The sequence below is a fragment of the Microbacterium zouquanmingi genome (assembly GCF_052266675.1).
GTDB lineage: Bacteria > Actinomycetota > Actinomycetes > Actinomycetales > Microbacteriaceae > Microbacterium.
In genome coordinates, this window is sequence record NZ_JBQPRA010000001.1 from 566,771 (window position 1) to 677,118 (window position 110,348).

The 110,348-nt window shown below is 65.8% G+C and carries 117 protein-coding genes and 1 pseudogene (1 of these 118 cut by a window edge); 52 read left to right on the top strand and 66 right to left on the bottom strand.

Annotation, left to right across the window (positions count from 1 at the left end):
- Window positions 1-30: 30 nt before the first annotated feature.
- The 7 genes from ACTU6V_RS02785 to ACTU6V_RS02815 form a co-directional block, all read right to left on the bottom strand.
- Window positions 31-726, bottom strand: coding sequence for an HAD family hydrolase (locus ACTU6V_RS02785; RefSeq protein WP_443474875.1), 696 nt, complete (start codon window positions 724-726; stop codon window positions 31-33).
- A gap of 40 nt (window positions 727-766) precedes the next feature.
- Window positions 767-1,492 carry an SDR family NAD(P)-dependent oxidoreductase gene (locus tag ACTU6V_RS02790; protein WP_443474876.1) on the bottom strand — a complete coding sequence of 242 codons (726 nt, stop codon included), beginning with the start codon at window positions 1,490-1,492 and terminating at the stop codon, window positions 767-769.
- A 45-nt stretch (window positions 1,493-1,537) separates the two neighbouring features.
- A complete protein-coding gene (locus ACTU6V_RS02795) occupies window positions 1,538-2,539 on the bottom strand; it encodes a zinc-dependent alcohol dehydrogenase family protein (RefSeq protein ID WP_443474877.1) in 1,002 nt (333 codons plus the stop codon).
- Window positions 2,540-2,565: 26 nt separating this feature from the next.
- Window positions 2,566-3,390: a carbohydrate ABC transporter permease gene (locus tag ACTU6V_RS02800; RefSeq protein ID WP_443474878.1), complete on the bottom strand. Its 825-nt coding sequence runs from the start codon at window positions 3,388-3,390 to the stop codon at window positions 2,566-2,568.
- Window positions 3,387-4,331 (bottom strand): carbohydrate ABC transporter permease, encoded by a 945-nt coding sequence (locus ACTU6V_RS02805; RefSeq protein ID WP_443474879.1) that lies wholly within the window; start codon window positions 4,329-4,331, stop codon window positions 3,387-3,389. Before ACTU6V_RS02805 ends, ACTU6V_RS02800 begins: the two co-directional genes overlap by 4 nt.
- 4 nt (window positions 4,332-4,335) lie before the next feature.
- Window positions 4,336-5,610: an extracellular solute-binding protein gene (locus ACTU6V_RS02810; protein WP_443474880.1), complete on the bottom strand. Its 1,275-nt coding sequence runs from the start codon at window positions 5,608-5,610 to the stop codon at window positions 4,336-4,338.
- 271 nt (window positions 5,611-5,881) lie between these two features.
- The gene (locus ACTU6V_RS02815) at window positions 5,882-6,586 is read right to left on the bottom strand and encodes a GntR family transcriptional regulator (protein WP_443474881.1); all 705 of its coding nucleotides are present in this window, start codon (window positions 6,584-6,586) and stop codon (window positions 5,882-5,884) included.
- A 237-nt stretch (window positions 6,587-6,823) separates the two neighbouring features.
- On the opposite strand from ACTU6V_RS02815, the gene ACTU6V_RS02820 reads away from it, so the two are divergent.
- From ACTU6V_RS02820 to ACTU6V_RS02835, 4 genes are all read left to right on the top strand, one after another.
- On the top strand, window positions 6,824-7,837 hold the full coding sequence (locus ACTU6V_RS02820; RefSeq protein ID WP_443474882.1) for an SIS domain-containing protein: 1,014 nt from the start codon (window positions 6,824-6,826) through the stop codon (window positions 7,835-7,837).
- 84 nt (window positions 7,838-7,921) lie between these two features.
- Window positions 7,922-8,743, top strand: a complete 822-nt coding sequence (locus tag ACTU6V_RS02825) for a PfkB family carbohydrate kinase (protein ID WP_443474883.1) — start codon at window positions 7,922-7,924, stop codon at window positions 8,741-8,743.
- A gap of 8 nt (window positions 8,744-8,751) precedes the next feature.
- Entirely contained in the window at window positions 8,752-9,906 is a 1,155-nt protein-coding gene (gene manA, locus ACTU6V_RS02830; protein WP_443474884.1) for a mannose-6-phosphate isomerase, class I, read from the top strand.
- Between the two features lies 1 nt (window position 9,907).
- Entirely contained in the window at window positions 9,908-10,930 is a 1,023-nt protein-coding gene (locus tag ACTU6V_RS02835) for an ATP-dependent 6-phosphofructokinase (RefSeq protein WP_443474885.1), read from the top strand.
- Window positions 10,931-11,113: 183 nt separating this feature from the next.
- Here the strand turns inward: ACTU6V_RS02835 and ACTU6V_RS02840 are convergent, their stop codons facing one another.
- The gene (locus tag ACTU6V_RS02840; RefSeq protein WP_443474886.1) at window positions 11,114-12,139 is read right to left on the bottom strand and encodes a lactonase family protein; all 1,026 of its coding nucleotides are present in this window, start codon (window positions 12,137-12,139) and stop codon (window positions 11,114-11,116) included.
- Window positions 12,140-12,226: 87 nt separating this feature from the next.
- Between ACTU6V_RS02840 and ACTU6V_RS02845 the strand changes: the two genes are divergently transcribed.
- Window positions 12,227-13,594, top strand: coding sequence for a flavin monoamine oxidase family protein (locus ACTU6V_RS02845; RefSeq protein ID WP_443474997.1), 1,368 nt, complete (start codon window positions 12,227-12,229; stop codon window positions 13,592-13,594).
- On the opposite strand, the gene ACTU6V_RS02850 is transcribed toward ACTU6V_RS02845, so the two are convergent.
- Genes ACTU6V_RS02850 through ACTU6V_RS02860 form a run of 3 tightly spaced genes read right to left on the bottom strand, consistent with a single transcriptional unit; the run spans window position 13,551 to window position 16,227 of the window.
- On the bottom strand, window positions 13,551-14,228 hold the full coding sequence (locus ACTU6V_RS02850; protein ID WP_443468461.1) for a Pr6Pr family membrane protein: 678 nt from the start codon (window positions 14,226-14,228) through the stop codon (window positions 13,551-13,553). The genes ACTU6V_RS02845 and ACTU6V_RS02850 overlap by 44 nt on opposite strands.
- A 2-nt stretch (window positions 14,229-14,230) precedes the next feature.
- Window positions 14,231-15,586, bottom strand: coding sequence for a magnesium transporter (mgtE, locus tag ACTU6V_RS02855; protein ID WP_443468462.1), 1,356 nt, complete (start codon window positions 15,584-15,586; stop codon window positions 14,231-14,233).
- Window positions 15,587-15,639: 53 nt separating this feature from the next.
- Window positions 15,640-16,227 (bottom strand): hypothetical protein, encoded by a 588-nt coding sequence (locus tag ACTU6V_RS02860; protein WP_443468463.1) that lies wholly within the window; start codon window positions 16,225-16,227, stop codon window positions 15,640-15,642.
- A 116-nt stretch (window positions 16,228-16,343) separates the two neighbouring features.
- Here ACTU6V_RS02860 and ACTU6V_RS02865 point away from each other — a divergent pair, with 116 nt between their 5' ends.
- The 3 genes from ACTU6V_RS02865 to ACTU6V_RS02875 are packed head-to-tail and all read left to right on the top strand — an operon-like array spanning window position 16,344 to window position 19,887.
- Entirely contained in the window at window positions 16,344-17,525 is a 1,182-nt protein-coding gene (locus ACTU6V_RS02865) for a glycosyltransferase (protein WP_443474887.1), read from the top strand.
- Between the two features lie 11 nt (window positions 17,526-17,536).
- Entirely contained in the window at window positions 17,537-18,745 is a 1,209-nt protein-coding gene (locus ACTU6V_RS02870) for a glycosyltransferase family 4 protein (RefSeq protein WP_443474888.1), read from the top strand.
- Entirely contained in the window at window positions 18,742-19,887 is a 1,146-nt protein-coding gene (locus ACTU6V_RS02875; protein WP_443474889.1) for an AI-2E family transporter, read from the top strand. Before ACTU6V_RS02870 ends, ACTU6V_RS02875 begins: the two co-directional genes overlap by 4 nt.
- 12 nt (window positions 19,888-19,899) lie before the next feature.
- Here the strand turns inward: ACTU6V_RS02875 and ACTU6V_RS02880 are convergent, their stop codons facing one another.
- Window positions 19,900-20,592 (bottom strand): NRDE family protein, encoded by a 693-nt coding sequence (locus ACTU6V_RS02880; protein ID WP_443468467.1) that lies wholly within the window; start codon window positions 20,590-20,592, stop codon window positions 19,900-19,902.
- Window positions 20,593-20,615: 23 nt separating this feature from the next.
- Here ACTU6V_RS02880 and coaBC point away from each other — a divergent pair, with 23 nt between their 5' ends.
- On the top strand, window positions 20,616-21,836 hold the full coding sequence (gene coaBC, locus ACTU6V_RS02885; RefSeq protein ID WP_511198793.1) for a bifunctional phosphopantothenoylcysteine decarboxylase/phosphopantothenate--cysteine ligase CoaBC: 1,221 nt from the start codon (window positions 20,616-20,618) through the stop codon (window positions 21,834-21,836).
- Here the strand turns inward: coaBC and ACTU6V_RS02890 are convergent.
- Window positions 21,827-22,474 carry a hypothetical protein gene (locus tag ACTU6V_RS02890; RefSeq protein WP_443468469.1) on the bottom strand — a complete coding sequence of 216 codons (648 nt, stop codon included), beginning with the start codon at window positions 22,472-22,474 and terminating at the stop codon, window positions 21,827-21,829. The two genes, coaBC and ACTU6V_RS02890, sit on opposite strands and share 10 nt — an antisense overlap.
- Before the next feature lie 148 nt (window positions 22,475-22,622).
- Between ACTU6V_RS02890 and ACTU6V_RS02895 the strand changes: the two genes are divergently transcribed.
- From ACTU6V_RS02895 to ACTU6V_RS02910, 4 genes are all read left to right on the top strand, one after another.
- The gene (locus ACTU6V_RS02895) at window positions 22,623-24,764 is read left to right on the top strand and encodes an ATP-dependent Clp protease ATP-binding subunit (RefSeq protein ID WP_443474891.1); all 2,142 of its coding nucleotides are present in this window, start codon (window positions 22,623-22,625) and stop codon (window positions 24,762-24,764) included.
- Between the two features lie 171 nt (window positions 24,765-24,935).
- Window positions 24,936-26,486, top strand: a complete 1,551-nt coding sequence (locus ACTU6V_RS02900) for a Re/Si-specific NAD(P)(+) transhydrogenase subunit alpha (RefSeq protein ID WP_443468471.1) — start codon at window positions 24,936-24,938, stop codon at window positions 26,484-26,486.
- Between the two features lie 65 nt (window positions 26,487-26,551).
- A complete protein-coding gene (gene pntB / locus ACTU6V_RS02905) occupies window positions 26,552-27,895 on the top strand; it encodes a Re/Si-specific NAD(P)(+) transhydrogenase subunit beta (RefSeq protein WP_443468851.1) in 1,344 nt (447 codons plus the stop codon).
- Window positions 27,896-27,980: 85 nt separating this feature from the next.
- A complete protein-coding gene (locus ACTU6V_RS02910; RefSeq protein ID WP_443468472.1) occupies window positions 27,981-28,433 on the top strand; it encodes a hypothetical protein in 453 nt (150 codons plus the stop codon).
- A 1-nt stretch (window position 28,434) separates the two neighbouring features.
- Here ACTU6V_RS02910 and ACTU6V_RS02915 read toward each other — a convergent pair whose 3' ends face one another.
- From ACTU6V_RS02915 to paaA, 6 genes are read right to left on the bottom strand one after another with little or no spacing between them, the layout of a single operon-like run.
- Entirely contained in the window at window positions 28,435-29,205 is a 771-nt protein-coding gene (locus tag ACTU6V_RS02915) for an enoyl-CoA hydratase/isomerase family protein (RefSeq protein WP_443468473.1), read from the bottom strand.
- 23 nt (window positions 29,206-29,228) lie between these two features.
- Window positions 29,229-30,329: a 1,2-phenylacetyl-CoA epoxidase subunit PaaE gene (gene paaE, locus ACTU6V_RS02920; protein ID WP_443474892.1), complete on the bottom strand. Its 1,101-nt coding sequence runs from the start codon at window positions 30,327-30,329 to the stop codon at window positions 29,229-29,231.
- Window positions 30,326-30,871: a 1,2-phenylacetyl-CoA epoxidase subunit PaaD gene (gene paaD / locus ACTU6V_RS02925; protein ID WP_443468475.1), complete on the bottom strand. Its 546-nt coding sequence runs from the start codon at window positions 30,869-30,871 to the stop codon at window positions 30,326-30,328. Before paaD ends, paaE begins: the two co-directional genes overlap by 4 nt.
- A complete protein-coding gene (paaC, locus tag ACTU6V_RS02930) occupies window positions 30,865-31,662 on the bottom strand; it encodes a 1,2-phenylacetyl-CoA epoxidase subunit PaaC (RefSeq protein ID WP_443474893.1) in 798 nt (265 codons plus the stop codon). The genes paaD and paaC overlap by 7 nt, the downstream gene beginning before the upstream one ends.
- Window positions 31,663-31,676: 14 nt before the next feature.
- Window positions 31,677-31,961 carry a 1,2-phenylacetyl-CoA epoxidase subunit PaaB gene (gene paaB / locus ACTU6V_RS02935; RefSeq protein WP_443468477.1) on the bottom strand — a complete coding sequence of 95 codons (285 nt, stop codon included), beginning with the start codon at window positions 31,959-31,961 and terminating at the stop codon, window positions 31,677-31,679.
- Window positions 31,958-32,923 (bottom strand): 1,2-phenylacetyl-CoA epoxidase subunit PaaA, encoded by a 966-nt coding sequence (paaA, locus tag ACTU6V_RS02940; RefSeq protein ID WP_443474894.1) that lies wholly within the window; start codon window positions 32,921-32,923, stop codon window positions 31,958-31,960. The genes paaB and paaA overlap by 4 nt, the downstream gene beginning before the upstream one ends.
- Before the next feature lie 106 nt (window positions 32,924-33,029).
- Here paaA and ACTU6V_RS02945 point away from each other — a divergent pair, with 106 nt between their 5' ends.
- On the top strand, window positions 33,030-35,138 hold the full coding sequence (locus ACTU6V_RS02945; protein WP_443468479.1) for a RecQ family ATP-dependent DNA helicase: 2,109 nt from the start codon (window positions 33,030-33,032) through the stop codon (window positions 35,136-35,138).
- 6 nt (window positions 35,139-35,144) lie between these two features.
- On the opposite strand, the gene ACTU6V_RS02950 is transcribed toward ACTU6V_RS02945, so the two are convergent.
- The 4 genes from ACTU6V_RS02950 to ACTU6V_RS02965 all read right to left on the bottom strand — a co-directional run bounded on the left by ACTU6V_RS02950 (window position 35,145) and on the right by ACTU6V_RS02965 (window position 38,753).
- A complete protein-coding gene (locus tag ACTU6V_RS02950) occupies window positions 35,145-36,671 on the bottom strand; it encodes an HNH endonuclease signature motif containing protein (RefSeq protein WP_443468480.1) in 1,527 nt (508 codons plus the stop codon).
- Window positions 36,672-36,945: 274 nt separating this feature from the next.
- A complete protein-coding gene (locus tag ACTU6V_RS02955; protein ID WP_443474895.1) occupies window positions 36,946-37,689 on the bottom strand; it encodes an alpha/beta fold hydrolase in 744 nt (247 codons plus the stop codon).
- Between the two features lie 36 nt (window positions 37,690-37,725).
- On the bottom strand, window positions 37,726-38,133 hold the full coding sequence (locus ACTU6V_RS02960; RefSeq protein ID WP_443468482.1) for a RidA family protein: 408 nt from the start codon (window positions 38,131-38,133) through the stop codon (window positions 37,726-37,728).
- Complete coding sequence (locus ACTU6V_RS02965) at window positions 38,118-38,753, bottom strand: class I SAM-dependent methyltransferase (RefSeq protein WP_443468483.1); 636 nt, start codon at window positions 38,751-38,753, stop codon at window positions 38,118-38,120. Before ACTU6V_RS02965 ends, ACTU6V_RS02960 begins: the two co-directional genes overlap by 16 nt.
- 52 nt (window positions 38,754-38,805) lie before the next feature.
- Between ACTU6V_RS02965 and ACTU6V_RS02970 the strand changes: the two genes are divergently transcribed.
- Window positions 38,806-39,471, top strand: coding sequence for an HAD family hydrolase (locus ACTU6V_RS02970; protein WP_443468484.1), 666 nt, complete (start codon window positions 38,806-38,808; stop codon window positions 39,469-39,471).
- Window positions 39,472-39,480: 9 nt separating this feature from the next.
- On the top strand, window positions 39,481-39,909 hold the full coding sequence (locus ACTU6V_RS02975) for a hypothetical protein (RefSeq protein WP_443474896.1): 429 nt from the start codon (window positions 39,481-39,483) through the stop codon (window positions 39,907-39,909).
- An 86-nt stretch (window positions 39,910-39,995) separates the two neighbouring features.
- On the opposite strand, the gene paaZ is transcribed toward ACTU6V_RS02975, so the two are convergent.
- The 3 genes from paaZ to ACTU6V_RS02990 are packed head-to-tail and all read right to left on the bottom strand — an operon-like array spanning window position 39,996 to window position 43,593.
- Window positions 39,996-42,020, bottom strand: a complete 2,025-nt coding sequence (gene paaZ, locus ACTU6V_RS02980; RefSeq protein WP_443474897.1) for a phenylacetic acid degradation bifunctional protein PaaZ — start codon at window positions 42,018-42,020, stop codon at window positions 39,996-39,998.
- Entirely contained in the window at window positions 42,017-42,826 is an 810-nt protein-coding gene (locus ACTU6V_RS02985; RefSeq protein ID WP_443474998.1) for a 3-hydroxyacyl-CoA dehydrogenase family protein, read from the bottom strand. The genes paaZ and ACTU6V_RS02985 overlap by 4 nt, the downstream gene beginning before the upstream one ends.
- A 26-nt stretch (window positions 42,827-42,852) precedes the next feature.
- Window positions 42,853-43,593, bottom strand: coding sequence for an enoyl-CoA hydratase/isomerase family protein (locus tag ACTU6V_RS02990; protein WP_443474898.1), 741 nt, complete (start codon window positions 43,591-43,593; stop codon window positions 42,853-42,855).
- A 125-nt stretch (window positions 43,594-43,718) separates the two neighbouring features.
- Between ACTU6V_RS02990 and ACTU6V_RS02995 the strand changes: the two genes are divergently transcribed.
- Entirely contained in the window at window positions 43,719-44,324 is a 606-nt protein-coding gene (locus ACTU6V_RS02995) for a TetR/AcrR family transcriptional regulator (protein ID WP_443474999.1), read from the top strand.
- A 17-nt stretch (window positions 44,325-44,341) separates the two neighbouring features.
- On the opposite strand, the gene ACTU6V_RS03000 is transcribed toward ACTU6V_RS02995, so the two are convergent.
- The 4 genes from ACTU6V_RS03000 to ACTU6V_RS03015 form a co-directional block, all read right to left on the bottom strand.
- Complete coding sequence (locus ACTU6V_RS03000; protein ID WP_443468488.1) at window positions 44,342-44,935, bottom strand: nitroreductase family protein; 594 nt, start codon at window positions 44,933-44,935, stop codon at window positions 44,342-44,344.
- 108 nt (window positions 44,936-45,043) lie between these two features.
- On the bottom strand, window positions 45,044-46,165 hold the full coding sequence (locus ACTU6V_RS03005; RefSeq protein WP_443474899.1) for an ABC transporter permease: 1,122 nt from the start codon (window positions 46,163-46,165) through the stop codon (window positions 45,044-45,046).
- Window positions 46,162-47,058: an ABC transporter ATP-binding protein gene (locus tag ACTU6V_RS03010; RefSeq protein ID WP_443468490.1), complete on the bottom strand. Its 897-nt coding sequence runs from the start codon at window positions 47,056-47,058 to the stop codon at window positions 46,162-46,164. The genes ACTU6V_RS03005 and ACTU6V_RS03010 overlap by 4 nt, the downstream gene beginning before the upstream one ends.
- Window positions 47,059-47,137: 79 nt before the next feature.
- Window positions 47,138-48,310, bottom strand: a complete 1,173-nt coding sequence (locus ACTU6V_RS03015) for a benzoate/H(+) symporter BenE family transporter (RefSeq protein WP_443474900.1) — start codon at window positions 48,308-48,310, stop codon at window positions 47,138-47,140.
- 120 nt (window positions 48,311-48,430) lie between these two features.
- Here ACTU6V_RS03015 and ACTU6V_RS03020 point away from each other — a divergent pair, with 120 nt between their 5' ends.
- On the top strand, window positions 48,431-49,003 hold the full coding sequence (locus tag ACTU6V_RS03020) for an NADPH-dependent FMN reductase (protein WP_443468492.1): 573 nt from the start codon (window positions 48,431-48,433) through the stop codon (window positions 49,001-49,003).
- Between the two features lie 54 nt (window positions 49,004-49,057).
- Here ACTU6V_RS03020 and ACTU6V_RS03025 read toward each other — a convergent pair whose 3' ends face one another.
- Window positions 49,058-50,023: a sugar kinase gene (locus ACTU6V_RS03025; RefSeq protein ID WP_443474901.1), complete on the bottom strand. Its 966-nt coding sequence runs from the start codon at window positions 50,021-50,023 to the stop codon at window positions 49,058-49,060.
- Window positions 50,020-50,622 carry a bifunctional 4-hydroxy-2-oxoglutarate aldolase/2-dehydro-3-deoxy-phosphogluconate aldolase gene (locus ACTU6V_RS03030; protein ID WP_443468494.1) on the bottom strand — a complete coding sequence of 201 codons (603 nt, stop codon included), beginning with the start codon at window positions 50,620-50,622 and terminating at the stop codon, window positions 50,020-50,022. The genes ACTU6V_RS03025 and ACTU6V_RS03030 overlap by 4 nt, the downstream gene beginning before the upstream one ends.
- 127 nt (window positions 50,623-50,749) lie before the next feature.
- On the opposite strand from ACTU6V_RS03030, the gene ACTU6V_RS03035 reads away from it, so the two are divergent.
- A complete protein-coding gene (locus ACTU6V_RS03035; protein WP_443468495.1) occupies window positions 50,750-51,514 on the top strand; it encodes an IclR family transcriptional regulator in 765 nt (254 codons plus the stop codon).
- A gap of 1 nt (window position 51,515) precedes the next feature.
- Here ACTU6V_RS03035 and ACTU6V_RS03040 read toward each other — a convergent pair whose 3' ends face one another.
- The gene (locus ACTU6V_RS03040; RefSeq protein WP_443468496.1) at window positions 51,516-52,202 is read right to left on the bottom strand and encodes a response regulator; all 687 of its coding nucleotides are present in this window, start codon (window positions 52,200-52,202) and stop codon (window positions 51,516-51,518) included.
- Window positions 52,199-53,458 (bottom strand): sensor histidine kinase, encoded by a 1,260-nt coding sequence (locus tag ACTU6V_RS03045; RefSeq protein WP_443468497.1) that lies wholly within the window; start codon window positions 53,456-53,458, stop codon window positions 52,199-52,201. The genes ACTU6V_RS03040 and ACTU6V_RS03045 overlap by 4 nt, the downstream gene beginning before the upstream one ends.
- Window positions 53,459-53,641: 183 nt before the next feature.
- Here ACTU6V_RS03045 and ACTU6V_RS03050 point away from each other — a divergent pair, with 183 nt between their 5' ends.
- The 6 genes from ACTU6V_RS03050 (at window position 53,642) to ACTU6V_RS03075 (ending at window position 58,679) form a co-directional block, all read left to right on the top strand.
- The gene (locus ACTU6V_RS03050) at window positions 53,642-54,088 is read left to right on the top strand and encodes a VOC family protein (RefSeq protein WP_443468498.1); all 447 of its coding nucleotides are present in this window, start codon (window positions 53,642-53,644) and stop codon (window positions 54,086-54,088) included.
- A gap of 1 nt (window position 54,089) precedes the next feature.
- On the top strand, window positions 54,090-54,785 hold the full coding sequence (locus ACTU6V_RS03055) for a winged helix-turn-helix transcriptional regulator (RefSeq protein ID WP_443474902.1): 696 nt from the start codon (window positions 54,090-54,092) through the stop codon (window positions 54,783-54,785).
- Window positions 54,782-55,405, top strand: coding sequence for a dihydrofolate reductase family protein (locus ACTU6V_RS03060; protein WP_443468500.1), 624 nt, complete (start codon window positions 54,782-54,784; stop codon window positions 55,403-55,405). Before ACTU6V_RS03055 ends, ACTU6V_RS03060 begins: the two co-directional genes overlap by 4 nt.
- A 452-nt stretch (window positions 55,406-55,857) precedes the next feature.
- Window positions 55,858-56,451: a GNAT family N-acetyltransferase gene (locus ACTU6V_RS03065; protein WP_443474903.1), complete on the top strand. Its 594-nt coding sequence runs from the start codon at window positions 55,858-55,860 to the stop codon at window positions 56,449-56,451.
- Between the two features lie 607 nt (window positions 56,452-57,058).
- Entirely contained in the window at window positions 57,059-57,751 is a 693-nt protein-coding gene (locus ACTU6V_RS03070) for a hypothetical protein (RefSeq protein ID WP_443474904.1), read from the top strand.
- A 97-nt stretch (window positions 57,752-57,848) separates the two neighbouring features.
- Complete coding sequence (locus ACTU6V_RS03075; RefSeq protein WP_443468503.1) at window positions 57,849-58,679, top strand: TspO/MBR family protein; 831 nt, start codon at window positions 57,849-57,851, stop codon at window positions 58,677-58,679.
- Between the two features lie 41 nt (window positions 58,680-58,720).
- On the opposite strand, the pseudogene ACTU6V_RS03080 reads toward ACTU6V_RS03075, so the two are convergent.
- The 10 genes and pseudogenes from ACTU6V_RS03080 to idi form a co-directional block, all read right to left on the bottom strand.
- A pseudogene (locus ACTU6V_RS03080) lies at window positions 58,721-59,939 on the bottom strand (ferrochelatase).
- Window positions 59,936-60,427 carry a pyrimidine dimer DNA glycosylase/endonuclease V gene (locus tag ACTU6V_RS03085; RefSeq protein WP_443474905.1) on the bottom strand — a complete coding sequence of 164 codons (492 nt, stop codon included), beginning with the start codon at window positions 60,425-60,427 and terminating at the stop codon, window positions 59,936-59,938. Before ACTU6V_RS03085 ends, ACTU6V_RS03080 begins: the two are co-directional and overlap by 4 nt.
- Window positions 60,424-61,896, bottom strand: coding sequence for an SDR family oxidoreductase (locus ACTU6V_RS03090; RefSeq protein ID WP_443474906.1), 1,473 nt, complete (start codon window positions 61,894-61,896; stop codon window positions 60,424-60,426). Before ACTU6V_RS03090 ends, ACTU6V_RS03085 begins: the two co-directional genes overlap by 4 nt.
- Window positions 61,893-62,783 (bottom strand): prenyltransferase, encoded by an 891-nt coding sequence (locus ACTU6V_RS03095; RefSeq protein WP_443474907.1) that lies wholly within the window; start codon window positions 62,781-62,783, stop codon window positions 61,893-61,895. The genes ACTU6V_RS03090 and ACTU6V_RS03095 overlap by 4 nt, the downstream gene beginning before the upstream one ends.
- Window positions 62,776-63,111: a lycopene cyclase domain-containing protein gene (locus tag ACTU6V_RS03100; protein ID WP_443468508.1), complete on the bottom strand. Its 336-nt coding sequence runs from the start codon at window positions 63,109-63,111 to the stop codon at window positions 62,776-62,778. Before ACTU6V_RS03100 ends, ACTU6V_RS03095 begins: the two co-directional genes overlap by 8 nt.
- Window positions 63,108-63,431 carry a lycopene cyclase domain-containing protein gene (locus ACTU6V_RS03105; protein ID WP_443468509.1) on the bottom strand — a complete coding sequence of 108 codons (324 nt, stop codon included), beginning with the start codon at window positions 63,429-63,431 and terminating at the stop codon, window positions 63,108-63,110. Before ACTU6V_RS03105 ends, ACTU6V_RS03100 begins: the two co-directional genes overlap by 4 nt.
- Window positions 63,428-64,987, bottom strand: a complete 1,560-nt coding sequence (crtI, locus tag ACTU6V_RS03110) for a phytoene desaturase family protein (protein ID WP_443474908.1) — start codon at window positions 64,985-64,987, stop codon at window positions 63,428-63,430. Before crtI ends, ACTU6V_RS03105 begins: the two co-directional genes overlap by 4 nt.
- A complete protein-coding gene (locus tag ACTU6V_RS03115) occupies window positions 64,984-65,850 on the bottom strand; it encodes a phytoene/squalene synthase family protein (protein WP_443468511.1) in 867 nt (288 codons plus the stop codon). The genes crtI and ACTU6V_RS03115 overlap by 4 nt, the downstream gene beginning before the upstream one ends.
- Window positions 65,847-66,911, bottom strand: coding sequence for a polyprenyl synthetase family protein (locus ACTU6V_RS03120; protein ID WP_443468512.1), 1,065 nt, complete (start codon window positions 66,909-66,911; stop codon window positions 65,847-65,849). The genes ACTU6V_RS03115 and ACTU6V_RS03120 overlap by 4 nt, the downstream gene beginning before the upstream one ends.
- Window positions 66,904-67,446 carry an isopentenyl-diphosphate Delta-isomerase gene (gene idi / locus ACTU6V_RS03125; RefSeq protein WP_443468854.1) on the bottom strand — a complete coding sequence of 181 codons (543 nt, stop codon included), beginning with the start codon at window positions 67,444-67,446 and terminating at the stop codon, window positions 66,904-66,906. Before idi ends, ACTU6V_RS03120 begins: the two co-directional genes overlap by 8 nt.
- A 276-nt stretch (window positions 67,447-67,722) precedes the next feature.
- On the opposite strand from idi, the gene ACTU6V_RS03130 reads away from it, so the two are divergent.
- Window positions 67,723-68,088 (top strand): MarR family winged helix-turn-helix transcriptional regulator, encoded by a 366-nt coding sequence (locus ACTU6V_RS03130; RefSeq protein WP_443468513.1) that lies wholly within the window; start codon window positions 67,723-67,725, stop codon window positions 68,086-68,088.
- A 17-nt stretch (window positions 68,089-68,105) separates the two neighbouring features.
- Here ACTU6V_RS03130 and ACTU6V_RS03135 read toward each other — a convergent pair whose 3' ends face one another.
- The 5 genes from ACTU6V_RS03135 to ACTU6V_RS03155 all read right to left on the bottom strand — a co-directional run bounded on the left by ACTU6V_RS03135 (window position 68,106) and on the right by ACTU6V_RS03155 (window position 71,388).
- The gene (locus ACTU6V_RS03135) at window positions 68,106-68,699 is read right to left on the bottom strand and encodes a DUF2238 domain-containing protein (RefSeq protein ID WP_443468514.1); all 594 of its coding nucleotides are present in this window, start codon (window positions 68,697-68,699) and stop codon (window positions 68,106-68,108) included.
- Entirely contained in the window at window positions 68,696-69,463 is a 768-nt protein-coding gene (locus tag ACTU6V_RS03140) for a glycosyltransferase family 2 protein (RefSeq protein ID WP_443474909.1), read from the bottom strand. Before ACTU6V_RS03140 ends, ACTU6V_RS03135 begins: the two co-directional genes overlap by 4 nt.
- A complete protein-coding gene (locus ACTU6V_RS03145) occupies window positions 69,450-69,737 on the bottom strand; it encodes an SRPBCC family protein (RefSeq protein WP_443475000.1) in 288 nt (95 codons plus the stop codon). The genes ACTU6V_RS03140 and ACTU6V_RS03145 overlap by 14 nt, the downstream gene beginning before the upstream one ends.
- A 227-nt stretch (window positions 69,738-69,964) precedes the next feature.
- Complete coding sequence (locus tag ACTU6V_RS03150; protein WP_443468516.1) at window positions 69,965-70,810, bottom strand: exodeoxyribonuclease III; 846 nt, start codon at window positions 70,808-70,810, stop codon at window positions 69,965-69,967.
- A 41-nt stretch (window positions 70,811-70,851) separates the two neighbouring features.
- Window positions 70,852-71,388 (bottom strand): YbhB/YbcL family Raf kinase inhibitor-like protein, encoded by a 537-nt coding sequence (locus tag ACTU6V_RS03155; RefSeq protein WP_443468517.1) that lies wholly within the window; start codon window positions 71,386-71,388, stop codon window positions 70,852-70,854.
- A gap of 85 nt (window positions 71,389-71,473) precedes the next feature.
- Between ACTU6V_RS03155 and pyrE the strand changes: the two genes are divergently transcribed.
- The 3 genes from pyrE to ACTU6V_RS03170 all read left to right on the top strand — a co-directional run bounded on the left by pyrE (window position 71,474) and on the right by ACTU6V_RS03170 (window position 74,176).
- Complete coding sequence (gene pyrE, locus ACTU6V_RS03160) at window positions 71,474-72,031, top strand: orotate phosphoribosyltransferase (protein ID WP_443474910.1); 558 nt, start codon at window positions 71,474-71,476, stop codon at window positions 72,029-72,031.
- Window positions 72,028-72,930 carry an ROK family protein gene (locus ACTU6V_RS03165; protein WP_443468519.1) on the top strand — a complete coding sequence of 301 codons (903 nt, stop codon included), beginning with the start codon at window positions 72,028-72,030 and terminating at the stop codon, window positions 72,928-72,930. Before pyrE ends, ACTU6V_RS03165 begins: the two co-directional genes overlap by 4 nt.
- Before the next feature lie 85 nt (window positions 72,931-73,015).
- A complete protein-coding gene (locus tag ACTU6V_RS03170; RefSeq protein WP_443474911.1) occupies window positions 73,016-74,176 on the top strand; it encodes an anhydro-N-acetylmuramic acid kinase in 1,161 nt (386 codons plus the stop codon).
- A 14-nt stretch (window positions 74,177-74,190) separates the two neighbouring features.
- Here ACTU6V_RS03170 and ACTU6V_RS03175 read toward each other — a convergent pair whose 3' ends face one another.
- Genes ACTU6V_RS03175 through ACTU6V_RS03190 form a run of 4 tightly spaced genes read right to left on the bottom strand, consistent with a single transcriptional unit; the run spans window position 74,191 to window position 76,267 of the window.
- Window positions 74,191-74,349 (bottom strand): hypothetical protein, encoded by a 159-nt coding sequence (locus tag ACTU6V_RS03175; RefSeq protein WP_443468521.1) that lies wholly within the window; start codon window positions 74,347-74,349, stop codon window positions 74,191-74,193.
- Complete coding sequence (locus ACTU6V_RS03180) at window positions 74,346-74,804, bottom strand: YdeI/OmpD-associated family protein (protein WP_443474912.1); 459 nt, start codon at window positions 74,802-74,804, stop codon at window positions 74,346-74,348. Before ACTU6V_RS03180 ends, ACTU6V_RS03175 begins: the two co-directional genes overlap by 4 nt.
- A 14-nt stretch (window positions 74,805-74,818) precedes the next feature.
- Entirely contained in the window at window positions 74,819-75,625 is an 807-nt protein-coding gene (locus tag ACTU6V_RS03185) for an HAD-IIA family hydrolase (protein WP_443468523.1), read from the bottom strand.
- 9 nt (window positions 75,626-75,634) lie between these two features.
- Window positions 75,635-76,267: a metal-dependent transcriptional regulator gene (locus ACTU6V_RS03190; RefSeq protein WP_443468524.1), complete on the bottom strand. Its 633-nt coding sequence runs from the start codon at window positions 76,265-76,267 to the stop codon at window positions 75,635-75,637.
- Between the two features lie 22 nt (window positions 76,268-76,289).
- On the opposite strand from ACTU6V_RS03190, the gene ACTU6V_RS03195 reads away from it, so the two are divergent.
- Complete coding sequence (locus ACTU6V_RS03195) at window positions 76,290-76,907, top strand: TrmH family RNA methyltransferase (RefSeq protein WP_443468525.1); 618 nt, start codon at window positions 76,290-76,292, stop codon at window positions 76,905-76,907.
- A gap of 34 nt (window positions 76,908-76,941) precedes the next feature.
- Here ACTU6V_RS03195 and ACTU6V_RS03200 read toward each other — a convergent pair whose 3' ends face one another.
- From ACTU6V_RS03200 to ACTU6V_RS03210, 3 genes are all read right to left on the bottom strand, one after another.
- A complete protein-coding gene (locus ACTU6V_RS03200; RefSeq protein ID WP_443468526.1) occupies window positions 76,942-77,133 on the bottom strand; it encodes a hypothetical protein in 192 nt (63 codons plus the stop codon).
- Window positions 77,134-77,257: 124 nt separating this feature from the next.
- Window positions 77,258-78,568 carry an MATE family efflux transporter gene (locus ACTU6V_RS03205; RefSeq protein ID WP_443474913.1) on the bottom strand — a complete coding sequence of 437 codons (1,311 nt, stop codon included), beginning with the start codon at window positions 78,566-78,568 and terminating at the stop codon, window positions 77,258-77,260.
- 41 nt (window positions 78,569-78,609) lie between these two features.
- Window positions 78,610-79,590: a diaminopimelate dehydrogenase gene (locus ACTU6V_RS03210; RefSeq protein WP_443474914.1), complete on the bottom strand. Its 981-nt coding sequence runs from the start codon at window positions 79,588-79,590 to the stop codon at window positions 78,610-78,612.
- Between the two features lie 104 nt (window positions 79,591-79,694).
- On the opposite strand from ACTU6V_RS03210, the gene ACTU6V_RS03215 reads away from it, so the two are divergent.
- The 3 genes from ACTU6V_RS03215 (at window position 79,695) to ACTU6V_RS03225 (ending at window position 83,337) form a co-directional block, all read left to right on the top strand.
- Complete coding sequence (locus ACTU6V_RS03215; RefSeq protein ID WP_443468529.1) at window positions 79,695-80,228, top strand: DnaJ family domain-containing protein; 534 nt, start codon at window positions 79,695-79,697, stop codon at window positions 80,226-80,228.
- A 104-nt stretch (window positions 80,229-80,332) separates the two neighbouring features.
- Window positions 80,333-82,297, top strand: a complete 1,965-nt coding sequence (locus ACTU6V_RS03220) for a M13 family metallopeptidase (RefSeq protein WP_443468530.1) — start codon at window positions 80,333-80,335, stop codon at window positions 82,295-82,297.
- Window positions 82,298-82,452: 155 nt separating this feature from the next.
- On the top strand, window positions 82,453-83,337 hold the full coding sequence (locus ACTU6V_RS03225) for a serine hydrolase (protein WP_443468856.1): 885 nt from the start codon (window positions 82,453-82,455) through the stop codon (window positions 83,335-83,337).
- A gap of 14 nt (window positions 83,338-83,351) precedes the next feature.
- On the opposite strand, the gene ACTU6V_RS03230 is transcribed toward ACTU6V_RS03225, so the two are convergent.
- Window positions 83,352-83,825, bottom strand: a complete 474-nt coding sequence (locus ACTU6V_RS03230; RefSeq protein ID WP_443468531.1) for a MarR family winged helix-turn-helix transcriptional regulator — start codon at window positions 83,823-83,825, stop codon at window positions 83,352-83,354.
- Between the two features lie 143 nt (window positions 83,826-83,968).
- Here ACTU6V_RS03230 and ACTU6V_RS03235 point away from each other — a divergent pair, with 143 nt between their 5' ends.
- Window positions 83,969-84,355 (top strand): hypothetical protein, encoded by a 387-nt coding sequence (locus ACTU6V_RS03235; protein WP_443468532.1) that lies wholly within the window; start codon window positions 83,969-83,971, stop codon window positions 84,353-84,355.
- Between the two features lie 17 nt (window positions 84,356-84,372).
- Here the strand turns inward: ACTU6V_RS03235 and ACTU6V_RS03240 are convergent, their stop codons facing one another.
- Both ACTU6V_RS03240 and ACTU6V_RS03245 read right to left on the bottom strand, forming a co-directional pair.
- Window positions 84,373-85,758 carry an MFS transporter gene (locus ACTU6V_RS03240; RefSeq protein ID WP_443468533.1) on the bottom strand — a complete coding sequence of 462 codons (1,386 nt, stop codon included), beginning with the start codon at window positions 85,756-85,758 and terminating at the stop codon, window positions 84,373-84,375.
- Between the two features lie 97 nt (window positions 85,759-85,855).
- Window positions 85,856-86,893 (bottom strand): LacI family DNA-binding transcriptional regulator, encoded by a 1,038-nt coding sequence (locus ACTU6V_RS03245; RefSeq protein WP_443468534.1) that lies wholly within the window; start codon window positions 86,891-86,893, stop codon window positions 85,856-85,858.
- A gap of 107 nt (window positions 86,894-87,000) precedes the next feature.
- Between ACTU6V_RS03245 and ACTU6V_RS03250 the strand changes: the two genes are divergently transcribed.
- A complete protein-coding gene (locus tag ACTU6V_RS03250) occupies window positions 87,001-88,797 on the top strand; it encodes a glycoside hydrolase family 35 protein (RefSeq protein ID WP_443474915.1) in 1,797 nt (598 codons plus the stop codon).
- A gap of 65 nt (window positions 88,798-88,862) precedes the next feature.
- Here ACTU6V_RS03250 and ACTU6V_RS03255 read toward each other — a convergent pair whose 3' ends face one another.
- The 3 genes from ACTU6V_RS03255 to ACTU6V_RS03265 form a co-directional block, all read right to left on the bottom strand.
- Window positions 88,863-89,786 (bottom strand): carbohydrate ABC transporter permease, encoded by a 924-nt coding sequence (locus tag ACTU6V_RS03255; protein ID WP_443468536.1) that lies wholly within the window; start codon window positions 89,784-89,786, stop codon window positions 88,863-88,865.
- A gap of 1 nt (window position 89,787) precedes the next feature.
- On the bottom strand, window positions 89,788-90,729 hold the full coding sequence (locus tag ACTU6V_RS03260; protein WP_443468537.1) for a carbohydrate ABC transporter permease: 942 nt from the start codon (window positions 90,727-90,729) through the stop codon (window positions 89,788-89,790).
- A 96-nt stretch (window positions 90,730-90,825) separates the two neighbouring features.
- The gene (locus ACTU6V_RS03265; RefSeq protein ID WP_443468538.1) at window positions 90,826-92,136 is read right to left on the bottom strand and encodes an ABC transporter substrate-binding protein; all 1,311 of its coding nucleotides are present in this window, start codon (window positions 92,134-92,136) and stop codon (window positions 90,826-90,828) included.
- Window positions 92,137-92,367: 231 nt separating this feature from the next.
- Here ACTU6V_RS03265 and ACTU6V_RS03270 point away from each other — a divergent pair, with 231 nt between their 5' ends.
- The 6 genes from ACTU6V_RS03270 (at window position 92,368) to ACTU6V_RS03295 (ending at window position 97,019) form a co-directional block, all read left to right on the top strand.
- Entirely contained in the window at window positions 92,368-93,057 is a 690-nt protein-coding gene (locus ACTU6V_RS03270) for a GNAT family N-acetyltransferase (RefSeq protein WP_443468539.1), read from the top strand.
- 173 nt (window positions 93,058-93,230) lie between these two features.
- Window positions 93,231-93,371 (top strand): hypothetical protein, encoded by a 141-nt coding sequence (locus ACTU6V_RS03275; protein WP_443468540.1) that lies wholly within the window; start codon window positions 93,231-93,233, stop codon window positions 93,369-93,371.
- A 33-nt stretch (window positions 93,372-93,404) separates the two neighbouring features.
- Window positions 93,405-94,070: a YdeI/OmpD-associated family protein gene (locus tag ACTU6V_RS03280; RefSeq protein WP_443474916.1), complete on the top strand. Its 666-nt coding sequence runs from the start codon at window positions 93,405-93,407 to the stop codon at window positions 94,068-94,070.
- 85 nt (window positions 94,071-94,155) lie between these two features.
- Complete coding sequence (locus ACTU6V_RS03285; protein ID WP_443468857.1) at window positions 94,156-95,541, top strand: glycine--tRNA ligase; 1,386 nt, start codon at window positions 94,156-94,158, stop codon at window positions 95,539-95,541.
- Between the two features lie 9 nt (window positions 95,542-95,550).
- Window positions 95,551-96,369 carry a serine hydrolase domain-containing protein gene (locus ACTU6V_RS03290; RefSeq protein WP_443468542.1) on the top strand — a complete coding sequence of 273 codons (819 nt, stop codon included), beginning with the start codon at window positions 95,551-95,553 and terminating at the stop codon, window positions 96,367-96,369.
- Window positions 96,370-96,557: 188 nt separating this feature from the next.
- A complete protein-coding gene (locus ACTU6V_RS03295) occupies window positions 96,558-97,019 on the top strand; it encodes an adenylyltransferase/cytidyltransferase family protein (RefSeq protein ID WP_443468543.1) in 462 nt (153 codons plus the stop codon).
- A 67-nt stretch (window positions 97,020-97,086) separates the two neighbouring features.
- Here ACTU6V_RS03295 and ACTU6V_RS03300 read toward each other — a convergent pair whose 3' ends face one another.
- The 3 genes from ACTU6V_RS03300 to ACTU6V_RS03310 all read right to left on the bottom strand — a co-directional run bounded on the left by ACTU6V_RS03300 (window position 97,087) and on the right by ACTU6V_RS03310 (window position 100,608).
- A complete protein-coding gene (locus ACTU6V_RS03300) occupies window positions 97,087-97,659 on the bottom strand; it encodes an HhH-GPD-type base excision DNA repair protein (protein WP_443468544.1) in 573 nt (190 codons plus the stop codon).
- Between the two features lie 74 nt (window positions 97,660-97,733).
- On the bottom strand, window positions 97,734-99,095 hold the full coding sequence (locus ACTU6V_RS03305) for a hypothetical protein (RefSeq protein ID WP_443474917.1): 1,362 nt from the start codon (window positions 99,093-99,095) through the stop codon (window positions 97,734-97,736).
- Between the two features lie 196 nt (window positions 99,096-99,291).
- A complete protein-coding gene (locus tag ACTU6V_RS03310) occupies window positions 99,292-100,608 on the bottom strand; it encodes a glutamyl-tRNA reductase (protein WP_443468546.1) in 1,317 nt (438 codons plus the stop codon).
- A 64-nt stretch (window positions 100,609-100,672) separates the two neighbouring features.
- Between ACTU6V_RS03310 and hemE the strand changes: the two genes are divergently transcribed.
- The 11 genes from hemE (at window position 100,673) to ACTU6V_RS03365 (ending at window position 109,807) form a co-directional block, all read left to right on the top strand.
- Window positions 100,673-101,692: a uroporphyrinogen decarboxylase gene (gene hemE / locus ACTU6V_RS03315; protein ID WP_443468547.1), complete on the top strand. Its 1,020-nt coding sequence runs from the start codon at window positions 100,673-100,675 to the stop codon at window positions 101,690-101,692.
- The gene (hemG, locus tag ACTU6V_RS03320) at window positions 101,689-103,209 is read left to right on the top strand and encodes a protoporphyrinogen oxidase (protein WP_443474918.1); all 1,521 of its coding nucleotides are present in this window, start codon (window positions 101,689-101,691) and stop codon (window positions 103,207-103,209) included. The genes hemE and hemG overlap by 4 nt, the downstream gene beginning before the upstream one ends.
- A 98-nt stretch (window positions 103,210-103,307) precedes the next feature.
- Window positions 103,308-103,739: a hypothetical protein gene (locus ACTU6V_RS03325; RefSeq protein ID WP_443474919.1), complete on the top strand. Its 432-nt coding sequence runs from the start codon at window positions 103,308-103,310 to the stop codon at window positions 103,737-103,739.
- Window position 103,740: 1 nt separating this feature from the next.
- Window positions 103,741-104,148, top strand: a complete 408-nt coding sequence (locus ACTU6V_RS03330) for a phage holin family protein (protein ID WP_443474920.1) — start codon at window positions 103,741-103,743, stop codon at window positions 104,146-104,148.
- Window positions 104,135-104,410 carry a hypothetical protein gene (locus ACTU6V_RS03335; protein WP_443468551.1) on the top strand — a complete coding sequence of 92 codons (276 nt, stop codon included), beginning with the start codon at window positions 104,135-104,137 and terminating at the stop codon, window positions 104,408-104,410. The genes ACTU6V_RS03330 and ACTU6V_RS03335 overlap by 14 nt, the downstream gene beginning before the upstream one ends.
- Window positions 104,411-104,478: 68 nt before the next feature.
- On the top strand, window positions 104,479-105,156 hold the full coding sequence (gene hemQ, locus ACTU6V_RS03340) for a hydrogen peroxide-dependent heme synthase (RefSeq protein ID WP_443474921.1): 678 nt from the start codon (window positions 104,479-104,481) through the stop codon (window positions 105,154-105,156).
- 6 nt (window positions 105,157-105,162) lie between these two features.
- Window positions 105,163-106,155, top strand: coding sequence for a hydroxymethylbilane synthase (hemC, locus tag ACTU6V_RS03345; RefSeq protein ID WP_443468553.1), 993 nt, complete (start codon window positions 105,163-105,165; stop codon window positions 106,153-106,155).
- Entirely contained in the window at window positions 106,155-106,955 is an 801-nt protein-coding gene (locus ACTU6V_RS03350; protein ID WP_443468554.1) for a uroporphyrinogen-III synthase, read from the top strand. Before hemC ends, ACTU6V_RS03350 begins: the two co-directional genes overlap by 1 nt.
- Window positions 106,952-107,932 (top strand): porphobilinogen synthase, encoded by a 981-nt coding sequence (gene hemB / locus ACTU6V_RS03355; protein WP_443474922.1) that lies wholly within the window; start codon window positions 106,952-106,954, stop codon window positions 107,930-107,932. The genes ACTU6V_RS03350 and hemB overlap by 4 nt, the downstream gene beginning before the upstream one ends.
- 17 nt (window positions 107,933-107,949) lie before the next feature.
- The gene (locus ACTU6V_RS03360) at window positions 107,950-109,275 is read left to right on the top strand and encodes a glutamate-1-semialdehyde 2,1-aminomutase (protein WP_443474923.1); all 1,326 of its coding nucleotides are present in this window, start codon (window positions 107,950-107,952) and stop codon (window positions 109,273-109,275) included.
- Between the two features lie 82 nt (window positions 109,276-109,357).
- Window positions 109,358-109,807, top strand: coding sequence for a hypothetical protein (locus ACTU6V_RS03365; RefSeq protein WP_443474924.1), 450 nt, complete (start codon window positions 109,358-109,360; stop codon window positions 109,805-109,807).
- A 7-nt stretch (window positions 109,808-109,814) separates the two neighbouring features.
- On the opposite strand, the gene ACTU6V_RS03370 is transcribed toward ACTU6V_RS03365, so the two are convergent.
- Window positions 109,815-110,348 carry the end of an ABC transporter ATP-binding protein gene (locus ACTU6V_RS03370; protein ID WP_443474925.1) on the bottom strand. It continues 705 nt past the right edge of the window, so the window shows 534 of its 1,239 coding nt (coding positions 706-1,239); its start codon lies off the right edge, out of view; its stop codon occupies window positions 109,815-109,817.

The following is a 110,348-nucleotide window of genomic DNA, read 5'->3' on the forward strand; positions in this document are numbered from 1 at the left end:
GATCCGTGCTCCGTGCGCTGCGCGCGTGGACTACTGCGGGCTGGAAGCTGTTGCTGAAGGCGTAGCACCGTTCACGAGCTGCTCGAGAACTTCGGGGAGCCGGTGCAGATCATCGAGGTGCATCGTGCGGTCATGGTCGTCGAGTCGAGGGTCGGCGTGCCCTTCTGGGCTGTACGCGAGGACGAACATTCCCGCACGCTGCGCGGCTTCGACGCCGAACCGACTGTCGTCGATTGCGATACACCGCTCCGGCGCTACCCGGAGGGACGCAGCCGCATGCAGGTAGACGTCTGGTGCCGGCTTTCCTGCCTGCACATCGTCTGCGCCGCTGATCTTTCCCACGAATCGCGGGAGTAGCCCGACGACCTCTAATCCGGCATGGATACGCGCGCGGTCGCTGTTCGACGCGACCGCGATGGGAAGGGTGATGCGCTCCAACGCCGAAACGATGCCGGGGACAGCGGTGAGCTCATCTCGGAACGCCTTCTCGATCCACCCACGATAGGGCGCGCGCCAGTCGGGATCGAGCTTCCGGTTGATGCGTCTCTCGACTTCGCTATCGAAGAACTCGCGAGAACTGCCGGCGAACAGATCCATCAGCTCGTCAACGTCTGCTTCCCAGCCCAGGTCAGCGAGCATCCGCTGCGACGTCCTCATCGACAACAGTTCACTGTCAATGAGGACGCCGTCGCAGTCGAAGATCACTGCGTCGAAATGGGTGGTCACAGCAAACTCTTTCTGGATGCCGACTGCCAAGAAATGAGTATCACTGCGCGAGCCGTGCGGTGGGCGGCACAGTGAAGCCGAGGTGTGCGCCGCCGCTGACCGGAACCATTGTGCCGGTCATGTAGCTGCTGTCCGAGCCGAGGAGGAACTGCACCACGCGGGCGATCTCCTCCGGCTCAGCCACGCGTCCGAGCGGCGTCGACGACTCATAGCTAGCGAACACTTCTTCCGGGGTGCTGCCGATTAGGTCGGCCTCCCACGCCAGCTCGCGGGTCTCCATCGGTGTGCGCACGTACATCGGGCAGACACCGTTGATTCGGATGCCGCGCAGCGAGAGCTCTGGGGTAACGGCTTCGATGAGTCCGGTGACCGCGAACTTCGATGCGCAGTATGCCGACAGGAAAGGTGCCCCGCGAAGCCCTCCCATGGAGTCGATGACGGCGATGGCCCCGCCACGGCTGACGTGCGGAACGAGTGCACGAAGGCAGTTGAACACACCGAAGGCGTTGACGTTGATCTGGGCGTTCCAGTCGTCGTCGGTGGTATCGAGCAGGCTCGCCATGCGCGAGATGCCAGCGGCGAGCACGACAGCATCGATCGATCCCGACAATCGCTCGACGGCGTTCGCCACAGATTCGGAGGACGACACGTCGACGCTTTCGGTGCCGTTGATGTCCCACTCGACTACTTCATGGCCTGACTGGCGGAGTTGTGCTGCGCACGCTGCACCGATTCCACTCGCTGCGCCGGTGACGATCACTCGCATATTCTTCTTCTTTCGTTGGTTCGATCAGTGCGGGGGATGTGCGCGCTACGGACGGCCTGCGCCCGGCAGTACGAGCACCTTTTTCGTCTCACCACGCCGGAACGCTTCGAGCGCGTGAGCGTACTCGTCGAGTGGGACGCGGTGGCTGATGAGAGGGGCGATGTTGATCCGACCTGATTCCAGTAGATCGATGGCGCGTCGATAGGTCGAGGCCGGGCATACGGCGCCGATGATTCTCAGCTCGTCTTCGTAGATGCGGTGCGGATCGATGCTGACCGCGCCGCCGGGGCTGGCAACGCCGAACTGTAGAAATGTTCCCCCTCGGGCGACTCGGTTCAAGCCCTCTTGGATTGCTTTGAGATTTCCCGTGGCATCAATCACGACATCCCACCCTCGCCCCGTGTCGATCTCGGATGGGGTCGTGGCTGTGTGGCGCGCGCCGAGGGCCGCGGCCCCAGCGAGCTTGCGGTCGTTGATGTCGACGACATCAACGAAAGGTGCTCCGCTCAGCAACGTCAGCTGCAGCATGGCCAGACCCATAGTGCCCGCGCCTATGATGAGCACCGACTGGCCCGGTCGCATCTCCAACAGGTCGATCGCGTGCACGGCGCACGACAACGGCTCAGCAAAGGCAGCGTGTTCCAGGCTGACGTTGTCAGGAAGGGGCACGCAGAGATTCGCAGGAACCGCGACGTAATCAGCGGCGGCACCGGCGCGTGTGACGCCGACTGCGCTGTAGTTCTCGCACAGGTTGATGCGTCCGTCCTGACAGTACCGGCACATGCGACACGGGATGTTCGGGTCAGCGCCCACGCGGTCACCGATCGCGAGTCCTGTTACCGACGCCCCCAGTGCGACAATCGTGCCGGCGAACTCGTGCCCGGGGGTGATGGGCAGTGTGCCTTCCTCGCCCTGCCGAATGTGCAGATCTGTGCCGCAGATTCCCGCGGCGGCGACCTCGATCACGACCTCATCAGCGGAGGGCGTCGGCTCAGGGACATCCTGCAATTCGAGGTGGCCTGCTTTGGTGATCACGATGGCTTTCATAACAATCCTTCTTGTCGGCGTCGCGACTACTCGCGCACTGCTCCGGCGCCAAGCCCCGAGAGCAGGTGTTTTTGTGCGAAGAGGATGAGCAATGCAATCGGTACTAGCGAAATAATGCTCGCGGCCGCGATCTCCGACCACAGGATCGCCTTGTCGGTCTGGAAGCTCGAGATGAGCATCGGCATGGTGACCAGGCGATCGCCAGCAAGAACCAGGACGAACAGGAACTCGTTCCAGATCAGGATGAACGTCACGACGGCACTTGCGGCGAGACCGGGGCGCGCTACGGGAAGAATGATCGTGAAGAATGTTCGTGCGACGCCGGCCCCATCGAGTCGGGCGGCTTCATCCAGGGCGATCGGGATGCCCTGGAAGATTCCGAACATGATGAGTACGGTCAGCGGAACCTGGAAAGCCACGAGCGCGAGGGCCAGCCCTGTCATCGAATCCAGCAGTCCGAGCGAGCGGAATATGAAGAACGTCGGCAGCACGATCGCGAATGACGGGACGAGCCGGGTGAGCACGAGCGTGCTGGTCAGCACCCCCGAACCGCGGAACTTGTATCGCGACATTGCATAGGCAGCGAGAGCACCGAATAGAAGACACAGCAGCGTCGCGATGGCGGTGAGTTGGATGCTGTTGATGAGCGAAGCGACGAAGTCACGATCGGCGAACAGCGAGGCATAGGTCGAGAAATCCGGTACGAAGAACCACTGCACCGGCAATTCATACGCCGCGCGGTCGGACTTCAAGGAGATCGCGAGGAGCCAGAGCGTCGGGTAGAGGCTCGCGACGACGACGATCGCACCGATCACGAAGTTCCCGATGTGGCGAAGGATGCGCACGGTCATGACGACACGACCTTCCAGGCGTTGCGCTGTTTGCGCAGCGCGAGGACGAGGAGTCCCAGCACCGCGAGCGTGATGACGATGATGGTGACAGCTGCGGAGGTCTCGCCAAGACGGAACTGACGGAAGCCGAACTGGTACAGATACATGTTGATGACACTTGTGAGTCGGCCTGGCCCGCCGCCGGTGAGGACATACACCTCATCGAACAACTGCAGTGCATCCATTCCACGGAGGACAAAGACCGCACCGAGAATCGGCAACAGGTTCGGGAGCACGACATAGCGGAATCGCTGCCAGGCGTTTGCGCCGTCGACCATTGCGGCTTCGAGCGCCTCCTGGGGGATCCCAGTGAGGCCAGCCAGGCACATGAGGATCACGAACGGTGTGGTGTGCCACACCTCCATGGCGACCACAGCCCACTGCACGGTGGCGGGGTCGGTGAGCCATGCCTGTGGATCCATGCCGACGAGGGCCAGCAAATAGTTCAGCTGACCGAACTGGGCGCTGAAGAACATACGGAAGAAGTTACCGATGACCACCGGTACGAGCAGGTACGGCACGAGCATCATGGCGCGGGTGGCACGGCGCGTGCGGGTCGGCTTGTTCAACCACATCGCGATGAGCAGGCCAAGACCCATCTCAAGGACGAGGGACGGCACGACGATCGTGATGGTGACGAGCACTGATGTGCCGAAGTCACCGGAGGAGAGCACGTTGGCGTACTGTTGCAGGCCGACGAAGTTGATGACTCCATCGATCTTGCGCAGGTCCATGTCTGTGAAAGAGAGTCCCAACGCCAACAGCATCGGAACGACGCGCAGTGCTCCAACGAGGACGATGACGGGGGCGAGGAGAGCGAGGGGGACGAGCCACCCCAGCCGCCGGGACCGACGTGTCGCTGTGACACGTCGCCCCCGGCGCTCCGTACTGGGTGAAACCACCGGATTAGTCCTTCGTGATCTCGGCGGCAAGCCGACTCTGCGACTCCGCCACTGCAGCGGAAATATCGGTGCTACTGTTCAGCGCTTCCGAAAGTGCGGGTGCCATAGCTGCCTCCCAGTCGATCCACGAAGAGCTGACCGGGAAGTAGACTGCGTTGTTGTAGTTCTCGAGCGCTGCCGAGTAGTACGGGTACTTCTCCTGCAGTTCAGGGTCGCTGAGCACGGAGGTGCGGCTCGCAGAACCACCGAGCTCGAGGCCGGCCTTCTGCTGCTCCGCTGTGGTCGCCCAGCTCATGAACGCGAACGCTTCGTCCTGCTGGTCTGACTGGCTCGACACCGCGAGGCCCCAACCGCCGAGGTTCGGCGTGCTTTCGCCTGTCGGGCCTGCCGGGAGAGCGGCGAAGCCGATGTTGTCGCGGTTCGGTGAGTCTTCGGCGAGCAGCGCGTCGGAGGTGTCGCTGAAGTTGATCATCATCGCCGTCTTCCCCTCGGAGAACGCGGCAGCTGCTGCGGGCCAGTCGGCGCTGAGCGCGTCTTGTGGCGCCGAGGCGAGTACGTTTTTCCAGAGTTCGAGTGCTTCGATCGTCTCCGGGCTGTCGAGCGTTGCCTCGGTGCCGTCCCAAATGTCGGCGCCGTACGACCACGCGATGCTCCAGAACTCGCAGAGTAGTGGGTCATCACGCTTTCCAATGAGGGTGGTGCCAGCGACTCCTGTACTCTCCTGCAGCTTTTCTGCGGCAGCGAGGTACTCGTCCCAGGTCGCCGGAACTTCGATGCCAGCCTGCTCGAGCAGATCTGTGCGGTAATAGAGCATGTACACGGCACCGAACCATGGCAGCGCGTACTGAGCGTCGTCGATCGTGGCCCAGGCCATGTAGGCATCGATGTAGTCGTCTGGGTCTATCTCGTCGGCGGCTGCGTCGATCGGGTCGTTCAGCTCGTCGAGGTAGCCGTTTTCGACGTACTCGGGTAACCAGGCGTAGTCCAGCGCGATGACGTCGTAGCTGTCCTTTCCGGAGTTAAAGCCGAGCACGGTGCGCTCGCGCACGGCGTCGTAGTCGAACAGGTCTACTTTGACCTTGGCGCCGAGGCCCAGCTCGTTGTACTCTTTCGCGGCCGCTTCGAGCGCTTCGCCGGGCCCCCCGGCCTGAGCGATGACACGGACGGTCGAGCTGTCGGCCTCGTCAGATCCCGATACCGTGCAACCGGTGAGGGCGACGGTCGTCAGCCCGCCCGCGGTCAGGATCGCGCCGAGTTTCATCCAGGGCATCTTCCTCATGAGGGTTCGTTCCTTTCGTAGTGATTCGGGTATGGCCTACGCATCTCAGGCGATATCAAACTGAGGAACGATGTAGCCGTCGTGTTCTAAGACTCGCGCTGCACCGCGGAGCCTTCTCAACTCACCGTCGAGGACTAGCTCTGGAGTCGTTGGTGAATTGAGCCCGTTAGGGGTTGATTAGCAACATAGAACGATGTCTGACAACATGTCAATACATCAGACCACAAAGTTTATTCGGACGAAACAAGTTTGGGGATGCGTGGATCCGGTGTCACCTTTGTCGCAGGACGCTGAACGACATCTCGCTGCCACGGTGATAGTCGGCGGCATATAGTACCCGCTCGCCCTGGCGGCTCATGCCTACTTCCGTCACCAGAAGCCACGGGCCGAGACCGCCGAGTTTGTAGCGTTGTTCCCATTCGTCAGGCAGTTCTACTGCCGAGATCGTCGCGATCGAGGCGTTCACCTGATGGCCGTGGGCGGCAAGGGCTGCCGTGAGTGACCCGCTCCAGTCGCGGTGCTCGAGTGGGCCTGGTAGCACCGCGCGGGGCAGAGTGTTTGCACTCACGACGAGTGGCTCCTCGTCGCCGTAGCGAATGCGCAGTAGACGGATCACCTCTGAGCCCTTCTCGATACGAAGGGCTGCTGCTTCTTCGTCATCAGCTTCGCCCGTCGATACCTCGAGTACGGCGCTACTGACGCGGTATCCCCGCGCGTCGAGGACCTCGGTGATGCTCTCGTATTTCGTCATCGGACGCTCAACTCTCAGCGAGCCTGATGCGGAGATGAAGCGGCCTTGGCCTTGTACTGCGTGGACGACGCCTTCCTGCTCGAGCGACCGCAACGCCTCGCGCACAGTCGAGCGCGACACACCGAATAACTCGGCGAGTTCTGCTTCGGTGTTGAGCCGGTCGCCGGGTTTGAGTCCGAGTCGGGAGATCAGCTCCTGCACCTGCTCGTAGACCCGCTCAACCATGCTCTCTCGGCCCGTTGCAATACTGCGGGCTGTCTTCTCGGACAGGATGCCTCCTTCAATAGCGACGTTGTCGGACAGTGGCGCCGACGATAACCGTGACCATAGCAATGAAGCGCTCTGCTCGGGGCAGTTCTGACGAATCAAAGACCTCCCCTGGTCGGTTGCCAGACAGCATGTTACGCTTGTCAGACATCTATGAATCTGTTCGGACAACTATCAGCGAAAGGTGCAAAGTGCATGCTGAACTTCGATGAAGCGCGTTACGTGGGGATCCAGAGTGGCGCAGCCGGTCTGGCGGGGAGCATCCGTGAGGCGCTCAAGCAAGAACTAGATAGGGGCGCGAAGAACATCTTCTTCGCCGGTGCGGGGGGTGTGAACTTCCTCATGCAACCCGCCGCCCGTTACCTGCAGACGCATTCGACCTTCCCGACTTTCGTCGAGATGGCGGCAGAGCTCGTCAACTCAGGCAACGCCAACCTCGGTCCTGACTCGATCGTCGTTTTCCCCTCCGTCTCTGGCACCACAAAGGAAGCGATTGCCGCCCTGGAGTACGCGCGCAGCCGTGGGGCACGGGTCCTGACGCTGACCGCTCAGGCGGGCACGCCGTTGGCCGACCTCGCGGACATCAACTTCACGAACTTCTGCGCAGACGATACGTCGAGCGAGAACTTCTACCTTCAGTCTCTGCTCATCGCCCTGGCGATTATGGATCTTCGCGATGAGTACGACGGCTACGACGAGGTCGTTGCTGAGCTTCAGCAGTTGCCGAAGCTTCTCGTTGAGGTCAAGCGTGCATTCGAACCGCGCGCCGCGAGCTTCGCTGTGGAGATCAAGGACGAGCAAAACCACATCATCACCGGTGCCGGTAGCGCCTGGTACGAGGCGTGGTACTACGGCATGTGCATCCTTGAAGAGATGCAGTGGATCTGGACCCGCCCGGTTCACGCCTCCGACTTCTTCCACGGCACGCTGGAGTTGCTCGAAGCCGACACGAGTGTCATCCTCGTCAAGGGTGAGGATGAGCAGCGCGAGTTGGCCGAACGTGTCGAGCGCTTCGCTCCGACGGTGACGTCGAAGCTGCGTGTGATCGACACCAAGGAGTTCGCACTGCCGGGCATTTCTGAGCGTGTTCGTGCCCTGATTTCGCCTATTCTTCTTGCCGCGGTGTTTGAGCGCCTTAGCGCGCATCTCGAGGTCGTCCGCGACCACCCGCTGACCACGCGGCGCTACTACAAAAAGGGCAACTTCTGAGATACCGGTCGAGGGTGGGAACCCGCACAGGTGACCGGTTCCCACCCTTGACCACTTTCATGAGACCACCAATTCAGGAGCACCATGACATCCCCGGCAATTGACGTCGCCGTCGTCGGCGACAACACCATTGACAGATTCCTTGACGAGCCCGAGTTGGGTGATCTCATCGGAGGCAACGCCCTAAATGTCGCCGTTCAGCTCTCGATGCTCGGACTGCGTGTAGCGTATTTCGGCGCGGTCGGCACTGACGCGAATGCGGAGATCGTGCGGCGCGCAGCTGAAGCGCGCAACGTCGACGTGTCCGGGATGATCGTGTCACCGGGGTCGACGGCGCTGACCACTATTCGACGCGATACATCGGGTGACCGGCGGTTCGAATCAGAGGACTTCGGCGTCACGGCGCACTATGTGCCCGACGACGAGGTGCTGCAGCGGATCGCGAGCGCACGATGGGTGCATGTCGGAATGCTCCCGGGAGGCCGCGAATTTGGTGAGCGGCTGAAATCGATCTCTGATGTGGCATTGAGCCAAGACTGCAGTGTGTCACCAGATTGGCACCGGCTCACGGTGTTGTTTGCATCCGCCGGCGAAGACGAAGCAGAGGCCGAGCGCATCATTGAGCGCGGAATTGCTGCATCAAGTGACGTAGCGGTGGCAACACTCGGCTCGCGCGGTGCGCAAGCTCGTAGCGCAGAATCGAGTTGGCGCGTGCCGGCAACTTCGGTGCAGGTGACTGACACGACCGGAGCCGGAGATTCGTTCATGGCCGGGTTCATCGCCGGACGGCTACGAGGGGAAAGTATTGGCCGCGCGCTGCAAAGCGGAGTCAGCCGCGGCGCGTTTACGTGCCAGTACATGGGCGGATGGCCGCAGCTGCGTGCCGACATCGAACGATTCGGATAGGGAGCGGCGTGTTTTATCTTCTTGAGCCTTCGCAGAAGGACTATGCTTGGGGATCGCGTCACGCGATTCAAGAGGTGACCGGGTTCGGCGTTGTCGGTGAACCGTTGGCGGAAATTTGGTACGGGGCGCATCCGTCTGGTCCATCACGGTTGGAAGACGGCCGTACCCTCGATGAGCTGATCCGCGCAGACGGTGCAGTAGTTCTCGGGGGCGACATAGCAGGCCGCTTCGATGGCACACTGCCGTTTCTCGTGAAGTTGCTCGCTCCGTGCCAGGCCGTGTCGGTGCAGGTGCATCCGAACGCCGACCGTGCGCGCGAGGGATACGCGGCCCAGCTTGCGGATCCGGCATCCGAGAAGAAGTTTGTGGACGCGCATCACAAGCCCGAGCAGATTTTCGCGCTCACAACGTTTGAAGGACTCGTGGGCCTGCGTCCGATCGATGAGGCCGCGGACGCACTCGCCCTCATCGATCACCCGCTCACTCGTGCGGCCCGTGCTGACCTCGGATCCGGTGACGACATCGGCGTGCGGCGTGCGCTCACGAGGTTGGCCTCCGCTTCCCCGGAGGACGTTGACGAGCTCGTGGCGCTTGCACGCAAGCATCCGCATGAGGCCGATGGTTCGCCGATCACGACTGTCCTTGAGCTTGCACAGCAATACCCGGGGGATGCCGGTGTCGCAGTGAGCATGATGCTATGCCGGGTGCGGCTGAACCCGGGTGAGTCCGTGATGGTCGACTCGGGCGTACCGCACGCGTACATGTCGGGGCTCGCACTTGAGGTCATGGCGAACTCCGACAATGTCTTCCGGCTCGGCTTGACTGTCAAAAAGGTCGATGTTGGAGAATCGGTGGCCAACGTTCTTACGACGCCGGCCAAGGTGCAACGCCCCCATGGGTCGGATCCTTCCGCCCACGCTGATGCGCCTGCGGAGTTTGCGCTCACGATTCATGACCTCGCTGCCGGTCGACACGTGATCTCGGGATCGGGACCTCGTGTTGTCGTCAGCCTGAGCGACGATTGCACGATCAGTGACGAGTCCCGTCGTATCACGCTGCCGCGAGGTGCGGCTGCTTTTCTGCCGCACGGGAGCACAGCCACCGCCATCGCGCCCGCGGGTCAGCTCGCCGTGATCGTGGTACCCGATGGGCGGAGCCGCTGACATGAGGATCGGAATCGCTACCGGTGGCGGTGATTGTCCGGGGCTCAACGCGGTGATCCGGGGGGCGGTCTTACACGGCGGGGAAACTTACGGCCTCTCATTCGCCGGCTTCTTGGGCGGATGGCGCGGGGTAGCGCTCGGCGATGTCACCGAGGTCACCAGGGAGGACGTACGCGGCATCAGCAAACTGGGCGGCACAATCCTCGGGACGAGCCGCACCAACCCCTGGGAATTCGGGGGCGAAGACGCTGTGCGCAACTCGATGCGTGAGCACGAGATCGACGCGATCCTCGCCATCGGAGGTGACGGCACCCTCGCCGTTGCCCAACGGCTTCACGATGCAGGCATCCGGGTCATCGGTGTGCCCAAAACGGTAGACAACGATCTCAACGCGACCGACATGACCTTCGGATTCGACACAGCCGTGTCAATCGCCACGGAAGCGATGGATCGCCTGCGCACCACCGGCGACTCGCACGGGCGCTGCATGGTGGCCGAAGTGATGGGCCGTCACGCCGGGTGGATCGCACTGCACTCCGGCATGGCAGCCGGAGCCCACGCGATCCTGATTCCCGAACGACGTACGAGCACCGAGACAATTGTTGACTGGGTGGAGTCCGCCCGCGACCGTGGGCGCGCCCCGCTCGTCGTTGTCGCGGAGGGTTTCGTGCTGGAGGGCGATGAAACGGCTCACTCCACCAAGGGCAACGATGCGTTTGGCAGGCCCCGCCTCGGTGGCATCGGCGAACGCGTCGCCGCTGTCATCGCGGAGCATACGAACATTGAAACGCGAGCGTCGCTGCTCGGACACATTCAGCGCGGCGGGGTCCCAACCGCATTTGACCGGGTGCTCGCCACTCGATTTGGTATGGAAGCGGTCAATCTCGCGGTCGGCGGCAATTGGGGGCGGATGGTGTCACTGCGCGGAACCGACGTCGTTGACGTTCCGCTCACGGACGCGCTGAACTCCTCGAAAGTCGTCTCTGAAGCTCGGTACGTCGAAGCGAGCCGACTCTTCGGATGAGGGTGGTCATTTCAGGGATGACAGCAGCAACCTGTCAATATCATCCATAGAAACTACCCCGCGCGGGCAGGCGCATGATGGTTACGCTGGCGCAGAGCGAATATCGGAATTCCTGGGCTGCTCATCTGCGGAATGCAGTCGTGCGGAGTGAGAAGCGTGCGGCCTCCGCGCGATCAGGCCTGCTCAGACGAAGCGGACCCAGTTCGCGCCCTTGCCAGTCTCGGCGCGCTGCAGCAGTTCGAGCGCGTCATCCTGCACGGCGTACAGCGAGACCTGCGTCGACCTCTCGCCGGTCGCGATGAGGTGGGCGCCGTCGGGGCTGAGCGCGAAGCCGCGCGGCTGCAGCTCGGTGACGGTGAACCGTTCCGCCGCCGACACCGATCCGTCGGCCGCGACGGACACCGCTCCCAGCGTGTTCTCGGTGCGCTCCGTGGCCCACAGCCGTGTGCCGTTCGCGCCGAAGTGGAGGTCGGCTCCCCAGATGTAGTGATGCGCGAGCGGGTCTGCTCCGAACACGCTGTGGCCGAGGCTCTTCGTGGTGTCATACGCCGTCGTGGTGCCCTGCAGCGTGAGCGCGCCGGTGGAGGCGTCGCGGCTGTAGTGGAGGACTTCGCCGGAGAACTCGGTGAGCACATACACCGCATCCTGCGCCTCGTTCAGTACGAGGTGTCGAGGACCGCTTCCCTCGGGAGCGGCGACCGTCTCGGGGTCCAGCGGCATGAGGCGAAGATCATCGTCGAGTGCGTACTGCGCGACGAGGTCGGCACCCAGCGACACGAAGTAGGCGAACCGGCCGTCGGCGCTCGGCAGCACCGAGTGCAGGTTGGGGAACGTAATCGTCGACACCGGCTCGCTCACAACGCCGTCGGTGACCGCGCAGCTGATTCCGAAGCCCCCCGAGTACGAGATGCCGAGCAGCCCCGTTCCGCCCCGAGTGAGCGAGATGTAGTTCATTCCTCCATCGGGGAGGTCGAGGCGCGACTGCGGCGTGAGCCGCCCGCTTTCGCGGTCGAGGGCGAGTGTGAGGATGCCGGTGGGTCCCTTCACGCCCGCATAGACCAGGTCGCGCTCTGAGTCGACGGCGAACGTCGAGCATCCGTCGAGTCCTTCGTTGACGGCCAGACGCTCCAGCTGCCCGTTCTCGAAACGGAAGGTGCTGATGGAACCTTCCCCAGCGTTGGCGACCAGAACGAGGGCGGAATCAGTCATGCCTCGATCGTAGCTACGCCCTCGCGCCGTCTCGCGCGCGAATGAGACGCGCCGACGGGCAGAGCGGGTAGTCTGGCGCGGGTGAGGATGTCGCGTCGTGAGTTGCTGATCGGCGCCGGAGCCGGCGCCCTCGGAGTGCTGCTCGTGTCGTGCACGCCCGAGCCTGCGCCCACCCCCACGCCGACCCGCAGTCTGACACCGCTGCCGGTCACCGAGGTTCCCGCGCCTTCCGGCAGCATCCGGAGCACCTGGGCCACCGACCCCTACTCGCACGGAGCGGTCAGCTTCACCCGAATCGGCGTGCAGTCGTCCACACGCGCGACGCTCGCAGAACCGATCGCGGATCGCGTCTTCTTCGCCGGTGAGGCGACGGACGCCGACAACCCCGCCACGATCCGCGGTGCCATCCACTCCGGCGAGAGCGCCGCGATGCGCCTGCGTGCGACAGCCACGAGCGGAGAGCGGATCGCCGTGATCGGCGCGGGTCTCGCCGGAGCCACCGTCGCGGAGAGCCTTGCCGACGCCGATCTCTCCGTGACCGTGTTCGAAGCGCGCGACAGAGTCGGCGGCCGCACGCTCTCGCAGATCGATGACGACTGGGCGCTTCCCGTTCAGCTCGGCGGATGGCTGCTGCCCGCGCTCGCCGAAGGCGAGGACATCAGCCGTGACGAGCTGGACCTGCCGCAGGCGACGGATCTCGCGTCCGCAGTGTGGCGCACACCGGACGGCGACATCGAGCCGGTCACGAACGCACCACTGGATGCGGCGATCACTGTCGCAGAGGCTCTTCCGACCGACGTCTCGCTCGCCGAAGCGCTCACCCTGACCGGTGCCGACCCTGAGGACCCCGATCTCGCGGCGCTCCTGGCCTACCTCGCGACGACGTCGGGGGCGGATGCCGACACCGTCTCGTCCTGGTTCCCTCCGTCAATGCCATCCGCTGCCCGGCGAGCCATCACCGGTGATTTCGACGCGCACATCACCGAGATGCTCGCGAACGCCCAGCTCACTCTGTCATCTCCCGTCACTCGCATCGCCTACGACGACTCCGGTGTCAGCCTGCGCCTCGGCACCGGCGAATCCACCTCTTTCGATCGGGTCGTGGTCACCGTGCCGCTCGGCGTCCTGCAGACCGAGCGGATCGAGTTCTCGCCACCGTTGCCGTTCTCGCACCGCGGTGCGATCAACGCGCTCGGCATGGGCCACATCGAGTCGATCTGGCTGCGCTACGACGAACCCTTCTGGGAGACGGGTGCCGCGATCTGGCACACCGTCGGCGGCGATCAGACTGTGCGGACCTGGATCAACCTGCTGCCGGTCACCGGTGAGGCGATCCTCGTCGGCGTCGTGGGCGGCGCCGCAGCCGCGGACTTCGCCGAACTCGAAGAGCAGGAGGCACTGCTCGAGGCGCTCAGGTCGCTTGTGCCGTTCCTGCCCGTGCAGCAGACCGACTGACCTTCTTCCGCCGCGAGGGACTCACCCGGCTGATCACCGCCAGCACCGTGGCCACGAGCGCGAAGATCGCCAGTGCCAGTGCACTCGTCACGGCGAACTCGCCGAATCCGCTCACCTGGCGCAGGTCCAAAAAGTAATACGGATACCAGCCGATCATCGGCCCGCGCCACATCGTCACCCCACCCCACACGAGGGGGAAGGCGAGCGAGCAGGGGATGATCCACCAGGTCACGGAGCGGTGTCCGGGAGTCAGCGTCCACGCGATCGCGGTGAACGCGGGCAGCCAGAAGTGCAGCACCTGATCAGACCAGGGCACATCGACACGGATGCCGCGGAGCCCCGCCTGCCACACGATCAGTGCGAATGCGAGACCCGCGGTGATCGTCCAGGTGAGCACGAGCGAGAGGGCGATGCTGAACCAGCGCGGATCCTCCGCGCGGCGGAAGGCGAGCACTCCGCCGATGACGAGCAGCACGACCAGTGCGCAGTTCGACTCCACCGTGAGATACGCGAAGAAGTTCCGGCCGGCGATGGTCTGCGAGCTGAGCCCCCAGAACAGCCGATGCACGAGCGCGATCAGACAGACCGCTGCCGTGGCGAGCCGAAGCACGCCGAATGCGAACCGTGCTTTCACCCTCAGATCCCCAGGATCGCCTTCGCGACGAGGAAGTAGATGACAAGCCCGGTGGCATCGACGAAGGTCGTGATGAACGGGTTGGAGAACACGGCGGGATCGACCTTGATCATTCGCGCGATGATCGGCATGATTCCTCCGACGGTCGCCGCCACCGTGCAGATGGCAAGCAACGTGCATCCGATCACGAGTCCGATGTGCCAGTCGAAGACCACCCAGGTGATCGCGAATCCGAGAAGGCCCAGCAGCACACCGAGCGACACGCCGACCCGCAGCTCGCGCGAGAGCACTTTGAGCAGATCGCGGGGGCGCACTTCGCCGAGCGCGAGTGCGCGGGTGACCGTCGTCGCTGCCTGGTTTCCGGTGTTCCCACCGGTTCCGATCAACAGCGGTACGAACAGGGCCAGCACCGTCATCTGCGCCAGTGTCGCTTCGAACACCGACAGGACCTGAACGGTGAGCGTGGCGCCGATGGCGAGGACGAACAGCCACACGATGCGCGAGCGCACGAGCTTGCGCACCGGGGTCGAGAGGTAGGGCCGGCCGAGCGGTTCGACACCGCCCTGGCGTGCGGCATCCTCGCTCTCTTCGCGTTTGAGGATGCGTGCCGCGTCGTCGATCGTGAAGATGCCGACCAGGCGGTCTTCGCTGTCGACGACGGGGACTGCGAGCAGCCCGAGGTCGGTGCATTCACGCGCTGCGCTCTCTGCATCGGCGTCGGCGACGACCGTGTGGGCGTCGTGCATGAGTGCATCGATGGTGTCTGCGTCATCGGCGGTGAGCAGGTCGCGCAGGCTGACGACGCCGATGACCTTCCGTGCGGCGTCGGTCACCGGCAGTGTGTAGATGGTTTCGGCGTCATCGATGCGCGATCGGAGCCTGGTCATCGTCTCGGCCACTGTGAGCTGCGGGTGAGTGGTGATGTACTCGGGGCTCATGCGGCGGCCGATCGAGTCCAGCGGATAGCCGAGGACCGCTGCGGTGAGTTCGCGCTCACGGGCCGGGAGCCCTCGCAGTAGCTGCGGGGCGACAGACGCCGGAAGCTCGTCGAGCAGCCACACCCGGTCATCCGGGTCCATCTCGGCGAAGAGCGTGGCGACCTCGGCATCCTGAAGTCCGCGCACCAGCTCGCCCTGCAACTCGGGTTCGAGAGCCTCGAAGACCTCGAGCGCGCGCTGCTTGGGAAGCAGACGATAGACGATCGCGCACTGTCGTGGGTTCAGCCGATCGAGCACCCGCACGATCTGATGGTCGGGCACTGGACCGAGTGCCGCGGATGCTGCGGCGAGATCACGCTGCGACAGCCTCAGCTCGATCGTGTCGATCAGCCCGGTGTCGGGTGCGGGAGTGCGCTCCATCGCGTTCTCCTTCCGGGGCGTCGTGTGGTCAATCTAACCCATCACTGGCAGGTTCAGGCAGGGTCGAGGCGTAGTAGGTCTGGCGATTCGCCGCCGGACAGATCGTCAGAAATCCGGAGGCTGCGGGCCAGGTCGTCGAGCGCGGGGATGAGCGTGCCGAACCGTTCCCGGTCGCGGCTGAGCGCCTGGAGCGTGATCAGGTGCGTACCGGTGTCCCAGGTGTAGTTGGCGAAGGGGGCGGCCTCCGGCGTCGGAGGCGTGATCATCACGAGCTTCTCGCCGGCGCCGAGTGCGCTCGTGAACGTCTCGGTGTCGTCGTACTCGATCGGTCGGTTCGCGCGCGCGATCCGCACCGGTGGGGTGAGCTCCTGCACGGTGGCAAGGGCCGCCACGAGGTCGGGCTCGGCCTTCCAGGTCCAGGCGAGGAGCCGGCCGTCCATCCGGCGCATCAGCAGGGGAGCGGCCTGGCTCATCGCCCAGGCGCCCATGCGAGAGCCTTCCTTCTCGCCCCGCCCGAGCATCTGGTTGGCCTGGCCCAGCAGCATCCGCAGTGCCGCCTTGCGGTGGCGGCGCCCCTTCCAGCCGAGCGAATCGGTGACGGGGATCCATAGGCTCTGATCGGCGGAAGCGGTGATGCGCATGCCTTCACGCTACCCGCGGCGCAAGCGGCGGGGGAGCGGAGATCGTGCAGGGCGCTCGGGTAAAGTGGCGTGCGCCCACAACCGGGCTCTCCGCGTATCCCTAAGGCTGCCACTTCGTGACTTCACCTGACGCTCCGCTGAAGATCCTCATCGGCTGCGACACCTTCTCCCCTGACATCAACGGGGCCGCACGGTTCGCTGAGCGCCTCGCCGCAGGACTGGTGCAGCGCGGTCATGATGTGCACGTCGTCGCCCCGAACCGCAAGTACCGTCGTACGGCTCCTGCCACCGAGGTCATCGAGGGCGAGCCGATGACCCTGCACCGGCTGCCGTCCGTGCGCTGGGCGCCGCATGACTGGATTCGATTCGTCTGGCCGTGGCGCTCGAAGCACTACGCCCGCAAGGTGATCGACCGGGTGCAGCCCGATGTCGTGCACATCCAGTCGCACATCGTGATCGGCCGCGGTCTGTCGCGGATCGCCGCACAGCGCGGCATCCCGATCATCGCCACCAACCACGTGATGGCCGAGAACATCCTCGATCACACCACGATGCCTAAGTTCATCGACAACCTCGTGCTGAAGTTCGCGTGGGATGACGCCAAGCGCACGTTCGATCTCACACGCGCCATCACCACGCCCACTCGTCGCGCGGCAGACTTCCTCGAGCGCACGGTCGAAGTGCAGAACGTGATCCCGGTCAGCTGTGGCATCGATCGCACGCAGTACGACCCCGTGATCGCACCGCGCGAGAAGAACCGGATCGTCTTTGTCGGCCGCCTGACGGCTGAGAAGCAGGTCGAGGTGATCCTTGAGGCGATGACGAAGCTCGACCCTGCGCTGGATGTGACCTTCGACATCGTCGGCGGCGGCGACCAGCGCAAGAGCCTCGAGCGACTCACAGGCGAGCTCGGCATCGCCGATCGCGTCACCTTCCACGGGCGTACCACCGACGAAGAGCTGCGCGCGATCCTCTCGCGCGCGAGCCTGTTCGTGATCGCCTCGATCGCGGAGTTGCAGTCCATCGCCACGATGGAGGCGATGGCTTCGGCCCTGCCGATCGTCGCTGCGGATGCTGTCGCCCTCCCGCATCTCGTCCACGACGGCGAGAACGGGTACCTGTTCGAGCCGGGCAACGTCACCGAGCTGGCAGCCCGCCTGACCGATGTGCTCACGGCCGATCCCGCAGAGTACGAGCGCATGCAGCGCGCGTCCCTCGACGGCGTCGCCGTCCACGACATCAACCGCACCCTCGACACCTTCGAGGCGCTGTACCGCGACCAGCCGCTCCCGGAGTGACGGAGCAGCGCATGCACATCGTCTTCTTCGGCGATCAGCACCTCGCATCGCTCGGCGGCGCGCAGGTGTCGATGCGGCTGCAGAAGCAGTACCTGGAGCGCTCAGGGCACACCGTGACCGTGGTTGCACCGAAGATGCACAGCGACAGGATCTTCGGGTGGCCAAACCCCTTCGACCTGCCCTCGATCCCGATCACGCTCGATCGTGAGTATTCGATGTCGTGGCCGGGCAGGCGCACCGACCTGTTCCTCGACCGTGCCTTCGCGACGCAGCCACCGGTGGATATCGTGCATGTGCAGGCCGACTTCTGGGGCGCGTTCATCGGTCACCGCTTCGCTCATCGCCACGGCATCCCGGTCGTCCACACGATGCACAACCGGGTCGACGTCGGAATGGCAGCCGTCACCCCGCTGCATCGCCCTGCCCTCGCCGCACTGAACATGTGGCGGCGGCAGTCCATGCGTGGCATCGGGCAGCCCGTTGCTGGCAGCGACGGGTGGGCGTTCCTGCACGGTCTCGCGCAGGGGGCGAGCGCCGTCACCGCACCGTCAGGGCACTTCGCCCGCAGGCTCGAGCAGAACGGCGTGTTCGATCGGGTGGACGTGGTGTGGAACGGCATCGATGATGACCTGCTCGCGCCGATCCTCGACACGCGCCAGGAGCGCGAGCCGGGGCGTCCGCGCTTCGTCTGGCTCGGACGCATGAGCCCGGAGAAGAGATTGCTCCCCTTCCTCGAGGCGGTCGTCATCTCTCAGGTGGATGCGGACATCGAGGTCATCGGCGGCGGAGGACAACTGCGCGCGGCCGAGAAGATCGCACGCGGGCACAGCGGCATCCGCTTTGCTGGGCGCCTGCCGTATGCCGAAACGCTCGCGCGGATCGCCGACGCCGATGCCGTCGTGCAGACCTCCATCGGATTCGAGACGCAGGGCATGACCCCGTTCGAGGCGGCAGCGCTCGGGACGCCGACGATCGTCAGCGACCCCGACATCGCCGATGAGCTGCGCGGTGGTCTGTGGACGGTTCCGGATGCTTCGGTGCCTGCCCTTGCCGACACGCTCGCGCGCGCCGCATCCGACATCAGGACCGGTGAGGCGCCGTCTCCGCTCGCCGAGGTCGGCGAGGAGTTCCGGCAGTCGTCGCGCACCGCGGCGATGATCGAGATCTACGAACGGGTGCTCGCCGGCCGCCACGGTGCGGCCGATACGCTGGCCACATGACCAGCTCCTCCTCCGCGAACAGTCCCGCGCCGTCACCGGGACCCATGCTCTCCTCGAGCTTGCGTGTGCTGATGGCGCTTGCGGCTGCCGTCATCGTGATCGCGGGGCTCTTCCTCGCCCGAGAGGTGGTCGGTCCCATCGCACTGGCGATCGTCATCGTCGTGATCTGCGAACCGGCTCGGATGCCGCTGATGCGGCGTGGTCTGCCGTCATGGCTCGGATCCACGATCGTGATCCTCCTGGCCTACGTGATCCTCCTCGCGATGGGGGCGCTGCTCTGGTTCGCCGGAAATCAGTTCACGCGCCTGGTCATGGATCTCGCCGCGGACGGCGGAGTCACCCGTCAGCTCGATGTGTTCGTCACCTGGCTCACCGACCTCGGCTTCGGTCAGGAGGCGTCGGATGCGGTCACGTCGCTACTGGCACCGGCGAGCCTGCTCAAGATGGTGCAGAGCGTCGGCGGGACCGTGCTGGCCGTCGCCACCGCATTGTTCTTCGTGTTCGCGTACATCATCTTCATGGCCGTTGATGCGGCACGCTACCGGCACGCACCTGCTGTCTTCGGCGCGACGCGCAGCCACGTCATCGGGCGGATCTCGCAGCTCAACCGCGGCATCCGTCGGTACTACATCGTCAACGCGAGTTTCGGTGCGATCGTCGCGATCATCGATGGGCTTGCGCTGTGGTGGATGGGCGTGCCCGCTCCGGTCGTCTGGGCGATCCTCGCATTCGTGACGAACTTCATCCCGAACATCGGATTCATCCTCGGGCTGGTGCCACCGGCTGTGCTCGCGTTCGCGATCGGCGGTTGGCCGCTGCTGCTGGGTGTGATCGCTGTGTACAGCGTCGTCAACGTGGTGCTGCAGGTGCTCGTGCAGCCGAAGTTCGTCAGCGATGCGGTGGACCTCAGCCTGACGCTGAGCTTCTTCTCGGTGATCTTCTGGACGTTCGTGATCGGACCTCTCGGCGCCATCCTCTCGATCCCGCTGACGCTGCTGACCCGGGCGCTCATCCTCGAGGGCAACCCGGATGCGCTGTGGCTGCGATGGGTGAGCGGTGATCGCACGGCGGTGCCGCCGCCGCCGGAACCCGAGCCGGTGTTCGTGCGCCGCCGTCGTCGCCGGTGGATCTGGCAGCGCTGATTCGGGTCCGGCTCAGCCCCAGTGGCCCGGCGCGGTCAGGTTCGACTCGTCGATCGTGACGCCGTGGTGGCCGACATCGGCCACGCAGTAGAGCAGAGACTGCGTCGGATACCCGTGCGGACGGTTGTCGCGGATGATCGCGGCGTCATCGGTCGGGTCGAGTTCTGCGGATGCTGCAAGCAGATCCACCCACGACTGCTCCCAGTGCTCGGTTCGAGCAGGACGGGCCTGGAACTCCGGCAGCCAGCGTGCGATGCGTGCAGTGGCGGGGTCGTCCAGGCCGTCGTGCGCGATCATGTGCACGCCGTGCGGCACGGGGGTCTCCGTGAGGGTTTCGCCGTCCCAGGACAGTACGCGCGCAGCATCTGGCGTGACCTCGAGGAGGTTGAAGCCGTGCATGGCGAGCGGCGCTTCGGGTGAGCGTCCCGCCACGGACTCGAGCGCGAGCGTTCCGCGAGTGCGCACCTGATCTTCGGGAAGGTCGAGAACGTCAGCGCGGTTGAGCAGCACCGCGAGTCGGTGGGCCTCGGTGTCGACAGCGAGCCAGGCGCCGCCCGCGCGGCGATCACGGATGCCGGACACTGCGGGGTACTGCTGCGGCCACCACGGACCCAGCGAGTCCCACGCGCGCTCTGGGTCCTCATCTCGGACAGCGAGGAGTCTCGAACCACCAGGTTCTGCGACATCGATGACGACGGTGCACACGCGGCCAGCTTAGCTGCCGGACGCTGAGGCAGAATCAAGGCATGAACATCGTTGTGGGAGTCACGGGCGGCATCGCCGCGTACAAGACGGTGCAGCTCGTGCGGCTGCTCATCAAGGGCGGGCACGACGTCACGGTCATCCCCACCGCAGACGCGTTGCGGTTCGTCGGCACTCCGACCTGGGAGGCGGTCAGCCGCAATACGGTCACCACCAGCGTGCACGACGATGTCGCCCGTGTGCGTCACGTCGCGCTCGGCCAAGCCGCCGATCTCGTGGTCATCGCCCCGGCCACGGCGAACACCATCGCGAAGATGACCGCGGGCCTTGCCGATGACCTGCTCGGAACCACCCTTCTGGCCACCATGGCTCCGGTCGCGATCGCGCCGGCGATGCACACCGAGATGTGGCGGCATCCGGCCACGCAAGCCAACATCGCGACCCTCCGTGCGCGCGGCGTGCACATCCTCGGACCCGCAGAAGGCGAACTCACCGGAGGGGACTCAGGGCCGGGTCGCATGCAGGAACCCGAAGAGATTCACGCCGCCGCCCTCGGGCTGCTCGCCCCGCAGGATCTCGTCGGCCGCACGGTCGTGATCTCCGCCGGCGGCACCCGTGAACCGATCGACCCGGTGCGCTTCCTCGGCAATCGCTCCAGCGGTCGGCAGGGTGCAGCGCTCGCCGCGGAAGCAGCCGCTCGCGGTGCACGGGTGATGCTTGTCGCCGCGAACGTCGCGGCCGACGTGCTGGCCGCGGCGAAGCATCCGCTCGTCGACATTCGCGCGGTGGGAACTGCCGCGGAGCTGGGCGAGGCGATGCGGGATGCCGCGGCATTAGCCGACATCATCGTGATGGCGGCTGCGGTCGCCGACTACCGGCCGGCTGCCTCGGTGGATCAGAAGCTCACCAAGGAGGACGGCGTCCTCGACCGGATCGACCTGGTCCTGAACGAGGACATCATCGCGGGGCTTGCGACCTCTCGCCGGGAGGGGCAGAAGATCGTCGCCTTCGCCGCCGAGACGTTGACGGATGCTGACGAGCGCCGCGCGCGTGCCGTGCGCAAGCGCGAACGCAAGGGCGTCGACCTGCTCGTCGTCAACCTCGCTGACGCAGAGCACGGATTCGAGAAGTCCGACAATGCGGTCGAGGTTCTCGGAGCAGGCGGGGCGGTGGTGGCATCCGTGGAGGGTTCGAAGCGCGAGGTCGCCGGTGCGATCTGGGATGCCGTGGTCGCCGATCAGGGCTGAAGAGCGGCCGCGCGTTGTGCGGTGAACGCGCCGAGCGTCGCCTGGATCGAATCCACCGCGGCCTGGATCGACGCATCCGCGGACGCGATCGCGGCGCGCATCGCGTCTTGAGCGGGGGCGCTGGTCGGGGCGCTCTCGGCGTCGAGCACGGCATCTCGCGCCTCGTCGAGCAGAAGGGCGAGTTCGGCGATGTGGTCCATGAGCTCCTGCACGTCGGCGCTGGCGGCGAGAAAGCCCGCCCAGCGGGCAAGGGCGTGAGTGATGGCGCGGCGCTCGTGGTGGATCGCGACGAGCGCGGAGTCGTGATCTCCGGCGTTCTTGATGGACCGAGCCGCGATCTGCCCGCGGCTGAACTCGCTGCGCTCCTCGTCGCTGAGTGCATGCAGCAGATCAGTGAGGGCGAGGTGTGTGACGGGGAACCAGCGCTTGTGCGCGGAGCGCGCCATCCACTGCTCGAAGAACAAGGCGGTGAGCAGGAAGGTGAGAAGCCCCGCCGCGATGCCGGCGAGGATGACCGCCTGCTGCCACACCTGCGTGGTCAGGTCGATCCACAGGGCGACGACGAACAGCAGCGCGATCGCGACCAGGCCGAGGATCTGCAGAGCTTTGCGTCGCCTCCGCGACTGTTGAATCGACACGATGCCCCTTCTCTCTTGGCCACACCATCTCTCTTGGCCACACCATAGCCAAGATTCGGATACGCGGCCTCTTGCTCCCAGGCAGTGGCTTTGCTAAAGTTGAGTCAAGAACACTCAACTTTGCGAGGAGTCCTCCAGGAGGAAACAGATGACCACGCCCGCCCAAGATGAACAGCAGTCCGCACTCGAGCAGTTCGGCATCAACCTGACTGACCGCGCCCGCCAGGGCAAGCTCGATCCCGTGATCGGTCGCGACAGCGAAATCCGTCGCGTGAGCCAGGTGCTCACCCGCCGCACGAAGAACAACCCCGTGCTCATCGGTGAACCGGGTGTCGGCAAGACCGCTGTCGTCGAAGGGCTGGCGCAGCGCATCGTCGCGGGGGATGTCGCCGAATCCCTCAAGGGCAAAGACCTCATCACTCTCGACATCTCTGCTCTGGTCGCCGGCGCCATGTACCGCGGCCAGTTCGAAGAGCGCCTGAAGCAGGTCCTCAAAGAGATCACCGAGTCCGACGGGCAGATCATCACGTTCATCGACGAGCTGCACACGCTCATGGGGGCGGGCGGTGGCGAGGGATCTGTTGCGGCATCCAACATGCTCAAGCCCATGCTCGCCCGCGGTGAGCTGCGGCTGATCGGCGCGACCACGCTGAACGAGTATCGCGAGTTCATCGAGAAGGATGCAGCTCTCGAGCGCCGCTTCCAGCAGGTGTACGTCGGCGAGCCCACTGTCGAAGACAGCATCGCGATCCTGCGTGGCCTCAAGGGTCGTTATGAGGCACACCACGGAGTGACGATCGCCGACAGCGCGCTCGTCGCCGCGGCCGCTCTGTCGAATCGGTATCTGCCGAGCCGCCAGCTGCCCGACAAGGCGATCGACCTTATGGACGAAGCCATGTCGCGGCTGAAGATGGAGATCGACTCGTCTCCGGTCGAGATCGATCAGCTGAAGCGCCAGGTCGACCGGATGAAGCTCGAAGAGCTCGCGCTCAAGCGCGAGAAGGATGCCGCCTCGAAGGAACGCCTGGCCGCACTGCGCGAGCAGCTGGTCGAGCTGGAGCGCGAACTCGCGGGGCTCGAAGAGCGCTGGGATCGTGAGCGCCAGGGACTGAATCGCGTTGGCGAGCTCAAGAAGCAGCTCGATGACGCGATCACGCAGCGTGACCTCGCGATGCGCAACGCCGACTACACGAAGGCGTCCAAGCTCGAGTACGAGACGATCAAGCGCCTGGAGCGCGAGATCGCCGAGGCTGAGCAGGCCGAGGCCGCGTCAGCGGGCGAGGATCGGATGGTCAATGAGCAGGTCACCGATGAAGACATCGCCGCGGTCATCGCCGCGTGGACCGGCATCCCCGTCGGCCGGCTGCTGCAGGGTGAGAGCGAGAAGCTGCTGCACCTCGAGAGCGAGCTCGGCAAGCGTCTGATCGGGCAGAAAGAGGCCGTCGCTGCCGTGTCCGACGCCGTCCGGCGCTCGCGCGCGGGCATCAGCGACCCCGGTCGCCCGACCGGATCGTTCCTGTTCCTCGGCCCCACGGGTGTCGGAAAGACCGAGCTGGCGAAGGCTCTCGCAGAGTTCCTCTTCGATGACGAGCACGCCATGGTGCGCATCGACATGTCGGAGTACGGCGAGAAGCACTCTGTGTCGCGGCTCGTCGGTGCCCCTCCGGGGTACATCGGCTACGAGCAGGGGGGTCAGCTGACCGAGGCCGTGCGGCGTCGCCCGTACAGCGTCGTGCTGCTCGATGAGGTCGAGAAGGCGCACCCCGAGGTCTTCGATGTGCTGCTGCAGGTGCTCGACGACGGACGGCTCACCGACGGGCAGGGTCGCACTGTCGACTTCTCCAACGTCATCCTCATCCTCACCTCGAACATCGGCTCGCCGATCCTGATCGATCCGGTGATGTCGATGGCAGACAAGCGGGACGCCGTGATGGCGCTGGTGCGCCAGTCGTTCCGGCCCGAGTTTCTGAACCGTCTGGATGACATCGTGATGTTCCAGGCTCTGAGCGAAGACGACCTCGCACAGATCGTCGAGCTCACCGTCGACCAGCTGCAGCGGCGGCTGCGGGACCGCCGGCTCACGCTCGCGGTCACGCCCGACGCCAGGTCGTGGCTGGCCGAGCGCGGATACGACCCCGTGTACGGTGCGCGTCCGCTGCGCAGGCTCATCACCACCGAGGTGCAGAACAAGCTCGCCACCGCGCTGCTCTCGGGCGGCGTGCGCGACGGAGACACCGTCAGGGTGGATGTTGCGGCCGACGGGTCAGGGCTGGTGCTGACCGCTTCCTGATCCCCGCGCTCGAACGCTGCGAGGCAACTTCACTCAAGGGTAAGAAGCTCATTTCTTTCGGGGGGATTTGGCGAAACATCTCCTTTGCTTTGAATCGCCGTCGATAGAGTCTCGTCTTATGTGTGTCGTGCGGGGCCATCGGGTCCATGCTGACGGAGACAGGAGCGGTGAATGATGCGAATCGGCATCGTGCGAGAACAGGTCGGTGAGACGCGGGTCGCCGCGACGCCCCAGACGGTCGGCGCTCTGCGCAAGATCGGCTACGACGTCGTGGTCGAGGCGGGTGCTGGCGCAGCATCCGCTTATCCCGACGCCGCGTACGCGGCATCCGGCGCCGAGATCGTCAGCGCCGATGAGGCGTGGACGTCGCCGATCCTGCTGAAGGTGAACGCACCGACGGATGCGGAGATCGCTCGCATCGCGGATGGTGCGACGCTGATCGCGCAGCTCAGCCCGAATCTGCGTCCCGAGCTGCGACAGGCGCTCGCCACGCGCGGCATCACGGCGCTCGCGCTCGATGCCGTGCCGCGCATCTCGCGTGCGCAGTCGATGGACGTGCTCAGCTCCATGTCGAACATCTCCGGTTACCGCGCGGTCGTCGAAGCAGCCAACGAGTTCGGGCGCTTCTTCACCGGTCAGGTCACCGCCGCCGGAAAGGTGCCGCCTGCGAAGGTGCTCGTCGCCGGTGCCGGTGTCGCGGGCCTCGCGGCCATCGGCGCAGCATCCAGCCTCGGCGCCATCGTGCGCGCGACCGACCCTCGCCCTGAGGTCGCCGACCAGGTGAAGTCAATCGGCGGCACCTATCTCGAGGTGATCGTGCCCGAGGAGCAGAAGGAGGTCTCGTCCGACGGCTATGCCAAGGCGACGAGCGAGGCCTACAACAGGCGGGCCGCCGAGCTCTACTCTGAGCAGGCAGCCGACGTCGACATCATCATCACCACCGCGCTCATCCCCGGCCGCGCAGCTCCGATTCTGATCACCGCGGCAGATGTGGCGAGCATGAAGCCGGGCAGCGTGATCGTCGATATGGCAGCGGCTCTCGGCGGCAACGTCGAAGGATCGGTCGCCGGCGAGCGAGTCGTGACTGAGAATGGCGTGATCATTCTCGGATACACCGACCTCGCAGGGCGCCTGCCCACCCAGGCATCGCAGCTTTACGGCACGAACCTCGTGAATCTGCTGAAGCTGCTGACCCCTGGTAAGGACGGCCAGCTCGTCATTGACTTCGACGACGTCGTGCAGCGGGCGGTGACGGTCGTGCGCGACGGCGAAGAGACCTGGCCGCCGCCTCCGGTGCAGGTATCGGCGGCGCCGGTCGCGAAAGCACCGGATGCCGCACCCGCAGCCCCCGAGAAGAAGAAGGGCCTCTCGGCTGGCGCGAAGGCCGGGCTGATCGCCGTCGGCATCGCCGTGCTCTTCCTCGTCAATGCTGTCGCCCCCGCGCCGCTGCCACAGCACTTCACCGTGCTGATGCTCTCGGTCGTGATCGGCTTCTACGTCATCGGCAAGGTGTCGCACGCGCTGCACACCCCGCTCATGAGCGTCACCAACGCGATCTCGGGCATCATCATCGTCGGCGCGATCGTGCAGATCGCGACCCCGAACATCGTGGTGCAGATCCTGTCTGCGATCGCTGTGCTCGTCGCATCCATCAACATCTTCGGAGGGTTCGCGGTCACGAGGCGAATGCTGAAGATGTTCTCGAAGGGAGCCGGCAAGTGAGCGCGCTCGAAATTGCCGCATCCGTCGCGGGCGCCGCGTACATCGTCGCCGCCCTGCTGTTCATCATGAGCCTCGCCGGCCTCAGCCGGCACGAGTCCTCGCGCTCTGGCGTCGCGTACGGCATGGTCGGCATGGCCATCGCTCTGGTCGCCACGATCTGGGTCACGTTCCAGGGCGCCTGGGGCGAGCCGCAGGCCATCATCGGTCTCGTGATGCTGCTGGTCGCGATGCTCGTCGGTGCCGTCATCGGACTCTGGCGCGCTCGCAGCGTCGAGATGACGGGGATGCCCGAACTCATCGCGCTGCTGCACAGCTTCGTCGGCCTTGCCGCCGTTCTCGTCGGCTGGAACGGACACCTGCACAGCCCGGGGCTCACGGGTGCGCTCGCCGACATCCACCATGCTGAGGTATTCATCGGCATCTTCATCGGAGGCGTGACTTTCACCGGGTCCATCGTCGCGTTCCTCAAGCTGTCGGGACGCATCTCGTCGAAGCCGCTCATACTGCCCGGCAAGAACGTGCTGAACCTCGGTGCGCTCGTCGTGTTCATCGGGCTGACGGTCTGGTACGTCATCACCCCGTCGCTCGTGCTGCTGATCGTGGTGACCGTGCTGGCGCTCGCGCTCGGCTGGCACCTGGTCGCCTCGATCGGCGGCGGCGACATGCCCGTTGTCGTCTCGATGCTCAACAGCTACTCGGGATGGGCCGCGGCCGCGGCCGGCTTCCTGCTCAACAACGACCTGCTGATCGTGACCGGTGCGCTGGTCGGATCCTCCGGTGCGTACCTGTCGTACATCATGTGCAAGGCGATGAACCGGTCGTTCATCTCGGTGATCGCCGGTGGTTTCGGCATCGCCGCGCCCGCATCGGAAGATGTCGATCATGGCGAGCACCGAGAGATCGACGCCGAGACCGTCGCCGATATGCTGACGAACGCCTCGAGCGTCGTGATCACGCCGGGCTATGGCATGGCTGTCGCGCAGGCGCAGTACCCGGTCGCCGAGCTCACGCAGAAGCTGCGCGATCGCGGAGTGGATGTGCGCTTCGGCATCCACCCGGTGGCAGGTCGCCTCCCCGGTCACATGAACGTGCTGCTGGCCGAGGCGAAGGTCCCATATGACATCGTGCTCGAGATGGATGAGGTCAACGACGATCTGGCATCGACGTCCGTCGTGCTCGTGATCGGCGCGAACGACACCGTGAACCCGGCAGCTGCCGAGGATCCGTCGAGCCCGATCGCCGGGATGCCGGTACTGCGAGTGTGGGAAGCGGAGAACGTCATCGTGTTCAAGCGCTCCATGGCAGCGGGCTACGCGGGCGTGCAGAATCCGCTGTTCTTCCGTGAGAACGCGCAGATGCTGTTCGGCGACGCCAAGGAGCGCGTCGACGACATACTGCGAGCGCTGTAGCCCCCCCCCGATCCAGGTCGCACTTTCTGCCGTTATGACCCCCTCAAACCGGCAGAAAGTGCGACCTGAAGTTAGTCTCGGAACCATGAGAATCTCTGGCGGCCGGTTCGTGCGCATCTTCCAGTGGATCGCGCCGGTGCTGCTGGTCTTGTTGATCGTCTTCGGTCGCGGGCTCTTCGGCGCACCGTTGGGGTGGATGGCCGCGATCGGCCTGTTCGTCGGGCCGCTGGTGACCATCGCGATGTACATCGCACCGATCATCGTGATCTTCGACCGCGACGGGAAGGCGACGCGCAGCACACGAGTGCTCTACGACGTCGCCAGCTGGGTGACGTGGGCAGCGATGCTGCTGATGATGTTCACGCTGGAAGACGGTGGTGACTCCGGGCCGGTCGGCTCGGTCGTCTCGACCTGGGGATGGATGAGCTCTGATGCCGCATCGACCATCTTCGGCATCGCGATGATCGTCGCGATCCTCGGCTGGCTCGCAGCGATCGCCACGGCGATCGCCGGCGTGGTCTCTTCGCGCCGCGCCTGACTCACTGCCCCGTGAAATCGGGCTTCCGCTTCGCCTGGAACGCCGCGAATCCCTCGCGGTAATCGGCGGTGTCGCGCAGGCTCTCCTGGTTGAGGTTCTCGGCGGCCACGGCATCCCATAGCGCGAGGCGCTCGTCGCGCAACCGGGCGACGAGGTGCTTGCTCGTGAGGAACGACCGCGTTGCACCCGTCGCGGCGCGGGATGCTGCGCTCTCCGTCGCCTGCCGTACTTCGTCTGCCGCGAACACCTGCGAGAACAGCCCGGACTGCACGGCTTCGGCGCCGGTCATGAGCCGGCCCGTGTAGATGAGGTCGAGAGTCTTATGGGCGCCGAGGCGTTCGTAGAACAGCGCGTGCCCACCGGAGTCGAGCGTCGCACCGAGCGCGGCGAACGGCGAGCCGATCTTGGCGCTGTCGGCGACGTAGACGACGTCGGTGGCGATCAGCAGCCCGAGACCGACGCCGAGGCAGGCGCCGTGAGCGGCGGCGAAAGTCGGTGCGGGGAACGCCGACATCTTCTTCAGAAGCGGGGTGACGAGGCCGTCGAGGTATCCGGAGACGTCGTCGGTCGCAGGGTCGACTCCGGCGATATCGCGGCCGGCGCAGAAGCCCGGGCCTTCGCCGCGCAGTACGAGGGCGCGGACGCCTGCGGCTTCGGCATCGTCGTACGCCGTACCGAGCTCGTGCAGCGCAGACGGATCGAGCGCGTTGCGCTTCTCTGGCGCGTTCAGCACGATGTGGGCGACGTCATCGGTGATGGTCAGGTCGATCATGATCGCTCCGTTCGGTGGCGAGGTCACGCGTCGTAGTCGACGACAACTCTCTCGGTGGTGGGGTGGGACTGGCAGGTCAGCACGTAGCCGCGCGCGAGCTCTTCGGGCTCCAAGGCGTAGTTCTCCGTCATCCGCACCTCGCCCGAAGTGAGGCGGGCGCGGCACGTGCCGCACACTCCTCCCGCGCATGCGAACGGTACGTCGCCGCGCACCCTCAGTGCAGCATCCAGAATCGCCTCATTAGCAGCGACCGGAGACTCGACCATCGACGACAGCCCATCGAGCGTGAACTCGATCGTGCGAACCTCGGCGCCCCTGTCGATGACGATGGGGCGTCCGCGGTCGACGCGGGGGCCGTCGGCATCGCTCGTGAAGAGCTCGAAACGGATGCTGCTCGCAGGCACTCCCCGCCGCTCGAGGGTCTCGCGGCAGAGGGCGACGAGGTCGAAGGGTCCGCAGAGGAACCACTCGGTGACGGTCGCCGGCGGCAGCAGCCCGTCGAAGATGGCATCGAGTTTCTCGGCATCGATGCGTCCGGAGAGCAGAGGAGCGGTGCGCTGTTCGCGGGAGAGCACGTGGTGCAGCGCGAGGCGCGAGGGGTAGCGGTCTTTGAGGTCGGCGAGGTCGTCGAGGAACATGACGTCCTGGGTGGAGCGGTTCGTGTAGACGAGGCTGAACTGCGCTGTCGGCGATGATGCCAGCACGTGCGCGGCCAGCGCCATCATCGGGGTCACCCCCGACCCGGCTGCGATGCCGGCGATGTGCGCGTGGTCGAGGTCGGGCAGGCGGGTGGTGAATGTGCCCTCCGGGCTCATGACTTCGATGCGGTCGCCGGGTTTCAGGTTCTCGTGGGCCCAGACCGAGAATTGTCCACCCAGATCGCGCTTGATGCCGACGCTGATGCGCTCCGGGATCGGCGCCCGGCAGATCGAATAGCTGCGTCTGATCTCGCGACCGTCGACGTGCGCGCGCAGTGCGACGTACTGTCCTGGCAGGTACTGGTAGTCATCGCGCAGCTCGGGCGGGACGGCGAACGTCACCTCGATGCTCTCGGAGGTCAGCGGACGGACCTCGCTGATCTCGAGTTCATGAAAACGGCCGCGCCGACGCGGTGGGGTGGTCATATGGCTTTGAAGTGGTCGAAGGGTTCGAGACAGGCGCGGCACTCGTACAGCGCCTTGCAGGCGGTCGAGCCGAAGCGGGTGACTTCGCGGGTGTCGATCGATCCACAGCGCGGGCACTTCACCGCGAGGCGGAGTTTCACCGGACCCTGCGCCTGTCGAACCGGGCCCTGTCCGAGCGCGGCACGTCCGGTCGGGGGAGCGATGCCGAAGTCGCGGAGCTTCTGCTTTCCGGCATCCGACATCCAGTCCGTCGTCCAGGCGGGCGAGAGCGTCGTGCGCACGTCGACATCGGCGAAGCCGGCGGCCGTGAGCGCGAGGATCACGTCGTCGCGCATGGCGTCGATGGCGGGACATCCGCTGTAGGTCGGGGTGAGCGTGACCCTCACGCGATCACCATCTCGTTCTTCGGTGACCGCGACGTCGCGCAGGACGCCGAGGTCCTCGATCGTGAGGACGGGAATCTCAGGGTCCGTGACGGATGCCGCGACTCGCCATGCCTCTTGCTCGCGGGTGCGTGACTGAGTCTGCGCGCGGGTCACCATGTCGCCCCCGGATGCTGGCGCGCCAGCACCTGCATCTCAGCGAGGATGTGCCCGAGGGCGGAGAAATGGATGCCGCGACGGCCACCGCCCGCGGACGCTTTCACCTGTGGGAGTTCGAGCTCGGCTTCGGCGAACACCGCCTCGATCACCGCGTCGAACCCTGCGCGGAGTGCCGAGGGTCGCACCGCGATGCTCTTCAGCTCGTCGATCAGCGGCTCATCGCGGAACAGCTCTTCGACGTACGGCCAGATATCGGTCACCGCGCGGATCATCCGGCGACGGGATTCATCTGTGCCGCCAGCCAGGCGAAGCGTCCACTGCGCGGCGTGGTCGCGGTGATAGTCGACCTCCTTCACCGATTTCGCGGCGATCGCGGCGAGGGTCGGATCTTTCGAGGCTCGCAGCGCGGAATGCAGCTCGAAAAGATACGCGGATGCCACGAGCTGACGCACGATCGTCTGCGCGAAGTCGCCGTTCGGCTGCTCGAAGAGCCAGGCACTGCGGAACTCCGGCTCATCGCGGAAGTACGCCAGGTCGTCTTCGCTGCGCCCATCGGCGGTGCCCGCGTAGCGCAGCAGCGAGCGGGCATGGCCGAGCAGATCAAGGGCGATGTTCGCGAGCGCCACGTCCTCTTCGAGTTCGGGGGCGTGGGCGATCCAGGCGCCGAGCTGCTGCGACAGGATCAGCGCGTCGTCGCCGAGCCAGAGAGCATATTCAGCGACCGCTGCGCTCGCCGTGGCATCCGCTTCGCCGGTGAGCTCTGCGGCGAGGTCGAGCTCGTCGACCGTCACGTGCGGGTTCTGCCTCACAGGTGCGGCACCCCCTCGGACGCGGTGTAGTACACCGCATGACGGTAGTTCTTGCCGGCGGGGCTCTCGAAGAAGGAGCCCTTGGCGTCGGGGTCGCTCGCGGCGATGGCATCCGATGGCACGACCCAGATCGAGGTGCCCTCGCCTCGTCGCGTATAGAGGTCGCGGGCGTTGCGGACGGCGAGCTCAGCATCCGGAGCATGCAGCGATCCCGCGTGCACGTGACTCATCCCGCGGTTCGCGCGGACGAACACCTCCCACAGGGGCCAGGTTTCGCTCATGCCGCCGCTCCATCGATCGGTCCCTGAGCCTGTCGAAGGGCTGTCTTGCGCGCGTACTCCGCCGCGGCTTCGCGCACCCACGCGCCGTCCCCGTGCGCCTCGCGCCTGGCGCGCACGCGTTCGGCGTTCATCGGTCCGTTGCCGCCCAGCACCTCGAAGAACTCCGTCCAGTCGATCTCGCCGCCGAGGTGGTGTTGGGTCTCTTCGTCGAAGTGCAGCTCGGCATCCGGCAGTGTGACGCCGAGGATCTCGGCCTGCGGCACGAGCATGTCGATGAAGCGCTGACGCAGCTCGTCGTTGGTGAAGCGCTTGATGTTCCACGCCATCGACTGCGCGGAGTTCGGGGAATCGCCATCGGGCGGCCCGAACATCATGAGCGACGGCCAGTACCAGCGGTTCACCGCATCCTGTGCCATCTCGCGCTGCGCGGGCATGCCCCGCATGAGCGTCAGGAGGATCTCGAAACCCTGCCGCTGGTGGAACGATTCCTCTTTGCAGACGCGGATCATCGCGCGGCCGTACGGGCCATACGATGCGCGGCACAGCGGCACCTGGTTGACGATCGCGGCGCCGTCGACGAGCCATCCGATCGCGCCCATGTCGGCCCAGGTCGGGGTGGGGTAGTTGAAGATCGACGAATACTTGGCCCTGCCGGTGATGAGCTGGTCGGTCATCTCGTCGCGGGTGATGCCGAGGGTCTGCGCTGCGGAGTAGAGGTAGAGGCCGTGACCGGCTTCGTCCTGCACCTTCGCCATCAGGATCGCCTTGCGCTTCAGGCTCGGAGCGCGGGTGATCCAGTTGCCCTCCGGCTGCATGCCGATGATCTCGGAGTGCGCGTGCTGCGAGATCTGTCTGATGAGGGTGCGGCGATAGTCGTCGGGCATCCAGTCGCGCGGCTCGATGCGTGAGTCGGCGGCGATGAGGTCATCGAAGCGCTGCTGTTCGGCGGTGATGTCGGTCATCCTGACTCCTTCGTCTTTACTGACCGTGCGTTCAGTAATTCTTTCATATCGGATGCCGGAACACCACCCGCCCAGGCGTGTCAGCGGTCTGAGGCAGAGTGGGGGTATGACACTCGACGCCAACGCCACCCATGAGGCGGCACTCGCCGCGCTGCGCGAGCTCGTCGGGCGGGACGACGCCTCCTTCCACGACGGGCAGTACGAGGCGATCGAGGCGCTCGTCAGAGGGCGACGACGTGCGTTGGTCGTGCAGCGCACCGGGTGGGGAAAATCTGCCGTCTATTTCGTCGCGACCCTGCTGCTGCGCCGGCAGGGAGCGGGGCCGACGGTGCTGGTCTCGCCGCTGCTGGCGCTGATGCGCGACCAGATCGTGGCGGCCGAGCGGGCGGGCGTGCGTGCGGTCGCGATCAACTCGACGAACGCGCACGAGTGGGATGACGTGCTTGCGCAGCTCGACCGCGATGAGGTCGACGTGCTGCTCGTATCGCCGGAGCGGCTGAACAATCCCGCGTTCAGGGAGCAGCGGCTTCCGACGCTGGTGGAGCGCATCGGGATGCTCGTGGTCGATGAGGCGCACTGCATCAGTGACTGGGGTCATGACTTCCGCCCCGACTACCGGCGCCTGCGCGACCTGATCGCCCAGATGCCGGCCGAGGTGCCGGTGCTCGCGACGACGGCGACGGCGAACAGCCGGGTCGTGGCAGATGTCGAGGAGCAGTTGGGGGCGACCGGCGACGAGGGGGTTCCGGTGCTCACGATCCGCGGTCCGCTTGCGCGGACATCGCTGCGGCTCGGAGTGCTGCGACTGCCGGATGCTGCTCGCCGACTCGCCTGGCTGCTCAGCCATATCGACGAGCTGCCGGGGTCGGGAATCATCTATACGCTCACGGTCGCCGCGGCGATCGATACTGCTCGGCTGCTGCGCGAGCGCGGGCATGAGGTGCGGGCGTACACGGGGCAGACCGATCCTGATGAGCGGGCAGAGTCCGAGGGGATGCTCAAACGCAACGAGGTCAAAGCGCTCGTCGCGACGAGTGCGCTGGGGATGGGGTTCGACAAGCCCGATCTCGGGTTCGTGCTGCACCTGGGTGCACCGTCGTCGCCGGTTGCGTACTACCAGCAGGTCGGTCGTGCGGGGCGCGCGAGCGACAGTGCGGATGTGCTGCTGCTGCCGGGGCCGGAAGACCGCGACATCTGGCACTATTTCGCCACGGCATCCATGCCCGATCAGGGGCGCGCCGAACGGGTGATCGCGGCCCTCGGCGATTCCGCGATCTCGACTCCTGCGCTGGAGGCGATGGTCGATATCCGCCGCACACCGCTCGAACTGCTACTGAAGGTGCTGGACGTCGATGGTGCGGTGCGCCGGGTGCAGGGCGGGTGGGTCGCCACCGGTCAGCCGTGGACGTATGACCGTGAGCGTTACGAGCGCATCGCGGCCGAGCGCCTCGCCGAGCAGCAGAGCATGATCGAGTACGAGCAGACCGGGGCATGCCGCATGGAGTTCCTGCAGCGCTCGCTGGATGATGCCACGGCTGCCCCGTGCGGACGGTGCGATAGCTGCGCGGGGGCGTGGTTCCCGACAGAGATCGGGGCGTCGGCGAGTGCCGCGGCATCCGAATCGCTCGATCGCGTGGGTGTCGCGATCGAACCGCGACGCCAGTGGCCCACCGGGGCTGACCGACTCGGCGTTGCGGTGAAGGGGCGCATTCCTGCGGGCGAGCAGGCGAGTGAGGGGCGGGCGCTCGCCCGCCTAACGGATCTCGGCTGGGGCGGCACGCTGCGAACGCTGTTTGCGGCCGGGGCGCCGGATGCTCCGGCGTCGGCGCAGGTGCTGGCGGCGTGCGTGCGAGTGCTCGCGGACTGGGGCTGGAGCGAGCGGCCGGTCGCGGTGGTGGCGATGTCGTCGCGTTCGCACCCGCAGCTCGTCGATTCGCTGGCGCGGGGGATTGCCGAGATCGGCAAGCTTCCCTACATCGGCGCGCTCGCGATGGTGGATGGTGGGCCGACGGGGCAGCCGGGCGGGAACAGCGCCTTTCGCCTCGCAGGGGTGTGGGATCGATTCAGCGCGGAAGGGATTGAGGTGCCAGCAGGACCGGTGCTGCTCGTCGATGACCAGGCTGACAGCAGATGGACGCTCACTGTTGCCGCGCGGGCACTGCGGCAGGCCGGCGCCGCCGAGGTGCTGCCGTTCGTGCTCGCGCTGCGGGGTTAGTCCGCATCAGCCCGCGCGTTGTCGGTGTCGGTCGCGGGGCCGCGGCGTGCCGGTGGGATGCCAGCGCCTTGTGCGGTCCCACCAGAGTGGCCCACGGATCTCGGGGACTCCGTCGTTCATGCGGATCCGCCATTCCGACAGATGCAGGTTGCGATGGTGCCACCAGCAGAGCAGCACGCCGTTGTCGGTGTGGGTGGGGCCGCCGTCGGCATGTTCTCGAACGTGGTGAATCTCGCACCAGCTTGCGGGAGTGGTGCAGCCCGGGATGATGCATCCGCCGTCGCGGAGCGTGATCGCGCGACGCTGCAGTGCGTTGAAGATGCGAGCGGAGGTTCCGAGCGACGCGATCCGGCCGTTGTCATCGAACAGAACGCGTTGGATGCCGCCCGCGCACCCGGTCTGCTCGGCAACCCGTGAGGGAATGAGGTCTCCGGTGTTCACGATGGTTGCCCATCCGGAGCCGGTGGCGTAGTCGTCGGCCCTGACGCTCACTACGAGAGTGGGAGCTGCGCCGCCGATCTGTGGGAAGCCTCCCTCACGAGCAGCGGTGGTGATGATCATCGCGAAAGCGTCGTGCACCTTCTGGGCTCGGGTGCGCTGATCGATGAACATCGATTCGCTGTGCGGTGTTCCGTTCGGGGTGACACCGCCATCGTTGACGGATCCGCGTGTGCTGCTGTCTTCTGTGTCGACATCTGCGCTGTCGACGAAACGGACGCCGCCGGTGGGGTCGTCGGGAGCGTCCACCCGCGGGTTGAGCAGGCTGTCGAGGAGCAGTCTCAGCTGGCCGGCGACCTCGGGCAGCAGATTGCCGCGCACGGGAACTGCTCCGTCGCGTTCGCGGCCGATGATGAAGCCGCGGGTGCGTGCGCCGATCTCGTCGGAGGGCTCCGCGCCGTCGGGGTCGAGATACGCGACGAGGACTTTCGACAGGATTCGCAGATCCTCCGGCACGGGGAGCGGGTTGGGGGAGTTCGGTTCTGCAGCATCAGCATCGGCATCGCGATCGTCGTTGATGCCGCAGGCGAGCATCGCGAGCTGCCGATCGGCTTCGATCCGTGCGTCGTCGAGGATGCGCGCGCGGGACTGCTCAAGCGGCTCCATCGCCGCGAGCAGCCCCGCGACTCCGATCGCTCCGTCGACCATCGCCGATCGCAGTTCGGGGTAGCGGGCGGGCAGGAACTCTCCACTCGACATGCCGCGGGTGCGCGACAGCAGTCGGGCGGTCTTGACGACGCGGTTCGCGTCTCGCGTTTCGGTTCGGGTCAGCACTCGAATCAGATCGACGGGACGCGCCCAGCCGTACTTCTCGGTGATCTTGTCGTCGCGCATCGGAGTCGAGCGCTCGAGAACCTGAATGGATGCCTCGACCTGAAGGGCTTCGATCCTCTTCTGGATGCGCCCTGTCGTCTCGAGCAGTGCGGCGATCTCAGCATCCGACAGGTCGGGGATCACCTCGTTCTCGAATGCCTCACCGCTCGCCTCAGCGAGAGACCGTTCCAGGTCTTCGAGGTGAGCGACGATGGTGTTCATACCCTCTATTCAACTGAGGGCCACCGACATTCAGGCCCAATATTCAGGCTGATCAGAAGACTTTTTCGAAGATTTTCGGTCGCGCTGCTGTTTCCCGCATCCGCTGCTGTTTCCGACATCCCCCGGCGGGAGCGCGCCCCTCCCGACACTGGTGATGCGAGATGATTTCGGTCGATTCCCGACGCTCGCAACCGGCGAAATTCATCTGGCATGTGCTGGCCGCAGCAACTCGAGGAAAGCTGGGGCGCGCGATCACGGTACCGCGTGGCCCTGCTCAGCCGCGACGGAGCAGCTCGGCGACGCGATCGGTGAACCACACGGGGTGCTGGAGGGGGATGCCGTGCCCGCTGTCGTCGACGATCTCGAGCTCGCTGCCGGGCAGTGCACCGTGGATGGCGCGAGCCGAATCGCGCATCAATCGCCGCTCGCGTCGTCCGGCCAGGACGAGTGCGCGACCGGGGAAGGCGGGCCAGGTGCCGGGCAACGTGAATCGGAGATTCGAGCCCACGGCGGCGAGGAGCGTGGCCTTCGTGATGCCGGCGCTGGTGGTGATGTAGTCCTCCATCAAGTGCGGAGGGATGAAGAGTTGGCGAGCCTGCAACCTCGCGAACCATCGCTTGCGGGCGAGAGGCGCGCTGGCGCTCAGCATTGCGAGGGTGAGGCCAGTGAGCGGCAGAGGTTCAGCCTGTGCGCTGACGACGATGACCTGGGCGACGAAGTCGGGATGCTCGGATGCGAGCTGGATGGCGAGTTGCGCACCGAGAGAGAACCCGACGACGGTGGCGGGGCGACCGGGGGCGGCTTCGGCCAGCATTCGAGCGAGCTCGTCGACTGTGGCTGCGTGGGAGACATACGGTTCGTCGGCGGAGCGGCCGTGCCCGGGGAGGTCGGGGATGAGAACTGCGTAGTCCGTCCGCAGTCGCTCCTTCAAAGAATCCCACATCCACCCCGCAACACCGCCGCCATGCAGGAGGAGAACCGGGGGTGCATCGCGCGGTCCGTGAGAGGCGAGGAACATGGTCCTTCAATCCTGTCAGACCTGCCTGGAGCGCATTCAGTCCTGAACGGCGGCGACTGCTTCGATCTCGACGAGCTGGCCGTTGTAGCCGAGGACGGTGACGCCGAGGAGGGTGCTCGGCACATCGTGGCTGCCGAATGCGTCGCGCACGACGTTCCACGCGGTGACGAGGTCTGACTGGTGCGTTGAGGCGACGAGAACGCGGGTGCTGATGACGTCGTCGATGTCGGCGCCGGCCGCCGAGAGAGCGATTCTCATGTTCTCGATGCACTTGGCTGCTTGAGCGGCGAAATCACCGATGCCGGCCGTCGACCCGTCTTCGTTCAGTGGGCACGATCCGGCGAGGAAGATCAGGCGTGCATCCGCTGGGGCAGTCGCGGCGTAGGCGTACTCAGCGGCGTCGGAGAGAGCGGACGAACGGATCAGGGTTACTGCTTGGGGCATGGAGTGCCTTCCGAGTGGAGGGTGGGCTGTCGGCGTTCGCAAATGATCGTCCCGACTGGGCGCTGTCCGCGCGTTTCGCGCAGGTGGGTTTCCCGGGTGGAGAAGCCGGCGGCTTCCAGCCGGTCGCTGAACTCTTGCACCGGCCAGCGGTACGCGCGCAAGACGGCGTGGTCGAACGGCTCGATTGCGTCCCCGCTGAAGAAGCCGAGCGCGAGTTGCGCGCCGGGGCGCAGCACGCGCGCGAACTCGGAGAACAGTGTGACGATCGCGTGCGGTTCGTGATGGATCGTCGAGAACCACGAAAGGATGCCGCCGAGTGAGCCGTCGACTGCATCGATGTGGTCGATGCTCCCCAGATCGAATCGGATGCCGGGATAGCTCGAGCGCGCATGCTCAAGGAAAGAAGGCACGAGGTCGATGCCGCGCGCATCGCAGCCGAGCTCGTTCAGGTGGTTCGTCCAGTGTCCTGGTCCGCAGCCCGCGTCGAGGATCTCTCCGTCGACCTGCGTCGCCCAAGTGCCGATGATCTGCCGGTCTGACGGGTGCACTGCCGACATCGAGCCGAGCAGCTCGACATACTCCGCGGCGCGCGCCGAGTAAGCGGTGGTTGTCGTCGTCACGTCACGAGGGTATCGGGGCGGTGGGAGGTGCGTCTCCTGGCAAGCTGAGGTGGTGACCGCGATTCTCTTCGACCTCGACTCCACTCTCATCGATCACGCGTCGGCTTCAGCGCCGGCCGTCCGAGAGTGGGGCGCCGAGCTGGGGTTGCCGATGGACGGCATCGCGGAGCAGTGGGAGACGCTCTCTTCGCGTCATTACGCCCGTTATCAAGCGCGGGAGATCTCGTTTCAGGGGCAGCGTCGCGAGCGTGTCCGTGATCTGCTCGGGCGTGAGCTCGATGACAGCGAGGCCGACGACCTCTTCGCCGGATATCTTCGGCGTTACGAAGCAGGATGGGCCATGTATGCCGACACCCTGCCGTGTCTAACTCGACTCCAGGACGCCGGAGTGACGCTCGGCATCCTCACCAACGGTGACCGCGCTCAGCAGCTGCAGAAGATCGATCGGTTTGGTATCTCGAGCTTCTTCGATGCAATTGTGTGCTCCTCAGACCTCCCGTACGGAAAGCCGCATCCCGGTGCATTCGCGGCTGCGGCGAAAGCCCTTGGTCGCCAGGGAGCCGATGTTCTCATGGTTGGTGACAGCATCGACAATGATGTGCGCGGCGCGCTCGACGCAGGTCTGCGAGCGATTCTTCTGGATCGAGACGGCCGGTACGTGGGGGATGACGTGGCCGTGATCGCGACGCTCAAAGAACTTGCGGGAACCTTCTCGTAGGGTCATTGCATGAAGCTCCGTCGCCCGCTCGCCCTTGCGCTCCTCGCTGCCGGAGGCGCTGTGTCCATCACGGGGTGTTCGAACGTCGATGCGCTGATCTGGGGAAACGACGGCGCCGAAGTCATCGCGACGACCGAGGAGCTCGTGGGAGATCTTTCTTCCGGCGGAGCATCCGATCTTCTTTGTGAAGATCTCGACGCAGACCTCGGTGCTGCCGCGGATTGGGCCGGTCGATCCGCGGGTGAACCGGAGCGGTTCTTCACCGACTATTGGGAAGAGCAAGCGGCGCTTGATCCGCAGTGGAACATCAATGTGGAGGGGCGTCCCGAAGGGTCGGTCCCCGGCGACATGTTCCCCAGCGACATCTTCTATCGCGAGACGGACGATGGCCTGTGCGTGATCGATGTCGCCTGGTCGACACTCCTCGCTGTCGGCTGACGGATGCCGCCGTGAGCGGATGCCGCGCGGGATGGATTTCGCGCGCGAGAAGTGGCTGGGGGCCGCGAAAAGCATCCCGCGCCCGCCTACTCCTTCTCGACGAGCGTCAGCACGTCGTACGTCGCGACGGTCTCGTCGTTCTGGTTGCGGATGAGCGCATCCCAGCGCACCTCGCCGTACCCGTCCGTCTCGCGCGGCGTGATCTGCTTGGCCGTGAGATCGACGCGGATGCTGTCGCCCGGCGATACCGGAGTCACAAAGCGCAGGTTCTCGAGCCCGTAGTTCGCCAGCACTGGCCCTGGCTCCGGGTCGACGAAGAGCCCTGCCGCCCACGACACGAGCAGGTAGCCGTGCGCGACGCGTCCGGGGAAGAACGGGTTCGCAGATGCGGCCTCCTCATCCATGTGCGCGTAGAACGTGTCGCCGGTGAAGTGCGCGAACGTCTCGATGTCGTCGAGCGTGACTTCGCGAGACTCCGACGCGATCCGGTCGCCGATGCGCAGCTGTGCGAGGGGCTTCCGGAACGGATGGATGCCGTCGTCTCGCGCCGCAGCACCCGTGTGCCACACACCGGTGATCGCCGTGAGCATCTCGGGCGAACCCTGCACTGCTGTGCGCTGCATGTGGTGCAGCACCGCCCGGATGCCGCCGAGTTCCTCACCCCCGCCGGCCCGCCCCGGTCCGCCGTGCACCAGGCCAGGCATCGGTGAGCCGTGACCAGTCGACGAACGAGCATCGTCGCGGTCGAGGAAGAGCACTCGCCCGTTCCAAGCGGCGACGCCCGTCATGATCTCAGTCGCGAAGGAAGGATCGTATGTCGCGACACTCGTCACGAGAGACCCGCCGCCGCGGGCGACGATGTCGGATGCCTCTGCCACAGTGTCATACGTGATCAGCGACGACACCGGACCGAACGCTTCCACTTCATGGACGGCGTCGGCGCGTGCGTCATCGAAGCGCAGGAGGATGGGCGGGACGAAGGCGCCTGAAGAGTCGGATGCTTCGGTGCTACCGATCACGATCCGCCCACCACCATCTATGAGAGCCTGCACCTGGCGCAGCACCTCATCGCGCTGCGCGAGAGAGACGAGCGGCCCCATCGTGACGCCCTCCTCCCGCGGATCCCCGACGGTAACCTTCGCGGTGAGGCGTGCCCGGACGGCGTCGATCACAGCATCCGCTTGACCGGCAGGAACGACGGCACGACGAATCGCGGTGCACTTCTGCCCGGCCTTCGTCGTCATCTCGGTGACGAGCTGGCGCACGTACGCGTCGAACTCGGGAGTGCCGGCGAGAGCATCCGGCCCGAGCACTGACGCGTTGATCGAATCTGTCTCGGCGGTGAACCGCACGCCGGTGGGCGTCTGCGCGCGCAGCGCCGCCGCGGTCGACGCGCTTCCCGTGAAAGCGACGACATCGCCGACCTGCAGCTGGGTGAACAGCGTGGGTACGCCGCCGCTGACGAGCTGCAGCGAACCGGCGGGAAGCAGGCCTGAATCGACGAGAATCCGGACCATCGCCTCGGTGAGATAGCCGGTGGGAGTCGCGGGCTTGATGAGCGAGGGCATGCCGGCGAGAAACGCGGGAGCGAACTTCTCGAGCGGACCCCACACCGCAAAGTTGAACGCGTTGATCTGCACGGCGACACCGGGCAGTCGGGTGTAGATGTGCCGCCCGAGGAAGGTGCCGTCCTTCGACAGCGGCTCAATCGCTCCATCGACATACACCTGCGAGTTTGGCATCTCGCGACGCCCCTTGCCCGAGTACGCGAACAGCACTCCGATGCCGCCGTCGATGTCGACCCACGAGTCGGCCTTGGTCGCACCGGTCTGCGCCGACAGCGCATAAAGCTCGTCCTTGCGCTCGGTCAGCGCAAGCGCGAACTGCTTGAGCAGCAGGGTGCGCTGATGAAATGTCAGCTCGCCGAGCGATGCCTGACCGACGGTCCGCGCGTGGGCCAGCGCACCCGCGAGGTCGAAGCCCTCGGCGCTGACGCGTGCGACCTCGTCGCCGGTCGACGCATCCCGAACGATGGTCGCCTCGCCCTCGGAGTCCGGCGTCCACCACGCATCCTGCGCGTAGCTCGGCACGAGCGGCATTTCGGCAGTCATGGTGTCTCCCATTTGTAGAATCCTTCGCCGCTCTTGCGGCCGAGTTTCCCTTCGGCAACGAGCCGGCGCAGCAGTGCGGGCGGTGCGAAACGATCGCCGAGCGTCGCGTGCAGCTCCTCGGCGATATCGAGGCGTACGTCGAGCCCGACGATGTCGGTCGTGCGCAGCGGACCCATCGGATGCCGGTATCCGAGCTCCATCGCCCGATCGATGTCTTCGGCAGATGCGACCCCCGAATCCAGCATCCGGATCGCCTCGAGCGCCAGCGCGACGCCCAACCTGCTCGACGCGAACCCGGGGGAGTCGCGCACGACGATCGGTGTCTTCTCGATCATCGTCACCCACTCGCGGGCACGCTCGACGACGGCGGGGTCGGTAGCCATGCCCGCCACGATCTCCACGATCGAAGAGGTCGGCACCGGGTTGAAGAAATGCAGCCCGAGAAACCGATCCGGCGTCGTCAGCGCGGCAGCCAGGTCAGTGATCGAGATCGACGATGTGTTCGAGGCGAGCACCGCGCCGGGAGCCGCCGCTTCGATTCGCGCGAGGGCTGCTGCCTTCAGTACGCGATTCTCGGGTACCGCTTCGATCACCAGGTCGCAGCCCTCGAAGGCGGCGATGTCGTCTCCGACGTGGAGTGCGCGATGCAGCGCAGCGGAATCACGGGTGGTGACGCCGCGGTCGATCGAGCGGGAGATGCCCTGGCGGATGCGGTCTGCCGCGGTATCCGCTGTCGCCGCATCGCGCTCGACCACCACGACCTCGCAGCCGGCGAGCAGGAACGCATGTGCGATTCCCGCCCCCATGCGACCACCGCCGAGAACTCCGACCTTCACGGGTGTCCCTTTCTCTCGAGGAAATCAGTCATGCGCCGCATCTTCTCGGCGCTCTCGAACAGTTCGGCCTGCAGCTCGCCGTCGATCGCAGGGTGCGCATCGCGCGGAGCCCGAAGCGCCGTTTTCGTATGCCGGATCGCGAGCGGATCCGCGGCGGCGATGCGGTCGGCGATCGCGTGCGCAGCCGGCATCAGCTCCTCCGGCGCGTGAACGGCGGAGACAAGACCGACGGCCAGCGCATCATCGGCAGTCAGGATGCGTCCGGTGAGCAGCATCTCGCTCGCCAGTCCCTCGCCGACGATCTCGCGCAGGCGCCAGGTCGCGCCCGCCGCCGCGATGATGCCGAGACTCGGCTCAGGGTTGCCGATCTTCAGGCGGGGAGTCGCGATGCGGATGTCGGCGGCATAGGCGAGCTCGGCGCCACCGCCGAGTGCGTAGCCGTCGAGAGCGGCGATCACGGGCATCGGCAGCTCGCGGACGCGGATGAACGCCATCGCATTGATGCCGCGACGTGCATCGTCGGCCCGGCGCGCACGGAGCTGGGTGATGTCGGCGCCGGCGGCGAAACCATCTCCGCTGCCGGTGAGGATCAGGATGCGCGGATCGACCTCGAGCTCGGCGCAGAGCAGGTGCAGGGCGTCGATCATCTCGCGGTCGATCGCGTTGCGTTTCTCTGGCCGATTCAGGCGAGCGATCACGCGATCGGGGCGTCGCTCGATGGCGAGTACGTCGTCCATCACTGCCCCTGACTGCATCGTCGGCGTCGTTGTGCGAGCATGGCCAATTCCTGACCATTCGTTCAGTATTTAGTATGACAAGGAAGTCGCGGGTCGGCAATGATGCCAGACTGTAGCGCGTGTCAGTGTCGAAACAACCCGCGAGCGAGAGCGGCGTGCGGCGAGGGCGGCCGGGCTACGACCAGCGGCAAGTCCTCGATATTGCCGTGCAGGTCTTCATCGAACAGGGCTACGACGCAACCTCAGTGGCGACTCTCGCCACGCGGCTCGGACTGTCGAAGTCGGCGCTGTACCACCACTTCGAATCCAAAGAGGCGCTGCTCGAGGTCGCACTGGATGAGGCACTCAGCGGTCTCGAGGATGCGCTGGCGGATGCTGGTGACGGATCTGCCCGCGACCGCCTGGAGCACGTGCTGCGCGGCGCCGTGCTCGCGCTTGTCGACAAGCTCGCCTACGTCACGCTGCTGCTGCGCGTGCGGGGGAACAGCGACGTCGAGCGGGCGGCGCTCGAGCGCCGGCGTGCGTTCGACCGGGAGGTGACCGCGCTCGTGCGCGAGGCGCAGGGTGAGGGTTCGGTGCGCAGCGATATCGCGCCGCCGGTGGCCACCCGGCTGCTGTTCGGCATGGTCAACTCGATCGTCGAGTGGTACCGGCCGAGCGGTGAAGAAGGCGCGCAGGAACTGGCCCGCGATGTGCTGCGCGTTGTGTTCGACGGGCTGGGGGCGCGGTAGCTTCTCGCGCGAACAGGTCAGGCGCTCGCGATGACCGTCTCGTCGAGGGGGCGACGTACGCGCGGGGCGGACTCGCGCTCCTGCAGCTTCTCGGACAGCGCTGACGCATCGCCGAGCGCGCCGAGAGCGATCACCGAGGTCGGAGTGAACCGCTCCTCGACCCCGGGCAGGGCGCGCAGCGCATCGCGGTCGATGCCACCCATCTGGTGCACGTACAGTCCATCGGCGTGTGCCTGCACCGAGAGGTGTGCGACAGCCTGGCCCAGGTCGTACTGCGCCCACGGGCGGGCCTTGCCCTCGGCATCCTGATCTTCAGAGAGCGCGACGATCAGCACCTGAGCGGCGCCAGCCCACTCGCGGTTGAAGCCGATGAGCGCCTCGTCGATCTGCGTGTGCAGTTCGGTGCCGCGACGGGCGACGATGAAGCGCCACGGCTGGGTGTTGCTCGCCGAGGGCGACCAGCGGGCGGCCTCGAGAGCTGCGGCGAGCTTGTTCTCGTCGATCGGCGTGCTGGCGTCGAATGCCCGAGGGCTCCAGCGCCCCGCCAGAACATCGAGGACGGGAACGGAAGTCGACGCGGTGCGCTCGAGAGTAAGAGTAGGAGTGCTCATGGTGCCTTTCGAGGTCAGAATTCTGCGCAGACCCCGTCGTCGGCTTTCGTATTCAGGCTAATGCACCCTCCTGAACGGAGGGTGCGCTCGCTTGAACGGAGGCTCGGCTCACGGACGCAGCGCGTCACGGAACTTCACGCGCGCCCCCATCTTCAGCAGCGAGTTCTCGTAGATCTTCGCGCCGAGGAGCACGACGATCGCGCAGGCGACGAGCATGATCGCCAGCGATGCCAGCGGCTCCCACCACGCGGCCTCGTTGAAGAACAGCCGGATCGGCATGCCCACCGGCGCCGAGAACGGCACATAGGAGAGCACGGTCATGACCACCGGGTTGTCGCCGAAGAAGATCACCAGGAAGTACGGAATCATCGTCAGATACATCACCGGCGTCATCGTGGCGCCGACATCCTCCTGGCGGGAGACCAGCGAACCTGCCGCCGCGAACATCGCCGCGAGCAGGATGAACCCGAAGAAGAAGAACACCGCGAACCACGCGATCGGTCCGCCGATTCCCTGCAGGACCTCGGTCTGTCCCGACACGATGAGTCCGATCGTTCCGACGATCACGAGGAGCAGAATCTGCGAGATCGCCAGCAGGGTGTTGCCGAGAACCTTTCCGGCCAGCAGCACCCGGGCGGGGATCGCCGAGAGGAGGATCTCGATGACGCGGGTCTGCTTCTCCTCCACGACGCTCGTCGCGATCGGGGAGCCGAAAGTGATCGCGGCCATCATGAACACCAGCCCGAACCCGATGCCGAGGATGTAGCGGAGCGCGCCGTTCGCCGGATCGGCGTCGAGCAGCTCGACCGCCGGTGCCTGCGAGAGCATCATCACCAGCGACTGCGGTGCCTCCTCGTCGGCGATGATGACGATTCCGGTCGGCGACGAGGTGTCTTCGATGAGCGCGGCGTCGACCGTGCCGTCCGTGACGAGCTCTTCGGCTGCGGCGCGATCGACCACCTCAGTGACGTCGAAGCCGTCTGCGTCTTGGAGAAGCGCGGAAGCCCCGCTCGTCGCCGCGATCGGCGTGGTGCTGGGCGCAGCACTCGCGAAACCCGCCCAGATGACACCGGCGAGGGCCATGAGCAGCAGGATGCCGGTCGAGATCAGATACGCCTTGCTGCGCAGTCGGGTGGAGAGTTCGCGTTCGGCGACGAGCCAGACGCCCTGTGCGGACGACAGCGCGCGGGTGGAGGGCAGTGCGCGGGTGGAGGGTGTTGACGTGGTCACTGGATGACCTCCTTGAAGATCTGCGAGAGCGAGGGATGCTGGGGGGCGAAGTGGGCGACGTCGCCGCCTTCGAGTGCACGGCGCAGAACGCGCTGCGCGATGGCGGGGTCTTCAGCGTCGAAGATGGCGTTGCCGCCCTCGAAGTCGATGACGCTCACGCCCGGCTCGTCACGCAGCCAGCCGACATCGCCGCTGCTTTCGAGCTCCCAGCGCGGAGCGGAGTGCTCCTCGCGAAGCCGGTCGCGGGGGCCTGCGGCGCGGATGGTGCCGCCGGCGATGATCACGAGGTCGTCGCAGAGCCGCTCGACGACGTCGAGCTGGTGCGAGGAGAACAGCACCGAGACTCCGCGGGATGCGCGCTCCTGCAGCACGCCGGCGACGGTCTCGACGGCGAGCGGATCGAGGCCCGAGAACGGCTCGTCGAGGATGAGCACTTCAGGATCATGCACGAGGGATGCCGCGATTTGAGCGCGCTGCTGGTTTCCGAGCGAGAGCGCCTCGAGGTTGTCGTTCAGGCGCTCGCCGAGACCCAGCTCTGTGAGTAGTGCGGTCGCCTTCTCCACGGCATCCGCCTTGGTGAACCCGTGCAGGCGAGCGAGGTAGACGACCTGCTCGAGCACCTTCATCTTCGGGTAAAGCCCGCGCTCTTCGGGCATATACCCGAACTGGCGGCGGGCGTCGGCGGTGAGCGGTGCGGCACCGAGCGTGATCTCTCCGCCATCGGATGAGAGCAGACCGAGGACGATCCGCATCGTCGTGGTTTTGCCGGCGCCGTTGCCGCCGACGAAGCCGGTGAGGCGCCCGGCTGCGACTGAGAAGGAGACGTCATCGAGGACGCGACGGGCGCCGTAATTTTTCGTGACGCCGGTGAGCTGCAGTGTTCCTGAAGGCATGGCTCCACGCTATTGAGCGCGGGTGGGCGTCGGCATCCCCCACAGGGGGGATCTTCGGCATCCGCCTTGCGGCGCGGCGTCACCGGCGTCGGGTCAGCACCGCGCGGACGAGGAGTCCTGCGGCCAGCGCCCAGAACGCGGCGCTGACGCCGGCGATCGCAAGGCCCGATGCCGCGATGAGGAAGGTCACGACGGCCGCCATGCGCTCGCCGGGCTCCGCGACGGCCTGGTGGATAGCCGAGCCGAGGGCCGTGAACAGGGCGACGCCTGCGACTGCGGGGATGACCGCGGCGGGCGCCAGGATCACGAGGGCGGAGAAGGCCGCCGCGAGTCCGCCGAGCATGATGTAGATGACACCGGTGGATGCTCCGGCCACCCAGCGTCGCCTCGCGTCGGGGTCCGCTTCGGGGGAAGCCGCGAGTGCGGCACTGATCGCGGCGAGGTTGATGCCGTGTCCGCCTGCGGGGGCGCCGAGTGCCGTGCCGATCCCGGTGACGAGCATCGCCGGCCGCCAGGGCACCTCGTATTCGAAGCTGCGCATGATCGCGACGCCGGGGACGTTCTGCGAGGCCATCGTCACGATGAACAGCGGCAGGGCGACGCCGACGAGGGCGCCGACGGTGAAGGTGGGCATGGTGAGTTCGATGCGGGGAATGAGCAGACCGGCATCCAGCGGTGCACCGGTGCGGATGAGTTCGACGGTGATGACGACCGCCGCGGCGACGAAGGCGAGCGGGGTGGCCCAGCGGGGCGCGAGCCTCATGAAGATCAGCCAGGTGATGAGGATGGGCAGAACGCCCCAGGGGTTCTCGGCGAGACCGGTGATCGGCGCGAGACACAGGGGGAGCAGAACGCCTGCGAGCATCGCCTGCGCGATCGATGCCGGAATCCGAGCGATGAGCCGGCCGAACCCCGGCCAGAGCCCGGCGAGCAGAGTGAGGGCCGCGACGACCAGGAATGCGCCGATGACCGCGGACCAACCGCCTTCGACGGCGCCGGTGGCAGCGAGAAGCGCGGCTCCGGGCGTCGACCAGGCGACGGTGATCGGCATCCGATACCGCCAGGCGAGGACGATGCACGCGATGCCCATCGTGAGGCTCAGGATGATGAGTCCGCTCGTTGCCTGGGGGGCTGTGGCGCCCACCGCGTCCAGACCGGTGAGCACGACCGCGAAGGAGCTGGTGAAGCCGACGAGTGCCGTCACGATCCCCGCGGTGATGGGGCGCGACAGCGGGGAGGTCGCGTCGGTCATAGGAATGAGGCTAGCGGTTCCCACCAGATTCTTATATGCGCTGGAATATAATTCTGTCTTCGGCAGTTGACATGATCAGACCGCAATCGGCTCGTCTGAGCCCGAACAGAAGGAATACCCGTGACCCGCACCATCGGATACATCGTCGGCAGCATCTCGAGCACCTCCATCAACCGCCGCCTCGCGCGCGTTCTGGCCAACCTCGCCCCGGAGGGCACCGAGCTCGTCGAGATCCCGATCAAAGATCTGCCCTTCTACTCGCCCGACTTCGACGGCGACTTCCCGCAGGCCGCTCTCGACTACAAGAAGGCCATCGCCGACGTCGACGGCGTGATCATCGTCACCCCTGAGTACAGTCGATCGATCCCCGGCGTGCTCAAGAATGCTCTCGACTGGTCGACTCGCCCGTACGGTGACATGTCGTTCTTCGGCAAGCCCGTCGCCGTCATCGGCACTTCGGGATCCGGTGTGGCCACCGCCGCAGCTCAGCAGCACCTGCGTGCGATCCTCGGTCACTTCAACGCCATCACCATGGGCCAGCCCGAGGGGTTCATCCAGGATCGCCCCGGCCTGTTCACCGATGAGGGCCAGGTCACCGACGACAGCACCGCAGGCTTCCTCGTCGGCTATCTCGAGGCGTTCAACGGTCTCATCTCGCGCGTGCAGCATTCCGCGGAGCTCGTAGGCGCCTGACGCACCGACCGCACACGAACGCCCGCTCCCCGGAGCGGGCGTTCGTCGTAAGGCTCAGCGCTGGACGGGCTCGGCACCCGGCATCCGCAGTTCGTCGAGATCAGCACGCGACGGCGCCGTCTCCCAATCGCCCTCGCCCGTGCAGGCGATCGCACCGCACGCGATGGCGGTCGCCAGGCGCGTCTGAAGAGACGCGCCCCGCGCGAGTTCGGTGAGCCAGCCCGCGACGAACGCGTCTCCCGCGCCGACCGTGTCGACCACGTCGACGGCGATCGCCGCGCTCTCGATCCGCTCGTCGTCGTCTGGCATCGAGGTGATCGCGACCGCACCCTCGGCGCCGCGCTTGATCACGACCTCCGTCGGGCCCAGCGCGCGCAGCGCATGCAATTGCGCATCGAGGTCGCTCACGCCGGTCACGAGTGCGGCCTCGTCCTCTCCGGCAAAGACGATGTCAGCCCGTGAGGTGAGTGCACGATAGGCCTCGGCATGGTCGCGGTCATCTCGCCACAGCGCGCTGCGGTGGTTCACGTCGAACGAGACGAGCACTCCGGCAACCTTCGCGCGATCGATCGCCGCATTCACGGTTTTCAGAGGGCCAGGTCCGAGGCCCGCTGAGATGCCGGTGATGTGAAGGATGCGCGCGCGCTCGACGAGCCCTGCAGGGACATCGGTGGGCTGGAGTCTGCTTCCGGCCTGGCCGTCTCGGTAATAGACGATTCGCGTGGTTCCGGTGCGGGGTCGTTCTTTGAGCATCAACGCCGTCGCGGCATCCGGATCGACAGTCGCGGCGATCTCCACGCCCTCGGCACGGATCTCGCGGGTGATCAGAGAACCGATCGCGTCGTCGCCGATCCTGCCGCACCATGCGGCACGACCGCCGAGGCGCGCGACACCGATGGCGACGTTGCTCTCCGCGCCCCCGAAGCCCAGTCGCATATCGCGCGTCAGTGCCAGCTGGCCGGTCCGAGCGGGCACGAGGAGTCCGAGGCTCTCGCCGATCGTGAGGACGTCGAGGCTCATGGCAGCTGCGTCAATGCTGCGCGGGCGGCATCGGCCACGACATCCGCGCCCTCGGCCGCGCGCTTCGTGATCCAGCTGCCGCTCGCGGCGAACACCGCACGATGCGACAGGTGCTCGCGGAGGTTCTCGGCCGTCACTCCGCCTGAGGGCATGAAGCGCACGTCGCGGTACACGTCGGCGTACGCCGACAGCACCGATAGGGCCTGGAACGGCCCCGCCGGGAACAGCTTCAGTCGGTTCAAGCCCAGCCGCATGGCGGCTTGGATCTCGGTGGGAGTCAGCACCCCCGGCACAATCGGGAGACCGGCATCCTGCACGAATCGCACGACATCTTCGTCCAGACCAGGAGTGACCACGAACTGCGCGCCGGCGGCGATCGCCTCTTTCGCCTGTGTGACACTCAGGACAGTGCCTGCGCCGACCAGCAGATCGCCGCGTGCGGCCAGCTTCTCGATCGCGGGCATGCCGTGCTCGCCGCGCAGGGCAACTTCGACGACAGGCAGTCCGCCTGCGACGAGTCCGGCTCCGATCGCGTCGATGTCGGACGCCTGAGCGACGGAGGCGAGGGGGATGATCCGGTGCTCTAACAGGGTGCTCATCCGGGGTCCTCTCTGTCGGCGGACGCAGATTTGGCGCGCGACATGATCCATGTGACGGAACTTAGTTCTATTTTCGCTACTCTAGCGGCTATAAGGAAGATCTGCAGCGCGCTGAGATGATGGGAAGATGATCGATTCGGGGAACAAAGCGCCCTCCGGGGGCGCGAGCCAGAAGACACTGGAGGTGCTCGAGGCTGCGCTGTTGAACGATCGGTTCACCGACATCGTCGCCGACACCGGGCTGCCGAAGTCGACAGTGCACCGGATCCTCGCGACGCTCGTGGCTGAGGGCTTCGTCTTCGGCGACGCCGACCACGGGTTCCGAGCCGGGCCGCGGTTCATGGCACTGGCGGGCCGTGCGATCTCTGAGCTCGACATGTCCGAGATCGCGCAGCCGGTGGTCGACCGGCTCGTAGCCGAGGTCGACTGCACCGTGCACGTGGGCGTCGTCTCCGGCGACGAGATGGTCTACATCATCCGCACGGACTCGTCCAAGCCGTACCGCATGCGCTCGCGCGTGGGGCTTGCCATCCCCCTGCACTCCACGGGGATGGGGAAGGTCGTGTTGGCGGCACGGTCCGACGGCGACGTTGCAGCACTCGCTCAGCGCACGGGGCTGCCCGCGTACACTGACGCGACGATCACTGACCTCGGGCGCCTGCAGGAGGAGTTCGCAAAGATCCGCGAGCGCGGCTATGCCCTGGATCTTGGTGAGAACGAGGTCGGCACGGTGTGTGTGTCGGCGCCGATCCGCGATCACACCGGGCGGGTCACATCGGGGCTGTCGGTCTCATCGATCGCGCTGGAGCACCCTGGGTGCAGCATCGAGGAGCTGGCCCCGTTCGCTGTTGCTGCCGGTAACGAGATCTCCCGGCTGCTCGGCGCTCCGTAGCTCAGCGAGACCCGGCGAGATCGGGGTAGTGGCGCAGCGTCAGCACGACCGCCTGCACGCGATCGCGAGCGCCGAGCTTCTGCAGGATCCGCGAGACGTGCGTCTTCACCGTCGCCTCGCCGATGAACATCGCGGTGGCGATCTCGGCGTTGCTCATCGCCTCGGCCATGAGCGCGAGCACTTCTGCCTCGCGGTCGGTGAGGGGGGCGGTGAGTGAGAGCGTCGGAGGTGCTGTCGACGCGCCGCCCGCGCCGGACGAAACCGCATACCGCTGCATCACGCGCCGGGTCACCTCTGGCGCCAGCATCCCGTCGCCGGCGGCCAGCACGCGGACGGCCGACACGAGATCCTCGGGACTGCTGTTCTTGAGCAGGAAGCCGCTCGCGCCAGCATCCAGCGCGCTGAACAGGTAGTCGTCGCGATCGAAGGTCGTCACGATCGCGATCGTGGCGTGCACCTCGGGATCGGCGACGATGCGCCCCGTCGCCTCGATGCCGTCCATGTCGGGCATCTGCACATCCATGCAGATGACGTCGGGCTTCAGAGCGGATGCCGCCGCCACAGCCTCCGCGCCCGTCGATGCCTCGCCGACCACCGTGATGTCGGGCTGCGCATCGAGGATCGTGCGGAAGCCGGCGCGCAGCATCGCGTGGTCGTCGACGAGGAGCACGCGGATCGGTTCGGTCATGCGGATGCTCCGGTGAGGGAAGCGGCATCCGTCAGCGGCACGCGCACGCGTACCCGCCACCCGCCCTGTTCGCGGGGCGCCGATTCGATCGTTCCGCCCGAAGACAGTGCGCGCTCACGCATCCCGAGCTGGCCCATGCCGGGGCGGGGTGTCAGCACCCGCCTGCCCGTGTTCACGACTTCGAGCTCGACGTCCGCGGCGGTGCGACGCAGGCGCACGTCCGCTGTGGCACCCGGTCCTGCATGACGGCGCGCGTTCGTGAGCGACTCCTGCGCGATGCGGTACAGGTTCACCTGCACGACTGAGGACACGTGACGCTCCTCGCCGACCGTGGTGAAGGTGGTCGGCATGCCTGCGTCATTCGCGGCTTCCACCAACTGAGCGATGTCACAAAGCTCGATCGTGGAGGCATCTTCGGCATCGGCATCCGACGAGCGCAGCGTTTCGAGCAGGTGCCGAAGCTCGCTGATCGCCGTGCGTGCGGACTCTTCGATTCCGGTGAGGATCTGCTTCGACGCGGCGGGGTCCTGGTCGATCACGATGCGGGCGGCTCCCGCCTGCACGCCCATGACCGAGACGTGGTGGGCGACGACATCGTGCAGCTCGCGCGCGATGCGCACCCGGTCGAGAGCCACGGCCTGAGCCGCGGTCACTTCACGTTCGCGCTCGAGGTCGGCCGTGCGCTGCTCGAGAGCCAGACGCTGCATCGCAGCCTTCCATGCGCGCTCACCGAAGTAGTAGGCGCCGGCGAAGTACAGCACGTTCAGAAGAACCTGCAGCATCATGAACGCGACATAGGGCGACATGGCACCTGCGATCACGTCTTCTTCCTGAGCGGTGCTGATCACGTCGTAGTACATCGTGATCATCAGCCAGATGAACATGCCGATGATGATCGCCACGCGCACGAGCATGGCTGCGCGACGGTTCTGCATCCAGGCGCCCACGGTGTACAGGGTGATGAACATCGCGATGTTCCCCGCATACATCTCGGGGATGTGCAGCGTCACCGCCACGAAATATGCGGCGGCGACGATGACGGCCACGATTCCGGGGCGGATGCGACGCCACGCGAGTGGGACAGCGATCACCACGAGGTAGATCAGCGCCTGCCAGAGCGGAGCCTGCAGGTCGCCATAGAGCTCGGAGACCGCAGACAGCGCGGCACTGATCACACCGGCGACGAAGACGATGACGGCGAGCAGGGCGTCAGCCCGTCGCTGGCGTGGGCTCAGCGTGCGGGAGAAGTCAGACATGCTTCAACGGTACGGGGAAGCGGATGCCGCGGCATCCGCCCTGCGACGGATTCTGCCGACGAGAATCAGTGCCGGTCCTCGTTGCCGCGAACCCCATTGACAGCGATACTTGTTTTTTGCAAGTATCGATGTCATCAGGTCCGGCGAGCTCGCCGACCCCGACGATCCGACAAAGGAGTCAGTATGTCAACCAAGGTCTTCGTCAACCTCCCCACCGCCGATCTCGAGCGCAGCAAGGCGTTCTACACCGGGCTCGGCTGTGACATCAGCCCGGAGTTCACCGATGAGAACGCCGCCTGCGTCGTATGGAGCGAGGACATCTATTTCATGGTTCTCAAGCGCGAATACTTCGCCACGTTCACCGACAAGCCGATCGCCGATCCGAATGAATCCGTGCAGGTGTCGGTCTCGTTCAGCCAAGAGTCTCGAGAGGCCGTCGACGCGATCCTCGCCAAGGGGCTCGCGGCCGGCGGTACCGAGCCGAAGCCAGCACAGGACTACGGATTCATGTACTCCCGTGATCTGGATGACCCGGACGGCAACAGTCTCGGCTTCCTCTACATGAGTGAAGAGGCCGTCGAGAAGGGCCCGGAGGCGTACATGGCCGAGCAGAGCGCGGAGTCGGCCTGACGTGGCGGCGCGCAGCTACGGCCAGTACTGCGGGATCACGACGGCCGTGGAACTGATCGGGGAGCGATGGGCGATGCTCATCGTCCGTGATCTGCTCGTGGGGCCGAGGCGTTACACCGATCTCAAAAAGGGCCTCCCGCGCATCCCCACGAACATCCTCTCCACGCGGCTGAGGGAGCTGCAGGAGGGCGGCGTCGTGCGCAGAGTTCCGCTGAAGAACTGCGGGCTCGTCTACGAACTCACCCCCCACGGGCAGGCTCTCGAGCCAATCATGCTCGCGATCGGACGCTGGGGCTTCCCAGCCATGGGAAACCCTTCGGCAGGCGACGTCGTCACTCCCGATTCGCTCACCATGGCACTGCGAACGGCGTTCCGATCTGAGGCGGCGACGGATGCCGACTACGAATTGCACGTCGGCGAGGTCGCGTTGCGCGCGCAGGTGCGCGACGGGATGCTGTCCGTCGCGCAGATCACGCCATCCGCGCCGCCCGTCGGTGGGCGTGCAACGGACGGCGAAGCGGATGCCGTGCTCGTCGCCGGCCCCGGCATCCGCCGCCTGATCGGCGGTGAGATCACGCCTGCTGAAGCGATCGCCCACGATATCGTCGCGGTCGTCCGGGGCGAGGAGTCGTTCCTGGACTCGTTCGCCTCGACATTCCACATCGCGTCATTCGAGTTGCAAGGAGCCGAATCATGACCGGCCGCATCATCATCGATCTGTTCACCACGCTCGACGGCGTCGCCCAGGCGCCAGGTGGCCCGGAGGAGGACACCGCAGACGACTTCCCCTTCGGCGGCTGGCAGGCCGGAGTGCCTGATGATGCCGTCGGCAAGTGGGTCATGGACGGCATGTCCACGCTCGACGCGCTGCTGCTCGGCCGTCGCACGTACGACATCTTCGCGTCGTACTGGCCACACCACATGACCGGTTCTGAGGGACCGATCGGGCAGTTGTTCGATCGGGTGCCGAAGTACGTCGCCTCTCGCGACGCCGACATCGCGCTCGAATGGCAGGGCAGCTCGCGCGTCGGCGGCGACCTTCCGGCTGAGATCACACGGCTGCGCTCGCAGCATGAGGATGTCCACGTGATCGGCAGCGTCGGCCTGGTGCAGACTCTGCTCACCGAGCAGTTGTTCGACGAGCTGCAACTCTGGGTTTACCCGGTCGTTCTCGGCCGGGGCAAGAAAGTGTTCCCCGACGGGGCCGCCGCTGCGAATCTCAGGCTGCTCGGCGCCGAGGCGGGTGAAAGCGGCGCGGTGAGCCTGCGCTACGCGCCCGGGCCCGGTCCGGTGCGCACCGGAGTGATGGGGGAGTGACCCGGCGGGCCCGTGACCGACGCTCCCGCCGGTCGCTGCGCGAACGAAGCGAGACGACTCCGCCGTAGATTCCACGAGGTGTTGAGCGCGGATGCGGTCACCCCTGGACACGGATATTCGGGGTGTCTCATAACTAACGTCGAGCACCTCGAAACCGGTGATCAGTCCCAGACGCCTCGTGTCTCTAGGGCTTTGAGACACTTATTCGCTTGCTCACGTTCGAGCCGGTCGCGCCGAAGTCTCCGACAGTTGTCTTCCGATGGCCTGGTGACCTGGACGCGTTCATCGGTGAAGACACACCTCACCCAGCGGACTCGATGATCTCCGAGGCGGGAGGTGTCCGGCATCGAGATTGCGGGAGTTGGCACGGCGTGGGGCCCGATCTGTCGCAGTTCGGTGGCCAGCGGAAGACTAGCTAGCCTGCGTCATCTCACGACGCCAGACTGGGAAGGATGAACAACATTGTCAAGGTGATCGTTGCGGGTTCGGAGGACTGGCAGCTCGTGCGGTCGGCTTTCGGTTCGCGAGGAACGCGGCCGACGTCCTGCTGGTGTCAGCGATTCATCGGGGCGCCGCCCGACGGCGACAAGGAGAGCGCACTCCGCCACCAGATACACGAGAACAAGCCACCATTCGGGCTCGTCGCCCTCATCGACGACGATCCCGTCGGGTGGTCCCGGGTCTCTCGACGACTAGACTTGCCGGGCGTCCGTGCCAACACCGCGTTGCAGAGGGTCCTCCCCCCGGACCCCTTCGCATGGTGGGTTGCATGCTTCACAGTCCAGGCTACCTTCCGCCATCGGGGGGTCGGGAGAGCGCTGCTTTCCGGAGCGATCGAGCACGCGCGCGTGAACGGCGCGTCCGCTCTGGAAGGGCATCCGGTAGACGTCCAGCGGTTGTCAGCCAGCAAAGTGAGTGGAGCGGCCCTTTTCACCGGAACGTTGGCAACGTTTCAAGACGCGGGCTTCTCAGAAATAGGCCGGACGTTCCCGAGTCGACCTGTGATGAGGTTGAGCTTCGAAGAGCAACCTGGCCCCGCGGAATAGAGCCTCGATTCACCGATGCCCTTCAAGCACCCTCCGGCCGGGGTATCTGCGGTTTCGCTGACCCGAACTCATGTCGGCGACGGGGCTGGTTCCCGATGCGCAGCTCGTGTCTCGTAACCTCCCTGTCTCGTAACGCATGGGTTGCGGGACATCTGCCGTCGCCTCGCCGCCGCATGCATAGCGCTTGTTCATGAGATCAGCAACCGTCTGCCAGCGAGTCTGTGACGCCTCGTGCGCGGCAGGGTCTGGAATGCGGAACGGCTGCGCCGCATTGGCTTTCTGCAGCGACGACCACGATGAGGCCCGTCAAGCCGTGGTGCTGATCACCGAAGACATCTTCGGCACTGAGCGCGACTCGTACTCAACCACGAGCTCTATACGCTAGCCGCTCGCGAGGCGTCTTATCGCGAGCTCACCAGCATATGGATGGCGCGGAGCCGCGACGCCCTCGAGCGGCACTTCGATCCGCTGACGACGGGGATGCTGGACTCCTTGATCGAGGGGTGACCATTCTTCGCGCGTGCTGTTCGTCGGCGAGATGCCATAAGCGGCCGTGCTGCGTCAAGGGCCAGGTTTTAACCCCGAAAGACACATACGTTGAGTCGGCATGGACAGTTTCATTTTCCTCTGCTTCGCGATCGCATACATCGCCCTGCTCGTCTGGGGTGTTGCTCTGCTGTTCAAACGGCGCAGGGCGACCGCTTCTGATTTGGCTCTGCTCGTCGTGCTCGGCCTCGTCTACGACAACACCGTGATCGGACTCGGTGCCATCATCGGTGAAGGTGCCGCGCTCGAAGTGCTGAACTCGGCGCGGTACTGGTTGCACGCGCTCCTCACGCCACTGCTGGTTCTTGTCGCCTGGCATGTGCTGAGACGCACCGGCCTCCGTTGGGCGCGCACCGTTTGGGCCGCCGTAGTGGCGCTCGGGGTAACGGCGGCACTCGTGATTTACGAGGCCATCGTCGGCCCGCTGCAGATGTGGCTCGTGGCCGATCGTGAATATGGGGCACTCAGCTACAACAACGAGAATGCCCCGGATGGGCCCCCGATCATGGTTCTCATCGTCGCCCTCGCTCTGCTGCTCGCGGGCACATTCGCATGGGTGCGCACGCGCTGGCCGTGGCTGACCGTCGTGACGGTGATCATGGTGGCGGGTAGCTCCATCACATTGCCAGTTCCCAGTGCTGCGATCGTCAACGCCTTCGAGCTGATTTTGCTCATCGGCATCGTGGCGACGATCGCGTTCCAAGACCGGACCTCGGCTCGCCGCATGCCCGAGTCCCGGTATCCGGATCGTTGATCTACATGCGTTGTGGGATGGGCGCCTGCTGGTTGAATATGGAGGTCTACGCCCAATTCCTCTGTCTTCGTGGGCATCGCTCGCGTAGGGTGCGAGCATGGCCGGTTCACCTCAGACCTCTGACCGTGTGAGACAAGTCATCGTCTTCGTTCTTGCGCTCGTGGCGATCGCTGGTGCCTTCTTCGGTTCCGGCGCGCTTGGCGGTACACCGATTCAAGACGCGGCCGGCGGCGCGCTTGCATCTGATTCGACGCTGATCGCGCCGGCGGGTCCGGCATTCAGTGTCTGGTCGGTCATCTACCTCGGGCTGATGGCATATGCCGTGTGGCAGTTGTTCCCCAGCCAGGCGGCGCGAGCGGTGCACCGTCGCGTCGGGTACCTCATCGCTCTGTCTATGCTGCTCAACGCCGCATGGATCGGAGTCATACAGCTCGGCCAGGTCGGATTGTCCGTGCTCGTCATTTTCGTCCTACTCACCGTGCTCGGCGTCACGTTCAGTCTGTTGCTGCGCACGCCCCGGAATGCTGATTCGAAGGCGGCAGTCGTCGTCGAGTCCATCGTTCTTGACGGCACGGTCGGGTTGTATTTGGGGTGGGTGACGATCGCGACCGCTGCGAACGTGGCTGCGTGGTTGACTGCCCTTGGGTTCCGTGGCTTCGGTATCGACCCTGACGCCTGGGGTGTGGGTGTCGTTGTCGTCGCTGCACTGTGTGGCGTGGCCACGGCGATCTCGGGGCGCGGACGCTTGACGCCGGCGATCGCTTTGGCATGGGGACTGTGCTGGGTTGCTGTCGCCAGAATCACTGACGAACCTGCGTCTCAACTGGTCGGGATCGCGGCTGTTGTTGCGGCGTGCGTCGTTGTCGTCGCAGCGGTTGTGTACCGCGTCGTCGCTCAGCACGCTGATAGCCGCTCTGCCGTGGCGTAAGCCGCGGTCTCCACTCGATACTCGCGCCGTCAAGCAGCCGGCTACGGTTGCAGACCTGCGATCGCGGGTTTGAATCCCAGGCGAGGGTTTTCGCAGCATCCTGGACGACACACGTCGAACCACGGCCCGATGGCGGTCGTGTTCGCGCGCTGTCCGGTGGGACGACCGGAGATCCTCTCCTGTACGAGGTCCACGAGCGCGTCTATGAAGTCTGGCTGCGTGCCCGGCGTCGGGGTTCGTGTGAACCACAGGCCCAGGCGAGCCGCCGTTTCGCGAGCTTCGGTATCGAGATCCCACATGACTTCCATGTGGTCGCTCACGAATCCGAGCGGGACGATCAGCACGGCGGTGCGTTCTTCGAGCGCTTCGAGCGCATCGTTGATGTCAGGCTCGAGCCAGGGCTGCGATGGCGGGCCGGAACGCGACTGGTAGACGAGTTGCCATGAGATCCCGGGCGCAGCCTCAGCGACGACGTGCGCTGCGACAGCGAGCTGCTGTGCGGCGTAGCCGCCCCCTTCGACGTCGGTGAACAGACCCGCACCGGATCGCGCGGCATCGTCGGTCGGGATGCTGTGCGTGGAGAAGCACCTCGATGGCCGACCGGTCGTGGCCCGCCTGCATCGCCGCGGCGACACCACTCTGCACCCCGTCGATGAATGGCTGGATGAAACCGGGATGCGAGAAGAACTGACGGACCTTGTCGATCTGAAGCGTCGTCTGCAGACCGCTCGCTTCGAGGGCATCGGCCCAATCCTCGCGGTATTGGCGGCACGACGAGTACGAGGAGTATGCGCTCGTCGGAATCGCGATCATCGTGCGGATGCCATCCTTCGCGGCCTGCTCGAGTGCCTCATCGAGATACGGCGCCCAGTTGCGGTTGCCCCAGTACACGGGAATGTCGAGACCTGCCTGTGTGAGCGCGGCCTGCAGAGCACGCTTGAGGTCACGGTTCTGCTCGTTGATGGGGCTGACACCGCCGAACGCACGATAGTGATGCGCGACCTCCTCGAGCCGTTCGTCCGGGATCCCCCGCCCGCGCGTGACGTTTCTGAGGAAAGGCAGCACGTCCTCCTGCCCTTCGGGACCGCCGAAGCCCGACAGCAGCACGGCGTCGTAACTCATCGGCTGTGTGGCGTGTTCGGGTCCGCTCCGTGTCGCCTCTGTCGCTCCGGGAACGACCGCCCCCTCTTCCAAATGCGCGCTGGAAGCGGTGGGCGGCTTTGTGTCGCGCCGGGGTGATCGATCGGGTGCGGTGCTCATCGTGATGAATCCTCCGATTCACTGGTAGTTCTCTGTTCCGAAGGCTGGTTTGTCGCAGGGGCGATCTTCTCCCAGTCGGCGATCGGTCCGTCGATCACGACGAAGCTCGGATGCGGGTCGGGGAAGGTGAGAGTGTGCCAGTGTGCCCAGGCGTCCGGACTGCGAAGTTGCAGCTTGCTGCGAAGGTGCGCCCATTCGTAGACGAGCTGACCGCCATTGAGCGTCAGTCGTTCCGCCGCCCCGGTGACGCGGATCTTCTCTCTCGCGAAGTGATACCCGCGCGCATCTGCCTCGTCGACAATTGCGCTGAGATAGTCCCCGATCGCGGCTCGAGGGTCGTCCGTGTGCTGGAACCGTCGCAGCTGGGGATGGTGGGAGTATCCCCTGCCGGGTTCAGTGATCACTGCTTGGGCGAGGAGCCCCTCGCGCCAGCATGCCGTGAGGGCCTGGCGGTCGAAGTAGCGAGGATGCATCGACCACAGTCTCATTGCGCCTTCTCGGTCGAGCGCTCAGCTTCGCGAAGGATACTGGCGGCCATTCCGGGGAAGATGATGCCGTGGAACGGCAGCAGCACCGCCCAGTACAACCGCCCGGACAGCCCCTTGGGGAAATAGACCGCGCGCTGGCGGTAGCGGCTTCCCGTCTCGGTCGGCTCGACGCTCAGCTCGAGCCACGCGCGGCCAGGCAGCCGCATCTCGGCCCGCAGCCGCAGCATGCGTCCGCGTTCGATGGATTCCACGCGCCACACGTCGATGACGTCGCCGCTGTTCACCCGGGACGGGTGTCGTCGTCCGCGACTCATGCCGACGCCGCCGACCAGTCGATCGATCCACCCGCGCGCGGCCCATGCCAGAGGGAAGGAATGCCACCCCTTCTCTCCGCCGATCGCTTCGATCACGTCCCATACAGCGTTGGTGGATGCGGTGCTCTCCCGCTCGCGCAGATCGATGAAGACGGTATGACCTGACCACTCCGGGTCGCTCGGGAGCGGATCGCTGGGCGCGCCGGCCACCGTGGCACTCTGCCAACTCGTCTCGACCTGTCCTTCAGCCTCACGCGTGAGCGCCAGACGCACGGCGGTGCGATACGGCAGCAGGCCTTCCGCCGGCGGCGGGATGTATCCGTCGATGTCCTGCTCGCGCACGACGCAGTCGTTCTGGAGGGACGCGATGATCGGCACCGCGAGTTGGCGTGGAACAGGGCTGACGAGGCTCACCCATTGTGAGGCCAACCATGGGGTGAGTACGGGAAGTGCCGCAATGTGTCGTTGCGGAAGCCCAGCCTCGACGGCATATCCGTTCATCATCTGTCCGTAGCGCAGGATGTCCGGACCGCCGATGTCGAAAGTGCGATTGAGCTCTTCCTGCACCGTGACGGCGTGCACCAGATAACGCAGTACATCGCGAACGGCGATGGGTTGCACGCGGTTGCGTACCCAGCGCGGCGCGGGCATGTACGGCAGCACCTCGGTGAGGTGGCGGATCATCTCGAACGACGCCGAGCCGGATCCGATCACGATGCCCGCTTGGAACACGATGGCCGGCACAGGACAGTCCAGGAAGGCCTGTCCGACAGCGGCGCGCGAAGCCAGATGTTCCGACAGCTCGGCGCCGTCCGGATGCAGCCCACCGAGGTAGACGATGCGTTCCACTTTCGCGGCCTCGGCTGAGTGGGTGAAGGTGCGCGCTGCCTCCTCCTCGGAGCGCATGAAGTCATGACCTGCGCTCATCGAGTGCACCAGGTAGAACGCGACGTCCACGCCGTTCATCGCACGGCGGGTTGCGACAGCATTCGACAGATCACCCTTGAAGACGCGCACGCGGTTGCGCCAGGGCACATCATGGAGCTTCCACGGAGAGCGGACGTACACGCTCACTTCGTGCCCTGCCTCGAGCAGCTGGGGCACGAGACGGCCGCCGATGTAGCCCGTCGCGCCGGTCACGAGCACGCGTGTCATGAGAAAAGCCCTTCCGCCACACAGAGGATCAGCAGCAAGGTGACCACGAAACCCACCGCATAGTTGATCACCAGGAACCGGCGCCACGCGCGGTTGGCGGTTCCCGAGCGTGCGTCGTCGACGTTCAGATACGGGGCGACGCTGATGATGTACGGCAGCGCGGCGATCGCGGCGAGGTTCGCGGGCCACGGGGTGAAGAGCATGAGGATGCCGGCCACGGCCCAGAGCGCGACCGCGATCTTGACCGTCGCCGCAGCGCCGAAAACAGTGGCGATCGATCCGATACCCGCATCCCGGTCGGGCACGATATCTTGCACGGCACCGAACGCGTGGCTGGCCATGCCCCAGCAGAAGAACGCGACCATGGTCAAGACGATCGCCGGGGTGATGGTCGTTCCCGCGAGAGCGAGCGCATAGAGCGCCGGCGTGACGAAATGGGTGCTCGAGGTGATCGAGTCGAGCACCGGGATCTCTTTGAAACGGAGTCCGCGCACGGAGTACGCGAGCACTGCGAACAGGCTCACGGCGAGGACGGCCCATGACAACGGTCGCTGTGCACCGAGGATGACGAGCGCGACCACGAACGGCACCGCCAGCACCGCAGCCGACACGAGCGTCGCTCGGTGCAGCCGGGGCGGGAGCTTTGCACCCTCGGCACCGCCCTTGCGGGGGTTGGCGAGGTCGGACTCGTAGTCGAACACATCGTTCACGCCATACATCGCCAGGTTGTACGGCACGAGGAAGAAGATCGTCCCGACCACCAACGACACATCGATGCGCCCCGTCGTCAGTACGTAGACCGCGGCAAACGGGTACGCGGTGTTGATCCAGCTCAGCGGCCGCGATGCGACGAAAAGGGTGCGGATCAGAGACGTGCGCTCAGCCATCGCTGTGTCCTCTCGTCTCGCGGGGGCCATTCAGCAGCTGCCAGACGCCAGAAAGCAGCAACGCACCGGCGAGGGGGTACAGGAAGTCCTCCACCGGCATGAGTCCGAGCCGGAGTCCGGAGATCTGCTCGGTGCCGTAGTCGAAGAATCCGGCTGCCATCATCACGTTGTCGAACACCGCCGTGAGAATGAGCAGGGCCACCGTCGCCGCCGCCCACGATGAGATGTAGCGTCGCGCGGTGTCACGCCGACGCGCGTGGACGGCGCCGATGGCGAAAACGATGAGACCGATTCCGAGGAAGGGCAGCGACATGAGCAGATATGTCATCGTGGGTTCACATTCTCCCGCCAGCGTTGCCAACCGCTCAGAAGAATGAGCGTGAGATAGGTGAGGAAGACCAGGAAGAGCAACTCCTCGATGGGAAACTCCGGCGCGAGCAGGACGCCGCTGGCCCACCGCGAGTCGAGGTGCCGGAACACTCCGAGGCCGATGCCCACGGCATCCCATGCGGCGAAGAACACGACGCCGACGATGAGGGCGACCATGCTCGCCACCGCCCGGCGTCGAAAGACCAACGCAAAACGCATGTCGAGCAGCACGAGACATGCGGTGCTGACGAGCAGGCATGCCGCGTAGACGCCACTCATGACTCCTCCAAGGGCCCGGGTGAGTGGTCTCCTCGCAGGTGTTTCAGCACCAGTTCCGCGCTGATGAGACACATGGGCAGGCCAACACCCGGCACTGAGGTTGCGCCGGCGTAGAAGAGACCATCGATGCGGCGGGACTTCGTGACCCCACGGAAGAAGGCGCTCTGGCGCAACGTATGTGCGGGGCCGAGCGCGCTGCCGCGGAAGGTGTTGAACTGCGCGGCGAAGTCCGCAGGCCCCACGGTGCGTCGCACGACGATGCGGGAGGCGAGATCGGGGATGCCCGCCCAGGCGGCGACCTGCTCGATCGCGTTGTCGGCGACGGCGTTCACGAGCTCGTCGCCCGACCTGTCGAGCCCGCCGTGTCCGATGTTCGTATCGGGTGGCAGCGGAACGAGCACGAACAGGTTCTCATGGCCGTCCGGGGCGATGCCGTCATCGGTCGCGCTCGGCTTGCAGACATAGAGCGATGGCGCCTCCGGGATGCGCGTCGGAGACCCGAAGATCGCATCGAAATTCTCGTGCCAGTCGTCGGAGAAGAACAGGGTGTGGTGCAGCAATTGTGGCAGCTCACCGTGCACGCCGAGCATGATGAGCACGGCACTCGGTCCGGAGATCTGCTTGTCCCACCGGTTCGGCGCATATGAACGGTCGGACTTCTCGAGCAGCTCTGCCTCGGTGTGGTGCTCGTCGATCGCCGAGACGACGACATCCGCATCGAGTTCGACCACCTTGCCGTCGCGGTTGTACTTGACCGAGCGCACCGCGCCGTTTTCGCTCGAGATGGCGATGACATCGCTGTCGGTGAGAAGTTCGACGTTGTTCTCTCGTGCGACGTCGACCAGCGAGGTCACGAACCTGCGGAAGCCGCCGACGGGGTACTTCACGCCGTCGACCAGGTCCATGTGGCTCATCAGATGGTAAAGAGCGGGCGCGTCGAACGGCGACGTGCCGAGGAAGACGGCGGGGTAGCCAAGGATCTGACGAAGACGATTGTCCGCGAAGCGGCTCGCGACGAACGTCCAGAGCGACCGTGTCAGCAAGGGAAGAACCGCAGGGGCGGAGGTGAGAACCCGCAGTGATGCGAAATCACGCCAGGACGAGAACGGGTTGTAGAGGAAGGACCTTACTGCCGCGCGATACGTCTTGGTCGAGGATCGGAGGTAGGTGCGGGCTCGGTCGCCGGCCCCGCTCTCGCGCGCTTCGAAGGCTTCAGCGACGGCTTCCGCACCGGAACGCACATCAATCGGATTCTCGGGCGTCTTGCCCACTGGCTCGCCATAGACCCGGTATCCGGGTTGCAACGGCACCAGGTCGAGCTGTTCGGCGGTCGTCGTGCCCATCATGCGGTAGAAGTGGTCGAAGACCTCGGGCATCAGGTACCAGGAGGGCCCGGTGTCGAAGGTGAACCCGTCCTGCTCCCAAGACCCTGCCCTGCCGCCGAGTTCACTGTTCTTCTCCAGAACGGTGACTTGGTGTCCGTCGCGAGCGAGCAGGCATGCGGTTGCAAGCCCGCTGACACCTCCGCCGATGACGATGACGCGCGATGCCTTCACCGGGCCACCTTCATTCCGAGCGCACGGGCGAGGATTCGTGCCTTGACGGGATTCGGCACTCGTACGCGGGTGTGTGTCAGGACAGAGACCGGTGCTGCTTCGATGCGATCCGTCAGTTCACCGAAAATCGCGCGCGCAGCCCATACGGATGCCCGGCATCCCGGAGCAAGAAGTGGAATCGATCGGTCGGCGACCCGAAGGTCTTCCCGAATGGATGCGACGATGTCTGCCTTCGAGCGCTCCGTCAGTGCCTTCTCCGTACCCGGGAAATACGCGCGGCCAAGGTCATCATGATCATCGGCGAAATCTCGAAGGAAGTTCACCTTCTGAAACGCCGCTCCGAGGTGCCGAGCGCCATCGTTCAATCGCTCACGCTCCCCGTTCTCACGAATCACTCCGGATTCGAAGACGGCCAAACACATCAGGCCAACCACCTCGGCGGAGCCGTAGATGTACTCGTTGAGCTCCTGCGCGTCGAACGACGTGACCTCAAGATCTCGTCTCATCGATGCGAAGAACGGCTGACACAGGTCCATGCCGATCCCATGTTCGCGCCCTGTCAAAGCGAACGCGTGCACGACCAGGTTCGTGCTGAAGCCCAGCCGAAGAGCTCGCTCTGTTTCTGCTTCGAGCTCGTCGAGCAGCACACCTCGCGTCGCCCTGTCGATTCCGGCGATCTCGGCTGGCCCGTCGACCAGCTCGTCTGCGATGCGTACGAGTGCGTAGATGCGGGCGATGTGGTCTCGCACGGGAACGTCGAGCAGGCGGCTGGCCCACCCGAATGATGTCGAGTACCGACGGATGACGACGGCTGCACTTGCTTTCGCTGTCGCGTTGTAAAGGTCAAGATCAGTGGTGTTCATGAGTTTCGCGAGTTGCAGGCGGTGGTCAAAGTGGTCAGCTGGTCTCGCAGCGCTGCGGGCAGAGTCGCTTCTTCGATCAGCTGGTTGACGGTAGCGCAGCGTTCGGTGATGAGTGATTCCACGAACATAAGTGCTCCCGATTCCTCGATGACGCGTCGCAGGCGATGACCGTCAGCGATGCTGAGCGCATCGTCTCCGAAGAGGGACTCGACCTCGTTCCAGGCGGGGTCAGAGCGGGCGTAGTCGATCAGGAGAGTTTCCTTCCCTTCGCGCAGGTCGCTGAGTACGGACTTTCCCGTGTCTCGCTCATCGCCGAACAAGCCGAGAACATCATCGCGCAGCTGGTAGATGACGCCGATCTGGCGAGCGATGACTGTGAGTTCTTCTATCAGTCTCGTCGTAGCGCCGGCAAGAACCGCGGCGAGCACGAGGGGAGCTTGGAAGGAGTAGGCGGCCGTTTTCTGGTCGATCATCGCCAGGACATCGTGCGAGTCCGCCGGCTCGAGATGCATGCTGAGCCACACGTCGGAGTGCTCTCCGGCCGCGCTCTCAAAGACGGTGGCATCGAAGATGTCGAGAACCGCCTGTCGTTGGTCTTCCGGGATCTCGAGTCGGGCGAGGAGGGAATGAGCCAGGGTGAGGATGAGATCGCCCGCGAGAAGCGATGATGCCTCCCCCCACGCGTGCGCGTCGCGTCTGGCCGCGCCTCGCAGCATCGCTTCCGATGCGAATCGCCCCGATATATTCATCTCGCCACGACGCATCAGATCTTTGTCGATCACATCGTCGTGAATCACGAGTGCGATGTGGAGTAGTTCGACCGCGCATGCAGCATCGACGGCCACGCGCTCATCGATGCCGCCGAGGGCCTGATATGCGTCCATCAGCACGCGTGGGCGGATCTTCTTTCCGCGTCTCGCCATCCGCTCCAACGATTCCCACAGCTGCGTGTACGGAACGGAGAACGAAAGCGAACGTTCCCTCCTTTGCGCCAGTACTTCCATCAGCCTCGTCTCGAACGTGAGCGCGACGTCGTCGAGTCGTGACGCCGAGTCAGACATCTCTACCCGACTCGATGGTGAGATTTGCCAAGGAGGAGAGAAGCTCAGGCAAATGCTCGATGAGCCACGGGCTGAAAGCCCAGGGCGCAGCTTTCGTCGCCGTCGACAGTGCTGACACGCTGGTCCACTGGATCTCGGCGACCTCATCCGGGTTCGGAGCCAGCGGCGACGCGGCCTTCGCGATGAAGACCGGGCAATGCTCGTTCTCTTCGATTCCTGACGCGTCACGCGCGACGTATCCGAAATCGGGAAGCGCGCAGGCGATGCTGTCGACAGTGAGCCCGAGTTCGAAAGCCGCCCGACGGCGCACCGCATCCTCGAAGGTCTCGCCCGGACCCGGGTGGCCACAAAACGCATTCGTCCACACGCCGGGCCATGTCCTCTTCTCGAGTGCGCGCCTGGTTACGAGAAGTCGACCCTCGGAATCGATGACGTGGCAGGAGAACGCGAGGTGGCGAGGTGTGGTGACACCGTGCACGCTCTCTTTGCTCTGCACGCCCACAGGCGAACCCTCGCTGTCGACGAGAACAACCATCTCCACTGCGTGACCTCATTTCGTTAGCTTGGCGAGAGTTTAACGTAGCATACGAAAGAGTATGCTGTCATCGTGTCCGAAGCAGAACGAAGAGCCCCGTCGAGAACGGACGTACGCTATTTCGCGAATGATTCCGACCTCATCGATCGCGCTGAACTGTCCGATGAGGACGTAGACCAATGCGTTCGCGTGATGGAAGCGTTGCGGGAATGGCACGAGGCAGCGCGAACACTTTCCGAAGCATCCAAGCGCTACATGAAGCTCAACGAAAGCGATATGCGTACTATCCGCATGCTCATACGCGCCCAGCAGCAGCAGCAGATCGTGACGCCGAAAGACATCGCCCGCGAGGTCGGGATCTCCAGCGCATCCACGACGAAGCTGGTCGACCGCCTCCTTGCCGGTGGACACGTCGTTCGTGTTCCGCATCCGAGCGACCGCAGAACGACCTGTATCGAAGTCACCGCGCACACAAGACTTGCCGCGCACGAAACCATCGGCCGCCAGCACGCCCGAAGATTCACCGCGGCCGCATCCATGAGCCGAGAAGATCGTGACGCAGTGATCCGCTTTCTCGGAGCCCTGGTCGATGCTGACACGCCCCAGGGCGTGCTCGACGAGTTCTCGAGCACGGCGGAGTAACAAGATAAAGCTCGCACTCACGGTGCATGTCCAAGAGTCGCGCCTCGAAGGAGCGGCACAAATGCAACTACGAAGCCAGCACCTGCCGCGCCAAGGCCCCCAGCAGCCATGTCGGCGATCGTGTCTTCGTATCCCACGAAGATCTCATCGCTGATGTAGGTGTAACCGAGCCACTCGATCATCTCCCAGACGGCGCTCAACGCCAGCCCCAACATTGTCGTGATCAGAACGGTGGCGATCACTGCCCATCGGGGAGCAACCGGGACCGTGACCACCTCAGCACGACGCAAAAACACATACGACACCGTTGCCAATGCCGCGGTACATGCGAAATGCACGAGCAGATCCCACCCCACGATGCGGGTATACAGGTCGAAGACATTGCTCCATGCGGCGACGAGCAGCGTTGCGCCGAAAGTAATGTCCACCCAGGCTCGGACGCCGACGAAACGTGGGATGAGCAGCCCTGGTAAAGCGAAGGCGAGTAGGCCCGCATCCGTCAGGTCGAACCAGACTGCTGCGATGATGACGCTGAGGGCGCCCACTCCCCGAACCGCATCCGCACACGCCTCGGCGACGGTCTGTGGTCGACGCAGGAAGTTCTCGATCATGGCCTCTGAGTCGCTAACCGGTACCACCTCGATGGCGGGAAATCATGCGGCCAATGCACAAGGACAGTCCGAAAGCCGCGGTACATGCGGCGACGGAACGAGATTACGCTGCGGAATGGTCGCATGGAGATACCCATCGGCTCACCACCCAGACGGCCGACTCGATGATGTTCTCCGAGATGAAACGACAGGTCAAGATCGTCGTGCAGCTCTGGATCATGGCGGTGCACCGCCGAGCGGATCGCGTGCCAGGCTTCTCGTCGCATGGCAAAGTTCGAGCCGAACAACGGACGATGCCCCAAGGCGGGCGCTGCAGCGAGGGCGTAAGCGAGCAGGTAAATTCGCGACAACACTGCACGCAGCGGGCGCGGTCCGTCGATGAAGTACGCGCCTCCGGTGAAAGCCGCCACGTCAGAGTGATCTGCGAATGCCGCCTCAACATGCTCAACCCACGACGTCGGTGGTACACAGTCGGCGTCCAGCCGGAGGATCAGGTCGCCCGCCGATAGATCGTATCCGCGCGAACTCGCTGCGGGGATGCCCGGTTCCGAACACTCAATCACCGTCACTCCCGCCGCGATGGCCACCTTCGCCGACGCATCTGACGATGCGTTGTTCACCACGATGATCTCGTCAGCGAGTCGCGTTTGTAACCGAAGGGCGGACAAGCACCTCGCCAGCTCGACGGCGTCGTTTTTGACAGGGATGACCACCGTGATTTGGACTCGTTCTGGCGACTCGATGTGCGTGTCAGGCGTCAACATCCCCTCGCCATGCGCCCGTCTCACGCCCCCGGCTTTCGACGCGCGTCGATGAGTCGGTGAGCTTATGGAACGTAACCGCTCCCGCATGATGCGTCTCTCCGCCAGTGCTGACCCAGGCGACCCGCTCATCAGGATGCTGTTCGGTGATCTCCGCTTCGAGCTCCCGATCAGCTCCGTCGACGTCGATGGTCTCGATGATCTGCACCATGGCCGGCTCCTCGCTGATCGATTGAATCTGGCTTCCATTCACCACAGATTCTGGAGATCTCCACAGGGGGTTGACTGTTCCAACGCGGCGTGCGCTGAGGACGGTTCGAACTCAATGTGCGTCAGAGGTATGGGATAACTTTCGGCATCTGAATCGTTGTCTGGGACGATCCGCTCGACACATCGAGGACATGGCCGCCGAGCGAGAGCACAAGATCCGTTCGGAGCTCATTCGCGAAGCGCTGGCGATGTACGCCGCGTGAGTTGATGAGATCCGAGACAGCCGCCGCTGCGCTACGAGAAGATCATCGGCATGTCGTCGTCTTCTTCGGCGCCGCCGAAGTCGAGGTCGACGACGACCGGGACGTGGTCGCTGGGCTGTTCACCCTTGCGCTCGTTGCGATGAATGGATGCTCCGGTGACGGCATCGGCCAGGGCGCGCGAGCCGAGCACGAAGTCGATGCGCACGCCCTCGTTGCGGGGGAACTTCAGGCGCTGGTAGTCCCAGTAGGTGAAGCCCTCCGGGATCAGCGGCCGCACGACATCGGTCACACCGGCATCCTGGAAGGCGAAGAACGCGGCGCGCTCTTCGGGCGAGACGTGCGTGGAGACTCCTTCGACGATGTCGGGATCGCCGTTGTCGGAGTCGAACGGAATGATGTTGAAGTCGCCGACCAGGGCCAGTGGCAGATCGGGCTTCGACTGAAGCTCGGCGGCCGTGGCCTGACGCAGCTCATCGAGCCAGTGCAGCTTGTATCGGTAGTGCGGGTCATCAAGTGAGCGACCGTTGGGAACGTAGAGGCTCCACACCTTCACGCCCTCGATCATCGCGCCCAGCGCGCGTGCTTCGAGCGGAGCATCCGGCCCCTCATGCCCCTTTGCGAAGCCCGGCATCCCGGCAAAAGACGTCTCGACGTCGGTGATCGGCAGGCGGCTCGCGATCGCGACGCCGTTCCACTGATTCAGGCCGTGCGCCTCGACGTGGTACCCGGCTTCTTCGAACGGTGCGTAGGGGAACTGCTCCGGCTTGCACTTGATCTCCTGCAGCGCGAGCACGTCGATGTCTTCACGGACGGCGAAGTCGACGGCGCGGCCGACGCGGGTGCGGATCGAGTTGATGTTCCAGGTGGCCAGACGCATGCTTCCAGCCTACGGGTGGGTGGGGACAGACGGAGTCGGCATCAGCGCTCCGACGGGTCGGCCCTCCCCATGAGCACGCCCCGCGCGAGCGTGTGGAAATGACGATTGAAGCCGAGCGTCGCTGGTGTGGCCTCGTCGTCGATGTCGAGAGTGGGCACGTCGAGCGCGTCGACCACGAAGAAATAGCGGTGGATTCCGGTGCCAGCAGGCGGAGCGGCACCGATGAAACGCTTGAGTCGTTCCTCGTTCGGCAGGACGCGCGCGCCGGGCGGCAACGCCGCAGCCGTGCCTTCGCCGCTCGCGAGCGTCGAAGTGTCAGCAGGCAGGTCGAAAGCCGCCCAGTGCCAGAATCCAGATCCGGTCGGAGCATCCGGATCGAAGCACGAGACCGCGAAGCTCTTCGTCCCCGCGGGGGCCTGCGACCACTGCAGTCCGGGGGAGCGGTCCTCGCCGCCGCGATCGGTCGACCAGGCGAACAGCGGGAGCGGGCCACCGCCCTCGAAGTCCGGACTCGTCAGTTCGAGAGGTGCGAACTCGCGGAGCGCGGCCAATTCGGCATAGGGGTCGAAAGAGAACACGGGCCTCCCTGCATTGCGGATCTCCCGTCACGATAGGCGAAATGCGCAGGCGTGGCCAGGGCCGGAGCGCCATACACTGGATGCCGTGACTCTCGAAGCCGACCGCCAGTCCCTGCTCGCCCTGATCAAGGATGAGGCGGTGTTCCACGGTGACTTCACGCTCTCGAGCGGCAAGAAGGCGACGTACTACGTCGATATGCGAAAGCTCACCCTCGATCACCGGGCGGCCCCCGCGATCGGCCGCATCATGCTCGACCTGATCGATGGCCTCGGCGCCGTCTCGGTCGGCGGTCTCACACTCGGCGCTGACCCGATCGCCAACTCGGTCATGCACGCCTCTGTCGCAGCCGACAACCCGGTGGATGCCTTCGTCGTCCGCAAGGAGCCCAAGGACCACGGCCGCGGCCGTCAGGTCGAGGGCGCGGATGTCGCCGGCAAGCGCGTCGTCGTTCTCGAAGACACCTCGACCACCGGGCAGTCCGCGCTGAAGGCCGTCGAAGTGCTGCGCCGTGAGGGCGCGGAAGTCGTTGCCGTCGCCGTGATCGTCGACCGCAAGACCGGAGCCCAGGCCGCGATCGAAGCCGAGGGCCTGCAGTGGCTGGCCGCCTTCGACCTTGACGACCTCGGCCTCGATCCGCAGTGATCCGGTACGCGCTGGCCGTCGATGTCGGCGGCACCAAGATGGAGGCCGCCCTCGTCTCTGCTGACGGCCAGGTCGCAGCCGGGAGCCGCAGCCGTCGGGCGACCGGGCGCGAATCGACGCCGTCCTCCCTCGACGCGGCAGTGAGTGCCGTTGTCACACACGCGCTTGCCGCACTGCCCCCTGATGCTGAGCTGATCGGCGCGGGTATCGGCAGCGCAGGGCCAGTCGATCGCCATGCCGGAAGAATCTTCCCGGTGAACATGCCGCTCGCGCATGGCTACGCACTGGCGGATGCTGTGCGCGCCGCGGCATCCGATGTTCTCGGTCGTGACGTGCGCACCGTGTTCGGTCATGACGGTGGTGCGCTCGCGCTCGCCGAATCCTGGCTAGGCGCGACGCGCGAGGCGCGCGCATCACTGTCGATCGTCGTCTCGACCGGCGTCGGTGGCGGGTTCGTCGTCGCAGGACAGTACATGCCCGGCGCGAGTGGAAACGCCGGCCACCTCGGACAGATGCGTCGCGAGGGTGGGCTGACTCTCGAAGAGATCGCGTCGGGGCCGGCGAGTGCCGCCTGGGCGCGGTCGCAGGGTTGGGCAGGGTCTACCGGTGAAGATCTCGCACGTTCCGCGGCTGACGGCGACCAGGTCGCGCGGGCGGCCATCGAACGCTCAGCCCGCGAGGTGGGTCAGGCGCTGGCGGATGCCGCGACCCTCCTCGATCTCGACCTCATCGCGGTAGGTGGCGGGTTCTCCCGGGTCTCCGATGACTACATCGATCTCGTGCAGCAGGCACTCGCGGCATCCGCGGCGCACGACTATTCGCGCGCCGCACGCGTGGTGCGCTCCGGGCTCGGCGATGAGGGGCCGCTGATCGGGGCCGCGGCGTTCGTCCTGCGGTAGCGGTGGGCCGGGGCGCCGCGCCCGGCCCGACATCTGGCGTGTCGGCCCCCAGAGTGTCGGGCCGCGAACGTCGTAGGCTCGACGGATGCGCGTACTCGGCCTGCTCTCCGGCACCTCTCATGACGGAATCGACGTCGCTGTCGTCGAATTCACCGAATCGGACGGCGATCTGCACGGAACTGTCCTGCATGAAGACAGCGTCCCGTACGCACCGGAGCTGCGCGCACGACTTGTGGCAGCCCTTCCGCCAACGCCGACGACGCTTGCCGAGGTGTGTGAACTCGACACCCTGATCGGGCAGGCCTTCGCCGGCGTCGCGCGGAATGCCGCGGCATCCGTGGGCGGTATCGATGCGGTCTGCACTCACGGCCAGACCGTCTACCACTGGGTCGAAGATGATCATGCACGGGGAACGCTGCAGATCGGGCAGCCGGCATGGATCGCCGAGGCCGTCGGCGCGCCGGTCGTCTCGGATGTGCGCATCCGCGATATCACCGCCGGAGGCCACGGCGCCCCGCTCGTGTCGTTCCTCGACGAGCTGCTCCTGCGTGGTCGGGGCGGTGTCTCGGCGGCACTGAATCTCGGCGGAATCGCGAACATCACGATCGTCGGCGACGCTGTCTCGGCGTTTGACGTGGGTCCGGCGAACGCACTGGTGGATGCTGTGATCACCAAGTACGGCCTCAATCCTCTCGGCTATGACGAGGACGCCAAGATCGCCCGTGCGGGAAACGTCGACCCAGAACTGCTGGAGCGGTTGCTCGCCGACCCGTACTACTCACTGGCCGCACCGAAGAGCACGGGCAAGGAGCACTTCCACCTCGAGTACGTGCGTCAACACGTCGATTCGCTCGGTCGCGACATCCCGATCGCCGATCTGGTGCGGACGCTGACGGAACTGACGGTGCAGACCGTCGCTGCGGATGTGCGTGCCGCCGGGGTGGAGTTCCTGGCCGTCTCGGGCGGTGGATGCCACAATCCGCTCATCATGGGCGGCCTCCGCTCGGCGCTGCCCTACACCGAGGTCGTGCTCGCCGATGTGCTCGGTGCTTCGACGGATGCGAAGGAGGCGATCCTGTTCGCCTTGATCGGCTGGTGCACGATGCATGGCATTCCCGCGGTGATGCCGGGGGTGACCGGTGCGCGCGCCCCCCGCATCCTCGGCACGATCACGCCCGGTGCAGGACCGCTTCGGATGCCTGAGCCTGTCGCCGAGCTGCGTGGACTGGTGCTCTCGGCGAGCTGAGCCGACCGGGCGGGTCAGCCCTTGCGGTCGTCGTCCCACGGGCCTTCCCACCAGTTGCCCGATCTCCCGTCGCCGCGGCCGCGGCGCGAGCGCACGAACTGCCAGATGACGATCGTGATCGATGACAGGCCGATCAGGATCAGCACGAGGAACAGCAGGTCGTTCTGATTCATGGTCGCTTCCCTTCTGCGGCATCCGCGACGATTTTGGGGACAGCATCCAGAGCCGCGGCGAACTCGTCGGGCTCGATGTCGGCCTCCGGACCGTCGAGCATCGTCCAGGTTCCGTTCGCCTTGGCAGTCTCGATCGCTCGGATGCCGGCCGGTGCGAGCAGTCCCGCGGCCTCGAGCTCGGCAAGCCGCACCTTGTTCGTCGCAGCCCATCCGCTCGAGACACGTCGGGGTGAGAACCACTGACCGTTGCCCTCGGGGAACGTTCTGGTCGGGCCATCGATCCATCCGAAGCACAGGGCCTGGCGCACGGCATCGTCGTACTCCATCGACCCATTCGCACCGCGGACGTTCAGGAGCCACACACCCGCAGTGGTTGCGTGATGGGCCTCGAGCCAGGCGCGCCAGACCAAAGCATCCGCTGCGGTGATCCGCTCGCCGTCGTCGAGAACGCCCATCGATCCTTCCTCAGTCAGTCCTTGATCGTCGTGATCGTCTCGGTGATGGTGGGGAGCAGATCGGCGACAGAATCGACGATCTCGTCGGGGCGGAACGGGTACTTCTCGATCTCGGCCTGATCGCTGATGCCGGTGAGGACGAGCACCGTGTGCAGGCCCGCTTCGATGCCGGCGACGATATCGGTGTCCATGCGGTCACCGATCATGCCGGTCTTCTTCGAGTGCGCACCGATCTTGTTCAGAGCAGAGCGGAACATCATCGGGTTCGGCTTGCCGACGACGTACGGCTCCATGCCGGTGGCCTTCGTGATGAGAGCGGCGACAGCGCCGGTTGCCGGCAGCGCGCCCTCGGCGCTGGGACCGGTGGCATCAGGGTTGGTGATGATGAACCGCGCGCCCTTGTTGATCAGGCGGATCGCCTTGGTGATCGCCTCGAAGGAGTAGGTGCGAGTCTCGCCGACGACGACGAAATCAGGATCCGTCTCGGTCATGATGTACCCGGCGTCGTGGAGCGCGGTGAGAATGCCGGCCTCGCCGATCACGAACGCAGAACCGCCGGGCAGCTGCTGCTTCAAGAACGATGCCGTCGCGAGCGCCGACGTCCAGATGCGGTCTTCGGGAACGTTCAGGCCGCTCGCGCGCAGTCGGGCGGAGAGGTCGCGCGCGGTGAAGATCGAGTTGTTCGTCAGCACCAGATACGGGATGCCGTTGCTCTCCCAGCCGGCGAGCATGTCGGATGCTCCGGGGATCGGGACGTTCTCATGGACGAGAACCCCGTCCATATCGGTGAGCCAGCATTCGATGTCATCGCGGTGTGCCATGTGCTCAGCCTATTGGCTGAGCCACACCACACCAGCGGCGCCGTCGGGCAGCGCGACATTCTTTCCGTCGAGGGCGATGCCACCGATGGTGACGCGGATCTCCGACCCCACAGCGAGGCCCAGCGCGTCCAGCGCCCGGAGCAGATCCGGATCGGTGTCCGCGACGCGCAGCACGCGGCCGATGTGACCGGTCGCCGCGTCAGCGAGCAGCACGAAGGGCTCGCGGATGACTTCACCCGCGGCATCTGGAATCGCATCTCCGTGCGGGTCGAAACGAGGGTGTCCGAGACGGGCGTCGATGCCCTCGAGCAGTCGGTCGCTGATGGTGTGCTCGAGAACTTCGGCCTCATCGTGGACTTCGTCCCAGGAGTAGTCGAACTCCTGCACCAGCCACGTCTCGATGAGGCGATGGCGGCGCACCATCTGCAGCGCCCTGGTCTCGCCTGCCGGCGTCAGGCGCACCGCGCCGTACGGCACATGCGAGACGAGGCCTGCGGCTGCGAGCTTCTTGACCATCTCGGTCACGCTCGAGGGAGCGATGCCGAGCCCCGCGGCCAGCTGCGACGGAGTGATCGGAGCATCCTGCCATTCGGTGTGCGCGTAGACGGTCTTCAGGTAGTCGTCTGCTGCCGGGGATGCCACCGCTCCAGACTACGCTGAAGCAGTGACCGAGACTCCAGAGCGCAGCACCCACGGCCTCGGCCCCTGGGAAGGCGAATGGCCCACCGGTGACCAGTACGATCCGGAACTGCTCGAGAACGGCGACACCCGCAACGTCATCGATCGTTACCGCTATTGGCGGATGGATGCGATCGTCGCCGACCTCGACACGCACCGGCATCCGTTCCATGTCGCGATCGAGAACTGGCAGCACGACATGAACATCGGATCCATCGTGCGCAGCGCCAACGCGTTCCTCGCCGACACCGTGCACATCGTCGGCCGACGCCGCTGGAACAAGCGCGGTGCCATGGTCACCGACCGCTATCAGCACGTCGTGCACCACGAGGATGTCGCCTCGTTCGCGGCATGGGCTGAGAGTGAAGGCATCCCGATCATCGCCGTCGATAACGTCACAGGCGCCGTGCCCGTCGACAAGGCAGAGCTGCCCGAACGCTGCGTGCTGCTGTTCGGACAGGAGGGGCCGGGCCTGACGGACGAGGCGATCGCCGCGGCATCCGGACACATCGAGATCACCCAGTACGGCTCGACCCGGTCGATCAACGCGAGCGCCGCGGGCGCGGTGATCATGTACGAATGGTGCCGCCGCTACGCGGGGTGAGTCACCCGAGCGGCGATCGTCGTCGCATGCGCGATCAGTCGCGCTGGATGCCGAAGGTGTGCCGCATGAGCGCGTTGACGTCTGAATCGAGGCGATCCAGACGGTGATGCACGCCCTGGACCTCGGTGCGGATGATCCGCACGAACATCGTCGACATGAGCGTGATCATGCCGAACAGGCCTGCGGCGAATACGCCGATCAGCATCCATACCTGTGGTTCGCTCATGGTCAGCATCTCTCCATTCTCGCCGTCGTGAGACCAGGACGCCAGGGGACGCAGACAGTTCGTGCGGCAGAGCCGACGAACCTGGATTGCCGTCCGTCGCGCAGCGTTGTGCAGAACGAGTCGTCTACGCGTCCTGCCGCAGCCAACCGCCGGTCTTGACACGCCAGCCGAGGGTCGCGAACCGGGCGAGCAGGTAGACGCCGAAGAAGGCGACGGCGAGCCAGGTGACTCCGGGCATTCCGCTGACCCCGACGATCGCGATGATCACGAGCGTCGGGATGAACGGCACGAGGTTCAGGCCGCCGGCGATCGCGAGATAGCGCACGTCGCCTGACCCCATCAGCACTCCGTCGAGCACGAACACGACCCCTGCGATCGGTTGAGCGACCGCAAGCACGATCAGCGCAGGCTGGATCAGTGCGGCAAGCTCTGGATCCCCGGTGAAGGCGAGCCCGATCACGCCGGAAAGCGCGCCGATGATGAGCCCGACGACCACGCCGAACCAGGCGCCCCACGCAACCGTTCGGGCCAGCACGAGACGCACGCCGGGAACGTCGCCGGAGCCCAGCCCCTTGCCGATCAGCGCCTGTGCGGCGATGGCGAGGGCATCCAGAGCGAAAGCCGCCGCCGAGAAGATCGTGAAGACGACCTGCCAGCCGGCGAGCTCTTCCGTGCCGAGGGCCGTCGCGACGCCGACCGTGAGCAGCAGGGCGACCCGCAGACTCACCGTGCGCAGGAACAGCCAGCCGCCGGCCCTCGCCGAACCGCGCACCCCGTCTCGCTGCGGCCGCACCGAGGCGGAGTGAGTGCGGGCCAGCCTGCCGACGATGATGACGTACGCGGCGACCATCGCCCACTGCGCGGTGACAGTTCCGATCGCGGAACCGGCGATGCCCCAGCCGAACCCGTAGATGAAGAGCCAGTTCAGCAGAGCGTTCGCACCGAACCCGAAGCCGGCGATCCAGAGCGGTGTGACAGTGTTCTGCATGCCGCGCAGAAGGCCTGTCGCCGCGAACACGATCAGCATCGCAGGCAGGCCCCACATGCTGATCACGAGATAGGTATCGGCCTGCTCGGCGACCTCTGGAGTTGCGCCGAAGAGCGACACGAGCCATGGCGAAGAGAACGCGCCGAGAGCGGCGAGCACGGCGCCGAGCCCGAGCGCCAGCCACATGCCGTCGATCCCGATCGAGACGGCATCCTTGTGATCACCCGCGCCGAAGCGTCGAGCAACCGCTGGTGTCGTCGAATACGCGAGGAACACCATCAGTCCCACGATCGTCTGCAGCACGGCGCTGGCGATGCCCAGACCCGCAAGCGGAACAGTTCCGAGGTGGCCGACGAGCGCGGCATCCACCATCAGGAACGCTGGCTCTGCGACCAGGGCGCCCAGGGCAGGGACCGCGAGCCGCAGGATCTCCCGGTTCAGGGTCATCGCGCCTCTCACCTCTTGAGACTATGCGTTGGCACTGACGTTCAGAGCAGCTCTGCGCGCAGCTGCTCCGGTGATTTCGGCGAGAGCAGGCCGGGGGCGACATCGAACACCGTGCGGGCGCCGATCTGACCATCAGCATTCATGCGGTGCACAGCGCGAGCGTAGGCGACCAGCACGCTGGCGGTGAACTCCGGGTTGCTGCCGAGGTTCAGGCCGTACTCGATCGTCTGGGTTGCGCCGTCACCGGTCACACCACTGCGGATCACGAACCCGCCGTGCGGCATGGCTGCGTGGTCGCGGGCGAGCTCGTCGGCCGAGATGAAGGTCACGGTGGTGTCGTAGTCGGCGAAGTAGTCGGGCATCGTCACGATCGCCTCGCGCACGGCATCGGCATCGGCGCCGTCAGCGAGCACGACGAAGCACTCGCGCGTGTGCTTCTGCCTGGTGGTGAGGGTCGGTCGCTCGCCCGATCGAACGGATGCCACCGCATCTGCACTCGGGACGGTGTACTGCACTCCGCCTGCGACGCCGTCGACCCGGCGGATCGCGTCGGAGTGGCCCTGGCTGAGACCGCGGCCCCAGAACGTGTAGGTGTCGCCTTCGGGCAGCAGTGCCTCTCCGAAGACGCGGTTCAGCGAGAACATCCCGGGGTCCCACCCGGCCGAGATGAGTGCGGTCGTCCCGGCAGCGCGCGCGGTCGCATCCACTGCCGCGAAGTGCTCCGGAATGCGGGCGTGCGTGTCGAAGCTGTCGACGACGCTGAAGCGCCCGGCGAGCTCCGGCGTCTGCGCGGGCAGATCGTTCTTGGACCCGCCGCAGAGGATGAGCACGTCGAGAGCGTCTGCGTGCTGGTCGAGATCGTCCATTCGGTGCGCGGCAGCTCCGGCCGTGCGCACATCTGCGGGATCGCGCCGGGTGAAGACGCCGACGAGTTCCATATCTTCGCTACGGTCGATCGCGGCCTCGACGCCGCGTCCGAGGTTTCCATAACCGACGATTCCGATGCGGATCGGCGTACTCATGCGGGGACTCCTTGGACGAGGGGCAGAGTACCCCAGCGTATCGAAGCCGGAGCGGGTGGCGACCGGCGGCGTAGGCTTATCACGAACCATGCCGGAGGTGCGCCATGTCTGACGAGAGACCACCGCAACAGCCCCGCGAACCGGCCGCGCCCTCCGCGCTCACAGCGCAGAACAAGCACGAGTTCGTCGAGAGCGCTATTCAGGTCGCCATGCGCCGCGGCGAGTTCGACAACCTTCCCGGCGCCGGCAAGCCACTCGAGGATCTCGGGACCCACCATGATCCCGACTGGTGGATCCGGCGCAAGATCGAGACAGAGAACCTCTCCGGGCTCGGCCCGCCCGCCATCCTGCTGCGCACCGAGGACCGCGAGCTCGACGCGAACCTCGACGCGCTCTCTCGCGAGAGCGACGTGCGCGATGTGCTCGAGGACTTCAACAGTCGAGTGATCGCCGCCCGGCGCCAGTTGCAGGGCGGCCCACCGGTGGTGACGAAGACGCGAGATGCGGATGCGGAGGTCGCAGCCTGGCGCGAGCGACGGGCTGCGCGGGCTACCGTCGTTCCGTCCGAGCCCACGACGGATTCGCGCGGCGGGGTGCGGCGCCGGTTCCGCGGATGGCGGAAGGAAAACACGGCTTAGGACGCGTCCGCAGCCGCGAAAGTCTTCTCGCATCGGTCGGACGGCGCCGATCCGCGCGCATTGTCGCACCGCGCGCATCGGCACGCGGCGCATAGGGTGGACGCATGACTGATGTGCTTCCCGCCGGTCTCGCGACCGAAGAATTCAGCTCCGACATCCGCCCGCAGGACGATCTTTACCGCTACGTCAACGGTGCGTGGCTCGAGCGCACCGAGATCCCCGGCGACAAGGCGCGCTGGGGCTCCTTCCATCTGCTCGCCGAGCAGGCCGAGAAGGACGTCCGCACGATCATCGAAGAGTCGCAGGGCGCTGACGCCGGCAGTCTCGCGCGCAAGATCGGTGACCTCTTCACGAGCTTCATGGACACGGCGAGCATCGATGCCGCCGGCGCCCGGCCGCTGCAGGAGACCCTCGCAGAGATCGACCGGATTGACAGCATCCCGGCCCTTCTCGCCACCGCCGGTGCCTACGAGCGCGATGGCCGCGCCCACCTGATCGGGTTCTACGTCGATGGCGACCCGGGTGACCCCGAGCGCTATGTGCCCGTTCTCGTGCAGTCCGGCCTCTCGCTCCCCGACGAGAGCTATTACCGCCTCGACAACTTCGCCGACACCCGCACCGCCTACCGCGCGCACCTCGAGCGTCTGCTCGCGCTCGCCGGCATTGCGGATGCTGCCGGTGACGCCGAGCGTGCTTTCGCGCTCGAGACCGAGATCGCCTCGCACCACTGGGACAACGTCCGCAGCCGCGACGCCGTCGAAACCTACAACCTGAAGACTTGGGATGAGCTGCAGGCGCTCGTCGACGTCGACCTCGCACCCTGGCGGGACGCGGTCGGGCCCACGAACCCGGATGCTTTCGCCGAACTGGTCGTCAGCCAGCCGAGCGCTTTCGAGGGTCTCGGCGCGCTGCTGAGCGCAGAGCGCCTCGACGACTGGAAGGCCTGGCTGCGCTCGCAGGTCGTGCATGCTGCGGCGGCGTTCCTTACCGATGACTTCGTGCAGGAGAACTTCTCGTTCTACGGCACCGAGCTCACCGGCGTCCCCACGATCCGTGAGCGCTGGAAGCGCGGCGTCTCGGTCACCGAAGGCGCCCTCAGTGAGGCGATCGGCAAGGTCTACGTCGAGCGCCACTACCCGCCGACGGCGAAGGCGGCCATGGACGAACTCGTCGCGAATCTCATCGCGGCGTACCGCCAGAGCATCACGACGCTGGAGTGGATGAGCCCAGAGACCCGCGAGCGCGCGCTCACGAAGCTCGACTCGTTCACCCCGAAGATCGGCCACCCCGAAGTGTGGCGCGACTATTCGACACTCGAGATCGATGCATCCGACATCTTCGGCAACGTCCGCCGGGCGAACGTCTTCGAGCACGACCGCAACGTCGACAAGGTCGGAAAGCCCATCGATCGGAACGAGTGGCACATGCCGCCGCAGATGGTCAATGCGTACTACAACCCGTCCATGAATGAGATCGTGTTCCCCGCGGCGATCCTGCAGTACCCGTTCTTCGACGCATCTCGCGACGCCGCCGCGAACTACGGCGGAATCGGTGCCGTCATCGGGCACGAGATCGGACACGGATTCGATGACCAGGGCAGTCGCTACGACGGCACGGGCAAGCTCGATGATTGGTGGACGGATGCTGACCGCGCTGCCTTCGAGGAGCGCACCAAGGCCCTCATTGCACAGTACGACGCGCTCGTGCCTGTGGGGCTGGGAGACGAGAACCACGTCAACGGTGCACTCACGATCGGCGAGAACATCGGGGATCTCGGTGGTCTCGGCATCGCGCTGAAGGCCTACGAGCTGTCTCTCGGCGGCGCGGATGCCCCGGTCATCGACGGACTCACCGGCGTGCAGCGTCTGCTGCTGAGCTGGGCCCAGGTCTGGCAGCAGAAGAGCCGCGATGCTGAGACGATCCGTCTGCTGACGATTGACCCGCACTCCCCGAACGAGTTCCGCTGCAACCAGATCGTGCGCAACATCGATGCTTTCTACGAGGCATTCGGGGTGACCGAAGACGACGCGCTGCACCTTCCGACTGAAGAGCGGGTGACGATCTGGTGACGGTTACTTACCGGCGCCCAGCGGGGAGTCGGTAGGCGGGGTTACGATAGCCAATGCCGTCTCGGCTGTGCCGATGAAGGCAACACCCAAAACCTTCGCGGGAAGGAACATGTGTGGGCACCCCCCAGCCCTCTGAACCGGCCAAAACGACGGCGATGCTGCGTCGATCCCACCGCAAGACTCGTCGACTGCCGCGTCGAGCGGCAATCGGACGCAGGTCGTTCGCGGCGACCATGCGTGCGCTGGAAGGGCTGGCGGATGCTGGGGCTCAGGTCTCCGTGCACGTCAAGGATCTCGATACCGGCGCGCCGGTACTGACCGGTGACGATCATGTGACCCTTCCCATTGCTGGACTCGGCGTCGTGCCGCTGCTCATCGAGGTAGCGGCACGATTCGAGGCCGGAAGCCTCGATCCGCTCGAGATCGTCGAGCGTTCGGCGGGAGAACCAGTGGCGGCGTCCGGGGTGTGGCGTCATCTGCGCACTCCGGTCCTCCCGCTGGCTGATCTCGCAACTCTTGCCGCAGCAACCGGCGATCCGCTGGCGGTGAATCTGCTGCTGGAGCGCGTCGGGCATAACAGCGTTCGCGAGCGCATCGATGCGCTCGGGCTGCGGCGAACCGCCATGCTCGACCGTTTCCGCGATGAGCGCGGCCCCGATGACGCACCGCACGTCGCAGTCGGCACCACTCGCGAGCTGGCCGGGCTGTTCTCGGCGCTGGTCAACTCCAAGGTCGTCGATCCTGCAGTGAGCGCTCAGGTCTCGGAGTGGCTGAGCCTGAACCATGACCTGAGTCTGGTCGCGGCATCCACTGGTCTTGATCCCTTCGCGCACGACCATGACGCGCACGGTCTGCTGTTCATCAACAAGACCGGTCGTGATCGTGGCGCCCGCGCCGAGGCCGGGGTGCTCGCGGGTCCGCGGGCGGGGATCTCCTATGCGATGATCGTCGGCTTCGATGATCTATCGATCGCGCACCGTCTTCGCGTGCACGAGGCGTTCCGCATCCTCGGCATCGAACTCATGGAGTACGCGCACTGACCGGCGCGGGCCGCTCAGAACGGTCCGAACCTCCGGTGCGGATCGAGCGCTTCGACGACGGGGCCGAGCGCATCGGCGAGGTTCTCCAGCTGCTCTTCGGTGACGCGGTCGAGCACCAGGCGGTGCGCCATGTCGAAGTGGCCTGGGGTTGCGAGCACGAGCTGTCGGCGCCCCTCTTTCGTGAGAGCCAGCAGCACGCTGCGGCGGTCCTTCGTGCTCTCTTCGCGTTCGATGAGATCGCGCTGCTGCAGCCGGCTCACGACCTTGGAGGTGCGGGGGAGCGTCGCGTTGGTCGCGCTTGCGAGATCGCTCAGGCGCAATGCTCCCTGACGCTGCAGCACGCTGAGCAGGATGAACTCGTAGTGCGTCATGGACGAGTCTCGCTGCAACTGAGCGTCGAGAGCGGCCGGCAAGAGCTCTGCAGTACCGATCAGGGCGAGCCAGGCCGCTGACTGCTGCGGCGTCATGCGCGAGAGAGGTGCGGACATGTCTCCATTCTGCCGGGAATAGTTGCCGAGGCAAGCGCGCCCGGCACTCGTCAGTCCCGATCACAGAGGTTGGTCGAGAACGTGCGTTTCAGTCCGACCTCTGTATTTCAGGCCGACATCTGTCGTCGAGGTACCCTCGTCGGATGAATGATTGGACCCCGCATCGCCGCGACGACGGCGAATTGCTCGGCTGGATCCACCCATCGGGCGATGACTGGGTGGCAGTGGACGTGTTCGGACGCACCATCTCGGATGCTGTCGACTGGCTCGTTGCCGAGGAGCTGCTGGAAGAGCACGGGCTCGCATGGCTCGCCGAGCCGTGGATGCTGGAAGACGAGGGGCGCCCGATCCGGGTCCGCATTGTCGAAGTGGCCCCCGAGCATGACGGCATCCGCGGACGCATCGTCGTGAAGATCGACGATTACGGGGACATCACCCGACCGGCGGCGGAGTCGATCGTGCTGCCGTGGCCGGTCCCCGAGAACTTGCGCCCGCCGCGACGAGGAGACCCGGACGGATACACGCTCTGAGGCCGGCTCGGCCGAACTCAGCTGGGGAGTGACGGATGCTTCTCGAGTGGGGTGGTCTTCGGGATGAACAGCGACAGCACAAGGGCGACGGCAGCGGCGACGATCGCGAGCCAGAAGCAGACGTTGAAGGCCTCGCGAGTGGGAACGGCCACGCCGTCGATATCGATGCTCATCGCTGCGAGCACGGCGCCCATGACGGCCGAGGCACTGGACGTGCCCACGGAGCGGAACAGCGCGTTCAGGCCGTTCGAGACGCCCGTCTCATTGGCCGGAACCGAGCGCATGATGATCATCGGCATGGCGGCGAAGGTGAAGCCGATCCCGACGCCGATCAGTGCATTGGCGACGAGGATGTGCACCCATTCCGAGGACCAGAGGAGCACATAGACGTATGCGACGACGATCGCGGCGCTGCCGACGGCGAACAGCGGTTTCGGTCCGATCGAGCGTTCGAGAAGGCCGGACAGCGGCGAAAGCACCATCATCACCAGGCCTGCCGGCATGATGACGAACGATGCGGCGAGCATGTCGAGCCCGAAGCCCGACCCTGTCTCGACGGGAAGCTCGAGGATCTGCGGGAACGTGACGTTCGATGAGAACAGTGCGAACCCCATGCCGATCGCTGCGATGTTCGTCAGGAGCACTGCGGGCCGTGCGGCAACCCTCAGATCCACCAGCGGATCGGTTACTCGCAGCTCGTACCAGCCCCACAGCAGCAGCACGACGATGCCACCGATGAGGAGGCCCAGTCCGAGCGGCGATGCCCATCCCCACTGGGCTCCGCGAGAGATGTAGAGCAGGAGGCCGGTGAGGCCGACGGCGAGACCGATGGTGCCGACGACGTCGAGGCGGCCGGGGGAGAGCAGCACGTCCTCTGGCACGAACATCAGCACCAGGATGAGCACGGTGATGCCGAGCCCCGCCGAGAGCCAGAACAGCGAGTGCCAGTCGGCGTTGAGCGCGAGGTACGCGGCCAGCGGCATCCCGACAGCGCCGCCGACGCCCATCGTCGCGCTCATCAGTGCGACCGAGGTGCCGACGCGCTTAGGGGGCAGGATGTCGCGCATGATCGCGATGCCGAGCGGGATGACGCCAGTGACGGCGCCCTGCAGCGCCCGGCCGATGACCACACCGACGATCGAGGCCGAAGCCGCCGCGATGACCGAGCCGAGAGCGAGCAGCACCAGAAGCACGACCACGATCCGGCGTTTGCCGTACATGTCGCCGAGGCGCCCAGAGATCGGCGTCGCGACCGCGGCGACGAGCAGCGTGATCGTGACGACCCATGAGGTGTCTTCACGCGAGGCGTTGAGGAGGGTGGGCAGCTCGGCCTGGAGCGGCACGACGAGCGTGAACATGAACGATGAGCAGAGGCCCGCAAGAGCGAGGACGGCGACTGTCATCCCTCGATTGGGGGTACGGGAGAGCCGTTTTCTGGCTCTCTCGTCGTCATTTCCCACTTGACCAGGCTAGTGGGAAATGACGACGGTCGGCGCCCGGTCAGTCCTGTGGCAGATGGGGAGGCGCGGTCGAGGAGCGCAGAATCAGAGTCGGCTCCACGCGCGGCATCTCACCGCGCGGCTCTGTTCCCTCGATCTGCGCGATCACCCGCCGGGCAGCGCCCGCACCCACAGACTCGAACGGCTGGCGCACTGTCGTGAGTGCCGGTGATGCGTACGCTGCCAGAGCGATGTCGTCGACGCTGACGATCGACACGTCATCCGGCACGCTGCGTCCTGCTTCGTGCAGCGCGCGGATCACGCCGAATGCCATCTCGTCACTGCTCACGAAAACGGCTGTGGCGCCGGGGATCGCGGCGATCGTGCGTCCGGCGCGGTAGCCGGACTCAGAGGTCCAGTCCGCGGGAATCACCGGTGGAGGTTCGATGCCGTGCTCGCGCAGCACGCGTTCCCACATCTCGCGACGCTGCACGCTCTCTGACCAGTACTCGTCACCGCTGACATGCCACACGGTCTCGTGTCCGAGGTCGAGCAGATGCTCGACGGCGAGGCGGGCGACTTCGCCCTGATCGACGGAGAATTCGGACTCCTCCTCCGGGGAGGTTCGCACGTTGCGCGTGGAGGGTGTCCGCTCTGTTCGCGCACGCATGAGCGGGTGATCGAGCGAGACCGGAACGCCGAGGATGATGCCCTCGGCGCCCTGGCGCTCGAGGAGATCGAAGGCCGCGGCGATGTCTTCGATGGTGGCGTGGTCAGAAACGGATGCCGTGGTCACCGTGTAGTTGTTCTCGGCAGCCACGCGTTCGATGCCGACGCCCAGGGCCGCTGTCGAGTAGCGGTTGGTGCTCAGCACGATGACGCCGAGGATGCGGGTGCGGCCGGATGCCAACGACGCGGCCGCGGCATGCACGCGGTAGCCGAGCTCTTCGACGGCATTGAGCACTTTCCGTGCGGTGTCGGGGCGCACATTGCTCTGCCCGGACATCACCCGTGACACAGTCTGGGCAGAAACCCCCGCGAGTCGAGCGACGTCATTCTGATTGGGAGCGCGATCAGCGGGGTCTCGACGGGGAGGCATGCCCTCCATGCTAGTGATCGCGATGCGGCTGAGCGAGTACTTGCCGTGTTCTTGATGAGATAATGTGAACGCAAACAATTTTGAGATTCATGCCAGAGGAGTCCATGATGAACGACGCATTCTCGCCAGCATCAGGCGGCGAGTCCGCGCTTGTCTGGCAAGGCGGCCAGCTGATCCGCGACGGTCGTCCCCATCGCATCCTCGCCGGCGCGCTGCACTACTTCCGGGTGCACCCCGGGCAGTGGGAGGACCGCTTGCGCCGCCTGGCCGCTATGGGCGCAAACACCGTCGACACCTACGTGCCCTGGAACTTCCACGAACGCGTCGAGGGTGACGTTCGTTTCGACGGCTGGCAGGACATCGAGGCATTCATCCGTCTCGCGGGAGAGGTCGGACTCGACGTCTTCCTACGCCCCAGCCCCTACATCTGTGCGGAGTGGTCCAACGGCGGGCTGCCGGTGTGGCTGACCGGCCGGGTCTCGGCACTGCGCACGAGCGATCCGGAGTTCCTCGCGGCCGTCGATCGCTGGTTCGACGCGCTCATACCTCGGATGGTGCCGCTGCAGGCGGTCAACGGCGGACCCATCATCGCCGTGCAGGTCGAGAACGAGTACGGCTCCTTCGGAAGCGACCACGCGTACCTCGAGCACCAGCGTGATGCGCTGCGCTCGCGCGGGATCGTCGAGCTGCTCACGACTGCCGACGGGATCACCTCCGACATGGTCGCGCACGGGTCCGTGGGCGGCGCCATGGGAACCTTCACATTCGGCACGGGAGTCCCGGCGGCCGAAGAGCTTCTCGTCCCCGGACAGGCTCTGATGTGCAGTGAGCTCTGGGGTGGATGGTTCGACCACTGGGGCGAGCAGCATCACGTGCGCTCGGCCGCGAGCATGATCGGCACGGTCGACGAGCTGCTCGCCGCCGGCGGTTCGGTCAGCATCTACATGGCGCACGGCGGCACGAACTTCGGGCTGTGGAACGGTGCCAACCATTTCGGCATGATCGAGCCGACCATCACCAGCTACGACTCGGATGCTCCGATCCATGAAGACGGATCACTCGGCGACAAGTTCGATGCCCTGCGGGCGGCATTCGCCCCGTTCCATGACGGTGAGCTTTCCGAACCGCCCGCGCCGAACCCCGTGCAGCCTGCCCAGACGGTCCGTCTGCAGCAGGCCGCATCCCTGCGTGCACTCGTGGAGACGCTCCCCGTGATAGGCGAGCGCACCCCCGCACCGCAGAGCTTCGAGCAGCTCGGTGTCGAGGACGGGATCGTCGTCTATCAGGCATCCATCGACATTCCCGCCGAATCCACGATCACGATCGCCGATCTGCGTGACCGCGCAACGGTGTTCGTCGACGATGAGCGCATCGGCACGATGGAGCACGACGGCGAGCACGCGCTCGCCATTCCCGGCGGTGCACGCAAGGGCGCGCTGACGATCGTCGTCGAGAGCCTCGGGCGCATCAACTACGGCCCGCAGACCGGGGCGCACAAGGGCATCCTCGGTGGCGTCCTCGTGGGCGGTCGCCGCTTCGTGCACGGCTGGACCCATCGTGCGCTCCCGCTCGGCGCGCCGCAGGCTGCGGCGGGTGCCGGCGCAAGCAGGACTGAACGCGCAGACGACGCCGACGGCGTCGCCGTGGCGAGCATTCAGGTCGAGACTCCGGCTGATTCCTGGCTCGCCTTCCCCGGCGGAGTCAAGGGCATGGTGTGGCTGAACGGCTTCCTGCTCGGACGCTACTGGGACCGCGGCCCGCAGGTCACGCTCTACGCTCCTGCACCGCTGTGGAAGCCCGGCGCGAACGAGATCGTCGTGCTCGACACTGACGCGCTTCCCGCTATGGTCGAGCTCCGGGAGACGCCGGAGTACGGCGCCGTCGAGGAATTCATCGGGTCCTGACCCGCGACCGGAGACACGAAGAAGGGCTCGCGACCGAAGTCGCGAGCCCTTCTTCGTGAGGGCGATCAGCCCTTGACCGCGCCGGCCGCCAGACCGGACTGCCAGAAGCGCTGCAGACCGAAGAACAGGACGATCAGCGGCACGACGCCCAGCAGAGCGCCCAGCATCACGGCGCCCTTGTCCGGGGCGAAATAGCTCATCATGCCGTAGAGGCCCAGAGTGACCGGCTTCAGCTCGGCACTGGAGAGCATCATCAGTGGCAGCAGGAAGTTGTTCCAGGTCGCGACGAAGATGAACAGGAAGATCGTCACCATCGCCGGCGCCAGCAGACGCAGGACGATCGTGAAGAAGATCCGCGCTTCGCTCGCGCCGTCAATGCGCGCGGCCTCGAGCAGCTCGGTAGGCACTGAAGTCTCGGCGTAGACCATCCCGAGGAAGACGCCGAACGGCGAAACCGCAGAGGGGATGATAATCGCCCACATGGTGTTGGCAAGGCCCAGCGCCTGGAACTCCATGTAGAGCGGCACTGTCAGCAGCGCGACCGGCAGCAGGAGGCCCGCCATGATGATCGCGACGGCGATCTTCTTGCCGGGGAAGACGAACTTCGCGATGGCGTAGCCGGCCATGATGGCGAACAGCGTGCCGATGATTCCGGCGGCAGTCGAGTACAGGATCGAGTTGCCGACCCAGCGCCAGAACATGCCCTGCGTCCAGTCCATGAGGCTGGCGTAGTTGGTGTCGAGGTTCCAGTTCGCGAACCAGAACCCGAAGGTGTTCGTGAGGTCGGCGTTGGACTTCGTGGATGCCACGATGACCCAGTACACGGGCATGAGGAAGTAGACCAGCGCCACGATCAGGGCGATGATGCCGAAGGTCTTGGCGACAGGGCCGGGTGCGACCGAGCGCGGCGGCAGATCCGCGGCTGCGGGCGCACGCCGTGCCCGGCGTGGGGTTTCTGCGGGAGCGGTGATGAGTGTCGTGGTGCTCATGTCAGACGGCCTTCTTACGCTGCAGGAGTGCATAGACAACGGCGAGGGCGCCGGCGATGACGGCCATCAGCAGTGAGTATGCGGATGCGGGACCGCTGCCTGACGGCGACAGCTCGCCCATCATCGAGTTGTAGGTGAGCATCATCGGGGTGTAGTCCAAGCCCATCCAGGAGTTCGAGCTCTCCATGATCATGGGTTCGTTGAACAGCTGGATCGTGCCGATGATCGACAGCAGCACGGCCAGCAGCGCCGCACCGCGCACCATCGGCACCTTGATTTTCAGCGAGATCTGGAAGCCGCTCGCACCGTCCAGGCGCGCCGCCTCGTACAGCTCGCGCGGGATGGACTGGAGGGCTGCGAGGAAGATCAGCATGTTGTACCCGGTGTAGGTCCAGGTGGTCATGTTGGCCATCGAAGCGAGGATCGTGCCGGGCGCCATGAAGTTCGTGCCCTCGGGGAGGAACTGCATGAACGGCGAGACCTCTGGGGTGTACATGTACATCCAGATCATCGCCGCGATCACGCCGGGGATCGCGAAAGGCAGGAAGAAGGAGAGCCGAAAGAAGGCAGGGCGCCGCACGAGGAACGAGTCGAGCAGCAGGGCGAGCGCGAGAGCGACGATGATCATGACCGGGATCTGGAACGCGGCGTAGATGACCACGCGACCCATGCCCGACCAGAAGGCGCCGTTACTCGCGGCCGCAGTGAGGTTGTCGAAGCCGACGAAGGTGTCGATGAGCTCGCCTCCGCCGTACAGGCCTTCGCCTGCGGGAACCTGCGCGAAGAACGCCGACCGGACCGAGATGATGATCGGCACCAGGAAGACGATGATGAACAGGATCGAGAACGGTGCCATGAACAGCCAGCCGTTTCGGGCTTCCTGGCGCGCGCGGAAGCCCCTTCTCGGGCGCGGCCGGTGGCCGGTGGTCTCAGCGGTTGTCATGGCGGCGTGATCTCATCCTTCGGGAGAAAGAGGCCGGTGGAGGGCATCCGAATCGAATACCCTCCACCGAGCGCGTGCTCGGTACGGGCGTGGAGCTTACTTGGCGACGGGCAGACCGAGGTCTGTCAGCGCCTTGACTGCGGTGTCCTGAGCGGTCGTGAAGACGTCTGCGACGGTGGCGTCACCGGCGACGACTGCCGCTGCGGTCTCGGTCATCGAGGACAGCGTGGAGAAGCCGGGAGCGTACGGGAAGTCCGGGTTCAGGTTCGCGGTCGCGGTCGCGAGCTCGGCGAGGACATCCTGGTCGCCGAACTGGCGCAGCATCTTCTCCGGGGTCTCGGGCGTGCCGTTGGCTGCAACGACGAGGCCCTGCGAGGAGAGGTCATCGATCTGGGTATTGAACCAGTTGTTGAACTCCATGGCCTCGGCCGGGTGGTCACAGCCCTTGAGTACGGCGACACCAGAACCACCGTCAGGACCTGTCATGGCGCCGGCGCCGAAGTCGGGCAGCTGCGCGATGCGCCACTGGCCCTCGGCAGGGGTGCCGTCGAGCGAGTCGAGCAGGAAGCCTGCCTCCCACGCAGCGCCGATGTGGCCGATCAGGGAGCCGTCGTTCAGCGCGATCGTGAAGGGCTCGCCCCAGCGGTCAGCCTTCAGGGTCTGGTTGTTGTCGAGCAGGCCCTGCCAGAGAGCTGCGACCTTCTGCGAGCCTTCGCCCTCGGCGTTCACGACCCACTCGTCGCCCTCGGTCGAGAACCAGGTGTCACCGGCTGCGGCAGATTGCGCCGCGAGCCAGTGGGTCGCCTCATCTGCCGAGAAAGCGCTGAGGTACTTGCCGGCGGCGGCGGCGGTCGCCGACTCTGCCGTCAGGTCTTCGATCGTCGCAGGTGCGGTCAGTCCGAGCTTGTCGAATTCGGCCTCGTTGTAGAAGTAGACGAGCGGGCCGACATCCTGGGGGAGGCCGACGACGACATCGCCCACGCGCATGCCGGCGTACGCGCCGCTGGAGAAGTTCTCTGCGTACTTCTCTGCCTCGGTCGTGACGTCCTCGAGGAGACCCTTCACATACAGCTGCGGTGCCTCGGAGTATCCGACCTGGGCGAGGCACGGTGCGTTGCCGGCCTTCACGTCGGTCTCGAGCTTGAGGATCATGTCGGTCGCGGCACCGTCGAACTTGGTCGTCTTGACCTGGATTTCGGGGTGCTCTTCGTTCCAGCGCTCGGTGATCTCTGCGACCGTCGCCATGTCAGCGCCGTTGTCGAGACGATGCATGTACTCGATCGTGACGGATTCATCGCTCGAACTGCCGGCGTTGTCGCTGGAGGTGCTGCAGGCGGCGAGGCCGAATGCAGAGATGGCGCCGACGGTGACGACCGCCGCGGTGCGGATGATGCGTGTGTTGGCCATGAAAAGTGATTCTCCCCTTTGAGGGTCAGGTGACTGACGGACAGTGCGGATGCCGTGATGCACACGCGCTGGTGGAACCATTAAACGCCCAAATGTTTGCGTTCACAAGCTGAAGAACGTTGCCACGGTAACGTTTTATGATCGGGAGTGTCGTGCGCTGACATTCGGTGTGGCCCGTAGCGAACCCGGAGAGGATTCCCCAGACGCGCAGGAGAGGGGCAGACTGGGATCGTGCGAACCATCCGTGACCTCGACACCGTTGAACTGATCATCGACGCGCAGAGCCTGCTGGATTCCATCCGGGGGCCTGAGCGCGTCATCGACGCAGGGACGCTGCGTGCGCTGCAGCAGTCCGGCAATTACGTCGTCGGGCTCTTCGACGGCGAAGACGGGCAGGAGCAGATGGTCGGAGCATCCATCGCCTTCTTCGGCGCACCCGCGAAGCGGCGGATGCATTCCCACATCACCGCCCTGCTTCCGGACTATCGCGGACGCGGCTGGGGACGCGAGCTCAAGGAGCACCAACGCCAGTGGGCGTTCTCCCGCGATGTCGGATGCATCACCTGGACCTTCGATCCGCTGGTCGCGCGCAACGCGCACTTCTTCCTCACGGTGCTCGGTGCGAGAGCGACCGGTTACACCGTGAACAACTACGGAATCTTCGGTGGCGGGGATGCCGGTGACGAGAGCGACCGGCTCGACGTCGAGTGGGCGCTCGCCGACATCGCCAAGCCGCCGGCGGATGCTGCCGTGGTGGCGACCCTTGAGATCCCCTCCGATGTCGAGTCCATGCGCACCTCTGATCCGGATGCTGCGCACGAATGGCGCATGCGCCTGCGCGGAGAGATGGAAGAGCTGTTCGGTCGGGGCCTGCGCCTCGCCGGTTTCGACGTGACGCGCGGCTATCTGTTCACCGAGTGAGCTTCAGCCCTCGCGGGTCGGCGGATCCTCGCCGATCTCGGTGATGAGGCTCAGTTCTGCAACGGCTCTCTGAGGCGACCACGGCGATTCCCGCAGTCGCACGATGCCACTTCTCGCGCTGGAACGACGGTTCGGCGCACCTGCATCTGTGGGCCTATGCGCGGCCAGCAGGGATGATGCAGGGGCGCGGCGCGATCCTTCCGTACTGGGAGCAGAGCATGCCGGCGATGCCGGAGGCGATGATGAACGAGTACATCGGGATCGTTGCGGCCGCGCTCGCCGCGGGTGGAGGAGAAGCCTTCCCGAACCGCTGAACGGATGTCGGATGCTCGTGTCATTCTGATCGCATGGATGATGAGGCGGGGCAGGCAGGCGGTTCGGCGGAGAAGCCCGCGGTGTTCTTCCGTGACGCGGCCGAGTTCCGCGCATGGCTGGAGCGCTATCACGCCTCCGAGTCGGAGCTGTGGATGGAGATGCGTAAGGCGCATGTCACGGACCAGGGTCTGACGTGGGCGGATGCCGTTCCCGTGGGCCTGTGCTTCGGATGGATCGATTCGGTGTCTCAACCCGTCGACGAGGACCGGCGTCGGCAACGGTGGACCCCGCGAAAGCGGGGCAGCACCTGGTCAAAGATCAACGTGGCGCACATCGAGCGCTTGCAGGCAGAGGGCCGGATGGCGCCTGCCGGCCTCGCTGCGTTCGAGGCGCGCAGCGCGGAGCGCACCGGGACGTATTCATACGAGAACGGCGATGCAGAACTCGAACCTGAGGTACAGGCCGTGCTCGATCGCTCGGCAGCGGCACAGGCATTCCTCGATGCCGCGGCTCCCGGGTACCGCAAAGCTGTGCGGCATTGGATCGCCACAGCCAAGCGCCCTGCCACCCGCATCGCGCGCGCCGAGCAGTTCGTGACCGATAGCGCAGCCGGGCGGCTCGTGCCGTTCGCACGTGCGGGCAAGACGCCGGCGTGGCTGGGGCGCGCCGCCGCTGCGGCGGCTGCGGCGGAGGGCTGATTCCGACGCATCCGCGCGGATAGGATGGAGGATGCCGCGGCATGTCCGCGCAGCATCCAAATCTCTCCCGACCATTGGAGCCACCGTGGCCGAACAGTCCCGTCTTGACAAGGTCATCAGCCTCGCCCGCCACCGCGGGTTCGTGTTCCAAGCGGGTGAGATCTACGGCGGTTCGCGCTCCGCGTGGGACTACGGGCCCCTCGGCACCGAGCTGAAGGAGAACATCCGTCGCCAGTGGTGGCAGACCTTCGTCCGCGGCCGTGGCGACATGGTGGGACTTGACTCCTCGATCATCCTGCCCAAGCGTGTGTGGGAGGCATCCGGCCACGTCGCCACCTTCAGCGACCCGCTCGTCGAGTGCCTGCAGTGCCACAAGCGCCACCGCGAAGACCACCTGCTCGAGGCGTTCGAGGCGAAGAAGGGGCGCAAGCCCGAGAACGGCATGGCCGACATCGCCTGCCCCGACTGCGGCACCCGCGGCAAATGGACCGAGCCCCGCTCGTTCTCCGGCCTCGTGAAGACTTACCTCGGCGTCGTCGATGACGAGTCGGGCCTGTACTATCTGCGCCCCGAGACCGCGCAGGGCATCTTCGTGAACTTCGCTAACGTGCTCACCGCGAGCCGCAAGAAGCCGCCATTCGGTATCGGCCAGGTCGGCAAGGCGTTCCGCAACGAGATCACGCCCGGAAACTTCATCTTCCGCACTCGCGAGTTCGAGCAGATGGAGATCGAGTTCTTCGTGCCGCCGGCTGAGGCTCAGGAGTGGTTCGACCACTGGGTCGAGACCTGTTGGGCGTGGTTCATCGACCTCGGCATCGAGCCCGAGAACATGCGTCAGTTCGACGTTCCTGAGGATGAGCGCGCGCACTATTCCGCCGGAACGATCGACTTCGAGTACCGCTTCGGTTTCGCGGGCTCCGAGTGGGGCGAGCTCATGGGTGTCGCCAACCGCACCGATTACGACCTGAACAGCCACTCCGAGGCATCCGGCCAGAGCCTGACGTATTTCGACCAGGCATCCGGTGAGCGCTACACACCGTACGTGATCGAGCCCTCGTTCGGCCTCACTCGCTCGATGATGGCGTTCCTCGTCGACTCGTACGTCGAAGAAGAGGTGCCCAACGCGAAGGGCGGCACCGACACTCGCACTGTGCTCAAGCTCGACCCGCGTCTGGCTCCGGTCAAGGTGGCCGTGCTTCCCCTGTCGCGCAACGAGAAGCTCTCGCCGCTCGCGCGCGAGGTCGCTGACTCGCTGCGTGGCCGCTGGGCGATCGACTTCGACGACGCTGGGGCGATCGGTCGCCGCTACCGTCGTCAGGACGAGATCGGCACCCCGTTCTGCGTCACGGTCGACTTCGACTCGCTCGATGACAACGCTGTGACCGTGCGTGACCGCGACACCATGGCGCAGGAGCGCGTGCCGGTCGCCGAGCTGAACGAGTACCTCGCCGCACGGCTCAAGGGCGCGTAAGACAGAGCCGTGGAGACGACGACTTTCGCCGCGACCGACGGCTTCCCGCACACCGCTCTCGTAGGGGTCACCGGTCCTGAGCAGACCATCGCCGTGCAGGGCGACCCGCACGCCGCGCTCGCACTCGCGTCTGTGAGCAAGCCGCTCACAGCGTGGGGCGCGCTGATCGCTGTCGAGCGCGGGCTGATCGACCTTGATGAGCCGGCAGGGCCTGAGGGATCGACGCTGCTCAACCTGCTCGATCACACCAGCGGACTGCCGTTCGAGGGCGAGCCGGTGCAGGCGGCCCCCGGCACTCGGCGCATCTACTCGAACGCCGGTTTCGATGCCCTCGGTGCGCATGTTGCCGCCGCAGCTGGCATGGAGTTCTCCGAGTGGATGACCCGCGAGGTCGTCCAGCCGCTCGGGATGCGTGAGGTCGATGTAGCCGGCCGGCCCTCGGCCGGCTACAAGGCCTCTATCGCCGACCTGCTGATCTTCGGTCGCGAAGTACTGCGGCCGACCCTGATCCCCGCCGCTCTGCGCGACCTCGCACTGATGGTCTCGCGTGAAGGGCTGAAGGGCGTCGTCCCCGGCTACGGGTCCTTCGATGACAACCAGTGGGGCCTCGGGTTCGAGCTCAAGGGCGTGAAGAGCCCGCACTGGTTGAGCGACTCGTTCCCACTCGAAACGGCGGGCCACTTCGGTGGTCAGGGGAGCTTCTTCTTCGTCGACCGCTCTCGCGACATCGCCGCAGCATTTCTGTCAGGTGTGCCCTTCGGTGACGAGCACAAGCGCATCTGGCCGCCGCTCACCGACGAGATCCTCGCACGGTACGGCGGGCGCTGACCCGGTCTTCGGTCTCGGCCGGGATCCCCGTTCAGGTCGCAATTTCTGCCGCTTCGACGAGGCGAAAGCGGCACGAATCGCGACCTGGGTGTCCAGTTGGCGGCCTTCGCAGCACGGGGCGAGCCCGCGCGTCGGTAAACTTCGTCTGTTCGTAAGACCGCTGGAGGGCAACGTTGGAAGCTGAAGCAGTGAAGAAGCACCAGGATTACAACCCTGGTCCGCGTGTGGGGATCACGTTCTCGACGTTCGATCTGCTGCACGCGGGCCACATCATGATGCTTGCCGAGGCCAAGCGGCAATGCGACTACCTGATCTGCGGGCTGCAGATGGACCCGACGCTCGACCGCCCGGAGAAGAACGCGCCGACGCAGACCGTCGTCGAGCGCTACATCCAACTGCGCGGCTGCGAGTCCGTCGACGAGATCGTGCCGTACTCCACCGAACAGGACCTCGAGGACATTCTTCGCTCGTTCAAGCTCGACGTGCGCATCGTCGGCGACGAGTACGAGAATCGCGACTTCACGGGTCGTGAGTACTGCGAAGAGGCCGGCATCGAGCTGTACTTCAACAGCCGCCACCACCGGTTCTCCAGCTCGGGTCTGCGGAAGATCGTCGCAGCCAAAGAGGCAGAGCGTCTCTCGCGGGGCTGAACCACGTTCAGGTCGCAAACTGTGCTGCTTACGCCCCGCGAAAGCGGCACAAATTGCGACCTGGGCGTCACTTGGCGGCTTTCGCCGCCGCCTTCATTGCACGCTTGTGCGCGCGCACGAGGCTGAGCGACTCGGGTGAGACGATGTCAGCGACGCTGCGCAGGGCGCCTTCTTCTCCGTAGGGGGCGGATGCTTCGCGCCAGTCTGCACCGGTGAATCCGTACTGCTTGCCGAGCAGAGCGAGGAAGATCTTCGCCTTCTGCTCACCGAACCCGGGAAGCTTCTTCAGGCGTCGCAGCACTTCGGCACCGTCTGGGTCGCCCCGCGTCCAGAGGGCTGCGGCATCGCCGCCCCAGGATGCGACGAGCTCCCGGCACAGTGTCTGTACGCGGGCCGCCATGGAACCCGGGAACCGGTGCACGGCGGGAGTCTGCTTGAACGCCTCGAGGAACTCCTCGGGGTCCATCGCGGCGATTTCCGCGGCATCCACAGCGCCGGTGCGCTGTTCGATCTTGAGCGGGCCGGCGAAGGCGGTCTCCATCGGCACCTGCTGGTCCAGCAGCATGCCGACCAGAAGTGCGAGAGGGTTGTCGGTGAGCAGCGCGTCGGCGGCGGTGTCTCCGGTGATGTGAAGGGCCATGCCTCCAGTCTGGCACCTATGTGAAACGGTGCCCCGGGAATCCCCGGAGCACCGTTTCGCGTACGTGTCAGTGCTCAGGCGCCCTGGCGGCGACGTGCCAGGAACGCGAGCGCGATGCCTGCGGCGAGGAGCAGCGCCCCACCTGCCGTCAGCGGAAGGGCGCTGTCTGCACCGGTCACCGCGAGCTCGCCGTGCGCGGCGGATTCATCGCCAGCAGTGGTCCCGTTCTCGACCGGGTTGGTGGGCGTGTTCTCGACCGGGTTGGTGGGCGTGTTCTCGACCGGGCCGGTGGGCGTGTTCTCGCTCGGGTTGGTGGGCGTGTTCTCGTTCTCGTCGACGGGAGCGGCGAAGGCGACGCTCGCGGATGCCGTGAACGGCGTGCTGCTCTCCGAAGCAGTCGTGTACACCTGGCAGAAAGTGCCGTCCGGCGCCGCGAACGGCGACTGGGCCCAGGTCGCTGCGCCAAGCGCCTCAGCCGTTGCTTGGATTGAGACATCAGTGCCGGCCGCGCCGGTGGTGCACAGGTCAACAGTCGTCGTCACCGGGGCGGAGCCAGTCACGATTACGGCGCCGTTCTCGAGCTCCACGCCATCCTGAGGTGCACACAGCCCGATGGTGCCGGTAGCTGCGGTGAGCGCGATGGGCTGGTTCAGCAGGTTGGTCGTGAGCGTCAGCGGGGCGACCTCGTCGGCTGCCGCTTCCGAGGTCACCGGCGCGAGCTCCAGGACTGGCTCGACGGGCGCGGATGCCAGGATCCTTGCACGAACGTCGTCGCCGATGTTATCCGGGCACCACAAGTCCATGCCTGGGTACCACTGCATCAGGTCAGCATCCGAAACGCACCAGATCATCTGCTGCCTCACGGAACGGTTCTTCTCGGAATCGTTCGATGCGAGCGTTTCCCCTGCGCCGCTGTAGCCCTCGGGCATCGGTGTGGTGGTCAAATCGTTGGCGGCGATGTACTCGATCACGCGCTGTTGCTCGGCCGTGAGGTCGCCGTTGCCGTCGACGAGCTCAGGAGTGCCCACGTAGCCGCCGTCGTGCGTCAGCTTTCCCTGCTCATCAGTGACGCTGCAGGTGTGGTTGGTCATGTCGGTGCAGTACATCCACTCCGATACAGGACCCACGCCTTCGACGAACCGCACACCGCAGTTGGGCGTGCTGGGTTCGTTCTTGCCGCTGGTGCCGTAGAGCGTCACGACGTGACCGGCGTTGTAGGCGGTGAGGCGTTCGCCGAAGACGCGGTTCAGCGGATTTCCATCGACGGTTTCTGCTGTCGGGTCGGCGGCGGTGGAGCCGGCACAGAGATCTGCGGTGAACTCCTCTACCGCGGCTGGAGGCGCATCGGCAAGTGCCGGAGCGCTTGAGACGGCGACGAAACCAGCGCTCACCAGAGCGCTGAGCGCGAGAAGTGGGATGATCCCCTTACGACGCATGAAGTACCTTTCAGGATGGACGCGAAAAAGCGCAGCCCACGCCGAATAGAGCAGCATCGATGATGCCGCGAGCGCAACCGGCGTCAGCCGCGAAGAGGCAACCGACGACGGTTGCTAACAGCCGCGCAGTCCCAGCGCGGAAGATCCTCAAATCTCCAGGTTACCCGATGAGCCTTTCGGTTGTCAGGGGGAATACTCAGGCTGTCGCGGCCTCTTGAGACTCGCCAGTATCAGGTGTCAGTCCGTAGAGCGTCTCGAGTGCGTCCGTGAAATCACTCGCGCGACCATCGGCGGCGAGTTCGTGCGCGCGCACCGTGGGCGTGTGCAGGAGCACACCGGCCAGGTGACGCATCGCCTGCTCGACGAGGCCTTGCTCGTCGCCGCGGCGGCGCGCGCGGTCGATCTCGTCCTCAAGCAGGCTGAAGATGTGCGTGCGCAGGGCGACGACGGCCGGCGTGACGCTCCGCCGGTCGCCGACGACGTTGAAGGTGTCTGCGGCCTCGCGCACGACAGACCTCGCGGCATCCGTCGCCTGCAGCTCTTCGAGCGGGGCGTGCAAGCGGATGGTATCGAGATCCAGCAGTGCGACGCGTTCGATGTTCGCGACGGCCGGGTCGACGTTGCGGGGCATCCCGAGATCGATCACCAACTGCGACGATGCGGATGACGCGCCGATCGGGCATCCGCCCGTGGTCGCTCCGGTCGCACCAGCTGGTGCCTGCAGATGATGCGGGCGCAGCACAGGCTCCTCAGCCGCATTCGTGCACGTGATCAGCAGAGTCGATTGCGTCGCGACGCGCGTGTACTCGTCGTCGTGCACTGCGGCGATGCCGTGCTTCTTCGCGAACAGCTCTGCACGGCCAGATGGTGAATATACGGCGATGTTCGTCGCCCCGCGTTCGCGCAGCGTCGCAAGGGTCACCGCGGCGTACGCCCCGGTGCCGACCAGAAGAACGCGCTCTGCGGACCAGTCGGCGATGCGGCTGTCTGCGAGTTCGAGAGAGAGGCGCACGAGTGAGCGCCCGGCGCGTCCGATGGCGGTGACGTTCTTCACCTTGCGCTGCGCCTGGCTCGCACGCTGGAACAGGCGCTCGAGCTCGGGCGAGGTCGTGCCTTCCTCGTGCGCCGTCTTCAGCGCGCGACGCACCTGGCCGGCGATCTCTCCCTCTCCGGGGACGACGGATTCCAGACCGGATGCCACGGCGAACAGGTGTTCGGCAACGCGACGACCGGAGTGCACGGCATAAGCGCCGTCGAGTTCGGATGCGGGGATGCCGGTGGACTGCTCGATGGCCTCGAGCACTGCTTCCACTCCCACCGCACCCGCGGCAGTCACCGGCTCATCGACCTCGACGTACGCCTCGAAGCGGTTACAAGTGGAGAGCACAACGGCCCCCTGCACGCACGAAGCGATGCGCAGAAGATTCGGCGCGACGTCGTCAGGGGTGCGGCTCAATCGCTCGAGCATGTTGAAGGAGGCGGTCTTGTGACTCGCCGTCACGCACAGCAGCACGCTGACCAGTTTACCCGTCTCTCGCTGACAGGCCATTCATGAGCGCAAATGGGAGGATGGAAGCATGCCTGACTCGAACGCCCCGCTGCTTCGCGCCCTCGCCGGTGATCGCCCAGAACGGACCCCCGTCTGGTTCATGCGCCAGGCCGGACGCTCTCTCCCCGAGTACCGCGAGCTTCGCGTCGGCACGCGGATGCTGGATGCCTGCCTGACTCCGGATCTCGCGGCTGAGATCACCCTGCAGCCGGTGCGGCGGCACAAGGTGGACGCCGCAGTGTTCTTCAGCGACATCGTGATCCCGCTGCGTCTGGCAGGTGTCGACGTCGTCATCGAACCTGGCCGCGGCCCCGTGTTCGCTGAGCCGGTGCGCACCCGTGCCGATGTCGATCGGATCACGGCGATCGATCCGGATGCTCTGGACACGACGGCGATCGCCGAAGCGGTGCGCATCGTGACCGCAGAGCTCGGCGACACCCCGCTCATTGGTTTCGCTGGGGCGCCGTTCACCCTTGCCGCCTACCTTGTCGAGGGTGGCCCGTCGAAGGAGCATCTTCGCGCGCGTGCCATGATGCACGCCGATCCCGAAGCCTGGGGGCGCCTCGCAGGATGGCTCTCACGCGTCTCCCGCCGGTTCCTCGAAGCGCAGCGCGACGCGGGAGCGGCGACAGTGCAGCTGTTCGACTCGTGGGCAGGGTCGCTGAGTCCTGCCGACTACCGTGCGCACGTCGCCCCCCACTCGAAGGCGGCCGTCGCCGGCCTCGGAGTTCCCGTCATCCACTTCGGTGTCGGCACCGGCCCCTTCCTCGCCGACATGCGACTGGATGGCGAAGCATCCGCCGTCGGCGTCGACTGGCGCCAGCCCCTCGATGAGGCCGCACGAATCCTCGGTCCCGACGTCACCGTCCAGGGCAACATCAACCCGGCGATGCTGCAGGCGCCGTGGCCGGTGCTCGAGGCTCACGTTCGCGACGTCATCGAGCGCGGCCGCACCGCCCGCGCGCACATCCTCAACCTCGGCCACGGCGTGCCGCCCGAGACCGACCCCGACCAGCTCACCCGCATCGTGGAGCTCGCGCATTCATGAGCCAGAACAACACTGCGGGGCTTGCCGAACGCGCAGCTGAACGCCACGTCATCGTGGTGGGCGGTGGCATTGGCGGACTCGTTGCCGCTCGCGAATGCGCGAAGGTCGGCATGCAGGTCACCCTGCTCGAGGAGGCGAACGAGCTCGGCGGAGCGATCCAGCGCGCCGACCTCGACGGCGTGACGGTGGATGCCGGAGCTGAGAGCTACGCGACCCGAGGTGGGCACGTGCGAAAGATCCTCGCCGAGCTCGACCTCACCGACCGCATCGTCACCCCGAATCCCGCCGGCGCCTGGCTCGTCGGCGCCCCCGGAGTGAAAGCCGCGCCGCTGCCCAAGGGCGGCATTCTCGGCATTCCCGCCAACCCATTCGCCGACGACGTGCGCCGCATCATCGGCTGGAGCGGTGCGTGGCGTGCGTATGTCGACCGTCTGCGCCCGCCGCTGACGATCGGACAGGAGCACAGTCTCGGCAACCTGGTCGCCAAGCGCATGGGCGCCAAAGTGCGCGACCTGCTTGTCGCCCCGGTCACCGCTGGTGTCTACTCGGCGAGCCCCGATGACGTCGACACCGAGATGGCGGCTCCTGGCCTCAACGAAGCGCTCACCCGCACTGGATCGCTTTCTGGCGGCGTTGCCCAGCTGCTCGCCGAGCGAACCGATCGCGCCGAGCGCACGAAGAAGGCGCCCGGATCGGCCGTCGAAGCGCTCGCGGGGGGCATGAGCGGACTCGTCGACGCGCTGGTGGCAGACCTGGAGGAGCTCGGCGCGGTCGTCCGCACTGGCGTGACCGTCGAGACAGTCGCACGCGACGGCGATAGCTGGACGGTCTCCTTTCCGACAGCATCCGACGACGATGACCTCGAGTCTGAGCCTGAGAACGAGAACGAGACGCTCACTGCGGACGCCCTCATCGTCGCCACGGCCGAGCCGAGTGCCCGCCTGCTGCTGACCGGTCACGTCACAGGTCTCGCCGCCGGGGGAGATGCCCCGCAGATCGAGATCGTCAGCCTGCTCCTTGACTCTCCCGAGCTGGATGCCGCGCCCCGCGGCACCGGGGTCCTCACGGTCCCCGGCAGTCACACGGCGAAGGCACTCACCCACGCGACCGCCAAGTGGGAGTGGCTCCGCAAGACGGCAGCAGGCCGCCACGTCGTGCGCGTCTCGTTCGGTGCGCAGGGCGAACCGGCAGCCACTGCGAACCTCGATGACGATGCTGCAGCTTCGCTGGCACTGAGCGAAGCATCCGCTCTTCTCGGTCTGCCTCTGCCCGAATCGGCTCTCGTCGCGGCGCACCGCGCGCGCTTCACGCAATCGCAGCCCGCATCGCTGATCGGTGCCGCCGAGCGGCGCGATGAGGTGCGCGCCGCGGTGCGCAAAACGCACGGGCTCGGTGTGGTCGGCGCATGGCTGTCGGGCACCGGTCTCGCGCAGGTGATTCCGGATGCTGCGGCCGAAGCCGATCGCGTTCGCCGCACGCTGCTCTGGGGAGAAGGCGGGCCGCTGTCAACCCCTTGAGGCATTGATGCCGTTTTCGGCATATGGCGTTACGCTGGTACCCCTGGCCGACGGCATCCATCGCCTGCGGCTCGACCGGAACAACGTGAGGAGACCCCATGAAGGGGAAGATCGGACTCGTCGTCGGACTCGGCGTCGGATACGTGCTCGGAACACGCGCCGGACGTGAGCGCTACGAACAGATCAAGACGCAGTGGCTGAAGCTGTGGAACACCGATCCGGTGCAGAACCAGGTCATCAAGGCCAAGGCGTTCGTGGGGGCGAAGGCCTCTGCGGTGCCCGGTGCGATCTGGAACGGCGTCGTCAAGGTGGCCAAGGCCGCCGGTGACGGCAGCACCCCCGGCGAGAAGCTCGACTCCGCGATCGCCACGGGCAAGAAGGCTGTCGACAATGTCGAAGACGCCGTCGAAGATGTCGTCGATGCCGCGAAGAAGGCAGCATCGAAGAAGACGAGCTCACCCAGCAAGACCGGTTCGTCCAGCACGAAGAGCTCGTCGACGGGGTCAGCGAACAAAACGAACGGAAAGTGACATGGTCCGCGGATACCGTGACCGCGCAGACGACAGTCTTCTGACGCTGCTCGGAGACCTTCCCGAGCTCGTGACCAAACTGGTCAAGGCCGAGATCGACTCCGCGAAGGCGTGGGTGTCGCGCACAGCGAAGGACGCCGGCATCGGCAGCGTATGGTTCATCCTCGCGCTGTTCTTCCTGTTCTGGCTGGTGCCGATGATCCTCGTGTTCGCGATCGTCGGGCTTTCCTCCTGGTGGCCGGTGTGGGTCTCCGTACTGGCCGTGCTCGGACTCCTGCTGGTGTGCGTGCTGGTGTGCGTCGTGATCGGCGCACTGAAATTCCGCAAGGTCCTCAGCCGGGAGAATCCTGGCCAGGCTGTCGCAACCGACGTTCGAATCGTGAAGGAGGCTGGCAATGAGCACGCCTGATTCCGCTCTGCCCCGCACCGCTGTTCCTGCCGGAATCACCGATCCGGTGGCATCCGCTCGCGCCGAACTGAAGGCCGCGCTCGCCGCGATCGAGATCAAGGGCAATGTGCCGCGCCGCGTCGAGAAGGCCTCGCAGCGGGGGATCGCGAAGGCCCGCGCCTTCGCCGACCGCAATCCCACGGGAGCCATCGCCGCGGCCATCGGCATCGCCGCCACGGCAGGCGGACTGGTCTGGATGATCGCCCGCACGATCTCTCGTTGAGGGACCGCGGAATCGCCCGCTGAGCGTCTGCATTCGCTCCTTGGTCCCGAAAGGGGCACACTGGAAGAATGTCCGAAGCGAGTGAACAGAACCCGTCCGGTTTCACCCTCTGGGCCGTCTGGCGACGCAATCCTGATGCGCCTGTCGCCGAGACGGATGCCACGGAGCTTGAGACGATCGTCGGGCACATCGAGGACTCCGGCGTCACCGTCCGGGGCTTCTACGATGTGTCCGGTTTGAAGGCTGAAGCCGACCTTCTGGTCTGGCTGCACGGACCCACCGCCGAAGGATTGCAGAAGGCGCTTCGCCGCCTGCGCCGCACCGAGCTGCTCCGCTCGCTCCTTCCGGTCTGGAACGTCATGGGCGTGCACCGCGACGCGGAGTTCAACCGTGCGCACGTGCCGGGATTCCTGCGCGGCATCGAGCCGAAGGGCTGGCTGTGCCTGTATCCCTTCGTGCGCACGCCGGAGTGGTACCTGATCGATGACGCCGACCGTCGCAAGATGCTCGCAGACCACGGCCGCAAGGGCGCCGCATTCACGGGCGTCACCGCCAACACCGTGGCGGCATTCGCACTCGGCGACTACGAATGGCTGCTTCCGCTCGAGGCTGATGACCCCACCGAGCTCGTCGATCTGATGCGCGACCTGCGCTACACCGATGCGCGCCGCTATGTGAAAGAAGAGGTCCCGTTCTACACGGGACGGCGTCTGCGCTTCGACGAGATCGCCGACGTTCTGCAGTAGGTCACGATGTCTGCTCCTATCCGTCTCGGCACACGCCGAAGCGCACTCGCCCAAGCCCAGTCCGGGCACGTCGCCACTGCTCTCGAGAAGATCTCGGGCCGCAGAGTCGAACTCGTTCCAATCGTCTCCGAGGGTGACACGAACCGTGCGTCTCTCTCTGAGATCGGCGGCCTCGGTGTTTTCGCCACCAGGCTGCGTGAAGCGCTGCTCGCGGGCGAGTGCGACATCCTCGTCCATTCGCTGAAGGACCTGCCCACCGCCATTCCGGAAGGACTCGTGATCGCCGCGACACCGGTGCGCGAGGACGCTCGCGACGTCGTCATCACGCGCGACGGGGTGCCGCTTCACGCGCTGCGTGCCGGCGCGAAGGTCGGAACGGGATCGCCGCGCCGCATCGCGCAGGTGCGCATCCGCGCCCCTCGCGCTGAGGTGATCGACATCCGCGGCAACGTCGACTCGCGTCTGGCGCGGGTGGAGTCGGGCGAACTGGATGCTGTCATCCTCGCCGCAGCCGGACTCTCACGCCTCGGATCCGAGACCAGACTGAAGCGGGAGGATCTCGGCCTCGCCGAATGGCCGACTGCGCCGGGACAAGGTTCGCTGGCCGTCGAGACGACAGCGAATGCGGCATCCGATCTGCGTGCGGCGCTTGCCGAACTCGACGATGCCGACACGCGTCTGGCCATCACCGTCGAACGCGGCGTCCTCGAAGGATTGGACGCCGGATGCCAGGCGCCGATGGCTGCGCATGCCGTCGTCACCGGTGACTCCGTGCGGGTGCGAAGCATCGTCTACGACCCCGTCGGCGACCGCCGAATCGGACTTGACGTCACTGAATCCCTGAACGGGGGGTATATTCGTCAGAACGGCAGTGGCAACGATGCGGATGCTGCCGATGGTGCGGACCCGAATCACGCAGCGCGCGAGATCGGACTTTCTGTCGCCCGTCGGCTGCTCGAACAAGGGGCGGCCGAACTCGTACCCCGAGAGCAACCCTGATGACCAGCACACCCGAATTGAAACATGAGAAGCCGTTGACCGGCTGGCGCGTCCTCGTTCCGCGAGGAGGCCCGTGGGGCGACGGTGTCGCAGCGTCCCTGCGCTCCCAGGGCGCTGTCCCCGTCGTGGCGCCGTTGATCAACTTCGGCCCGACCACCGATCAGGAAGCGCTTGACGACGCGCTCGAGAAGCTCGCCGCAGGCAGCTTCGACTGGCTGACCGTGACGAGCGCGACGACGGTCGACGTTCTCTTCGCGCACCGCGCCGTCGTCCCGAAGTCGACGAAGATCGCCGCGGTCGGTGAGACGACTGCCGCCGCGCTTCAGGCGGTCGGCTATGAAGTCGCTCTCGTTCCTGACCGAGACAATTCTGCAGCAGGCATGGCAGAGCAGCTCATCGCCCTCGAGCCGGAGCCGCGTCGCGTTCTGACCTTGCGCAGTGAGATCGCCAAGCCCGTGCTGACGCGTTCTCTCATCGAAGCAGGCCACGACGTCTCGAGCATCGTCGCCTACCGCACCGTGGGGGTGCCTGTCACCGACCGCATCCGCCGTGATGTCGACAGCGGACGCATCAACGCCATCCTGATCACCAGTGGTTCGGTGGCGCAGCAGGTGCGCGAGCAGTTCCCCGATATCCCCGACGGCACGCTGCTTGCGGCAATCGGGCCTCGCACCGCGAAGGATGCGCGCAAGGCCGGCCTTCCGATTACGGTGGTCGCCGACAAGCAGACCGTCGATGCGCTCATCGACGCGGTGTCGCACTTCACGCTTCCACATGCAGCAGACGAGTTCGCTCCGTGAGCTTCCCCGAGGTGAGGCCGCGACGGCTGCGTCAATCCGCGGCTGTGCGGACGCTCGTGCGCGAGACGTCGCTTTCGCCGCGGCACCTCGTGCTGCCGATGTTCGTCCGCGAGGGCATCACCGACCCCGTCGCGATCTCCTCGATGCCGGGCGTGCTCCAGCACACCATGGACTCGCTGCGCCGGGCGGCTGCAGAAGCCGCAGAGGTCGGGGTCGGCGGTGTGATGCTGTTCGGCGTTCCAGCAGTTCGGGATGCCGTGGGCTCTGGAGCCGACGACCCTGACGGCATCCTCAATGTCGCCACGCGCGCGCTGGCATCCGAGGTCGGCGATGCGCTTGTCGTGCAGACCGATCTGTGCCTGGACGAGTTCACCGACCACGGTCACTGCGGGGTTCTCTCGGGCGACGGGTCGGTCGACAACGATGCCACCCTCGAGCGCTATGTCTCGATGGCGCTCGCGCAGGCGCGCGCCGGCTCTCAGCTGCTCGGGCTCTCCGGAATGATGGACGGCCAGGTCGCCGCCATCCGCCAGGGGCTGGACGCCGAGGGCTTCACCGACACTCTGCTGCTCGGCTACGCCGCCAAGTACGCCAGCGCGTTCTACGGACCCTTCCGCGAAGCGGTCGACTCGCAGCTGCAGGGCGATCGCCGCACCTATCAGCTCGATCCGGGCAATCGCCGCGAGGGACTGCGCGAGGCGCTGATCGACGAGGCCGAAGGCGCTGATGTCGTGATGGTGAAGCCCGCCATGGGCTTCCTCGATGTGCTGCGCGAGGTGCGTGACGCTGTGCACGTGCCGGTGTGGGCATACCAGATCTCCGGCGAGTACGCGATGATCGAGGCGGCTGCAGCCAATGGCTGGATCGATCGCCGTGCGGCCGTGCTGGAGTCTCTGCTGTCGATTCGCCGCGCCGGCGCCGACGCGGTGCTGACGTACTGGGCGGCCGAGGCCGCCGGATGGCTGCGCGAGCGCTGAGCACTACAGGAGGCATCATGACCGACCGCAACGATGAGCTGTTCGCCGCCGCGCGAGCCGTCACCCCAGGAGGGGTGAACTCGCCCGTGCGGGCATATGGCTCCGTCGGCGGGACGCCGCGCTTCCTCGCATCCGCTCGTGGCGCGTACGTCACGGATGCCGCGGGCGACGAATACGTCGACCTGGTCGCGTCGTGGGGCCCCGCTCTGCTGGGTCACGCGCACCCCGAGGTCGTTCAGGCGGTTCAGGATGCCGCGACGCGCGGTCTCTCGTTCGGCGCACCCACCGAGGGTGAGGTCGCGCTCGCGCACGAGATCACCGAGCGCGTGCGCTTCGGCGACCTCGCACCCATCGAACGCGTGCGTCTGGTGTCCACCGGCACCGAGGCGACGATGACCGCGATCCGTCTTGCCCGCGGTGTGACCGGACGCGACCTGCTTGTGAAGTTCGCCGGGCACTACCACGGGCACTCCGACGGGCTGCTCGCCGAGGCGGGATCGGGCGTCGCAACACTTGCCCTGCCAGGGTCAGCTGGAGTGCCCGCGCCGATCGCGGCGCAGACGCTGGTGATCGGCTACAACGACCGAGAAGCTCTTCAGGCAGTGTTCGCCGAGCACGGCGACCGCATCGCCGCCGTCATCGTCGAGGCAGCCGCCGCGAACATGGGCGTCGTCGCTCCGGATGCTGGTTTCAACCGCTTCATCGCCGACACTGCCCACGCGCATGGGGCACTGATGATTCTCGACGAGGTGCTGACAGGATTCCGCGTGCACCAGGCAGGCTACTGGGCGCTGCAGGCGGCTGCGGGTGAGGAATACCTCCCCGACATCATCACCTTCGGCAAGGTCATCGGTGGCGGTATGCCGCTGGCGGCGCTCGGCGGTCGCGCCGAGGTCATGGACCAGCTCGCTCCGACCGGCCCTGTCTACCAGGCCGGCACTCTGTCGGGGAACCCGCTCTCGGTCGCTGCGGGCCTCGTGACGCTGCGGCTGGCCACGCCCGCCGTCTACGCCCGCGTGGATGAGGCTGCGGCGCGCGTGGCATCCGCTCTTGACGCGGCGCTCACCGACGCCGGTGTCGTGCACTCGATCCCGCGCGCAGGAAACCTGTTCGGCGTTGCGTTCGCGGCCACCGCTCCGCGCACGTACGCCGAGGCTCAGGCGCAGGAGTCGTTCCGCTACGCGCCGTTCTTCCACTCCATGCGCGAGCAGGGCGTGGCGCTGCCGCCGAGCGTGTTCGAGGCCTGGTTCCTCACCGCGGCGCACGACGATGACGCGATCGGCAGCATCGAGGCGGCGCTTCCTGCTGCGGCGCGTGCCGCAGCATCCGCTCAGCCTGCCTGAATTCGCGCGGCACAGGGTGATTGTTGTCGTCCTGTGAGGAAGTCGCAGACAGTTTGCAGGTCGACGCTGGCAGACTGGACGAATGGTCACCCTGCTCCTGGATCAGACGCAGCTTGAGGTCGTACTGTCTCCGTTCGAGCGCGCGGTGACGTTTCACCGTGAGAACCTGCGGGTTGCGCGCGAGACGATCATCAAGGTGCAGCTGACGGACGATGCGTGGACCTGGCTGCGCGGAGTTCCCGGTCGTGGAACGCAGGTCCCCGGGATCCTCGCGGCAGGAACCTGGAAGGCCGCCGCAACGACGGACTTCGTCCTCATCCGTCGTCACCGTCCTGGCGTCGTCATCGACCTAGAGGGAGACGAGCAGTTCCAGCGGCTGATCTTCACCACGCGTCACGGGCTCGCGCTGACTCAGGCGCTGCGCCTCGACGTCTCTGAGGAGCCGGTCGACGTCACAGAGATCACCGGAACGATCCCGGTCTCCGTGCAGAAGGGGCGCAAACGGCCGGTCATCCGTCCGCGACCGGCCTGAGCTACGTTCAGCGCTGTTCCGGCGCCGAGTGATCAGCGGTTCCGGCCTGCTCGCCGGCTTCTTCGGCCTCTTCGACCGCTTCGGCCTCGATGGCTGCTGCAGCGCTGTTCGGCTCGGTCATCGGGTTCGCGAACATGCTCGCGACGGCCGCCAAGTCGGCCAGCCCGGGAAGGGGGCGGTCGTCAAGGTTGAGCGCGAATTCGTCGTGCGAGTCTTCGTCTTCGGCATCCGCTGCGGTCTCTGCGACCGGCTGTGCCGCGGCCGGCTCTGGCGCGACCAGCTCTGGCGCATCCACATCAGGCAGGTCGAAGAGTGCGGTCTCTTCCACCACTGGCGCGGGTGTCGGCGGAACGTAGCGGTCGTGCACGAGGTCGAGGAAGACGTCTTCGAGCGTCGGGCCGCGCTGCTGCAGTGTCGTCAGCGCAACTCCGGCGCGGGTCGTGATGCTGCCGATGGTCGCAGCATCGCTGCCGCGCACGGTGAGGCCCGAGCGCAGGATTTCGAAGTCGTATCCGGCGTCCTGCAGGGTCTTGGAGAGGGC

Bases quoted from the DNA above. Each gene is read 5' to 3' on its own strand.
- ACTU6V_RS02790 (WP_443474876.1), bottom strand. From the start codon at position 1,492: ATGCGAGTGATCGTCACCGGCGCAGCGAGTGGAATCGGTGCAGCGTGC.
- ACTU6V_RS02795 (WP_443474877.1), bottom strand. From the start codon at position 2,539: ATGAAAGCCATCGTGATCACCAAAGCAGGCCACCTCGAATTGCAGGAT.
- ACTU6V_RS02800 (WP_443474878.1), bottom strand. From the start codon at position 3,390: ATGACCGTGCGCATCCTTCGCCACATCGGGAACTTCGTGATCGGTGCG.
- ACTU6V_RS02810 (WP_443474880.1), bottom strand. From the start codon at position 5,610: ATGAGGAAGATGCCCTGGATGAAACTCGGCGCGATCCTGACCGCGGGC.
- ACTU6V_RS02815 (WP_443474881.1), bottom strand. From the start codon at position 6,586: ATGGTTGAGCGGGTCTACGAGCAGGTGCAGGAGCTGATCTCCCGACTC.
- ACTU6V_RS02820 (WP_443474882.1), top strand. From the start codon at position 6,824: ATGCTGAACTTCGATGAAGCGCGTTACGTGGGGATCCAGAGTGGCGCA.
- ACTU6V_RS02825 (WP_443474883.1), top strand. From the start codon at position 7,922: ATGACATCCCCGGCAATTGACGTCGCCGTCGTCGGCGACAACACCATT.
- ACTU6V_RS02835 (WP_443474885.1), top strand. From the start codon at position 9,908: ATGAGGATCGGAATCGCTACCGGTGGCGGTGATTGTCCGGGGCTCAAC.
- ACTU6V_RS02840 (WP_443474886.1), bottom strand. From the start codon at position 12,139: ATGACTGATTCCGCCCTCGTTCTGGTCGCCAACGCTGGGGAAGGTTCC.
- ACTU6V_RS02845 (WP_443474997.1), top strand. From the start codon at position 12,227: ATGTCGCGTCGTGAGTTGCTGATCGGCGCCGGAGCCGGCGCCCTCGGA.
- mgtE (WP_443468462.1), bottom strand. From the start codon at position 15,586: ATGGAGCGCACTCCCGCACCCGACACCGGGCTGATCGACACGATCGAG.
- ACTU6V_RS02860 (WP_443468463.1), bottom strand. From the start codon at position 16,227: ATGCGCATCACCGCTTCCGCCGATCAGAGCCTATGGATCCCCGTCACC.
- ACTU6V_RS02870 (WP_443474888.1), top strand. From the start codon at position 17,537: ATGCACATCGTCTTCTTCGGCGATCAGCACCTCGCATCGCTCGGCGGC.
- ACTU6V_RS02875 (WP_443474889.1), top strand. From the start codon at position 18,742: ATGACCAGCTCCTCCTCCGCGAACAGTCCCGCGCCGTCACCGGGACCC.
- ACTU6V_RS02895 (WP_443474891.1), top strand. From the start codon at position 22,623: ATGACCACGCCCGCCCAAGATGAACAGCAGTCCGCACTCGAGCAGTTC.
- ACTU6V_RS02900 (WP_443468471.1), top strand. From the start codon at position 24,936: ATGATGCGAATCGGCATCGTGCGAGAACAGGTCGGTGAGACGCGGGTC.
- pntB (WP_443468851.1), top strand. From the start codon at position 26,552: ATGAGCCTCGCCGGCCTCAGCCGGCACGAGTCCTCGCGCTCTGGCGTC.
- ACTU6V_RS02910 (WP_443468472.1), top strand. From the start codon at position 27,981: ATGAGAATCTCTGGCGGCCGGTTCGTGCGCATCTTCCAGTGGATCGCG.
- ACTU6V_RS02915 (WP_443468473.1), bottom strand. From the start codon at position 29,205: ATGATCGACCTGACCATCACCGATGACGTCGCCCACATCGTGCTGAAC.
- paaE (WP_443474892.1), bottom strand. From the start codon at position 30,329: ATGACCACCCCACCGCGTCGGCGCGGCCGTTTTCATGAACTCGAGATC.
- paaD (WP_443468475.1), bottom strand. From the start codon at position 30,871: ATGGTGACCCGCGCGCAGACTCAGTCACGCACCCGCGAGCAAGAGGCA.
- paaB (WP_443468477.1), bottom strand. From the start codon at position 31,961: ATGAGCGAAACCTGGCCCCTGTGGGAGGTGTTCGTCCGCGCGAACCGC.
- paaA (WP_443474894.1), bottom strand. From the start codon at position 32,923: ATGACCGACATCACCGCCGAACAGCAGCGCTTCGATGACCTCATCGCC.
- ACTU6V_RS02945 (WP_443468479.1), top strand. From the start codon at position 33,030: ATGACACTCGACGCCAACGCCACCCATGAGGCGGCACTCGCCGCGCTG.
- ACTU6V_RS02950 (WP_443468480.1), bottom strand. From the start codon at position 36,671: ATGAACACCATCGTCGCTCACCTCGAAGACCTGGAACGGTCTCTCGCT.
- ACTU6V_RS02955 (WP_443474895.1), bottom strand. From the start codon at position 37,689: ATGTTCCTCGCCTCTCACGGACCGCGCGATGCACCCCCGGTTCTCCTC.
- ACTU6V_RS02960 (WP_443468482.1), bottom strand. From the start codon at position 38,133: ATGCCCCAAGCAGTAACCCTGATCCGTTCGTCCGCTCTCTCCGACGCC.
- ACTU6V_RS02975 (WP_443474896.1), top strand. From the start codon at position 39,481: ATGAAGCTCCGTCGCCCGCTCGCCCTTGCGCTCCTCGCTGCCGGAGGC.
- paaZ (WP_443474897.1), bottom strand. From the start codon at position 42,020: ATGACTGCCGAAATGCCGCTCGTGCCGAGCTACGCGCAGGATGCGTGG.
- ACTU6V_RS02985 (WP_443474998.1), bottom strand. From the start codon at position 42,826: ATGGGGGCGGGAATCGCACATGCGTTCCTGCTCGCCGGCTGCGAGGTC.
- ACTU6V_RS02990 (WP_443474898.1), bottom strand. From the start codon at position 43,593: ATGGACGACGTACTCGCCATCGAGCGACGCCCCGATCGCGTGATCGCT.
- ACTU6V_RS03000 (WP_443468488.1), bottom strand. From the start codon at position 44,935: ATGAGCACTCCTACTCTTACTCTCGAGCGCACCGCGTCGACTTCCGTT.
- ACTU6V_RS03010 (WP_443468490.1), bottom strand. From the start codon at position 47,058: ATGCCTTCAGGAACACTGCAGCTCACCGGCGTCACGAAAAATTACGGC.
- ACTU6V_RS03015 (WP_443474900.1), bottom strand. From the start codon at position 48,310: ATGACCGACGCGACCTCCCCGCTGTCGCGCCCCATCACCGCGGGGATC.
- ACTU6V_RS03025 (WP_443474901.1), bottom strand. From the start codon at position 50,023: ATGAGCCTCGACGTCCTCACGATCGGCGAGAGCCTCGGACTCCTCGTG.
- ACTU6V_RS03030 (WP_443468494.1), bottom strand. From the start codon at position 50,622: ATGAGCACCCTGTTAGAGCACCGGATCATCCCCCTCGCCTCCGTCGCT.
- ACTU6V_RS03035 (WP_443468495.1), top strand. From the start codon at position 50,750: ATGATCGATTCGGGGAACAAAGCGCCCTCCGGGGGCGCGAGCCAGAAG.
- ACTU6V_RS03040 (WP_443468496.1), bottom strand. From the start codon at position 52,202: ATGACCGAACCGATCCGCGTGCTCCTCGTCGACGACCACGCGATGCTG.
- ACTU6V_RS03045 (WP_443468497.1), bottom strand. From the start codon at position 53,458: ATGTCTGACTTCTCCCGCACGCTGAGCCCACGCCAGCGACGGGCTGAC.
- ACTU6V_RS03050 (WP_443468498.1), top strand. From the start codon at position 53,642: ATGTCAACCAAGGTCTTCGTCAACCTCCCCACCGCCGATCTCGAGCGC.
- ACTU6V_RS03060 (WP_443468500.1), top strand. From the start codon at position 54,782: ATGACCGGCCGCATCATCATCGATCTGTTCACCACGCTCGACGGCGTC.
- ACTU6V_RS03065 (WP_443474903.1), top strand. From the start codon at position 55,858: ATGAACAACATTGTCAAGGTGATCGTTGCGGGTTCGGAGGACTGGCAG.
- ACTU6V_RS03070 (WP_443474904.1), top strand. From the start codon at position 57,059: ATGGACAGTTTCATTTTCCTCTGCTTCGCGATCGCATACATCGCCCTG.
- ACTU6V_RS03075 (WP_443468503.1), top strand. From the start codon at position 57,849: ATGGCCGGTTCACCTCAGACCTCTGACCGTGTGAGACAAGTCATCGTC.
- ACTU6V_RS03085 (WP_443474905.1), bottom strand. From the start codon at position 60,427: ATGAGACTGTGGTCGATGCATCCTCGCTACTTCGACCGCCAGGCCCTC.
- ACTU6V_RS03090 (WP_443474906.1), bottom strand. From the start codon at position 61,896: ATGACACGCGTGCTCGTGACCGGCGCGACGGGCTACATCGGCGGCCGT.
- ACTU6V_RS03095 (WP_443474907.1), bottom strand. From the start codon at position 62,783: ATGGCTGAGCGCACGTCTCTGATCCGCACCCTTTTCGTCGCATCGCGG.
- ACTU6V_RS03100 (WP_443468508.1), bottom strand. From the start codon at position 63,111: ATGACATATCTGCTCATGTCGCTGCCCTTCCTCGGAATCGGTCTCATC.
- ACTU6V_RS03105 (WP_443468509.1), bottom strand. From the start codon at position 63,431: ATGAGTGGCGTCTACGCGGCATGCCTGCTCGTCAGCACCGCATGTCTC.
- ACTU6V_RS03115 (WP_443468511.1), bottom strand. From the start codon at position 65,850: ATGAACACCACTGATCTTGACCTTTACAACGCGACAGCGAAAGCAAGT.
- ACTU6V_RS03120 (WP_443468512.1), bottom strand. From the start codon at position 66,911: ATGTCTGACTCGGCGTCACGACTCGACGACGTCGCGCTCACGTTCGAG.
- idi (WP_443468854.1), bottom strand. From the start codon at position 67,446: ATGGTTGTTCTCGTCGACAGCGAGGGTTCGCCTGTGGGCGTGCAGAGC.
- ACTU6V_RS03130 (WP_443468513.1), top strand. From the start codon at position 67,723: ATGCGTACTATCCGCATGCTCATACGCGCCCAGCAGCAGCAGCAGATC.
- ACTU6V_RS03135 (WP_443468514.1), bottom strand. From the start codon at position 68,699: ATGATCGAGAACTTCCTGCGTCGACCACAGACCGTCGCCGAGGCGTGT.
- ACTU6V_RS03140 (WP_443474909.1), bottom strand. From the start codon at position 69,463: ATGTTGACGCCTGACACGCACATCGAGTCGCCAGAACGAGTCCAAATC.
- ACTU6V_RS03150 (WP_443468516.1), bottom strand. From the start codon at position 70,810: ATGCGTCTGGCCACCTGGAACATCAACTCGATCCGCACCCGCGTCGGC.
- ACTU6V_RS03170 (WP_443474911.1), top strand. From the start codon at position 73,016: ATGCGCGTACTCGGCCTGCTCTCCGGCACCTCTCATGACGGAATCGAC.
- ACTU6V_RS03175 (WP_443468521.1), bottom strand. From the start codon at position 74,349: ATGAATCAGAACGACCTGCTGTTCCTCGTGCTGATCCTGATCGGCCTG.
- ACTU6V_RS03180 (WP_443474912.1), bottom strand. From the start codon at position 74,804: ATGGGCGTTCTCGACGACGGCGAGCGGATCACCGCAGCGGATGCTTTG.
- ACTU6V_RS03185 (WP_443468523.1), bottom strand. From the start codon at position 75,625: ATGGCACACCGCGATGACATCGAATGCTGGCTCACCGATATGGACGGG.
- ACTU6V_RS03200 (WP_443468526.1), bottom strand. From the start codon at position 77,133: ATGAGCGAACCACAGGTATGGATGCTGATCGGCGTATTCGCCGCAGGC.
- ACTU6V_RS03205 (WP_443474913.1), bottom strand. From the start codon at position 78,568: ATGACCCTGAACCGGGAGATCCTGCGGCTCGCGGTCCCTGCCCTGGGC.
- ACTU6V_RS03210 (WP_443474914.1), bottom strand. From the start codon at position 79,590: ATGAGTACGCCGATCCGCATCGGAATCGTCGGTTATGGAAACCTCGGA.
- ACTU6V_RS03215 (WP_443468529.1), top strand. From the start codon at position 79,695: ATGTCTGACGAGAGACCACCGCAACAGCCCCGCGAACCGGCCGCGCCC.
- ACTU6V_RS03220 (WP_443468530.1), top strand. From the start codon at position 80,333: ATGACTGATGTGCTTCCCGCCGGTCTCGCGACCGAAGAATTCAGCTCC.
- ACTU6V_RS03225 (WP_443468856.1), top strand. From the start codon at position 82,453: ATGCTGCGTCGATCCCACCGCAAGACTCGTCGACTGCCGCGTCGAGCG.
- ACTU6V_RS03230 (WP_443468531.1), bottom strand. From the start codon at position 83,825: ATGTCCGCACCTCTCTCGCGCATGACGCCGCAGCAGTCAGCGGCCTGG.
- ACTU6V_RS03235 (WP_443468532.1), top strand. From the start codon at position 83,969: ATGAATGATTGGACCCCGCATCGCCGCGACGACGGCGAATTGCTCGGC.
- ACTU6V_RS03240 (WP_443468533.1), bottom strand. From the start codon at position 85,758: ATGACAGTCGCCGTCCTCGCTCTTGCGGGCCTCTGCTCATCGTTCATG.
- ACTU6V_RS03245 (WP_443468534.1), bottom strand. From the start codon at position 86,893: ATGCCTCCCCGTCGAGACCCCGCTGATCGCGCTCCCAATCAGAATGAC.
- ACTU6V_RS03250 (WP_443474915.1), top strand. From the start codon at position 87,001: ATGAACGACGCATTCTCGCCAGCATCAGGCGGCGAGTCCGCGCTTGTC.
- ACTU6V_RS03255 (WP_443468536.1), bottom strand. From the start codon at position 89,786: ATGAGCACCACGACACTCATCACCGCTCCCGCAGAAACCCCACGCCGG.
- ACTU6V_RS03260 (WP_443468537.1), bottom strand. From the start codon at position 90,729: ATGACAACCGCTGAGACCACCGGCCACCGGCCGCGCCCGAGAAGGGGC.
- ACTU6V_RS03265 (WP_443468538.1), bottom strand. From the start codon at position 92,136: ATGGCCAACACACGCATCATCCGCACCGCGGCGGTCGTCACCGTCGGC.
- ACTU6V_RS03275 (WP_443468540.1), top strand. From the start codon at position 93,231: ATGATGCAGGGGCGCGGCGCGATCCTTCCGTACTGGGAGCAGAGCATG.
- ACTU6V_RS03280 (WP_443474916.1), top strand. From the start codon at position 93,405: ATGGATGATGAGGCGGGGCAGGCAGGCGGTTCGGCGGAGAAGCCCGCG.
- ACTU6V_RS03300 (WP_443468544.1), bottom strand. From the start codon at position 97,659: ATGGCCCTTCACATCACCGGAGACACCGCCGCCGACGCGCTGCTCACC.
- ACTU6V_RS03305 (WP_443474917.1), bottom strand. From the start codon at position 99,095: ATGCGTCGTAAGGGGATCATCCCACTTCTCGCGCTCAGCGCTCTGGTG.
- hemE (WP_443468547.1), top strand. From the start codon at position 100,673: ATGCCTGACTCGAACGCCCCGCTGCTTCGCGCCCTCGCCGGTGATCGC.
- hemG (WP_443474918.1), top strand. From the start codon at position 101,689: ATGAGCCAGAACAACACTGCGGGGCTTGCCGAACGCGCAGCTGAACGC.
- ACTU6V_RS03325 (WP_443474919.1), top strand. From the start codon at position 103,308: ATGAAGGGGAAGATCGGACTCGTCGTCGGACTCGGCGTCGGATACGTG.
- ACTU6V_RS03330 (WP_443474920.1), top strand. From the start codon at position 103,741: ATGGTCCGCGGATACCGTGACCGCGCAGACGACAGTCTTCTGACGCTG.
- ACTU6V_RS03335 (WP_443468551.1), top strand. From the start codon at position 104,135: ATGAGCACGCCTGATTCCGCTCTGCCCCGCACCGCTGTTCCTGCCGGA.
- hemQ (WP_443474921.1), top strand. From the start codon at position 104,479: ATGTCCGAAGCGAGTGAACAGAACCCGTCCGGTTTCACCCTCTGGGCC.
- hemC (WP_443468553.1), top strand. From the start codon at position 105,163: ATGTCTGCTCCTATCCGTCTCGGCACACGCCGAAGCGCACTCGCCCAA.
- ACTU6V_RS03350 (WP_443468554.1), top strand. From the start codon at position 106,155: ATGACCAGCACACCCGAATTGAAACATGAGAAGCCGTTGACCGGCTGG.
- ACTU6V_RS03360 (WP_443474923.1), top strand. From the start codon at position 107,950: ATGACCGACCGCAACGATGAGCTGTTCGCCGCCGCGCGAGCCGTCACC.
- ACTU6V_RS03365 (WP_443474924.1), top strand. From the start codon at position 109,358: ATGGTCACCCTGCTCCTGGATCAGACGCAGCTTGAGGTCGTACTGTCT.